This window comes from Polynucleobacter sp. AP-Capit-er-40B-B4, assembly GCF_018882245.1.
Lineage (GTDB): Bacteria > Pseudomonadota > Gammaproteobacteria > Burkholderiales > Burkholderiaceae > Polynucleobacter.
Map to the genome: position 1 here is coordinate 458,854 of NZ_JACVOV010000002.1, position 113,393 is coordinate 572,246.

120 protein-coding genes, 1 tRNA gene and 1 other RNA gene (2 of these 122 only partly in view) are annotated in these 113,393 nt (G+C 45.9%); 50 read left to right on the forward strand and 72 right to left on the reverse strand.

Translation table 11 applies throughout. The features are described 5' to 3' along the window. From ICN19_RS07280 to ruvB, 7 genes are all read left to right on the forward strand, one after another. Nucleotides 1–1,061: the 3' portion of an FAD-dependent monooxygenase gene (locus ICN19_RS07280; RefSeq protein WP_216246614.1), read on the forward strand. The gene continues 97 nt to the left of window position 1, outside the view; only the last 1,061 of its 1,158 coding nucleotides appear in the window; the start codon falls outside the window, past its left edge; it ends in the stop codon at nt 1,059–1,061. A gap of 129 nt (nt 1,062–1,190) precedes the next feature. After that, nucleotides 1,191–2,207, forward strand: coding sequence for a tRNA dihydrouridine synthase DusB (dusB, locus tag ICN19_RS07285; RefSeq protein ID WP_216246616.1), 1,017 nt, complete (start codon nt 1,191–1,193; stop codon nt 2,205–2,207). A gap of 64 nt (nt 2,208–2,271) precedes the next feature. Continuing rightward, on the forward strand, nt 2,272–2,511 hold the full coding sequence (locus ICN19_RS07290) for a helix-turn-helix domain-containing protein (protein WP_068319558.1): 240 nt from the start codon (nt 2,272–2,274) through the stop codon (nt 2,509–2,511). A 47-nt stretch (nt 2,512–2,558) separates the two neighbouring features. Then, a complete protein-coding gene (gene purH, locus ICN19_RS07295) occupies nt 2,559–4,139 on the forward strand; it encodes a bifunctional phosphoribosylaminoimidazolecarboxamide formyltransferase/IMP cyclohydrolase (RefSeq protein WP_216246619.1) in 1,581 nt (526 codons plus the stop codon). 26 nt (nt 4,140–4,165) lie between these two features. After that, on the forward strand, nt 4,166–4,684 hold the full coding sequence (gene ruvC / locus ICN19_RS07300; protein WP_216246621.1) for a crossover junction endodeoxyribonuclease RuvC: 519 nt from the start codon (nt 4,166–4,168) through the stop codon (nt 4,682–4,684). Between the two features lie 29 nt (nt 4,685–4,713). Continuing rightward, nucleotides 4,714–5,295 (forward strand): Holliday junction branch migration protein RuvA, encoded by a 582-nt coding sequence (ruvA, locus tag ICN19_RS07305; protein ID WP_216246622.1) that lies wholly within the window; start codon nt 4,714–4,716, stop codon nt 5,293–5,295. A 42-nt stretch (nt 5,296–5,337) separates the two neighbouring features. After that, nucleotides 5,338–6,408: a Holliday junction branch migration DNA helicase RuvB gene (gene ruvB, locus ICN19_RS07310; RefSeq protein ID WP_216230898.1), complete on the forward strand. Its 1,071-nt coding sequence runs from the start codon at nt 5,338–5,340 to the stop codon at nt 6,406–6,408. Here the strand turns inward: ruvB and tyrS are convergent. Then, nucleotides 6,405–7,637, reverse strand: a complete 1,233-nt coding sequence (tyrS, locus tag ICN19_RS07315; RefSeq protein WP_216246625.1) for a tyrosine--tRNA ligase — start codon at nt 7,635–7,637, stop codon at nt 6,405–6,407. The genes ruvB and tyrS overlap by 4 nt on opposite strands. Before the next feature lie 76 nt (nt 7,638–7,713). On the opposite strand from tyrS, the gene ICN19_RS07320 reads away from it, so the two are divergent. After that, nucleotides 7,714–8,841: an anhydro-N-acetylmuramic acid kinase gene (locus ICN19_RS07320; protein WP_216246627.1), complete on the forward strand. Its 1,128-nt coding sequence runs from the start codon at nt 7,714–7,716 to the stop codon at nt 8,839–8,841. A 17-nt stretch (nt 8,842–8,858) separates the two neighbouring features. Here ICN19_RS07320 and erpA read toward each other — a convergent pair whose 3' ends face one another. From erpA to rplM, 4 genes are all read right to left on the reverse strand, one after another. Next, complete coding sequence (gene erpA, locus ICN19_RS07325) at nt 8,859–9,233, reverse strand: iron-sulfur cluster insertion protein ErpA (protein ID WP_088526457.1); 375 nt, start codon at nt 9,231–9,233, stop codon at nt 8,859–8,861. Between the two features lie 68 nt (nt 9,234–9,301). Continuing rightward, nucleotides 9,302–10,360 (reverse strand): N-acetyl-gamma-glutamyl-phosphate reductase, encoded by a 1,059-nt coding sequence (gene argC, locus ICN19_RS07330; RefSeq protein ID WP_216246922.1) that lies wholly within the window; start codon nt 10,358–10,360, stop codon nt 9,302–9,304. Between the two features lie 120 nt (nt 10,361–10,480). Next, nucleotides 10,481–10,882 (reverse strand): 30S ribosomal protein S9, encoded by a 402-nt coding sequence (gene rpsI, locus ICN19_RS07335; protein WP_011903720.1) that lies wholly within the window; start codon nt 10,880–10,882, stop codon nt 10,481–10,483. Nucleotides 10,883–10,891: 9 nt separating this feature from the next. Beyond that, complete coding sequence (rplM, locus tag ICN19_RS07340) at nt 10,892–11,320, reverse strand: 50S ribosomal protein L13 (protein ID WP_011903721.1); 429 nt, start codon at nt 11,318–11,320, stop codon at nt 10,892–10,894. Between the two features lie 420 nt (nt 11,321–11,740). Between rplM and ICN19_RS07345 the strand changes: the two genes are divergently transcribed. Further along, nucleotides 11,741–12,163: an OsmC family protein gene (locus tag ICN19_RS07345; protein WP_216246629.1), complete on the forward strand. Its 423-nt coding sequence runs from the start codon at nt 11,741–11,743 to the stop codon at nt 12,161–12,163. Here ICN19_RS07345 and rnpB read toward each other — a convergent pair. The 13 genes from rnpB to ICN19_RS07410 form a co-directional block, all read right to left on the reverse strand. Further along, nucleotides 12,164–12,470, reverse strand: an RNA gene (gene rnpB / locus ICN19_RS07350) — RNase P RNA component class A. It abuts the gene before it with no gap. Nucleotides 12,471–12,529: 59 nt separating this feature from the next. Beyond that, entirely contained in the window at nt 12,530–13,588 is a 1,059-nt protein-coding gene (gene pyrC, locus ICN19_RS07355; protein ID WP_216246631.1) for a dihydroorotase, read from the reverse strand. 1 nt (nt 13,589) lies between these two features. Further along, nucleotides 13,590–14,942, reverse strand: coding sequence for a glycerate kinase (locus ICN19_RS07360; RefSeq protein ID WP_216246633.1), 1,353 nt, complete (start codon nt 14,940–14,942; stop codon nt 13,590–13,592). Nucleotides 14,943–14,951: 9 nt separating this feature from the next. Next, nucleotides 14,952–16,775 carry an ABC transporter ATP-binding protein/permease gene (locus ICN19_RS07365; RefSeq protein ID WP_216246634.1) on the reverse strand — a complete coding sequence of 608 codons (1,824 nt, stop codon included), beginning with the start codon at nt 16,773–16,775 and terminating at the stop codon, nt 14,952–14,954. 16 nt (nt 16,776–16,791) lie between these two features. Continuing rightward, on the reverse strand, nt 16,792–17,250 hold the full coding sequence (nudB, locus tag ICN19_RS07370) for a dihydroneopterin triphosphate diphosphatase (RefSeq protein WP_216246636.1): 459 nt from the start codon (nt 17,248–17,250) through the stop codon (nt 16,792–16,794). A gap of 30 nt (nt 17,251–17,280) precedes the next feature. Then, complete coding sequence (aspS, locus tag ICN19_RS07375) at nt 17,281–19,080, reverse strand: aspartate--tRNA ligase (protein ID WP_216246639.1); 1,800 nt, start codon at nt 19,078–19,080, stop codon at nt 17,281–17,283. 16 nt (nt 19,081–19,096) lie between these two features. Further along, the gene (locus tag ICN19_RS07380) at nt 19,097–19,750 is read right to left on the reverse strand and encodes a DUF502 domain-containing protein (RefSeq protein ID WP_216246641.1); all 654 of its coding nucleotides are present in this window, start codon (nt 19,748–19,750) and stop codon (nt 19,097–19,099) included. Nucleotides 19,751–19,802: 52 nt separating this feature from the next. After that, nucleotides 19,803–21,389 carry a ubiquinone biosynthesis regulatory protein kinase UbiB gene (gene ubiB, locus ICN19_RS07385; RefSeq protein WP_216246643.1) on the reverse strand — a complete coding sequence of 529 codons (1,587 nt, stop codon included), beginning with the start codon at nt 21,387–21,389 and terminating at the stop codon, nt 19,803–19,805. 2 nt (nt 21,390–21,391) lie between these two features. Continuing rightward, nucleotides 21,392–22,012, reverse strand: coding sequence for an SCP2 domain-containing protein (locus ICN19_RS07390; protein ID WP_216246645.1), 621 nt, complete (start codon nt 22,010–22,012; stop codon nt 21,392–21,394). A 53-nt stretch (nt 22,013–22,065) separates the two neighbouring features. Next, entirely contained in the window at nt 22,066–22,977 is a 912-nt protein-coding gene (locus tag ICN19_RS07395; protein ID WP_216246647.1) for a Tim44 domain-containing protein, read from the reverse strand. A 68-nt stretch (nt 22,978–23,045) separates the two neighbouring features. After that, on the reverse strand, nt 23,046–23,789 hold the full coding sequence (ubiE, locus tag ICN19_RS07400; RefSeq protein ID WP_216246649.1) for a bifunctional demethylmenaquinone methyltransferase/2-methoxy-6-polyprenyl-1,4-benzoquinol methylase UbiE: 744 nt from the start codon (nt 23,787–23,789) through the stop codon (nt 23,046–23,048). Continuing rightward, on the reverse strand, nt 23,789–24,187 hold the full coding sequence (locus tag ICN19_RS07405) for a gamma-butyrobetaine hydroxylase-like domain-containing protein (protein ID WP_216246651.1): 399 nt from the start codon (nt 24,185–24,187) through the stop codon (nt 23,789–23,791). Before ICN19_RS07405 ends, ubiE begins: the two co-directional genes overlap by 1 nt. After that, nucleotides 24,187–28,026, reverse strand: a complete 3,840-nt coding sequence (locus ICN19_RS07410) for an FAD/FMN-binding oxidoreductase (RefSeq protein ID WP_216246653.1) — start codon at nt 28,024–28,026, stop codon at nt 24,187–24,189. The genes ICN19_RS07405 and ICN19_RS07410 overlap by 1 nt, the downstream gene beginning before the upstream one ends. A gap of 134 nt (nt 28,027–28,160) precedes the next feature. Here ICN19_RS07410 and ilvA point away from each other — a divergent pair, with 134 nt between their 5' ends. The 3 genes from ilvA to queF are packed head-to-tail and all read left to right on the forward strand — an operon-like array spanning nt 28,161 to nt 31,425. Further along, entirely contained in the window at nt 28,161–29,681 is a 1,521-nt protein-coding gene (ilvA, locus tag ICN19_RS07415; protein ID WP_216246655.1) for a threonine ammonia-lyase, biosynthetic, read from the forward strand. Beyond that, nucleotides 29,681–30,589 (forward strand): 5'-nucleotidase, encoded by a 909-nt coding sequence (locus ICN19_RS07420; protein ID WP_216246656.1) that lies wholly within the window; start codon nt 29,681–29,683, stop codon nt 30,587–30,589. Before ilvA ends, ICN19_RS07420 begins: the two co-directional genes overlap by 1 nt. 8 nt (nt 30,590–30,597) lie before the next feature. Further along, a complete protein-coding gene (gene queF / locus ICN19_RS07425) occupies nt 30,598–31,425 on the forward strand; it encodes an NADPH-dependent 7-cyano-7-deazaguanine reductase QueF (RefSeq protein WP_216246658.1) in 828 nt (275 codons plus the stop codon). 93 nt (nt 31,426–31,518) lie between these two features. Here queF and ssb read toward each other — a convergent pair whose 3' ends face one another. Continuing rightward, nucleotides 31,519–31,974 carry a single-stranded DNA-binding protein gene (gene ssb / locus ICN19_RS07430; RefSeq protein ID WP_068319607.1) on the reverse strand — a complete coding sequence of 152 codons (456 nt, stop codon included), beginning with the start codon at nt 31,972–31,974 and terminating at the stop codon, nt 31,519–31,521. An 81-nt stretch (nt 31,975–32,055) separates the two neighbouring features. Then, nucleotides 32,056–33,240: an MFS transporter gene (locus ICN19_RS07435; RefSeq protein ID WP_216246660.1), complete on the reverse strand. Its 1,185-nt coding sequence runs from the start codon at nt 33,238–33,240 to the stop codon at nt 32,056–32,058. 37 nt (nt 33,241–33,277) lie between these two features. Here ICN19_RS07435 and uvrA point away from each other — a divergent pair, with 37 nt between their 5' ends. Next, nucleotides 33,278–36,175: an excinuclease ABC subunit UvrA gene (gene uvrA, locus ICN19_RS07440; RefSeq protein ID WP_216246663.1), complete on the forward strand. Its 2,898-nt coding sequence runs from the start codon at nt 33,278–33,280 to the stop codon at nt 36,173–36,175. Between the two features lie 14 nt (nt 36,176–36,189). Here the strand turns inward: uvrA and ICN19_RS07445 are convergent, their stop codons facing one another. Continuing rightward, nucleotides 36,190–38,172 carry a monovalent cation:proton antiporter family protein gene (locus ICN19_RS07445; RefSeq protein WP_216246664.1) on the reverse strand — a complete coding sequence of 661 codons (1,983 nt, stop codon included), beginning with the start codon at nt 38,170–38,172 and terminating at the stop codon, nt 36,190–36,192. An 11-nt stretch (nt 38,173–38,183) separates the two neighbouring features. On the opposite strand from ICN19_RS07445, the gene ICN19_RS07450 reads away from it, so the two are divergent. The 9 genes from ICN19_RS07450 (at nt 38,184) to rapZ (ending at nt 44,644) form a co-directional block, all read left to right on the forward strand. Beyond that, nucleotides 38,184–39,176 carry an SIS domain-containing protein gene (locus ICN19_RS07450; protein ID WP_216246665.1) on the forward strand — a complete coding sequence of 331 codons (993 nt, stop codon included), beginning with the start codon at nt 38,184–38,186 and terminating at the stop codon, nt 39,174–39,176. Nucleotides 39,177–39,203: 27 nt separating this feature from the next. After that, the gene (locus ICN19_RS07455) at nt 39,204–39,776 is read left to right on the forward strand and encodes an HAD family hydrolase (protein ID WP_216246668.1); all 573 of its coding nucleotides are present in this window, start codon (nt 39,204–39,206) and stop codon (nt 39,774–39,776) included. A 3-nt stretch (nt 39,777–39,779) separates the two neighbouring features. Continuing rightward, nucleotides 39,780–40,421, forward strand: coding sequence for an LPS export ABC transporter periplasmic protein LptC (gene lptC / locus ICN19_RS07460; protein WP_216246671.1), 642 nt, complete (start codon nt 39,780–39,782; stop codon nt 40,419–40,421). Continuing rightward, entirely contained in the window at nt 40,421–40,990 is a 570-nt protein-coding gene (lptA, locus tag ICN19_RS07465; RefSeq protein ID WP_216246678.1) for a lipopolysaccharide transport periplasmic protein LptA, read from the forward strand. Before lptC ends, lptA begins: the two co-directional genes overlap by 1 nt. Further along, complete coding sequence (lptB, locus tag ICN19_RS07470; protein WP_216246679.1) at nt 40,987–41,754, forward strand: LPS export ABC transporter ATP-binding protein; 768 nt, start codon at nt 40,987–40,989, stop codon at nt 41,752–41,754. Before lptA ends, lptB begins: the two co-directional genes overlap by 4 nt. A gap of 194 nt (nt 41,755–41,948) precedes the next feature. Continuing rightward, nucleotides 41,949–42,272 carry a ribosome hibernation-promoting factor, HPF/YfiA family gene (hpf, locus tag ICN19_RS07475; protein ID WP_068319625.1) on the forward strand — a complete coding sequence of 108 codons (324 nt, stop codon included), beginning with the start codon at nt 41,949–41,951 and terminating at the stop codon, nt 42,270–42,272. A gap of 33 nt (nt 42,273–42,305) precedes the next feature. Further along, nucleotides 42,306–42,767, forward strand: a complete 462-nt coding sequence (locus ICN19_RS07480; RefSeq protein WP_216246680.1) for a PTS sugar transporter subunit IIA — start codon at nt 42,306–42,308, stop codon at nt 42,765–42,767. A gap of 8 nt (nt 42,768–42,775) precedes the next feature. Continuing rightward, nucleotides 42,776–43,750 (forward strand): HPr(Ser) kinase/phosphatase, encoded by a 975-nt coding sequence (gene hprK, locus ICN19_RS07485; RefSeq protein ID WP_216246925.1) that lies wholly within the window; start codon nt 42,776–42,778, stop codon nt 43,748–43,750. 3 nt (nt 43,751–43,753) lie between these two features. Continuing rightward, a complete protein-coding gene (gene rapZ, locus ICN19_RS07490; RefSeq protein ID WP_216246682.1) occupies nt 43,754–44,644 on the forward strand; it encodes an RNase adapter RapZ in 891 nt (296 codons plus the stop codon). On the opposite strand, the gene mutY is transcribed toward rapZ, so the two are convergent. Continuing rightward, nucleotides 44,589–45,734: an A/G-specific adenine glycosylase gene (gene mutY, locus ICN19_RS07495; RefSeq protein ID WP_216246684.1), complete on the reverse strand. Its 1,146-nt coding sequence runs from the start codon at nt 45,732–45,734 to the stop codon at nt 44,589–44,591. The genes rapZ and mutY overlap by 56 nt on opposite strands. Next, nucleotides 45,719–46,555: a bifunctional DNA-formamidopyrimidine glycosylase/DNA-(apurinic or apyrimidinic site) lyase gene (gene mutM, locus ICN19_RS07500; protein WP_216246686.1), complete on the reverse strand. Its 837-nt coding sequence runs from the start codon at nt 46,553–46,555 to the stop codon at nt 45,719–45,721. Before mutM ends, mutY begins: the two co-directional genes overlap by 16 nt. A gap of 35 nt (nt 46,556–46,590) precedes the next feature. On the opposite strand from mutM, the gene ICN19_RS07505 reads away from it, so the two are divergent. The 6 genes from ICN19_RS07505 to pth all read left to right on the forward strand — a co-directional run bounded on the left by ICN19_RS07505 (nt 46,591) and on the right by pth (nt 51,550). Beyond that, entirely contained in the window at nt 46,591–48,075 is a 1,485-nt protein-coding gene (locus tag ICN19_RS07505; protein ID WP_216246688.1) for a lipoprotein insertase outer membrane protein LolB, read from the forward strand. A gap of 14 nt (nt 48,076–48,089) precedes the next feature. Beyond that, complete coding sequence (ispE, locus tag ICN19_RS07510; RefSeq protein WP_216246690.1) at nt 48,090–48,965, forward strand: 4-(cytidine 5'-diphospho)-2-C-methyl-D-erythritol kinase; 876 nt, start codon at nt 48,090–48,092, stop codon at nt 48,963–48,965. Between the two features lie 5 nt (nt 48,966–48,970). Further along, a tRNA-Gln gene (locus ICN19_RS07515) sits at nt 48,971–49,047 on the forward strand. A gap of 54 nt (nt 49,048–49,101) precedes the next feature. Continuing rightward, nucleotides 49,102–50,067 (forward strand): ribose-phosphate pyrophosphokinase, encoded by a 966-nt coding sequence (locus tag ICN19_RS07520; RefSeq protein ID WP_216859958.1) that lies wholly within the window; start codon nt 49,102–49,104, stop codon nt 50,065–50,067. 136 nt (nt 50,068–50,203) lie between these two features. After that, nucleotides 50,204–50,848, forward strand: coding sequence for a 50S ribosomal protein L25/general stress protein Ctc (locus tag ICN19_RS07525; RefSeq protein ID WP_215400430.1), 645 nt, complete (start codon nt 50,204–50,206; stop codon nt 50,846–50,848). Nucleotides 50,849–50,959: 111 nt separating this feature from the next. Next, nucleotides 50,960–51,550 (forward strand): aminoacyl-tRNA hydrolase, encoded by a 591-nt coding sequence (gene pth, locus ICN19_RS07530; protein WP_216246692.1) that lies wholly within the window; start codon nt 50,960–50,962, stop codon nt 51,548–51,550. A gap of 17 nt (nt 51,551–51,567) precedes the next feature. On the opposite strand, the gene ICN19_RS07535 is transcribed toward pth, so the two are convergent. From ICN19_RS07535 to ICN19_RS07555, 5 genes are read right to left on the reverse strand one after another with little or no spacing between them, the layout of a single operon-like run. Beyond that, complete coding sequence (locus ICN19_RS07535) at nt 51,568–51,834, reverse strand: YfhL family 4Fe-4S dicluster ferredoxin (protein ID WP_216212800.1); 267 nt, start codon at nt 51,832–51,834, stop codon at nt 51,568–51,570. Nucleotides 51,835–51,859: 25 nt separating this feature from the next. Beyond that, nucleotides 51,860–52,357, reverse strand: a complete 498-nt coding sequence (gene coaD / locus ICN19_RS07540; RefSeq protein ID WP_216212804.1) for a pantetheine-phosphate adenylyltransferase — start codon at nt 52,355–52,357, stop codon at nt 51,860–51,862. Between the two features lie 36 nt (nt 52,358–52,393). Further along, a complete protein-coding gene (rsmD, locus tag ICN19_RS07545; protein WP_255536964.1) occupies nt 52,394–53,038 on the reverse strand; it encodes a 16S rRNA (guanine(966)-N(2))-methyltransferase RsmD in 645 nt (214 codons plus the stop codon). Then, the gene (locus ICN19_RS07550; protein WP_255536965.1) at nt 53,013–54,353 is read right to left on the reverse strand and encodes a pitrilysin family protein; all 1,341 of its coding nucleotides are present in this window, start codon (nt 54,351–54,353) and stop codon (nt 53,013–53,015) included. Before ICN19_RS07550 ends, rsmD begins: the two co-directional genes overlap by 26 nt. After that, nucleotides 54,350–55,714, reverse strand: coding sequence for a pitrilysin family protein (locus tag ICN19_RS07555; protein ID WP_216246695.1), 1,365 nt, complete (start codon nt 55,712–55,714; stop codon nt 54,350–54,352). Before ICN19_RS07555 ends, ICN19_RS07550 begins: the two co-directional genes overlap by 4 nt. A 63-nt stretch (nt 55,715–55,777) precedes the next feature. Between ICN19_RS07555 and ftsY the strand changes: the two genes are divergently transcribed. Together ftsY and rpoH are read left to right on the forward strand one after the other, a co-directional pair. Further along, complete coding sequence (gene ftsY, locus ICN19_RS07560) at nt 55,778–56,668, forward strand: signal recognition particle-docking protein FtsY (RefSeq protein WP_216246697.1); 891 nt, start codon at nt 55,778–55,780, stop codon at nt 56,666–56,668. A gap of 92 nt (nt 56,669–56,760) precedes the next feature. Next, a complete protein-coding gene (gene rpoH / locus ICN19_RS07565) occupies nt 56,761–57,684 on the forward strand; it encodes an RNA polymerase sigma factor RpoH (protein WP_216246699.1) in 924 nt (307 codons plus the stop codon). Between the two features lie 36 nt (nt 57,685–57,720). On the opposite strand, the gene ICN19_RS07570 is transcribed toward rpoH, so the two are convergent. Genes ICN19_RS07570 through ICN19_RS07590 form a run of 5 tightly spaced genes read right to left on the reverse strand, consistent with a single transcriptional unit; the run spans nt 57,721 to nt 61,779 of the window. Next, nucleotides 57,721–58,305 carry an SCO family protein gene (locus ICN19_RS07570; protein ID WP_216246702.1) on the reverse strand — a complete coding sequence of 195 codons (585 nt, stop codon included), beginning with the start codon at nt 58,303–58,305 and terminating at the stop codon, nt 57,721–57,723. A gap of 7 nt (nt 58,306–58,312) precedes the next feature. Next, nucleotides 58,313–59,206, reverse strand: coding sequence for a heme o synthase (cyoE, locus tag ICN19_RS07575; RefSeq protein WP_216246703.1), 894 nt, complete (start codon nt 59,204–59,206; stop codon nt 58,313–58,315). 2 nt (nt 59,207–59,208) lie between these two features. Continuing rightward, a complete protein-coding gene (locus ICN19_RS07580; protein ID WP_216246704.1) occupies nt 59,209–60,330 on the reverse strand; it encodes a heme A synthase in 1,122 nt (373 codons plus the stop codon). Continuing rightward, entirely contained in the window at nt 60,330–60,986 is a 657-nt protein-coding gene (locus tag ICN19_RS07585) for a hypothetical protein (RefSeq protein WP_216246705.1), read from the reverse strand. Before ICN19_RS07585 ends, ICN19_RS07580 begins: the two co-directional genes overlap by 1 nt. After that, on the reverse strand, nt 60,979–61,779 hold the full coding sequence (locus ICN19_RS07590) for an SURF1 family protein (RefSeq protein ID WP_216860653.1): 801 nt from the start codon (nt 61,777–61,779) through the stop codon (nt 60,979–60,981). The genes ICN19_RS07585 and ICN19_RS07590 overlap by 8 nt, the downstream gene beginning before the upstream one ends. A 24-nt stretch (nt 61,780–61,803) precedes the next feature. Here ICN19_RS07590 and ICN19_RS07595 point away from each other — a divergent pair, with 24 nt between their 5' ends. After that, nucleotides 61,804–62,016 (forward strand): twin transmembrane helix small protein, encoded by a 213-nt coding sequence (locus tag ICN19_RS07595; RefSeq protein WP_215348025.1) that lies wholly within the window; start codon nt 61,804–61,806, stop codon nt 62,014–62,016. Nucleotides 62,017–62,078: 62 nt separating this feature from the next. Here the strand turns inward: ICN19_RS07595 and ICN19_RS07600 are convergent, their stop codons facing one another. The 7 genes from ICN19_RS07600 to ICN19_RS07630 all read right to left on the reverse strand — a co-directional run bounded on the left by ICN19_RS07600 (nt 62,079) and on the right by ICN19_RS07630 (nt 67,661). Next, nucleotides 62,079–62,933 (reverse strand): cytochrome c oxidase subunit 3, encoded by an 855-nt coding sequence (locus tag ICN19_RS07600; protein WP_216246706.1) that lies wholly within the window; start codon nt 62,931–62,933, stop codon nt 62,079–62,081. A 29-nt stretch (nt 62,934–62,962) separates the two neighbouring features. Beyond that, nucleotides 62,963–63,157, reverse strand: coding sequence for a DUF2970 domain-containing protein (locus tag ICN19_RS07605; protein WP_215400442.1), 195 nt, complete (start codon nt 63,155–63,157; stop codon nt 62,963–62,965). Next, nucleotides 63,154–63,738, reverse strand: coding sequence for a cytochrome c oxidase assembly protein (locus ICN19_RS07610; RefSeq protein WP_216246707.1), 585 nt, complete (start codon nt 63,736–63,738; stop codon nt 63,154–63,156). Before ICN19_RS07610 ends, ICN19_RS07605 begins: the two co-directional genes overlap by 4 nt. Before the next feature lie 13 nt (nt 63,739–63,751). Continuing rightward, nucleotides 63,752–63,967 (reverse strand): cytochrome oxidase small assembly protein, encoded by a 216-nt coding sequence (locus tag ICN19_RS10275; RefSeq protein ID WP_370625171.1) that lies wholly within the window; start codon nt 63,965–63,967, stop codon nt 63,752–63,754. Then, on the reverse strand, nt 63,867–65,486 hold the full coding sequence (gene ctaD / locus ICN19_RS07620; RefSeq protein ID WP_216246710.1) for a cytochrome c oxidase subunit I: 1,620 nt from the start codon (nt 65,484–65,486) through the stop codon (nt 63,867–63,869). Before ctaD ends, ICN19_RS10275 begins: the two co-directional genes overlap by 101 nt. A 43-nt stretch (nt 65,487–65,529) precedes the next feature. Then, nucleotides 65,530–66,600 (reverse strand): cytochrome c oxidase subunit II, encoded by a 1,071-nt coding sequence (gene coxB, locus ICN19_RS07625; protein ID WP_255536981.1) that lies wholly within the window; start codon nt 66,598–66,600, stop codon nt 65,530–65,532. Between the two features lie 263 nt (nt 66,601–66,863). After that, entirely contained in the window at nt 66,864–67,661 is a 798-nt protein-coding gene (locus ICN19_RS07630; protein ID WP_255536967.1) for a methyltransferase domain-containing protein, read from the reverse strand. 224 nt (nt 67,662–67,885) lie between these two features. Here ICN19_RS07630 and ICN19_RS07635 point away from each other — a divergent pair, with 224 nt between their 5' ends. Both ICN19_RS07635 and trmL read left to right on the forward strand, forming a co-directional pair. Then, complete coding sequence (locus ICN19_RS07635; RefSeq protein ID WP_255536968.1) at nt 67,886–68,446, forward strand: ComF family protein; 561 nt, start codon at nt 67,886–67,888, stop codon at nt 68,444–68,446. Then, a complete protein-coding gene (gene trmL / locus ICN19_RS07640) occupies nt 68,439–68,909 on the forward strand; it encodes a tRNA (uridine(34)/cytosine(34)/5-carboxymethylaminomethyluridine(34)-2'-O)-methyltransferase TrmL (RefSeq protein WP_216246718.1) in 471 nt (156 codons plus the stop codon). Before ICN19_RS07635 ends, trmL begins: the two co-directional genes overlap by 8 nt. Nucleotides 68,910–68,931: 22 nt before the next feature. Here the strand turns inward: trmL and ICN19_RS07645 are convergent, their stop codons facing one another. From ICN19_RS07645 to ICN19_RS07660, 4 genes are read right to left on the reverse strand one after another with little or no spacing between them, the layout of a single operon-like run. Continuing rightward, nucleotides 68,932–69,954 (reverse strand): NAD(P)H-dependent glycerol-3-phosphate dehydrogenase, encoded by a 1,023-nt coding sequence (locus ICN19_RS07645; protein ID WP_216246934.1) that lies wholly within the window; start codon nt 69,952–69,954, stop codon nt 68,932–68,934. A 24-nt stretch (nt 69,955–69,978) separates the two neighbouring features. Continuing rightward, nucleotides 69,979–70,491, reverse strand: coding sequence for a protein-export chaperone SecB (gene secB / locus ICN19_RS07650; protein WP_216246719.1), 513 nt, complete (start codon nt 70,489–70,491; stop codon nt 69,979–69,981). Between the two features lie 29 nt (nt 70,492–70,520). After that, nucleotides 70,521–70,775: a glutaredoxin 3 gene (grxC, locus tag ICN19_RS07655; protein ID WP_216246720.1), complete on the reverse strand. Its 255-nt coding sequence runs from the start codon at nt 70,773–70,775 to the stop codon at nt 70,521–70,523. Between the two features lie 10 nt (nt 70,776–70,785). Beyond that, complete coding sequence (locus ICN19_RS07660) at nt 70,786–71,199, reverse strand: rhodanese-like domain-containing protein (protein WP_216246936.1); 414 nt, start codon at nt 71,197–71,199, stop codon at nt 70,786–70,788. A 22-nt stretch (nt 71,200–71,221) separates the two neighbouring features. Between ICN19_RS07660 and gpmA the strand changes: the two genes are divergently transcribed. The 3 genes from gpmA to ICN19_RS07675 are packed head-to-tail and all read left to right on the forward strand — an operon-like array spanning nt 71,222 to nt 74,131. Continuing rightward, a complete protein-coding gene (gene gpmA / locus ICN19_RS07665; protein WP_216246721.1) occupies nt 71,222–71,911 on the forward strand; it encodes a 2,3-diphosphoglycerate-dependent phosphoglycerate mutase in 690 nt (229 codons plus the stop codon). Between the two features lie 12 nt (nt 71,912–71,923). After that, nucleotides 71,924–73,357 carry a S41 family peptidase gene (locus ICN19_RS07670; protein ID WP_216246722.1) on the forward strand — a complete coding sequence of 478 codons (1,434 nt, stop codon included), beginning with the start codon at nt 71,924–71,926 and terminating at the stop codon, nt 73,355–73,357. A gap of 21 nt (nt 73,358–73,378) precedes the next feature. Continuing rightward, nucleotides 73,379–74,131 (forward strand): HesA/MoeB/ThiF family protein, encoded by a 753-nt coding sequence (locus ICN19_RS07675; protein WP_216246723.1) that lies wholly within the window; start codon nt 73,379–73,381, stop codon nt 74,129–74,131. 4 nt (nt 74,132–74,135) lie between these two features. Here the strand turns inward: ICN19_RS07675 and ptsP are convergent, their stop codons facing one another. The 8 genes from ptsP to ICN19_RS07715 all read right to left on the reverse strand — a co-directional run bounded on the left by ptsP (nt 74,136) and on the right by ICN19_RS07715 (nt 81,694). After that, nucleotides 74,136–75,887, reverse strand: coding sequence for a phosphoenolpyruvate--protein phosphotransferase (gene ptsP / locus ICN19_RS07680; protein ID WP_216246724.1), 1,752 nt, complete (start codon nt 75,885–75,887; stop codon nt 74,136–74,138). Between the two features lie 5 nt (nt 75,888–75,892). Further along, on the reverse strand, nt 75,893–76,162 hold the full coding sequence (locus ICN19_RS07685; protein WP_068319699.1) for an HPr family phosphocarrier protein: 270 nt from the start codon (nt 76,160–76,162) through the stop codon (nt 75,893–75,895). Between the two features lie 17 nt (nt 76,163–76,179). Next, nucleotides 76,180–76,602 (reverse strand): PTS sugar transporter subunit IIA, encoded by a 423-nt coding sequence (locus ICN19_RS07690; RefSeq protein ID WP_216212883.1) that lies wholly within the window; start codon nt 76,600–76,602, stop codon nt 76,180–76,182. Between the two features lie 2 nt (nt 76,603–76,604). Continuing rightward, nucleotides 76,605–77,546: a glutathione synthase gene (gene gshB / locus ICN19_RS07695; protein ID WP_216246725.1), complete on the reverse strand. Its 942-nt coding sequence runs from the start codon at nt 77,544–77,546 to the stop codon at nt 76,605–76,607. A 27-nt stretch (nt 77,547–77,573) separates the two neighbouring features. Beyond that, on the reverse strand, nt 77,574–78,872 hold the full coding sequence (gshA, locus tag ICN19_RS07700) for a glutamate--cysteine ligase (RefSeq protein ID WP_216246726.1): 1,299 nt from the start codon (nt 78,870–78,872) through the stop codon (nt 77,574–77,576). 103 nt (nt 78,873–78,975) lie between these two features. Continuing rightward, nucleotides 78,976–80,460, reverse strand: a complete 1,485-nt coding sequence (locus ICN19_RS07705; RefSeq protein WP_216246727.1) for an ammonium transporter — start codon at nt 80,458–80,460, stop codon at nt 78,976–78,978. A gap of 13 nt (nt 80,461–80,473) precedes the next feature. Further along, complete coding sequence (locus tag ICN19_RS07710; protein WP_011903792.1) at nt 80,474–80,812, reverse strand: P-II family nitrogen regulator; 339 nt, start codon at nt 80,810–80,812, stop codon at nt 80,474–80,476. Nucleotides 80,813–80,836: 24 nt separating this feature from the next. Then, nucleotides 80,837–81,694 (reverse strand): TorF family putative porin, encoded by an 858-nt coding sequence (locus ICN19_RS07715; RefSeq protein WP_216246728.1) that lies wholly within the window; start codon nt 81,692–81,694, stop codon nt 80,837–80,839. A gap of 259 nt (nt 81,695–81,953) precedes the next feature. Between ICN19_RS07715 and ICN19_RS07720 the strand changes: the two genes are divergently transcribed. After that, nucleotides 81,954–82,208, forward strand: a complete 255-nt coding sequence (locus tag ICN19_RS07720) for an accessory factor UbiK family protein (protein ID WP_216246729.1) — start codon at nt 81,954–81,956, stop codon at nt 82,206–82,208. Nucleotides 82,209–82,244: 36 nt separating this feature from the next. On the opposite strand, the gene ICN19_RS07725 is transcribed toward ICN19_RS07720, so the two are convergent. From ICN19_RS07725 to ICN19_RS07755, 7 genes are read right to left on the reverse strand one after another with little or no spacing between them, the layout of a single operon-like run. Next, complete coding sequence (locus tag ICN19_RS07725; protein ID WP_216246730.1) at nt 82,245–82,826, reverse strand: hypothetical protein; 582 nt, start codon at nt 82,824–82,826, stop codon at nt 82,245–82,247. Next, nucleotides 82,819–83,829 carry a lipoyl synthase gene (gene lipA / locus ICN19_RS07730; RefSeq protein ID WP_216246732.1) on the reverse strand — a complete coding sequence of 337 codons (1,011 nt, stop codon included), beginning with the start codon at nt 83,827–83,829 and terminating at the stop codon, nt 82,819–82,821. The genes ICN19_RS07725 and lipA overlap by 8 nt, the downstream gene beginning before the upstream one ends. Next, on the reverse strand, nt 83,826–84,470 hold the full coding sequence (gene lipB / locus ICN19_RS07735; protein ID WP_216246733.1) for a lipoyl(octanoyl) transferase LipB: 645 nt from the start codon (nt 84,468–84,470) through the stop codon (nt 83,826–83,828). Before lipB ends, lipA begins: the two co-directional genes overlap by 4 nt. Nucleotides 84,471–84,477: 7 nt before the next feature. Beyond that, nucleotides 84,478–84,744, reverse strand: a complete 267-nt coding sequence (locus ICN19_RS07740) for a YbeD family protein (RefSeq protein ID WP_012358499.1) — start codon at nt 84,742–84,744, stop codon at nt 84,478–84,480. 32 nt (nt 84,745–84,776) lie between these two features. Beyond that, on the reverse strand, nt 84,777–85,490 hold the full coding sequence (locus ICN19_RS07745) for an alpha/beta hydrolase (protein ID WP_216246734.1): 714 nt from the start codon (nt 85,488–85,490) through the stop codon (nt 84,777–84,779). 25 nt (nt 85,491–85,515) lie between these two features. Then, a complete protein-coding gene (locus ICN19_RS07750; protein ID WP_216246735.1) occupies nt 85,516–85,824 on the reverse strand; it encodes a ferredoxin in 309 nt (102 codons plus the stop codon). 16 nt (nt 85,825–85,840) lie between these two features. Then, nucleotides 85,841–86,935 carry a VanZ family protein gene (locus ICN19_RS07755; protein ID WP_216246737.1) on the reverse strand — a complete coding sequence of 365 codons (1,095 nt, stop codon included), beginning with the start codon at nt 86,933–86,935 and terminating at the stop codon, nt 85,841–85,843. 37 nt (nt 86,936–86,972) lie between these two features. On the opposite strand from ICN19_RS07755, the gene ICN19_RS07760 reads away from it, so the two are divergent. Together ICN19_RS07760 and ICN19_RS07765 are read left to right on the forward strand one after the other, a co-directional pair. Next, a complete protein-coding gene (locus tag ICN19_RS07760) occupies nt 86,973–87,758 on the forward strand; it encodes a biotin--[acetyl-CoA-carboxylase] ligase (protein ID WP_216246739.1) in 786 nt (261 codons plus the stop codon). Then, on the forward strand, nt 87,755–88,564 hold the full coding sequence (locus tag ICN19_RS07765) for a type III pantothenate kinase (protein ID WP_216246741.1): 810 nt from the start codon (nt 87,755–87,757) through the stop codon (nt 88,562–88,564). The genes ICN19_RS07760 and ICN19_RS07765 overlap by 4 nt, the downstream gene beginning before the upstream one ends. On the opposite strand, the gene rfaE2 is transcribed toward ICN19_RS07765, so the two are convergent. Further along, nucleotides 88,561–89,049: a D-glycero-beta-D-manno-heptose 1-phosphate adenylyltransferase gene (gene rfaE2 / locus ICN19_RS07770; protein WP_216246743.1), complete on the reverse strand. Its 489-nt coding sequence runs from the start codon at nt 89,047–89,049 to the stop codon at nt 88,561–88,563. The two genes, ICN19_RS07765 and rfaE2, sit on opposite strands and share 4 nt — an antisense overlap. A 92-nt stretch (nt 89,050–89,141) precedes the next feature. Here rfaE2 and ICN19_RS07775 point away from each other — a divergent pair, with 92 nt between their 5' ends. Genes ICN19_RS07775 through ICN19_RS07795 form a run of 5 tightly spaced genes read left to right on the forward strand, consistent with a single transcriptional unit; the run spans nt 89,142 to nt 93,934 of the window. Beyond that, the gene (locus ICN19_RS07775; protein WP_216246746.1) at nt 89,142–89,711 is read left to right on the forward strand and encodes a glutathione peroxidase; all 570 of its coding nucleotides are present in this window, start codon (nt 89,142–89,144) and stop codon (nt 89,709–89,711) included. Continuing rightward, nucleotides 89,708–91,084 (forward strand): FAD-dependent oxidoreductase, encoded by a 1,377-nt coding sequence (locus tag ICN19_RS07780; RefSeq protein WP_216246748.1) that lies wholly within the window; start codon nt 89,708–89,710, stop codon nt 91,082–91,084. The genes ICN19_RS07775 and ICN19_RS07780 overlap by 4 nt, the downstream gene beginning before the upstream one ends. Then, nucleotides 91,084–91,869, forward strand: coding sequence for a DUF1365 domain-containing protein (locus tag ICN19_RS07785; RefSeq protein WP_216246750.1), 786 nt, complete (start codon nt 91,084–91,086; stop codon nt 91,867–91,869). Before ICN19_RS07780 ends, ICN19_RS07785 begins: the two co-directional genes overlap by 1 nt. Continuing rightward, entirely contained in the window at nt 91,866–93,161 is a 1,296-nt protein-coding gene (locus ICN19_RS07790; protein ID WP_216246752.1) for a cyclopropane-fatty-acyl-phospholipid synthase family protein, read from the forward strand. The genes ICN19_RS07785 and ICN19_RS07790 overlap by 4 nt, the downstream gene beginning before the upstream one ends. Further along, nucleotides 93,158–93,934 carry an SDR family oxidoreductase gene (locus ICN19_RS07795; protein ID WP_216246754.1) on the forward strand — a complete coding sequence of 259 codons (777 nt, stop codon included), beginning with the start codon at nt 93,158–93,160 and terminating at the stop codon, nt 93,932–93,934. Before ICN19_RS07790 ends, ICN19_RS07795 begins: the two co-directional genes overlap by 4 nt. Before the next feature lie 28 nt (nt 93,935–93,962). On the opposite strand, the gene ICN19_RS07800 is transcribed toward ICN19_RS07795, so the two are convergent. Genes ICN19_RS07800 through argS form a run of 3 tightly spaced genes read right to left on the reverse strand, consistent with a single transcriptional unit; the run spans nt 93,963 to nt 96,996 of the window. Then, a complete protein-coding gene (locus ICN19_RS07800) occupies nt 93,963–94,610 on the reverse strand; it encodes a thiol:disulfide interchange protein DsbA/DsbL (protein ID WP_216246755.1) in 648 nt (215 codons plus the stop codon). After that, a complete protein-coding gene (locus ICN19_RS07805) occupies nt 94,607–95,233 on the reverse strand; it encodes an SPOR domain-containing protein (RefSeq protein ID WP_216246757.1) in 627 nt (208 codons plus the stop codon). The genes ICN19_RS07800 and ICN19_RS07805 overlap by 4 nt, the downstream gene beginning before the upstream one ends. A gap of 35 nt (nt 95,234–95,268) precedes the next feature. After that, a complete protein-coding gene (argS, locus tag ICN19_RS07810) occupies nt 95,269–96,996 on the reverse strand; it encodes an arginine--tRNA ligase (RefSeq protein WP_216246759.1) in 1,728 nt (575 codons plus the stop codon). A gap of 35 nt (nt 96,997–97,031) precedes the next feature. On the opposite strand from argS, the gene ICN19_RS07815 reads away from it, so the two are divergent. Further along, a complete protein-coding gene (locus ICN19_RS07815; protein ID WP_216246761.1) occupies nt 97,032–97,349 on the forward strand; it encodes a DUF1840 domain-containing protein in 318 nt (105 codons plus the stop codon). On the opposite strand, the gene metH is transcribed toward ICN19_RS07815, so the two are convergent. Together metH and ICN19_RS07825 are read right to left on the reverse strand one after the other, a co-directional pair. Continuing rightward, nucleotides 97,346–100,096, reverse strand: coding sequence for a methionine synthase (gene metH / locus ICN19_RS07820; protein ID WP_216246764.1), 2,751 nt, complete (start codon nt 100,094–100,096; stop codon nt 97,346–97,348). The two genes, ICN19_RS07815 and metH, sit on opposite strands and share 4 nt — an antisense overlap. Further along, nucleotides 100,093–101,157, reverse strand: coding sequence for a homocysteine S-methyltransferase family protein (locus tag ICN19_RS07825; protein ID WP_216246766.1), 1,065 nt, complete (start codon nt 101,155–101,157; stop codon nt 100,093–100,095). Before ICN19_RS07825 ends, metH begins: the two co-directional genes overlap by 4 nt. A 74-nt stretch (nt 101,158–101,231) precedes the next feature. Here ICN19_RS07825 and ICN19_RS07830 point away from each other — a divergent pair, with 74 nt between their 5' ends. Next, entirely contained in the window at nt 101,232–101,681 is a 450-nt protein-coding gene (locus ICN19_RS07830) for a PhaM family polyhydroxyalkanoate granule multifunctional regulatory protein (RefSeq protein WP_216246768.1), read from the forward strand. On the opposite strand, the gene ICN19_RS07835 is transcribed toward ICN19_RS07830, so the two are convergent. Continuing rightward, on the reverse strand, nt 101,593–102,678 hold the full coding sequence (locus ICN19_RS07835; protein ID WP_216246770.1) for an MBL fold metallo-hydrolase: 1,086 nt from the start codon (nt 102,676–102,678) through the stop codon (nt 101,593–101,595). The genes ICN19_RS07830 and ICN19_RS07835 overlap by 89 nt on opposite strands. Before the next feature lie 43 nt (nt 102,679–102,721). Between ICN19_RS07835 and ICN19_RS07840 the strand changes: the two genes are divergently transcribed. Continuing rightward, nucleotides 102,722–102,898 carry a DUF1289 domain-containing protein gene (locus tag ICN19_RS07840; protein WP_216246771.1) on the forward strand — a complete coding sequence of 59 codons (177 nt, stop codon included), beginning with the start codon at nt 102,722–102,724 and terminating at the stop codon, nt 102,896–102,898. Between the two features lie 29 nt (nt 102,899–102,927). On the opposite strand, the gene ICN19_RS07845 is transcribed toward ICN19_RS07840, so the two are convergent. Beyond that, entirely contained in the window at nt 102,928–103,911 is a 984-nt protein-coding gene (locus ICN19_RS07845; RefSeq protein WP_216246774.1) for an MDR family oxidoreductase, read from the reverse strand. A gap of 87 nt (nt 103,912–103,998) precedes the next feature. Here ICN19_RS07845 and ICN19_RS07850 point away from each other — a divergent pair, with 87 nt between their 5' ends. From ICN19_RS07850 to ICN19_RS07860, 3 genes are read left to right on the forward strand one after another with little or no spacing between them, the layout of a single operon-like run. Continuing rightward, the gene (locus ICN19_RS07850; protein ID WP_216246775.1) at nt 103,999–104,295 is read left to right on the forward strand and encodes a hypothetical protein; all 297 of its coding nucleotides are present in this window, start codon (nt 103,999–104,001) and stop codon (nt 104,293–104,295) included. A 9-nt stretch (nt 104,296–104,304) separates the two neighbouring features. After that, a complete protein-coding gene (locus ICN19_RS07855; protein WP_216246777.1) occupies nt 104,305–104,805 on the forward strand; it encodes a flavin reductase family protein in 501 nt (166 codons plus the stop codon). 27 nt (nt 104,806–104,832) lie between these two features. Continuing rightward, nucleotides 104,833–105,495 carry a glutathione S-transferase family protein gene (locus ICN19_RS07860; RefSeq protein ID WP_216246780.1) on the forward strand — a complete coding sequence of 221 codons (663 nt, stop codon included), beginning with the start codon at nt 104,833–104,835 and terminating at the stop codon, nt 105,493–105,495. 18 nt (nt 105,496–105,513) lie between these two features. On the opposite strand, the gene ICN19_RS07865 is transcribed toward ICN19_RS07860, so the two are convergent. The 5 genes from ICN19_RS07865 to glmS form a co-directional block, all read right to left on the reverse strand. Further along, complete coding sequence (locus ICN19_RS07865; protein ID WP_216246781.1) at nt 105,514–108,549, reverse strand: efflux RND transporter permease subunit; 3,036 nt, start codon at nt 108,547–108,549, stop codon at nt 105,514–105,516. Between the two features lie 7 nt (nt 108,550–108,556). Continuing rightward, a complete protein-coding gene (locus ICN19_RS07870; protein ID WP_370625185.1) occupies nt 108,557–109,696 on the reverse strand; it encodes an efflux RND transporter periplasmic adaptor subunit in 1,140 nt (379 codons plus the stop codon). A gap of 169 nt (nt 109,697–109,865) precedes the next feature. Further along, a complete protein-coding gene (locus ICN19_RS07875; RefSeq protein WP_216246939.1) occupies nt 109,866–111,404 on the reverse strand; it encodes an efflux transporter outer membrane subunit in 1,539 nt (512 codons plus the stop codon). A 217-nt stretch (nt 111,405–111,621) separates the two neighbouring features. Further along, complete coding sequence (locus ICN19_RS07880) at nt 111,622–112,425, reverse strand: hypothetical protein (protein WP_216246783.1); 804 nt, start codon at nt 112,423–112,425, stop codon at nt 111,622–111,624. Between the two features lie 23 nt (nt 112,426–112,448). Next, on the reverse strand, nt 112,449–113,393 hold the 3' portion of the coding sequence (glmS, locus tag ICN19_RS07885) for a glutamine--fructose-6-phosphate transaminase (isomerizing) (protein ID WP_216246786.1). It continues 888 nt past the right edge of the window; only the last 945 of its 1,833 coding nucleotides appear in the window; the start codon falls outside the window, past its right edge; its stop codon occupies nt 112,449–112,451.

Sequence of the window (113,393 nt, forward strand, 5' to 3'; positions counted from 1 at the left end):
TCACGCTGCTAGATCGCAATCCAATTAGTGATGATGATCTAGCCAATGCTGACAGTCGTGGCATTGCGCTTTCACATGGGAGCAAGCTATTACTAGATACGATTAATGCTTGGCCTAAAGAATCTGCCCAAATTCATCGTGTACATGTTTCACAAGCTGGGCGCTTTGGCCGGGCTTTGATGACCCGTGAAGAACTCAACCAGGATGCGCTAGGGCATATCATTCGCTATCGCGATATCCACATCACCCTTCGTCGGGCTTTAAGGGCTATTCAAGCAAAGAGCCCCAACTTTGTTTGGCGACATATCGATAAAGAAGTTACTGAAAACAATATCCATGCCCAATGTATCGTGCATGCTGAGGGCGGCTTATTTAAAACACAAGATTGGATTGAATCTGGTCGCGACTATGGTCAGTCAGCCTTAGTAGGTTTAGTTGAAGTAGAAAATGCAGCGCCTCATCAAGCTTGGGAGCGCTTCACTGCTGAAGGTCCTTTAGCGGTTTTACCAAGTCATTACGGCCCTAATATTTTGAATCTGGTTTGGTGTGGTTCGCCAGAGTCCTCACAACATCGTTTGCAACTTGATGATGCTGATTTTTTAGGTGATCTACAAAATGAATTTGGTTCACGCATTGGTCGCTTTCTGAAAATTCAAGATCGTCGCCTATATGAACTTGGTTTGAACTATCGCAAGGAAATTACCAAAGATAATGAAGTTTGGATTGGTAATGCCGCTCAAACTTTGCACCCAGTAGCAGGTCAGGGTTTAAATCTAGGTTTACGTGATGCCTATTTGCTGGCAGAAAAATTGGTTGGCGTATTTTCTGGATCAGGAGAAGATCAATTTCCAGCAAACATACAAAATGCACTCCAAAGCTATGCTCAAAGCCGCAAAATTGACAGAACAACCACGATTGGCCTAACGGACTTTATGGCCAGAGTATTTACCTCCAATCTTGCTCCAGTGGTGCTAGCCCGTGGACTAGCTTTAAGCGCCCTTCAGTGGCTTCCACCAGTAAAGACAGCCTTAGCCCGCCAGATGATGTTTGGTAGGCGCTAAAGGGCTTAAATCGCCCCTAAATATAAGTATTCTTGATTTGATCTGTAACAAGCAATCTGCCTAAAAAATAGGCAGATTTGGGGTCGAATGTGCTAAAGTGTCATGCTTTCCGCCTAAGCCCCCATTTAGATGAACATTGGCCCTCACACCCTCGCAAATAAGCTATTTGTAGCCCCTATGGCTGGGGTAACAGATCGCCCTTTTAGGCAACTTTGCAAGAAATTGGGTGCAGGTTATGCAGTTTCTGAAATGGTGGCATCTAATGCCCTGCTTTGGAAAAGCGAGAAAACACAACGTCGCGCCAATCATGTTGGTGAATTCAAACCCATCGCAGTGCAAATCGCAGGCGCCGATCCAGCGATGATGGCAGCTGCAGCAAAAATCAACGTTGATCATGGCGCACAAATTATTGACATCAATATGGGTTGCCCTGCAAAAAAAGTTTGCAACGTAGCGGCTGGCTCCGCGTTGTTGCGTGATGAGCCTTTAGTACAGCAAATTTTAGAAGCTGTTGTGAATGCTGTTGGTGTTGGACCACATGCAGTGCCAGTTACCTTAAAGATTCGCACTGGTTGGGATCGCGAACATAAGAACGCAATCGAGATTGCACGTCTTGCAGAAAAGTCTGGCATTTCGATGTTGACGGTTCATGGTCGCACTAGAGCCGACCTATATCACGGTGAAGCTGAGTACGAAACCATTACGGCAGTTAAAAGCAATGTACGCATTCCAGTGGTTGCAAATGGCGACATTAATAGTCCGGAGAAAGCAGAGCAAGTTTTAAAGATCACCGGGGCTGATGCCATCATGATCGGACGTGCGGCACAAGGTCGCCCTTGGATCTTCCGTGAGATCAATCATTACCTTGAAACGGGTGGGAAATTACCAACCCCTGAAATCAATGAGATTCAGGCGATTATGAATGCCCATCTCTTAGATCATTATGAGTTCTATGGTGAACATATCGGCCTTCGCACAGCTCGCAAGCATATCGGCTGGTATTGCAGAGGTTTACGAGACTCACATGCATTCCGTCAACGTATGAACACTGCAGATGATTGCAAAACCCAATTACAAATGGTGAATGATTATTTTGATGAGATGAAATTGCATTCTGAGCGCTTACTATTTTTAGAGGCAGCTTAATTCCTGCCGAATCCCTGCTGTATTTTTTGTTTTTTATTTTCTTGTTTTGTATTGATAGATTGTTATGACTAATAAGCACCCAATTACCGAATGTATTGAAACCCAATTACAGGGTTACCTAAATGACCTCAAAGGAACAGCCCCAACTGATATTTATCAAATGGTTTTAGCTGTTGTAGAAAAACCGATGTTGGAATTAGTCATGCAACACGCCAAACAAAATCAATCACTGGCAGCGCAATATCTGGGCATTAACCGCAACACGCTTCATAAGAAGCTCGTTGAACATCAATTGTTGAAGTAAATATTCATCACAAAGTCATTTTCTTTTAATTAAACCCTCCGAAAACTATGATCCGTACAGCCCTTCTCTCCGTCTCTGATAAAAACGGCATCGTGCCTTTTGCTAAAGCCCTTCATGATCAGGGTGTGAAACTCATTTCTACTGGCGGCACCGCAAAGCTCCTCGCTGAAAATAATCTGCCAGTTGTTGAAGTTTCTTCGCTAACAAAATTCCCGGAGATGCTTGATGGTCGTGTCAAAACACTCCACCCCATGGTGCATGGTGGCTTATTGGCTCGTAGAGATTTCCCAGAACATATGGCCGCCCTTAAAGAGCATGGGATCGATACCATCGATATGCTCGTCATCAACCTATACCCATTTAATGAGACTGTCGCTAAAGAAAGTTGCTCATTTGAAGATGCAGTTGAAAATATTGATATTGGCGGTCCAGCGATGTTGCGAGCTGCTGCAAAAAACCATCAAGACGTTACCGTTTTAATCTCGCCTGAAGATTACGCCCCCGTATTAACAGAGATGAAGGCCAATAAGAATATCGTTTCTTATAAAACAAATTTAAGCTTGGCAAAAAAAGTATTTGCACACACTGCTCAGTATGACGGCGCTATTGCTAATTACCTCTCAGCGTTGGGCGATGATTTGGATCATAAAGCGCGTTCCGCATATCCAGAAACTTTGCATCTTGCCTTTGAAAAAGTGCAAGAGATGCGATATGGCGAGAACCCACATCAATCTGCTGCTTTCTATAAGGACATCTACCCTGTCGATGGCGCGCTAGCCAATTACAAACAGTTGCAGGGCAAAGAGCTTTCATATAACAACATTGCGGATGCTGACTCTGCCTGGGAATGCGTCAAAAGCTTCACTGGCAACGCCGGTGGCGCCGCCGCCTGCGTCATCATCAAGCATGCCAATCCCTGTGGCGTAGCTGTTGGAGCCAGCGCTCTTGAAGCCTATCAAAAGGCATTCAAAACCGATCCTAGCTCTGCTTTTGGCGGCATCATTGCATTTAATGTTCCTTGTGATGGCACAGCAGCAGAAGCCATCTCCAAACAATTTGTGGAAGTGTTGATTGCCCCTAGCTTTAGCGATGAAGCCAAAGCCATTTTTGCCGCCAAACAAAATGTACGTCTTTTAGAAATTCCCCTGGGTACCGCATTTAATACATTTGATTTCAAACGTGTTGGCGGTGGCTTACTCGTGCAATCGCCTGATGCAAAAAATGTTCTCGAAAATGAAATGCGTGTTGTTAGCAAACGTCTACCAACCCCAAGCGAAATGCATGACATGATGTTTGCATGGCGGGTTGCTAAATTCGTGAAGTCCAATGCCATTGTGTATTGCGCAAATGGCATGACTCTCGGGATTGGCGCAGGTCAGATGAGTCGTGTTGACTCTGCACGCATGGCCAGCATTAAGGCTGAGAACGCTGGCTTGAGCCTTAAAGGTTCTGCCGTTGCAAGCGATGCCTTCTTCCCGTTCCGCGATGGTTTGGATGTAGTCGTCAATGGCGGTGCAAGCTGCGCCATTCAACCGGGCGGCAGTATGCGTGACGATGAGATCATTGCTGCTGCTGATGAGCATGGTATTGCCATGATCTTTACTGGGACACGTCACTTCCGTCATTAAGAAAATAGGAAGCACTAAACAAACTTATGCGCTGGATAGGAATCGACCCAGGTTTACGTACTACCGGTTTTGGCGTCATTGATGTCGACGGCCAAAAGCTGACCTACGTAGCGTCTGGGACGATCGAAAGCGGTGATCCAGCCAAAGGTTTACCTGAACGCTTAGGCGCCCTCTACGCAGGCCTTAAAGAAGTTTTGGCAACCTACAAACCCGAGTCTGCTGCGATTGAAGAGGTTTTCTTAAATGTGAATCCTCGTTCAACACTAATGCTAGGCCAAGCAAGGGGTGCCGTGATCGCTGCCCTCGTTTCCGAAAAACTCCCTGTGGCCGAGTACAGCGCTCTGCGCGTGAAGCAAGCTATTGTTGGCACAGGTCGCGCAGCCAAGCCGCAGGTGCAGGAAATGGTGAAGCGCCTTCTAAGACTTAGTCGCGCCCCAGGTACAGATGCATCCGATGCTTTGGGTGTAGCTATTTGCGCCGCTCATCATGCACAAATACCAAAAGCAATTACTGCGGCGTTAGCGCCCAAGAAACGTAGCAAGTAAAAATACACATCACAGGTTAAGATCTCTACATGATTGGTCGCATTCAAGGTACTCTCGTTTCAATTCATCCACCTCGCCTCTTGGTGGATTGCCAAGGTATTGGTTATGAGGTTGATGTACCTATGAGCACGCTATATCAATTGCCTCAAGCCGGTCAAAAAATTACACTCCTTACGCACTTTCAAGTTCGTGAAGATGCGCAGCAACTTTTTGGCTTTGCTACCGAGACTGAGCGTGAAGCATTTAGACAACTGATTAAGATTAGTGGCGTTGGCTCCCGCACAGCACTAGCAGTTCTCTCAGGAATGAGCGTCAACGAACTCGCTCAAGCTATCGCACTACAAGAAGCAGGGCGACTGACACAAGTACCTGGCATCGGCAAGAAGACAGCTGAACGCCTATGTCTTGAACTAAAAGGGAAGCTGGCTCCAGATCTAGGTATTGCTGGTGGTAAACCGCAAGCAATTGAAGCTAGCAGTGAAGTATTGCAAGCACTTCTTGCTTTGGGCTATTCAGAAAAAGAAGCGCTCTTAGCACTAAAGCAAATTCCAGCCGATACCTCTGTTTCTGATGGTATCCGGATGGGTCTCAAGTATTTGTCTAAAGCCTGACCCTAAATAGAAGTAATCCCCAATAAGCACTACACTTGTAGCATGGCAATACATACAGACGACCTGAGCTCAATTCCTGAGGATTTACCAGAAGGCAATGACCGCATTGTGAGCGGCTCAGCCGGCAATGCAGAGGCCGTCTTTGAAAGAGCGCTGCGCCCCAAACAACTCGATGAGTATGTTGGCCAAACTAAGGCACGCGCCCAATTAGAGATTTTTATTAGCGCTACAAGAGCGCGTCAAGAAGCCCTAGACCACGTTCTCTTATTTGGACCTCCCGGCCTTGGTAAAACCACCTTAGCTCACATCATTGCCAGGGAACTTGGTGTCAACTTGCGCCAGACCAGCGGCCCTGTTTTGGATAGGCCCGGTGATCTTGCTGCTCTACTAACCAATTTAGAAGAAAACGATGTTCTCTTTATTGATGAGATTCATCGCCTCTCTCCAGTGGTGGAGGAAATTCTCTACCCGGCTCTAGAGGATTACAGCCTTGATATCATGATTGGTGAAGGTCCTGCAGCGCGCAGCGTAAAGATTGATCTCAAGCCATTCACATTGATTGGCGCGACCACCCGTGCTGGCATGCTCACCAACCCATTACGTGATCGCTTTGGCATCGTGGCAAGACTTGAGTTCTACACCACCGAAGAGCTGACCAAAATCATTAATCGCTCTGCTAGTCTGCTTAAGGCCGATATAGATCCAGATGGCTCAATAGAAATTGCTAAGCGTGCACGAGGCACTCCGCGCATTGCAAACCGCTTACTGCGTCGTGTTCGTGACTATGCCGAAGTTAAGGGAACTGGCACGATTACCAAAGCTATGGCTGATGCTGCGCTCAAGATGCTGGATGTCGATCCAAGCGGCTTTGATGTGATGGATAGAAAATTACTAGAAGCCATCTTGCACAAGTTTGATGGTGGCCCAGTGGGTATTGATAACTTGGCAGCAGCTATCGGCGAAGAACGCGACACCATTGAAGATGTGCTTGAGCCATATTTGATTCAGCAAGGTTACTTACAGAGAACCTCACGTGGCCGAGTAGCAACGCGCCAAGCTTATGAGCACTTTGGTTTAACACCGCCTAGCGGCAGCGCCAGTCTAGATATTTAAGCTAGCGTCACTTTCGCAAACTTACGTTTGCCTACTTGCACAACATAAGTTCCCACTTCAACTTTTAGCTGCTTGTCAGTAATCGTTGCGCCATCAATCTTCACGCCGTTTTGCTCGATATTGCGATTGGCCTCCGATGTTGATGGGGCTAAACCAGCTGCCTTCAGAAGATTGGCGATTTGCATTGGGGCACCGGATAGATTGACCTCTGGAATGTCATCAGGTACGCCACCCTTAGCGCGGTGATTAAAGTCTTCCAATGCTTTTTCAGCTGCAGCTTGTGAATGAAAGCGTGCCACGATTTCTTGTGCGAGCAGTACTTTGCAATCCTTTGGATTACGACCGGCGGCAACTTCTTGCTTCATGAGATCAATCTCAGCCATTGGGCGGAAAGAAAGTAATGTGAAGTAATCCCACATCAAATCATCAGAGATGCTTAAAAGCTTGCCAAACATTTCTCCCGCTGGCTCGCTGATACCAATGTAATTACCTTTGGACTTACTCATCTTGTCCACACCATCTAAACCAACTAGTAGTGGCATTGTCAAAATACATTGAGGCTCTTGACCATATTCACGCTGGAGCTCGCGCCCAACCAAGAGATTAAATTTCTGATCAGTACCACCGAGCTCTAAGTCACTCTTTAAGGCAACGGAGTCGTAGCCTTGCATCAATGGATACAAGAACTCATGTACAGAGATAGGTATGCCATTACGGTAGCGCTTTGTAAAGTCATCGCGCTCTAACATTTGCGCAACGGTATATCGCGCTGCCAACTGAATCATGCCACGCGCGCCTAATGGATCACACCATTCACTGTTGTAACGCACTTCAGTCTTAGATGGATCGAGCACCATACTCGCTTGACGATAGTAAGTCTCGGCATTAACCGCAATTTCTTCTGCGGTTAATGGTGGGCGAGTAGCGTTACGTCCAGATGGGTCACCAATCATGCTAGTAAAGTCACCGATCAAGAAAATAACGGTATGCCCTAGATCTTGTAACTGACGCAATTTGTTCAAAACAACGGTATGGCCCAAATGGATATCTGGAGCTGTTGGATCTAAACCTAATTTAATCCTGAGCGGAGTCTTGGTAGCCTGGCTACGAGCAAGTTTCTGAACCCAGTCTGTCTCAACCAATAGCTCATCACAGCCACGCTTAGTGACTTCGAGTGCTGCGTAGACTTCGGGGGTCAAAGGATATTTTTGTTCTGGTTTAGCCGTCATGCTGATTCGGATTGCTGATTCAGTTAAATTAGTAGTTAAATTGCTAAAGCATAATTGTCGCATTCCTGAGAGCACCATGAACAAACCCCACTCCCTCTATATAGGCCTCATGTCTGGCACCAGCCTAGATGGGATAGATGCCGTCCTGGCAAAGATCGGGCCCAACGGGGAAGCAAGCGCCCTGAATGCGGTGAGCACTTCCTTTAGACCTGAACTACGCAAAGCCCTATTTGAGCTTCAAAGCCCTGGGCCAAACGAGCTGCACCGGGAGAAACAGGCCGGAAATGCCCTAGCCTTAGCTTACGCAGAAGCGGTGAATCAATTGCTTCAAAAGACAAATTTGCAGGCGTCAGATATCACTGCTATTGGCGCCCATGGGCAGACCATTCGTCACCAACCGCATCTTGGCGATATGGCATATACCCACCAAACACTTAATCCTGCCCTCTTAGCAGAAAAAACGGGTATCGATGTTATTGCTGATTTTAGAAGCCGAGATTTGGCTGCTGGTGGGCATGGCGCACCCTTAGTCCCAGCGTTTCATGCTCAGCAATTTGTAGAAGATAAAAATTTAGCCATTCTCAATATTGGCGGGATTGCTAACCTCACGCTACTACCTAAAGATGGACAAGTGACTGGCTTTGACTGCGGCCCAGGAAATATGTTGATGGATGGGTGGATACAGGAGCATCAAGGTAACGCGTTTGATGAAAATGGCAACTGGGCATTGCAAGGTAAAGCTAATGAAGCACTACTTGCAAAGATGTTGGCCGATCCATTTTTTTCAAAAGCGCCGCCAAAAAGCACTGGTAGGGATGACTTTCATCTAGAGTGGTTACAAGAGAAATTGAATGGTGAAAATTATCTGTGTGAAGATGTACAAGCTACTTTGCTACATCTAACAGCACACTCAGCCATAGAAGCCTTAGTACGCTATGCCCCGCAAACCCAGAAGCTGATTGTCTGTGGAGGTGGTGCTAAAAACAATGCGCTAATGAATTTATTTAAAGTGAAGGCGCAGAATTTCTTTAAACAGCCTTTAGAAATTACAACGAGCGATTCTGCCGGAATCGATCCGCAACTAGTGGAGGGTCTCGCTTTTGCATGGCTTGCATGGACCCATAAAGAAAAACGGCCAGCAAATTTGCCAGCCGTTACGGGAGCGAAGGGCCCTAGAATTTTGGGCGCTTGCTATCCTGCTTAAATAATTAAGCTTTTTTCTTAAGCAGAGAAAGAAGATCCACAGCCACAAGTTGTTTGTGCATTTGGATTCTTAATCACAAACTGTGAGCCGTTGATGTCTTCTTTGTAGTCGATCTCAGCGCCAACTAAATATTGGAAGCTCATTGAGTCCACTAGCAAAGTAACGCCATTCTTTTCAAAGAGAGTGTCGTCCTCATTCACAGCATCATCAAATGTGAAGCCGTACTGAAAACCTGAGCAACCACCACCTTGTACGAATACGCGGAGCTTCAACTCTGGATTACCTTCTTCTGCAATCAAGTCAGCCACTTTTGCAGCAGCGCTATCCGTAAACACCAAAGGGGTTGGTGGTTCAGCTAAATCTTGTGCGGTTTGCGTAGCTAATTCGGTCATGATTCACTCCTAATTCAAAAGGGTATGTCTTATTTTAGGCTTTTAATGTCCAGTTTGCTGAAGGGTCATTACGGGGATACCGCTATCTGGGTAAGCCCCGTAGTCTCTGGCAAGCCAAACATCAGGTTTAAACACTGAACCCCCTGTCCTGAAGCCCCTTTTACCAAATTGTCTTCAACCACCAAAACAACTAAAGTATCCCCACCGCCTGGACGGTGGATCGCAATCCGAATGCCATTGCTGCCGCGCACAGAGCGAGTTTCTGGGTGACTCCCAGCTGGCATCACATCAACAAATGGCTCGTCTTTATAGAAACTCTCATAAAGCTTTTGGTAATCGACATCTTTACCAGCGTCAGTCAAGCGCACATACAGCGTTGAATGAATACCTCTAATCATCGGGGTTAAATGCGGCACAAAGGTCAAACCAATTTGATCATGTCCAGCAATCGCTTTTAAGCCTTGCTCGATCTCTGGGAGATGACGGTGTCCTTTAACGCTATACGCCTTAAAGTTATCGCTTGCCTCAGACAATAATGTGCCAATCTCTGCTTTACGCCCAGCACCAGAGGTGCCTGACTTTGAATCAGAAATAATGTGTGTGCCGTCGATCAAGTGCTTACCGCCAGTAGATTTTGGCGACAGTAAAGGGGCAAGGCCCAATTGCACAGAGGTTGGATAGCAGCCTGCCAAACCAACAACGCGTGCTTTTTTAATAGCTTCGCGATTAATCTCTGGCAAACCATAAACTGCCTCAGCCAAAATCTCTGGGCAACCGTGATCCATGCCGTACCACTTAGCAAATTCTTTAACATCCTTTAAACGGAAATCTGCAGCAAGATCCAAAACCTTGACATTGTTCGCAAGCAATTCTTTTGCTTGTGCCATTGCAACACCATGCGGAGTAGCAAAGAACACTGCATTGCATTCGCTTAATTTAGCTTCATCAGGTGTTGTAAATTTCAGATCAACACGGCCACGTAAAGATGGGAACATCTCAGCCACAGGCATACCCGCTTCCGTGCGAGAAGTAATTGCAGTGAGTTTTACCTCGGGATGCTGCGCTAATAAACGCAATAACTCCACTCCGGTATAACCAGTGCCACCTACGATGCCAACCTTAATCATGTCTTTCTCCAAAATACCGACCATGAGAAGTTTCTTTTAAAACTTCTGAATACCTCAATTGTAGAAACAAAAAGGGCCGCTTGCGCGACCCTTTCGATAAAACTTGAGCGACTGAAAGAATTAGCGCTTGCTGAACTGCTTACGACGACGCGCGCCGTGCAGACCAACTTTTTTACGCTCAACTTCACGAGCATCGCGAGTTACCAAACCTGCTTTAGACAGAGTTGGCTTCAAAGCGTTGTCGTAGTCGATCAATGCACGAGTAACACCGTGACGAACTGCACCAGCTTGGCCAGTTTCACCGCCACCAGAAACGTTTACTTTGATATCAAAGGTCGTTAAGTGGGCTGTGAGAGCCAAAGGCTGACGAGCGATCATGCGTGATGTTTCACGAGCAAAATAAGCATCGATAGGCTTACCATTAACAATGATGTCGCCTTTGCCAGATTTAATGAATACGCGCGCAACAGAACTCTTGCGGCGACCAGTACCGTAATTCCAATTTCCGTAATTAATAGCCATTTGGTTTCCTTAAATCTCTAACGCTTTTGGCTGTTGAGCCGCATGCGGATGATTGGCGTCGCCGTAGACTTTTAATTTCTTAATCATGGCATAGCCTAGTGGGCCTTTTGGCAACATACCTTTCACAGCCTTCTCCAAAGCGCGACCTGGGAAACGGTCTTGCATCTTGTCGAAGTTAGTCGAGCTAATACCACCTGGGTATCCGCTGTGACGGTAATAAATTTTGTTCAAGCCTTTTGTGCCTGTGACACGGAGCTTAGAAGAATTGATAACGACAATAAAGTCGCCAGTATCAACGTGTGGGGTGTATTCAGGCTTGTGCTTGCCGCGTAGACGGAGTGCCACTTCACTGGCGACACGACCGAGGACTTTGTCCGTAGCGTCAATCACGAACCATTCATGCACTACCTCATGGGATTTTGCAGAAAAAGTTTTCATGATTTCTCAAATTGTTATGGTCAAAAAAAATTACCCCAACCAAACTACATCCACCTTGGCCCTGCTTATGTTTGCAAGCTCGCAGATTCTGCAATTTAACTGGTACAACAAATTACCGCTGACCGGCTCGGTAATTCAGTAAAGCCTTGAATTGTAACCTAAAAAAAACCCAGGAACGAGTCCTGGGTTGGAATCCACCTATGTTTGGGTGGAGGAGACACTGGGAGGTAAGTCGCAGTCTTATACAAGACTGACTACCAATATGGTTATTCTACACAAACAATATGGTGCAACGCAAGAATATTGACCAAAATCAATTTTTTGATGCTTTTTGGCTATTTTTGCTAGCAAACAATACGCCTTAAATATTGGTAAACTATTGATAATATTGATTAATTTAGTAAGTTAGGGGTCACTACTATGGATTGTCGAGTATCTTGGTTGGGTAATGGTGGTATGGCTTTTTCTGCTGAAACTGGCAGTGGTCACCTCGTCAACATGGATGGAGCCCCAGAAGCAGGCGGTAGAAACCTAGCGCCAAGGCCCATGGAGCTCCTTTTGGCCGGTGCGGGTGGTTGCTCTGCATTTGATGTGGTTTTAATCCTACAAAGGGCCCGCCAGGCAATTAGCGGCTGCGAAGTAAACCTCCAGGCGGAACGCGCCACTGAGGATCCTAAAGTCTTCACCAAGATCAATTTGCACTTTGCGGTCAAGGGAAAAGATTTAGATCAGGCAAAAGTCGATCGCGCAGTCAAGCTGTCACACGAGAAGTACTGCTCAGCTACCACCATGCTGGCCAAAACTGCAGATCTGACTTACAGCGTAGAAATCATTGCAGAATAAGTGCAGAGTCAATCGATAAGCCGGATTCTGTCGCCTAGATTTGCATCTAGGGGCAATCATTCCTCTAGGCCGGCAGTTACCTGACGGCTCAAGCTCCCTACCCGCAGACTCAGCGGGACGCCTCATCGCCTGCTTACTTGGGATTGCTCCAGGTGGAGGTTACCGCGTTTCACCGTAACTAAATACGCTCGTCTCTGTGGCCCTATTCCTCACGTCGCCGTGGATGGCCGTTAGCCATCACCCTTCCCTATGGAGTCCGGACTTTCCTCCCCCTCAATAAAGAGGCGGCGATTGCCCAATTGACTCTGCGCCTGCAGTCTAACGCAGTCAGAGCAATTTAGCTAAGAAACTAATGATTTGAGTTTATTAAACGAGTGACCAAGCAATCGTTTCACCGGCGCGCAGTGGAACGATGGTGGTATCACCTAAAGGCAATTCCATTGGAATGCTTTGCGCTTGTTTTACCAAGGTAATTTTGTTGCTATTGCGTTGTAAAGAATAAAAGTCGGGACCAAAGAAACTGGCGAAGCCCTCTAACTTATCTAACTTGCCAACACTCTCAAATGCTTCAGCATACAAACCTAGTGCGTTAAATGCACTGTAGCAACCCGCACAACCACAGGCCGCCTCTTTAGCACCCTTGGCATGCGGCGCGCTATCAGTTCCCAAGAAGAAGCGAGAGTTACCACTTGTAGCAGCCTCCAAAAGCGCAACTCGATGCTCTTCGCGCTTCAGCACTGGCAAGCAATAATTGTGTGGACGAATACCGCCAGCAAAAATCGCATTGCGATTCATGAGCAAATGCTGAGGGGTAATGGTTGCTGCAATCGTATTTTTCCCACCAGTCACTGCATCACGAACATAGTGAGCGGCTTGCTTGGTAGTAATGTGTTCAAACACAATTTTGAGCTCAGGTAATTTTTTGCGTAACGGCTCTAATACCGTATCAATAAATACTGCCTCACGATCAAAGATATCAATATCTGCATGCGTTACTTCGCCGTGCACTAACAGCGGCATGCCAACAGCCTGCATTGCCTCTAGGGCAGCATGGCAATGTTTGAGATCGCTGACTCCAGCATCGCTATTGGTGGTTGCTCCTGCGGGATACAACTTGAATGCAGCAATACCTGCATCCTTGGCCTTACGTACCTCATCTGCAGAAGTATTATCAGTGAGATATAAAGTCATTAAGGGCGTAAAGCCACTCACCCCAAGCAACTTCAAATTAGATTCAATACGGGACTGATAAGCTTTTGCCAAATCCACAGTGGTGACTGGTGGCTTTAAATTCGGCATGATGATGGCACGTGCAAATTGACGCGCAGTATCGGCCAACACATCCTTCATGACTTCACCATCTCGAATATGCAAATGCCAATCATCTGGCTGTATCAATTGAATTTGTGTTGGGGTATTAGACATATTATTTATTAAGCAAGATGATGCGGAAGTCATTTACATTCGTAAGTGTAGGGCCAGTTTCCACTAAAGCGCTTAATTCCGCAAAGAAGCCGTAACAATCGTGTGCCATTAAGAATTTTTCTGGCGCAAGACTTGAGCTCAGGCTAGTTTGACGAATACCAGCATCAAACCACGCCCCAGCATTCTTTTCGCTGCCATCAATCCCATCGGTATCAGCAGCCAAGGCAGCCAATTTAGGGAAATCACTTGATGCTGCAAAGAGTGAGAGCAAATACTCACTGCAACGACCACCACGGCCTTTGACGCTAGCAGGGATAGTCACAGTGCATTCACCGCCAGAAATCAGGGCTAGCGGTTTATCAACCCCCTTGGCTACATAGTCGCGTACTAAGGCGGCCTGTTCTAAACCAACCTCCTGTGCCTCGCCGGTAATTGTGTCACCCAAAATAATTGGCTCATAGCCTTGATGACGAACATACTCAGCAGCAGCTTCTAGACTCTTGTAGGCAGTTGCAATGACATGATTGGATACCTGACCATCAACTAAATCGGCATCTTTTAAGGTCTCAGGAATCTCTCCTGCTAAACCTCGCTTGAGATGATCAAGAACAGATACCGGAATAGTAGATGTATCTAAATCGTATTTTTGCAAAATATTGAGTGCATCCAAATACGTAGAGTAATCAGCGGCACAAGGACCACTAGCAATATCTGTGGGTGAGTCACCTGTGACGTCAGAAATCAATAAAGCTTCCACTCTTGCGCCACGTGCAATCGCAACCCTGGCCAAGTTACCACCCAAAATTGCAGATAGGTGTTTGCGCACCACATTCATTTCTTCAATCGGGGCGCCACTTCGCAATAGCGCTTCTGTGGTCTTGCGCATGTCATCAATAGAGATACCTTCTTGAGGCAAAGTCAGAAGACTTGAGCCCCCACCAGATACCAAAGCAATCAATAAATCACCTTGCTCCAATTGCTTTGCTAATGCCAATACTTCCTTAGCCCCATCCATGCCAGCTTGATCAGGTACTGGATGCCCGCCCTCAACAATCTTGATATAGCTTGTTGGTGAGTTGTGGCCGTAACGCGTCAGCACAACGCCTTCTAATTTCGCCTGCGGCCAATTCGCTTTTGCGTAAGCTTCCAATGCGCTAGCCATAGATGCACTAGCTTTACCGGCACCCACAACTAAACAGCGCCCTTTAGGATCTTGACCCTTTGGAAATATCTTTGACAAGTTTTGAGGAACAATGACTTGTGGATCAGCAACTGCCACAGCAGCAGCAAAAGCATTTTTTAAAATATCTTCGGTGCTTTTGACCATTGGGGTCGAGGATGCGTTTTGGGTCATCAAGCTATTCTAATCAAGAGTGGCGCGCTCTTGCATCTGCCACATCTCAGCATATTTACCGTTTATCGAAAGTAATTCTTCATGGGTTCCGTGCTCCACAATTTGCCCATGATCCATTACCAAAATTTGATCGGCATGAATGATGGTTGAAAGACGATGAGCAATGATGAGTGTGGTTCGATTCTTCGCCAAGCTGAGAAGCTCTTCTTGAAAAGCGCGCTCGGTTTTAGAGTCCAGCGCTGACGTAGCCTCATCAAAAATGAGCATGGCCGGTTTCTTTAGGAGTGTTCTAGCTATAGCAACCCTTTGCTTCTCACCCCCCGATAACTTGAGACCCCGCTCACCAACTTGCGTACCATAACCCTCAGGCAAACGCTTAATAAAACTATCAATTTGCGCCGCTCTGGCTGCCTCCTGCACCTCTTCCATAGATGCGGAAGGATTGCCATAAGCTATGTTGTATCCAATCGTGTCATTGAATAAGACAGTATCTTGTGGCACGATGCCAATGGCTTTGCGCAAACTAGCCTGCGTTACATCCTGAATATTTTGACTATCAATCAAAATCCTTCCTGATTGAACATCGTAAAAACGAAACAGCAATCTTGCGAGGGTGCTTTTACCAGCACCACTTTGACCAACTACTGCGGTAATAGTCCCAGCAGGAATATTAAAGCTCACATCGCGGAGAATTTCACGCTTAGCATCATAGTGAAACGATACATGCTCAAACCGAACATCTGGACCACGATCATGATTTTCAATTTGAAGTGTCTTAGCATCTGGTGAATCAGCTATCTCTTTATCAGTATTGAGCAAAGAAAACATCCGATCCATATCAGTCAATGCTTGCTTGATTTCGCGATAGATCACACCCAAGAAGTTCAGGGGAATATAGAGCTGAATCATTAAGGTATTGACCAATACCAAATCACCCAAAGTCATCGTGCCATTAACCACGCCAACAGTAGCACGCCAGAGAATTAGCATTAAGCCAACTGCAATAATGATTTGCTGACCAAGGTTCAATACCGCCAAAGTCTTTTGTGACTTCACCGCAGCGGATTGATAGCGCAGAAGATTTTCATCGTAACGACTAGCTTCAAATGCCTCGTTACCAAAGTACTTCACTGTCTCGAAATTTAATAAGGAATCAATCGCCTTTTGATTGGCTTTTGAATCCATATCATTCATCGTACGGCGGAAATGCGTACGCCACTCAGTAACTACGACTGTGAAAATAATATAAAGAACCAAGGCGACTAAAGTAATGGCAGCAAACCAAATATCGTAGGAATAGGCGAGGTAGCCTAAGACTAAACAAAACTCAATGAGCGTTGGCAGAATGCTATAGAGAGAATAAGAAATCAGTGACTGTATGCCACGTGTGCCGCGCTCAATATCTCGACTGACGCCTCCAGTCTGACGCGCAAGATGAAAGCTCAGCGCTAAGGAATGCAAGTGCTCAAAAACCTGAAGCGCCACTTTACGAACCGCGTTCTGGGTGACCTTAGCAAATAATGCTTCACGAAGTTCTGTAAATACGGATGCAAAAATTCTTAAAAGGCCGTAGGCAACAATAATTCCCAAGGGAACAACCAGAAGTACTTGCGGTGAATTGACATTGATATTTAAAGAATCAATTAAGTCTTTCAGCACAATTGGTATGCCCAGATTGGTAACCTTGGCGGCAATCAAACAGCTAAGGGCAATCAAGACCCTAAAGCGATACTCCAAAAGATAAGGGAGCAGGTCGCGAATAACGCGCCAGTCACCGCGCCCCGCTGTTTTTGAATCTGCGCTACCGTGATGATGTCCCGATGAATGTCTCATCGCACTATCTTATTCCTTATTGGCACTGACTTTTAGCTGCTGAAAATAATTTGAGGATGGCCTCTCCATTACTAGGAGAAAAACATTTTTTAGCGGCCTCTGGGTATGGGAGCCATTCATAGGCAACATGCTCCCTAGGCGCTAGCGTAATAGGGGTGTTATTGGGAACTTCTAGTGAGAACCAATGTTCAGTGTTGCGAGTGACGCCAGGCGCATAACGAGAGCGCCAAGCAGGATAGATTTCATATTCGATCTGGTGGTGCATATTTTTCAATGCATCTTTTGGCAACCCCTCTACCGCAATACCCGTCTCTTCAAATACTTCACGGGCCGCCGCCAAAGCAAGATCTTCATCAGTAGCATCCAGGCTACCAGTAACGGACTGCCAAAAGCTCGCACGATCCGCACGCTCTATCAACAAAACATCCCCATTCGATTTGTAGATGACTACTAAAACCGATATAGGGATTTTCAAGGCGGATCTAAAAATGCTGCTTAAGTTGTTTTAAGCAGCAGGTGCAGCTTGACGCAAACGGATGTGCAACTCACGCAACTGACGCTCATCAACCGGACTAGGAGCCTGGGTTAATAAACACTGTGCACGTTGTGTTTTAGGGAAAGCAATGACGTCACGGATTGACTCAGCGCCAGTCATCATTGTCACAATACGATCTAAACCAAAGGCAATACCACCGTGTGGAGGCGCGCCATATTGGAGAGCGTCTAATAAGAAGCCAAACTTAGCTTGAGCTTCTTCCGCATCAATCTTCAATGCACGGAATACCTGACTTTGAATAGCCTCTTGGTGAATACGTACAGAACCACCACCAATTTCACTACCGTTCAACACCATGTCATAAGCCTTAGCTAAACACTTACCTGGATCAGACTCCAAGTACTTCATATGCTCATCTTTAGGGCTGGTGAACGGATGATGGCAAGCAACCCAGCGCGCTTCGCCTTCGTCGTAATCAAACATTGGGAAGTCAACTACCCACAATGGCTTCCAACCTTCAGTAAAGAGTCCGTGCTCTTTACCCCAAGCAGATTGACCAATACGCAGACGTAAATTACCGATTGCATCGTTTACTACTTTTTCTTTATCAGCACCGAAGAAAATGATGTCGCCATCTTTTGCACCAGTGCGCTTCAAGATGCCTTCAATCGCAGCGTCATGCAAATTCTTCACGATTGGTGACTGCAAACCATTGCGGCCCTCAGCCACAGAGTTGACCTTAATCCACGCCAAACCTTTAGCGCCATAGATACTGACGAACTGCGTGTAGTCATCGATTTCGCTGCGACTAATTTCAGCACCGCCAGGTACGCATAAGCCCACTACGCGGCCACCAACTTGATTGGCTGCGCCTGAGAACACCTTGAAATCAACGTCTTTCATTAAATCCGTCAATTCAGTGAACTCAAAGTTCACACGCAAATCTGGCTTATCAGAGCCAAAACGCGCCATACCTTCTGAGTAAGGCATTGTTGGGAATGGGTTCGGCAACTCGACATTCATGGTCTTCTTGAAAATATGACGAATCATGTTTTCAAACAAATCACGAATTTCTAACTCGCTCAAGAAAGCAGTTTCACAGTCGATCTGCGTAAATTCAGGCTGACGATCTGCGCGTAAGTCTTCATCACGGAAGCACTTAGTAATTTGATAGTAACGATCAAAGCCAGCCACCATTAACAACTGCTTAAACAATTGCGGAGACTGTGGCAATGCAAAGAACTGACCATCATGTACACGTGATGGAACTAAATAATCACGCGCGCCTTCTGGCGTGCTCTTAGTGAGCATTGGTGTTTCGATATCGATAAATCCTGCGTCATCTAAATAACGACGGCACTCCATCGCAACGTTATAACGCAAGCGCAAATTCTTTTGCATTTGTGGACGACGTAAATCTAATACACGATGAGTCAAACGAGTGGTCTCGGATAAATTCTCATCGTCGATTTGGAATGGTGGTGTTACAGACGCATTCAAGATCACTAAACTATGGCAAAGAATTTCTACTTTTCCACTAACCAAATCTACGTTCTCAGTGCCGGCAGGACGCGCACGCACGAGGCCTTTAATCTGAATACAGAACTCACTACGCACTTGCTCGGCAAGGGCGAACATCTCTGGGCGATCTGGATCGCAAACCACTTGAACAAAACCTTCGCGGTCACGCAAGTCAATAAAGATAACGCCTCCATGGTCACGGCGACGATTCACCCAACCAGAAAGAGTGACTTCTTGACCAATCAGTGAATCGGTTACCTGGCCGCAGGTATGGCTTCGCATCGACATAACAATTTCCTATAAATCAAAAATGGTGTGGTAACTGCGTTGCAGTTATGCCACTAGAACTATTGGGAGGAACAGAGCCCATGGAAACAATATGTTTCAGAGCCTCTTCTACACTCATCTCTAATTCAATCGTTTGCGCACGGGGCACAATCATGAAAAAACCAGAGGTAGGGTTTGGGGTTGTTGGTAAAAATACGTTGACGTAATCTTCGCCTAATTTCGAAGTCACTTCTTTTGCAGGAGTGCCTGTTTGAAAAGCAATCACCCATGAGTCAGCATGGGGATAACGAATTAATAGTGCCTTGCTAAAAGCTTGGCCGCTTCCAGAAAATAAAGTGGAAGATACCTGCTGAACACTTGAATAAATAGAACGAACAATTGGAATACGGTTGATCTGCTTATTCCACATCCGGATCCACCACTGACCAGCAAAACTAATTGCCACTAAACCAGTAGCCATAATCACGGCGATCACAATCAAAATGCCAACACCAGGCAGTTCACGGAAATGCTGCAAATCTCCAGCAAATTGACGCGGGAACACTGTGATGATGGCCTGCATTACAGAACCGAATACGCCGTCGAGCAGGCCCAAACCCCATGCAATCACCCAGATGGTGATCGACAATGGTGCCCAAACGAGGATGCCTGCGATAAAGTATTTTTTCATGTGTTCTGCCTAACCCGCTATTTTAGCGGGTTAGCAGCCAATCAGGGAGAGACTAATAAAAGCCCAGGCTGATAATCAAAATTCCCGCCAAAAACCCGCCAGCAAAGAGCAAAGCGCCAGCCAGCAGGCGATGAGTGCGTCTTTCTTGGAGCAAAAGAGCCTTTAGAACCTCAATTTCGCCGTTTTGGTCTTTTATGGGATTTCGTCCTTGAGCCAGACTTTCGGCTATCAAACGAGGCAATGTGGGCAGAATCTTGGCCCAAGTAGGAGCCTCTTCCTTTAAGCCATCCACTAAACCACGCCATCCTAATTGCTTACTTACCCATCTCTCCAAAATCGGCTTGGCTGTTTTCCAAAGATCCAGATCAGGATCAAGTTGACGAGCCAGACCCTCTACATTCAAGAGCGTTTTTTGCAATAAAGTTAGTTGCGGCTGAATTTCTACCTTAAAGCGGCGTGAAGTTTGGAATAAACGCATCAACACAATACCCAGAGAAATTTCTTTTAGTGGGCGATCAAAGTAAGGCTCACAAACTGAACGTACTGCACCCTCTAATTCTTCAACACGAGTATTGGCTGGAACCCAGCCTGATTCGATATGCAATTCGGCAACACGTCGATAATCACGATTAAAGAATGCTAAAAAATTCAATGCTAAATAGTTTTTATCAGTCTCACTTAATGCACCAACGATTCCAAAATCAAGTGAAATGAAGCGGCCAAATGTTTCTGGCTCCAAGCTAATCATAATGTTGCCAGGATGCATATCGGCATGGAAGAATCCATACTCAAATACCTGGGTAAAGAATATCTCTACGCCATCAGCGGCCAGCTTTTTAAAGTCAACTCCAGCCTCTCTTAGAGCGGCAGTCTTTCCAATCGAGATGCCATACATTCTCTCCATCACAATGACATTGGTATGACAAAGATCCCAATACATTTCAGGAATCATGAGTTTTTGAGAGTCTGCAAACTGCCTACGTAATTGGCTTGCATTAGCAGCCTCGCGCATGAGATCTAGCTCGTCGTGCAAATACGTATCAAACTCTGCTACGTTCTCACGGGGCTTTAAACGGCGACCATCCTCAGAGCTTTTTTCAATCACTTTAGCAAGGTCATACATCAATGCTAGATCGCCGTTAATCACCGGCAGAATGCCGGGACGCAGAACTTTAATTGCTACTGCACGACCTTCCCACTCTGGACGCTTATCTGTACCACGCAAGACTCCAAAATGCACCTGCGCTACCGAGGCGCTAGCAACAGGAGTTGCATCAAAACTAATAAACACTTCCTCAATCGGTTGCCCTAGATCTTTCTCAATTAAGCGGCGAGATTCTTCATTTGAGAATGGTGGTACTTGATCCTGCAGCTTAGCCAACTCATTAGCGATGTCTTCTGGCAATAAGTCGCGACGCGTAGAAAGAACCTGACCGAACTTCACAAATATCGGACCCAGTGCTTCTAGTGTTAATCGAATGCGTTCACCTCTAGGCAAATGTGTGCCAGGAGAAACCCAACAAAGCATGGTTAAGAAACCACGGCGAATGCCTGGTCTTAAAAGATCGCGAAGCAATGGCAACAAGCCATAGCGCCAAGCTGTAAAAAATATGAAATAAAGACGAGCAATGCGACGCACGATTATTTAGCCTTTTGCTCTAAAAGTTGAATACGCTTTTCCATGCGATCCACCGATTCGCGTAATTCGCTTAATTCAGATTTACGCACCATAAAATCTCGCTTATTTAAAAGCACCTTTCTCTCTTCGCTGACATACTCCACTACATTGTCCAGCAAATCACCAGCAGCAGAGCGAGTAGCGGAGACAAACTTTTTCCCCTGTCTTACCGCAAAGTTTGCTGGTGCATCGCCCACTAAACGCGCTAAATCTTCCTCGTACTCCCAACGCAGCTGTCCAGCAAGACGACCCAATAGTTGAGCCAAGTCTGCATCGCCAGTAATTTTTACCGCCTTGAAGGCTTGCTCGCGTAATGAACCAGTGCTGCCAGCCAAATCACTCAGCGCCTTTGAGGAAACCTCTAGAGTAAGTGCAGGAGCCTCAATTTCTTTTAGGCTAGCCAATAAACCATCAGGCTTTATCTCAAAACATAGGTCGCCCAACGGAAGCTGCAACAAAATGGTTTTATTAGCATGGCGAGACAACTCAGCACATGCCCATGGCTCACTAGCTAAAACATGATTAATCCCCCGGCAGGCAGCGCTGGAGGCAATCGTATGGGTGGTTGAGAAACGTGTGTTCATAAGTGTAAAAAACCCGCACAAGTGCGGGTTTTCCGACGGCAAGTACCTAAAGCTTAAACCAACTGGGAGATACCCGCTAGTACCCAACCACCAGGACCCTCTACTGGCTTACTTAAATTCCAAATTTCGGAGAAGTCACTCGCTGGCGCGCCCTGTTGCTCACGAATCATGCCGCTAAACTGAACGCTGCAGAAATAATGTCCGTCAGCCGTTTCAATTCCCAAGAGCTGAGCATTGATAGTGACCACATCCGTTTGATTGCTTGCATCAGTGCGACCCGCTAAATCCTGCTGGATCGTGGCAAACATTTCTGGGGTTGTAAATTCTCTCAAAGAAGCAAGATCACCTTGATCCCATGCTTTTTGCAAAGTTGCAAAATATTGTTTTGCATTCTCTAAGAATGTTTGCTGATCAAAACCGGGAGGCAAGGTTGACTGAAATGCCTCAGGCTCGACGCTAACTCCGCCAAATGCGTTTGCAGCAGGAGTAAAAGCTGGCTCGTATCTTGGTGTCTGATCCAAGCCAGTACGCTGCATTCCGTTAGAGGAAAGATTAGGGCTTTGACCTGCACTAGACATTTTTGGCATGAGCTTACGCATTACAAACATAATCGCAAAGCCTGCCAAAACGGCAATCAGCAAACCAGTGATCAAAGAAGAGGCTGCCTCACCCAAACCAAAATGGGACAAGAGGTAACCAATACCCAAGCCGGCTGCTAAGCCACCCAAAATGCCACCCATGCCACCAAAACGACTAGGTGCAGGAGCTTGTGGAGCTGGGGCAGGTGCAGCAGGCTGCGCTTGCTGTGCAGGTTTTTGTACTGGCGCAGCTTGCTTTTGCATTGGCGCACTTGGGGCTCTGCCTATACTCTTGCCGCCACCTAATCGAGCAGCATCAGCATGACCCACTGTTGCAAAAATTAAAGTAAGACTTAAAAGTATTGCTTTAAAAAAATGTTTATTCATGAATCTGTACTCCCTCTTATAACTGCTCAATTTCTTTAGTTTTTAAGGCAATAAAAACTATACAACCATCAGTATTTAATTCCAATATGTAGGGCAACGATACCCCCAGTCATCCTATGGGTTTCCACTTCGTCAAAACCCACTCCTAGCATCATTTCTTTGAGGGTTTGGGCATCAGGATGCATGCGAATAGATTCCGCCAAATAACGATAGCTCTCTGAATCTTGCGCAATCTTCTCGCCCAGCCATGGCAAAACCTTAAAAGAATAGGTGTCATATACCGGCTGCAAAAAGGCATCTGGCTTCGAAAACTCCAATACCAATACGCGGCCACCCGGCTTTATTACCCGACGCATTTCACCTAAAGCTACCTCTTTGTGCGTCATATTGCGCAAACCAAAAGCAACCGTCACTACGTCAAAATGATTATTGGGAAATGGAATCTTTTCCGCATCAAACTGTACACAGGGCAAAGCCATTCCCCGGTCTAAGAGTCGATCGCGACCAACTCCCAGCATGGAGGCATTAATGTCGCTCAACCAAACCTGAGCATCAGGATTGCGGCCCCAGTCAGCTGCTTTTGCAAAAGCTGCAGCCAAATCACCAGTACCGCCAGCGATGTCTAAAACCTTTTGGCCAGGACGAACATTTGCGCGCGCAATCGTAATTTTTTTCCAAATACGATGTAAGCCAAATGACATCAAATCATTCATTACATCGTATTTACTGGCTACCGAGTGAAATACTTCAGCAACCTTGCCGGCCTTCTCAGCCTCATCAACGCTTTGATAACCAAAGTGCGTTTTACTCATTAGTGACTTCCACAAGAATGACCGCCCGACTGTCCTGCCTGCGCCATAGGCGCGTCACGATCAAGACCAGCAGCAGCCAATTTATCTAAATGCTCTTTCCATAATTGCTCTTGGTTTTCGCATAAAAAATATAAAAAATCCCAAGAGTACAAACCTGAATCATGCCCATCAGAAAAGCTCGGCTTGAGGGCGTAGTGGCCAACGGGCTCAATATTCGCAATCAAAACATCACGCTTACCAGTTTGCAATGTTTCTTGTCCAGGTCCATGACCTTGAACTTCAGCGGAAGGAGATAGGACTCTTAAAAACTCAAATGGCAATTTATAAGTCTGGCCATTCTCGTATGAAAGCTCTAGCACCTTAGACTGTTGATGCACAACGATGTTGCTTGGAATCATTAAACGAGAACCCTCTCAATACCACCTTGGTTTGCTTTAGCAACGTAGTCCTGCATCCAGTCTTTACCTAACAACTTCTGCGCCATCTCAACTACGATGTAATCCGCTGTTGTGTCGCTATCCGCATCAAAACGTGTCAGACCCTGCAGGCAAGATGGGCAGCTAGTCAGTACTTTGACATCACCAGTGAAATCATCCTTACGCAATTCATTGGCAGCTTTTTCCATTTCAATCTGCTTACGGAAACGAACTTGTGTAGAAATATCGGGACGAGTTACAGCCAGAGTTCCAGACTCGCCACAGCAACGATCATTTTTAGCAATAGCTTTACCATCTTCGAGTTGGATTAACTCATTGACTGTCTTCAATGGATCCTGCAACTTCATTGGTGAGTGGCAAGGATCGTGATACATATATTTCACGCCAGTGACGCCAGAGAGCTTCACGCCCTTTTCAGCCAAGAACTCATGAATATCAATAATTCGGCAGCCAGGGAAAATCTGCTCAAACTGATAGCCAGCCAACTGGTCATAACAAGTGCCGCATGAAACTACGACGGTCTTGATATCCAAATAATTCAGGGTATTAGCAACGCGGTGGAATAGGACACGGTTATCCGTAATCATCTTCTCAGCTTTATCAAAGTCGCCATTGCCGCGCTGTGGGTAGCCGCAACAAAGGTAGCCCGGAGGTAGTACCGTTTGCACGCCTACATTCCACAACATAGCCTGAGTAGCCAAACCTACCTGTGAGAACAAACGCTCAGATCCGCAACCGGGGAAATAAAATACTGCCTCAGTATCCGCAGAAGTTGTTTTGGGATCCCGAATAATTGGCACGTAGTTAGCATCTTCAATATCCAATAATGCGCGAGCGGTTTTCTTAGGCAAATTGCCTGGCATCTTTTTGTTAACAAAGAAGATCACCTGCTCTTTAACACTCGGCTTACCTACCGTTGCAGGAGGGTGTGCTGTTTGTTGTTTGGCAAACTTGCGCAGAACGTCATTACCCAAGCGCTGCAACTTGTAACCCCAACCAATCATCGTCTTGCGGGCAAGATGAATGCTTTCAGGGCTGGTCGCATTAAGGAAGAACATCGACGCAGCAGTACCAGGATTAAAACGTTGCTGGCCCATCTTACGCAATAAATTACGCATGTTCATGGTGACGTCACCAAAGTCGATCTTGACCGGACAAGGTGTCAAACACTTGTGACATACGGTGCAATGCGCAGCTACATCGTCAAACATTTCCCAATGACGAATCGAAACACCACGACGCGTCTGCTCTTCATACAAGAAAGCCTCAATTAATAATGAGGTTGCTAGAATCTTATCGCGCGGGCTGTAGAGTAAATTTGCACGCGGTACGTGTGTAGAACACACTGGCTTGCACTTACCACAGCGCAAGCAATCCTTCACGCTATCAGCAATGGCGCCAATATCACTTTGTTGCATGATGATCGACTCATGGCCCATCAAGCCAAAGCTTGGTGTGTAGGCCATACTCAGATCAGCATGTGGCATTAGTTTGCCTTTGTTAAAACGACCTTCTGGATCAACGCGATTCTTATAGCTTCGGAAGTCTTTTAACTCGGCTTCAGTTAAATACTCTAGTTTGGTAATGCCAATACCATGCTCGCCAGAAATCACGCCATCCAATGAGCGCGCTAACTTCATGATGCGGTCGACGGCACGATGTGCATCTTGCAACATCTCGTAGTCATCAGAGTTCACGGGAATATTGGTGTGTACGTTACCGTCACCCGCATGCATGTGCAAAGCTACAAACACGCGCTTACGCAAAATGTTTTTGTGAATGGCTTCCAACTCAGTAAGGATGGGCTCAAACGCCAGACCACCAAAGATGATGCGCAACTCTGAACGCACTTCATCTTTCCAGGAAGCACGCAAGCTGTAATCCTGCAGACGGGGGAAATAAGAGTCCATCTGCGTGAGCCAATCAGCCCAACGAGTACGCACCTTAGCAATTAACTCCAAAGCCTGTTGAACGCGATCGCCCAAGATTTCTGCTGTTGGAATTTCGTACTCAGCATCACTCTTACCAAGTGGTAGAGCACTCTTCTTCAAGAAAGCTTCTAGACCATCGAGTACTTGCAGCTTGTTTTTAAGTGAGAGTTCAATATTGATACGATCAATTCCGTCGGTGTACTCGCCCATACGTGGCAAAGGAATTACGACGTCTTCATTGATCTTAAATGCGTTGGTATGACGAGCAATTGCTGCTGTACGAGCGCGATCTAGCCAAAACTTCTTACGCGCTTCTGCGCTAACGGCAACAAAGCCCTCGCCAACCCGTAAGTTGGCCATCCGCACTACTTCGCTCGTTGCAGCTGCTACAGCCTCTTCATCATCACCAGCAATATCGCCAATCAACACCATCTTCGGCAAGCTATTACGCTTAGATTTTGTTGAGTAACCAACCGCTCTTAAATAACGATCATCTAAATGCTCAAGACCAGCCAAAATTGGCCCACCTTGTTTGCTGAGACCGTCTAAGTAAGCCTTGATTTCTACAATGCTCGGAATGGCTTCGCGTGCTTGACCAAAAAACTCTAAACAAACCGTGCGCATGAATTTAGGCATACGATGCAACACCCAAGTTGCGCTAGTAATCAAACCATCGCAACCTTCTTTTTGCACACCAGGTAATCCTGATAAAAACTTATCAGTAACGTCTTTTCCTAAACCCTCTTTACGGAAACGTTTGCCTTCAACTTCTAATAATTCTGTTTTGAGAACGCGCTGACCAGGTTCACTAGTCCCATCAGACCAAGTCAACTGAAAACGTACCATTGCCACATCATGAATCTTGCCCATGTTGTGATCAAGACGCACAACATCCAACCAGTTACCCTCTGGATCAACCATGCGCCAGCTAGCGAGATTATCTAAAGCCGTTCCCCAGAGAACTGCTTTTTTACCGCCAGCATTCATTGCAATATTGCCGCCTATACAGCTGGCATCTGCAGAGGTAGGATCGACCGCAAACACAAGTCCAGCAAGCTCCGCAGCATCTGATACGCGGCGAGTAACAACGCCAGCGCCCGTGAAGATAGTTGACACTTCGCGGTCAAGGCCAGGAAGTTTTTTAGCTTTAACGCCGCCAATATCTTGCAACTTCTCAGTGTTAATGACTGCAGACATTGCATAGAGTGGAATTGCCCCACCGGTATAACCAGTGCCGCCTCCACGAGGAATAATAGTCAAGCCTAATTCAACGCAAGCTTTCACTAAACCTGGAATTTCGGATTCGTAATCAGGTTTTAATACAACGAGTGGAAACTCAACACGCCAATCGGTTGCATCAGTTACGTGAGCAGCACGTGATACGCCATCAAAACAAATATTGTCTGAAGCAGTGTGGCGGCCCAACTCTTTTTTGGCACGCTTACGAATGACTTCAACCTCTTTAAATCCGTTTTCAAAATTTTCAATGGCGCGATAGGCAGCGCTTAATAAAATTTCGACTTGATCAGCAGAATCGCCACTATTGCGCTTCTTGACTTCGCCCAAGCGATGCCAGAGCGCATCGATTAACTGCTTGCGACGATTTGGACTATCAAGCAAGTCATCTTGCAAGAATGGGTTACGTTGAACAACCCAGATATCACCGAGAATTTCAAATAACATCCGCGCAGAACGGCCAGTACGGCGAACGCCACGTAAGCTATTTAGAACGCGCCATGACTCCTCGCCCAACAGGCGAATAACAATCTCTCGATCGGAAAAGGAGGTGTAGTTGTAGGGAATTTCACGCAGACGGGGGGAACCCGCCTCAGCGTCCAACAACTGGTTCAAAGCTAGTGGGGCGTTCATAGCGACATATTTGATAAATAAGCATTTTAATAGAGCAATCCTGATACTGGCAGTATTCCGAGAAACCTGCTCCCAAAATAGATAAACCCTTGCAAATCTAAGGGCTTAGGAGCCATCCGTGGTACGCTCATTGGATGGCAACGAACTATTTAAAGAAAATTTTATCGGCTCGCGTCTATGACGTGGCCAGAGAAACCGAGCTTCAGCCGGCCCCTGAGCTGACAAAGCGTTTGGGCAACCAGGTTCTCCTAAAAAGGGAAGATAACCAGCCGGTTTTCTCCTTCAAACTGCGTGGGGCCTATAACAAAATGGCCCATTTACCCCCGGAAGCCTTAAAACGCGGGGTTATTGCAGCCTCTGCAGGCAATCATGCCCAAGGTGTTGCCCTATCGGCAGCCAAAATGAAGTGTAAAGCCGTCATTGTGATGCCAATAACCACCCCTAGCGTCAAAATTGATGCTGTCAAGGCTCGTGGCGGATCTTGGGTCGAAATCATCCTTCATGGTGAATCCTACAGCGATGCCTTCAAGCATTCTGAAGTTTTAGGTAAAAAACGGGGCCTCACTTTTGTTCACCCTTTTGATGATCCCGATGTCATTGCAGGCCAGGGAACTATCGCCCACGAAATCTTTACTCAATATGAAAAACCAATTGATGCAGTATTTGTCGCTATTGGTGGTGGCGGTCTGATTGCAGGTATTGGTGAATACATCAAAGCAGTTAGTCCAAAGACAAAAGTAATTGGCGTTCAAGCCTCAGACTCAGATGCCATGAATCAATCACTCAAAGCGAATAAGCGCATTGAGATGAAAGATGTTGGCTTGTTCTCAGACGGCACCGCTGTGAAACTCGTTGGCAAAGAAACATTCCGTATTTGCAAAAAAGTAGTCGATGAAATTATCACTGTCGATACAGACGAAATCTGTGCAGCAATTAATGATGTTTTCACCGATACTCGCAGCATTCTTGAACCTGCTGGCGCTCTTGCTATTGCCGGGATGAAGAAGTACGTTGAGAAAAAACGGATAAAGAAGAAAACCTTAGTGGCTGTGGCTTGCGGGGCTAATATGAACTTTAGCCGCTTGCGCTTTGTAGCTGAACGCGCAGACGTTGGCGAGTTCCGCGAAGCCGTATTTGCAGTGACAATTCCCGAGGAGCGTGGCTCCTTCAAACGCTTCTGCGAATTACTAGGAAAACGTAACGTTACTGAATTTAACTACCGCATTGGCGATCAAAGTGAAGCGCACATTTTTGTAGGTATCAGCACGCAAAAAGCGGGTGATAGCGAGGCCATTGCAAAGCATTTCCGCAAGGCAAAGTTTGCAACGATTGACCTCACTCACGATGAATTAGCAAAGTCACATTTACGCCACATGGTGGGTGGACATTCTGCGCTTGCTAAAGATGAATTACTCTATCGATTTGAATTTCCAGAACGTCCAGGCGCTCTGATGAAGTTTCTTACCAGTATGGCGCCAAACTGGAACATCAGCTTGTTCCACTATCGCAATCATGGCGCTGACTATGGACGCATTTTGGTAGGTCTACAGGTCCCCAAGAATGAGCAGAAGAAATTCCAAAGCTTTCTGGCTGGTCTAGGCTATCCACACTGGGATGAGAGCAATAATCCCGCTTATCGCTTGTTTCTTAAATAATGTCATACACACTCACCGGAAAACTCGTCGTCGCGATCTCCTCGCGCGCCCTGTTTGATTTCGAAGAAGAAAACCGCATCTTCGAATCTACCGATGACAGCGCTTATATGAAATTGCAGCTTGAGCGTTTGAGTGAAGCGGCCCAAAAAGGGGTGGCCTTTCCACTGGTTAAGAAACTACTCGCCTTTAATGAGGAGGGGGAGCAGCGCGTTGAAGTGGTAATCCTTTCTCGCAACGATCCTGTAAGCGGCTTACGCGTCTTCCGCTCTGCAGATCATCACGGCTTACATCTTGAGCGTGGCGTATTTACTAGAGGTCGCCCACCCTACCATTACCTACGCTCACTGCATGCCAATCTCTTTCTGTCTGCGAATGAAGATGATGTGAGAGCAACAATTGATGCTGGATTTCCAGCGGCGCGTGTATTTCCAGAATCTAGCAAAACAGCAGAGTCTCACCCGAATGAAATCCGCATTGCCTTTGACGGTGACGCGGTACTCTTTTCCGATGAGGCAGAACAAGTGTTTCAGAAAAAAGGACTAGAGGCCTTTGTTGATCATGAGAGCAAAAAGGTTGATATTCCCTTGCCTCCAGGCCCATTCAAGCCCTTGCTCGAAGCGCTCCACAGACTGCAACGTTCTACCAGTGAAAATGGCATGCGCATTCGTACCGCACTAGTAACAGCGCGTTCAGCGCCCGCACACGAGCGCGCCATTCGGACTCTGATGGCATGGGGTATTGATGTTGACGAAGCGATGTTCTTAGGCGGCCTCTCGAAGAGTGAGTTCTTAAGAGAATTTGAGCCGGACTTCTTCTTTGACGATCAAACTGGTCACTGCCAATCTGCAGCATCTGTTGCGCCAACAGGGCATGTAGTATCGGGTGTCTCTAACAAGCCCAAGAAATAAAACTATTCATGGCAACACTTCCACTCGGACAATCTACGCAATACCCAGATCAATACGATCCAAGCTTGTTATTTCCCATTCCAAGAATAGAAAATCGCAAGAAACTGGGTATCAAAGAAAATCAGGTGCTGCCGTTTGTTGGAGTAGATATTTGGAATGCCTTTGAACTGAGTTGGCTCAACAAAAAAGGAAAGCCGCAAATTGCCTTGGCGGAGTTTCAAATTCCGGCTGACTCACCCAACATGATTGAGTCAAAATCCTTTAAGTTGTATCTCAACAGCCTCAACAGCGCACGCTTTGAAGATGAGAATGAAGTTAAAGAAAGGCTGATTGCCGATCTATCAGCAGTTGCTGGCAGCAAAATTACTACACGCATCAACCCTACGGAAGTAATCTCAAAAAAGGGAATGCAAGAAATGGGTGGCATTTTGATGGATCGCCTGGATATTGAAGTTGATCCAAACCTGCCTGCCGACCCAAGCCTACTGGGCGTGAATGAATCTTTTGGCCCAATTGAGCAATGCCTTGTATCCCACCTACTCAAATCCAATTGTCCAGTTACAGGTCAGCCTGATTGGGCTAGCGTGCAAATTCGCTATCAAGGTAGACCTATTCTGGAAGAAGGTTTATTGCGCTATCTGATTGGCTTTAGACAATTAGGTGAATTTCATGAGCATTGCGTAGAAACTATCTTTACGGATATCAAGCGTCAATGCAAGCCAGAGAAGTTATCTGTGTATGCGCGCTACACACGACGCGGTGGATTAGATATCAACCCTTTCCGTACCGATCACAATTCACCTTGGCCTGAAAATATTCGGCACGCACGGCAGTAATGAATTGCATCAGCAGCCAAATAAAAACCCCTTGTAGGAAATCCTAGAAGGGGTTTTTGCTATTGCGGCATTTACCGCATTAGTTGATATTCCTTAAAACGGAATATCGTCATCCATTGCACCTAATGATGCAGCGTTTGAGGCTGCTGGAGCAGACTGCTCAGCCGGCTTTGAGCGGCTGTAGCTTTCGCCACCATCACCACTGCCGCCAACAGGCTTACCACCGAGCATTTGCATAGTTTCTGCAACGATCTCTGTGGAATACTTTTCTTGGCCACTAGCGTCAGTCCATTTGCGAGTACGCAAACGACCTTCAACGTAAACCTGTGAACCTTTTTTGAGGTACTGACCAGCGATTTCTGCAAGCTTACCGAAGAATGCAACACGGTGCCATTCTGTGGTTTCTTTCATTTCGCCAGTTTGTTTGTCTTTGTAGCGATCAGATGTTGCTACTGAGATGTTTGTAACTGCGTCGCCGCTTGGCATGTAACGAGTTTCTGGATCGCGTCCTACGTTACCTACGATGATGACCTTATTTACCGAAGCCATGTTGTCTCCCGAAGAAAAATACTACTGTTATTACTGCTAAAAAATAAACTGCTCGCTTTAATTTAGTCTATGAAGCTGCGGTTATGTCTTTGTGGCTACATCCTTTGATTCTGTTGCTCTCGTTGGCATTTCACCCATCGACCAAGCAATTATAAGCCAGCAAACCAAGAGCGCCGCCCCCATGGCAAAGACCGATAAATCACCATGGCTATCCATTAAATAACCCCCAATTACAGCTCCAGAGAACAGGCCAATCGATTGCGTAGTGTTGTAAACACCCAGGGCAGTGCCCTTAGATTCTTTTGCAAAACGTGATACTAAGGATGGCTGCAAAGCCTCCAGTAAATTAAAGCCAATAAAATAAATTAACAGTGCAGTCGCTATAGACATGACCGAATTAGCTTGGGTGAATACTGTTTCAGCAATCAATAACAAAACAATCGCTACTAACAATACCGTCCTTAATTTCTGCCTCTTCTCGCCATAAATAATTGCAGGAGCCATAAAGACAAATGAGAGCAGCACTACAGGAAGATAAATTTCCCAATGCGAAGAAAGTGGCAATCCTGCCTGCACTAGTAAACGTGGCACCACCAAGAACATAGCTACTTGAGTTGCATGCAATACAAATACGCCGAGATTTAAACGCATCAACTCTGGGCGAAAGAAAACTTCTTTCAACGAGGCTTGTTGAACTTTTGCTTCAGGCTTGGTTGTAGGCAAAACGTAATAAGTGACGAACATTGCGATCACACCCAATACCGCCAGAACAATAAAAATTCCACTAAGACTAATGGCACGATAAATCGGAGCAGCGATCACCAAAGAAAGAGCAAATGAGAGGGCAATACTGCCACCAACCAAGGCCATTGCTCGAGTGCGAACTTGTTCTCGGGTTAAATCAGCCACCCAGGCTGAAATAGCAGCTGAAACCGCTCCAGCACCCATAATTCCGCGGCCAATCGCAATCCACAACAAATCATCTTTGGCGGCACAGATTAGGGCGCCAGCTACAAATAAGGACAGTCCCCATAAAACGACTGGTTTACGCCCAATTCGGTCGGATAAACGGCCCAAAGGGATATAAAAACAGGCCTGAACAATATTGAAGATCCCAAGCGTCAAACCCACCCACAGGGCATGCTCACCGCCCGGCAAGCCTCGTGCATGAATGCTGAAGATGGGCAATAGCAGAAATAAGCCCAACATACGGAGGCCAAAGATGCCTGCTAAGGCCAGAGTGGAGCGAAGTTCAGAAGGATTCATGGGAAAGAGCTATATTAACAAGTTACGCTAAAAAATCATGAATAACGAAATCAAGATCCGCGGTGCCCGCACCCACAACCTTAAAAACATCAATCTAGACATCCCTAGAGAGAAATTAGTTGTCCTCACCGGCTTATCCGGCTCAGGCAAAAGCTCATTGGCTTTCGATACTCTCTATGCAGAAGGTCAACGTCGCTATGTTGAGTCTCTCTCAGCTTATGCCCGTCAGTTTTTGCAACTCATGGAAAAACCAGACGTTGACACGATTGAAGGGTTATCGCCAGCGATTTCGATTGAGCAAAAGGCAACCAGCCACAATCCGCGCTCTACCGTTGGCACTGTTACTGAAATTCATGATTACTTGCGTTTGTTATTTGCACGTGCCGGAACACCGCACTGCCCAGATCATGATCTGCCATTAGAAGCGCAAAGCGTTTCTCAAATGGTTGATACTGTGTTGTCGATGCCAGAAGATACGAAGTTGATGATTCTGGCTCCTGTAGTAAGCGAGCGCAAGGGCGAATTCGTTGACCTCTTTCAAGACCTGCAGGCACAAGGCTTTGTGCGCTTTCGGGTACGCTCCGGCGGAGGCACAGCCAACGCTGCTAAGGCTGAGATTTTTGAAGTTGATCAATTACCAACACTGAAGAAAAACGATAAGCACTCTATTGAAGTGGTCGTCGATCGCATTAAAGTTCGGCCCGATATTCAGCAACGTTTAGCAGAATCCTTTGAAACTGCTTTACGCCTTGCTGACGGCAAAGCCATGATCGTGGATATGGATACTGGCAAAGAGATGATTTTCTCGAGCAAGTTTGCTTGCCCAGTTTGCTCATACTCCTTGCAAGAATTAGAGCCTCGCCTCTTCTCTTTTAATAATCCAATGGGTGCCTGTCCATCGTGTGACGGCCTTGGCCACCAGTCTTTCTTTGATCCAAAACGAATCGTTGCCCATCCTGATTTATCTCTGGCATCAGGAGCCATTAAAGGCTGGGATCGCCGCAATCAGTTCTATTTTAAGTTGCTGCAGACATTGGCTAAGCATGGTGGCTTCGATGTAGAAAAACCATTTGAAACGCTCAACAAGAAACAGCAGGACCTGATTCTATTGGGCTCTGGTGATGTCACCATTCCATTTGAATACATCAATGAGCGCGGCAAGAATAGTATTCGCGAACATGCATTTGAAGGTATTGTTGCGAACTTTGAAAGACGCTATCGCGAAACAGATTCAATGACAGTTCGTGAAGAATTATCACGCTATCAAAACGTACAAACATGCCCTGAATGCAACGGCAGTCGTTTACGCAAAGAAGCTCGCTTTGTCAAAGTGGGTGAGAAAAAGCAATCGCGCGCTATTTATGAAATCAGCGCCCTACCTCTAAAAGAGGCAAAAGAATATTTTGAAACGCTTGAGCTCAAAGGTGCTAAACGAGAAATTGCTGACAAGATCGTTAAAGAGATTGGTGCACGCCTACGCTTTTTAAATGACGTAGGTCTTGATTACCTTTCTCTCGAGCGTAGTGCAGACACGCTTTCTGGTGGTGAAGCACAGCGTATCCGCCTAGCAAGCCAGATTGGCTCTGGCTTAACTGGCGTCATGTACGTCTTAGATGAACCATCGATTGGCCTGCATCAACGCGACAACGATCGCCTTATCGGCACCCTCAAACACTTACGTGATTTAGGCAATAGTGTCTTAGTGGTTGAACATGATGAAGACATGATTCGTGCATCTGACTGGGTGATCGACATTGGTCCTGGTGCCGGCGTTCATGGTGGTGAGGTGGTTGCTCAAGGCACTCCGGCAGAAGTAGAAGCAAATACAAACTCCTTAACTGGCGCATACCTCTCGGGTCGTGAAGCAATTGCAGTTCCAGAAAAACGCATCCCAGTAAATGATCGCTTCTTAGAAATCATTGGTGCACGCGGTAATAATTTGCAATCAGTGCATGCCAAGATTCCAGTTGGCTTATTGACTTGCGTTACTGGCGTATCAGGCTCTGGTAAATCGACCCTAATTAACGATACCTTGCATCATGCTGTAGCCCAGCATTTATATGGATCCAACGCAGAACCAGCAGCACACGATGCAATTAAAGGCTTAGAGCACTTTGACAAAGTCATTAGCGTTGACCAGTCGCCGATTGGCAGGACGCCACGCTCTAACCCCGCCACTTATACGGGGCTCTTTACTCCAATCAGAGAACTCTTTGCAGGTGTTCCTGCTTCACGCGAACGTGGCTATGAGGCGGGTCGTTTCTCCTTTAACGTTAAAGGTGGTCGCTGCGATTCTTGCGAAGGCGACGGCGTTCTCAAGGTAGAAATGCATTTCTTGCCAGACGTCTATGTTCCTTGCGATGTTTGTCACGGTAAACGCTATAACCGCGAGACTTTAGATATTCGTTACAAGGGTAAGAATATTCATGAGGTGCTGTCGATGACTATCGAGCAAGCCCATGAATTCTTTGAAGCAGTTCCTGTAGTAAAGCGCAAACTCAAAACACTGCTTGATGTTGGTTTGGGTTATGTGAAGCTTGGACAAAGCGCAACCACCTTATCTGGCGGCGAAGCGCAACGCGTAAAACTCTCTCTAGAGCTTTCCAAGCGCGACACTGGCAGAACCTTATATATCCTCGATGAACCGACTACTGGCTTACATTTCCATGACATCCAGTTGTTGCTGACAGTAATTCAGACACTCAAGAAACAGGGCAACACGATTGTCATCATTGAGCACAATCTCGATGTCATTAAGACAGCAGATTGGATTATTGATTTAGGGCCTAAGGGCGGCGCTGGTGGAGGACAGATTATTGCTACTGGTAAACCAGAAGATGTGGCTAAAAATGAAGTGAGTTTTACAGGCCACTACTTAGCGCCATTACTAATTCGCAAAGCGCCGACCCCTGTAGCGAGCAAAAAGAAAAAGTAAGGCGCTATCTGATCTCAGAGTAATTTAGCTTCAGCTAAATCCGTTGCCTCTGAATTGCCTGAGATCACCAAAATATCGTTAGCTTCTAGCTTTAGATCTGAGCTGGGGTCTAACTTCACATAATCAGCATTAAGACCCTTGCGACGAACTGCTTGAACGTTGACGCCCTCTTTTTCTAAGTCAAGTTCACCCAATGTCTTACCAATCGCTTGTGAATTTGGCAAAAGGGTTATGGCATGTAAGCGCCATGATTCATTGGAACCAAAGTCATCGTCGGCGGATCCTCGGAAATAACCCCTCAACAAGCTATAGCGCTCTTCACGCGCCGTGGTGATGCGTCGCACTACCTTGCGCATTGGTACACCCATAATTAACAAGACGTGTGAGGCAATCATCAAACTGCCTTCGATTAACTCAGGAACAACCTCGGTAGCACCCGCAGCCTGTAACCTTGCAATATCCGCATCATCTCTGGTGCGAACCAATACAGTCATACCTGGACGCAAATGTTCAACCTGACGGAGAACACGCATGCTTGCAGCAGTATCAGCATAGGTAATCACTACCGCTTTTGCTCTTGAGAGGCCGGCAGCAACTAAATAGTTTTCACGACTTGCATCGCCATAGACGACATTGTCACCAGCAGCCGCAGCTTCTTTAACGCGATCTGGATCTAAATCCAAAGCAATATACGGAATTTTTTCTTGATCAAGCATACGCGCCAAACTTTGACCTGAACGACCAAAACCACAAATGACGACATGGTTTTCATTGCGCACGCTCTTGGCGGCAACACGTGTCAATGCAAGAGATTGCAATAGCCATTCGTTACTAGAGAAGCGCATCGCAATGCGATCGCTATATTCAATCAAGAATGGTGCGCAGAACATCGAGATCAACATAGCTGCTAATACCGCTTGACTCAAAGTAGGGTCAATCAAATCCAATCCATCAATTTGATTAAGCAAAACAAACCCGAATTCACCTGCCTGAGCCAGGCACAAGCCCGTTCTAATGGAGATGCCCGGGCTTGAGCCAAAGACTCTAGACAATAAAGCGATAAGACCAAACTTAAAGACAAGTGGCCCGATTAACAAAGCGAGAACAAGTACCCACTGCTCACGAATGACATTGAAATCGAGCAGCATGCCAATCGTAATAAAGAAGAGACCCAGTAAGACATCGCGAAATGGTTTGACGTCTTCTTCCACCTGATGGCGATAAGGGGTTTCAGAAATCAACATACCTGCCAAAAATGCTCCGAGCGCTAGCGATAAACCAAAATGCTCTGTTAACCCCGCCATGCCCAACACAATCAACAAGAGGTTCAACATGAATAACTCTTGTGAGCGCAACTTGGCAACTAACCTAAACCAATGGCTCATCAAACTTTGGCCAATAAAGAAAATCAATACCAAGGCAATCGTGATTTTGATCGATGCTGTAGTTAACGCAACAAATAAGTCGGAAGGATTTTTTCCGAGAGATGGCAATAAGATCAACAGGAAGACAACAGCTAAATCCTGGAATAACAAAATCCCCACAACGTTACGACCATGCTCAGTCTCTAATTCAGCGCGATCTGAAATCAATTTAGTCACAATTGCTGTAGATGACATTGCCAATGCGCCACCCAAAGCAATGGCGGCATGCCATGAGATGGGGTAAATCCAGTTCATTAATAAGCTTGCGGGAATCGCTAACAGCATTGTCAGAATGACTTGACTACCGCCGAGGCCAAATACGATAGATCGCATTGCCCGCAGCTTGTGGAGGTTAAATTCCAGACCAATGGAGAACATCAAGAAAACTACGCCAAATTCAGCCAAATACTTAACGGTGGCTGAGTCATTGGCCAAACCCAGAGCATGGGGGCCAATCAGCACACCGATAGCCAAATAGCCCAAAATAGGGGGTAAGCCAAAATAGCGGAAAATAACCACTCCGGCCACACCCGAGGCCAGGAGAATGAGGGTTAATTGAAGGACTGACGGCATATACTTACTCGATGATAGCTAAGACTCGTGAACGAACCCTAAAGCTTGCGCGCGACACCCTCACTATTGAGGCTGCTGCACTGCAAACAATGCGTGATCGCCTAGAAGGTGTCAATGCTGACGCCCTTGTGCTGGCGGTTGAACTTTTGCATGGCTGCAAAGGCCGAATCGTGGTTTCCGGAATCGGCAAATCGGGCCATATTGCTCGCAAAATTGCTGCCACCTTTGCATCTACTGGCTCCCCCGCCTTTTTTGTGCACCCTGCCGAAGCCAGTCATGGTGACCTAGGTATGGTCACTAGAGATGATGTTTTTGTTGCGCTCTCTAATTCTGGTGAAACAGATGAGCTTCTCACTATCGTGCCTATTGTGAAACGTACTGGCGCCAAACTGATTGCGCTCACTGGTGCACCAAATTCTTCTCTTGCCAAATTGGCAGATGCCCATCTGGATACCAGCGTAGAAAAAGAAGCTTGTCCATTAAATCTCGCACCCACTACCAGCACTACTGCAGCAATAGCAATGGGTGATGCATTGGCTGTTGCATTACTTGACGCTAGAGGATTTAAAGCTGAAGACTTTATTCGCTCTCATCCTGGTGGCAGATTAGGTCGCAAACAACTCATGCACGTCAGCGAAGTAATGCGCAGCTTTGCAGACACTCCAAAGATTTCTATCGATGCATCACTACAAGATGCCTTGATAGAAATGACATCAAAACGCATGGGTATGGTGGTAATTCTAGATGCCAACAAAAAAGTGTTTGGCATATTGACCGATGGTGACTTACGTCGCCTCCTAGAAAAAACTACTAATCTAGATAGCATCAAACTCGAGAGCGCAACTACTGCTGATCCTCGCACTATCCCAGCGGAACTACTTGCTGAAGAAGCAATTGAGATGATGGAGAAACATCGCATCAATCATCTAGTGGTGACTGATGACAAAGGCCATTTATTAGGCGCCTTAAACCTGCATGATTTATTTGCAGCAAAAGTAATTTAATTTCATTAGCAATCGAGTCTCTCCTTTATGCCTAGCGCCTTTAATGCCCATAACACTAACCCTCTAACTCAATACCCACAAGCCTGGGAGCGCGCGGGTCAAGTGAAGCTCCTGGTTTTGGATGTTGATGGCGTACTCACCAATGGGCAAGTGTGGATTGGCGCTGATGGCAAAGAGTCTTTAAAAGCTTTTGATATTCAAGATGGATTAGGCATCAAATTATTGGAACAATGTGGCATTCCTACCGCCATCATTACCGGCAGAAATTCCAAAATGGTTTTAGCACGCTGTGAAGAGCTTGGTATCAAACATGTTCACATGGGTGTTGAAAATAAAGCTATCGTATTGGCAGAGGTCATAAAATCTTTAGGACTCACATCAGCAGATTGTGCTGTTATGGGTGACGACTGGCCAGATATGCAAATGATGAAACAGGCTGGTTTAAGAATTTGTCCAGCACAAGGTCATGAGGCTGTTAAAGAATTTGCTCACTTAGTTACTACCCGTAACGGGGGCAATAGCGCCGTTCGCGAAGTGTGCGATCTTATTCTCAAAGCGCAGAATCGCTACGAAGAATTGCTAGCAAAGGCCCGTAGCTAAGCAATGCAACTCAATCCCCAACAAATTAAGCTTGGCATTGGTCGCACGCTGTTGCGTCTGATGCCGTTGATTTTGATGGGCGCCCTTACCCTAGCCACTTTTTGGTTGGTACAAAAAAATACTCCTCCGGAAAAATCTCCTCTGGAGCGAGTACGACTCCATGAGCCCGACTACACCATTAAAGATGGCGCACTATCTGCACTAAATGAGTTAGGAAGCACTAAATACCGAATTCTGGGAGTCAAAGTGACTCACTATGATGACGACGCATCTATCGACATTCTTACGCCCCGTATGCGTTTGTTTCAAGCTGATAAGGCACCGGTAACAGTTAAGTCTGATACCGGACACCTTGATGGTGATCTCACCATTTTGGATTTATACGATAACGCCTCTATTTTTCGGCCAGCGCAAGAAGCTACTGCTACACAAGCTGCAACCTTAAGGATGCTAGCCAGCTCAAGCTATTTCAAAGTATTGATTAATGACGACATTATTGAGACCAATCGACCCGTTACTCTAGAACAAGGTATGTCGAACATGCACTCTACCGATGGCGGAGTCTTTAACAATGTTGAACAAAGTATGGTCCTCAGCGGTCAAGTCAAGGGACGCATTGAACGCGCACCACGGAGAAATCCATAATGCTCATCATTCATTGCTGGCAGACTCGTATCCTTTTTGCTTGCTTTGCATTAGGGCTATCTATGGTGAATCCAGTGTATGCAGAAAAAGCAGATCAAGATAAGCCTGTGATCCTGGAGGCAGAGAAAGTTTCTGTTAACGACGTTAAGCAAATTTATGATCTCAATGGTCAAGTCCTTCTCATCAAAGGTAGCATCATTGTTACTGGCGAAGATGGACACATTACAGTTGACCCTCAAGGCTATGAATTTGTCGACGTCATAGGCAACCCCAATAAAGTGGCAAGCTTCAGACAACGTCGCGAAGGACCTGCAGATGAATTTATGCAAGGCCGTGGCGCCCAAGTTACCTATGATGCGAAAACAGAGTTTTTAACCCTCACTGGCGACGCTAGTTTGAAACGCTTACTCAATATGCAAATAATCGATCAATTAAAAGGCTGGAAAATTGAGTACGATGATGTAAAGCAGTACTATCGAGTCATACCTCCTCAAGATGCAAAGCCAGAAGACCTACCATTAGCGAGAGCCATTCTTTCACCAAGACGAAAAGCAACATTAGAGAAATGACAGCGGATTTAACTCAAGCCAGTAATGCGCCCACACTCAGCGCCCATAACCTACAAAAACGTTATGGCTCAAGGACTGTGGTTCGAGATGTATCCGTTCAAGTGCGATGTGGAGAGGTAGTGGGTTTGTTAGGCCCCAATGGCGCGGGTAAAACAACTTCCTTTTACATGATTGTTGGCCTTGTTCCCCTTGATGGCGGAAATATTGTTTTAGATGGCGCCGATATTACGCACTTACCAATTCATGAGAGAGCCCGAATGGGTCTTTCTTATTTGCCGCAAGAGGCCTCTGTATTCAGAAAACTCAACGTAGCTGAAAATATCCAAGCTGTACTTGAGCTTCAAGTTCAAGGTGGCAAACCCCTCAGCAAAGCTGAGATTGCTAATCGCTTGGATGAGCTTTTAGGTGAACTCCAGATTAGCCATCTGCGCAACAATCAAGCTCTCTCGCTGTCTGGCGGCGAGCGTAGACGCGTTGAGATTGCAAGGGCCCTTGCTTCCCAGCCTAAATTTATTCTGCTAGATGAGCCATTTGCAGGCGTTGACCCTATTGCTGTTGGGGAAATTCAGAGGATCGTGCGCTTCTTACGAGACCGTCAAATTGGGGTTCTTATCACCGACCATAATGTCCGAGAAACCCTGGGTATCTGTGACCATGCTTACATCATCAGCGAAGGTAGTGTGTTGGCCGAAGGAAAACCAGATCAGATTATTCAAAACGATGCCGTCAGAAAAGTCTATCTGGGCGAAAACTTCCGGATGTAAGCCCAGCAAGGCTTCTCACCCTTTTAGCAATAAAAATCGCTCCACCCTCTTGGTTTTCAGCAAATTCGCTGATACGCTGGAGGCTCATGGTTTATTTTTCCAAAAAAAACAGCTCAAAAAATTTCAGGGGCCTGCTGCGCACCCCAGGCATCACCATGCGCACGCATCAATAGTATCTATACAAGGAGTTGCTAATGAATTTAAAAATTAATAGCCGTCATGTAGAAGTTACACCCGCAATGCGCTCACACCTTGAGGCGGGGCTAGCCAAAATTCGTAAGCACTTTGATCATGTGATTGATGCGTCTGCCTTCCTAATAGTAGACAAGGCTAAAGAAAAGGATCTTCGCCAAAGCGCCGAGATTACCATTCACCTTAAGGGGAAGGACTTGTTCGCTGAAGCACATAACGCCGACCTCTATCATGCGATGGATGCAGTGGTAGATAAACTGGAGCGTCAAGTTGTCAAACACAAAGAAAAGATCCAAGATCATCACCACGAAAAGCATTTTGAGTGATCTCTTGCGTCAGGACACCTATAATCAATTCACATGAATGCCCTGACCCATCTTTTTACTCCCGACTGCATTGCATTGGATATACCCGCTAAAAGTAGGGCCGATGCATTTGCAGCCGCTGGAGAGCTGTTTGCCAAACAAACTGGGATCGACAAAAATTCTGTAGTCGAATTCCTTAATGCACGTGAAGATTTAGGCTCTACTGCCCTTGGTGCTGGGGTAGCTATTCCCCATGGCAGAGTTAAAGGCTTAAAACAGCCAAGCGCTGCCTTTATGCGACTCCAAGGCCCAATTGAATTTGCGGCCCCCGACGGCGAACCGGTTTCAATCCTGATTTTCTTATTGGTGCCTGAAAAAGCCACTCAACAGCATTTAGAAATCTTGTCTTCAATTGCTCAACTACTTTCAGATGCGGATGCGCGTCAGACCTTATTATCTTCTGCAGATTCTTCAAAAGTTTGTGAACTCTTACAGCGCTGGGGTACAGCAAAATGACTCAGCCCTTGCTCCTAGATGGAGTAACTGCTCAGCAGATTTTTGATGACAATGTTTCAGACTTAAAACTCTCCTGGATTGGTGGTCTTGAGGGTGCTGATCGCACTTTTCCCCCTGAGGCTGTAAAAGCAGCTGCCGCTAGCTCAGACTTAGTAGGCCACTTAAACCTGATTCACCCTAGTCGTATTCAAATCTTTGGTGAGCAAGAAGTTGACTATCACGCCGCCCTAGAGCCGAAACAAAAGCAAGAACAAATTGCGAGTTTAATTTCTAAAACTCCGCCTTGCGTCATCGTAGCCGACGGCAAGAGCGCAGACCCTGATTTACAACTTTTCTGCCAGCGTTCTTCGACCCCTTTATTCACTACTGCAATCTCTGCTGCGGAAGTAATTGATCATTTACGAACCTACTTAACCAAGATTGGGGCGCCTCAAATCACGATGCATGGTGTCTTTATGGACATCTTGGGTCTGGGCGTCCTCCTCACTGGTGAATCTGGTCTTGGCAAGAGTGAATTGGGTCTTGAGTTGATCTCACGTGGGCACGGTCTGGTTGCAGATGATGCAGTTGATTTTGCACGGCTTGGGCCCGATTACATCGAGGGTCGCTGCCCTGTCATCTTGCGCAACTTACTTGAAGTTCGTGGACTGGGTTTATTGGATATTCGGACGATCTTTGGCGAAACAGCTGTTCGTCGTAAATTAAAACTTCGCCTAATTGTTCAGCTTGTCCGCAGAAATGATGGTGAATTTGAGCGCCTACCGCTTGAAGCCCAACACATCGATGTATTGGGCATTCCAATCCGTACAGTGAAAATTCAGGTTGCCGCAGGTCGCAACTTAGCCGTTCTAGTTGAGGCAGCAGTCCGAAATACAATTTTGCAATTGCGCGGCATTGACACGCTCAAGGAATTCATTGAGCGTCAACGTGTTCAGATGAATGCAGAGGCAGACGCCATTAAGTCGCAGGGTCGCTTACTTTAAGTTATGCAAATTAATCTGATTACCGGAATCTCAGGCTCAGGTAAATCAGTAGCCCTGAGGGCTTTTGAAGATGCAGGCTATGACTGCGTCGACAACCTTCCTGTTTCTCTTTTAGAAAATCTCATCTCCACTCTAGAAAAAGAGCGGTGTGAACAAGTTGCGGTTGCCATAGATGCCCGTCGCGGACAAGCCATTGCTGACCTGCCATCTATCCTTGAGAACTTACGCAAAAATCATCAGGTCCGGGTTGTGTTCTTAAATGCCGATACCAATACTTTGGTACAACGTTTTTCGGAAACACGGCGTCGCCACCCCCTATCAACTAATGCAAAGCAGTCCCAATCAGCAACGCTGATTGAGGCCATTGATAAAGAACGTAACCTACTAGAGCCCTTACGCGCCCAAGCGCACAGTATTGATACCAGCAACATTCCTGCTCATGCGCTGCGCTCTTGGATTCAGGATCTCCTCAAAGACAAGCCCGTTGGCTTGACTGTGGTGTTTGAATCTTTTGGCTTTAAAAAAGGCGTCCCAAGTGAGGCAGACCTCGTTTTTGATGTGCGCTGCCTACCCAACCCTCACTACGACAAGGCCCTAAGACCACTTACCGGGAATGACAAACCCGTTAAAGAGTTCTTAGAAACAATTCCGGAGGTAGTGAACATGGAAGCGGATATTACGCAATTCATTCACCGCTGGCTGCCACATTACATTGCCGATGGCCGCAGCTATCTAACAGTGGCTATTGGCTGTACTGGTGGCCAACATCGCTCGGTTTATTTAGTCAATCGTCTAAGCGAATACTTTCGCGGCCAAAAAGACTATAGCAACTTACAGCTTAATTTTTTAGATCGTCACCGCGAACTAGACTCAATCCCTGTAGCAAAACCTTAACCGGTTGCGGTAGGCCGTAGCGGCCTAACTGATTTAAGGCCACCCACTTTAGATCTGGATTTACAAGCGGCAATTCCTTTGGACAACTTGCTTGCCAAATATGCATCCATAAACGTCTATGGGTAAAGACGTGCTTAATTTCATTTACCTTTTGTAAAGACCTACAAGTCTTTACAAGGGTCAAAGTCTTTTCTTGAGGCAAAGCGGCTTGAAATAATTCCTGCGCGCTTAAATCAGCATCGTTAGCACCCGGCACCCTAGGCTTCCAGAGTGATTCAGGCAAAGACCAGAGGCCACCCCAAATCGCTTTGCTGGGGCGCTTATGCAGCAGAACTGTATTACCTGAACGGATCAGCAACATATTGCAGTCGAATTCAGGAGATTTCGTTTTCTTAGTTTTTTGCGGAAGCAGAAGTACTTGATCACTCAAATTAGCCTGGCAGTCTTTTACAAATGGGCACTTTTTTTCAGAGCCCAAACAAACTGGCTTGCGTGATGTGCACCAGGTTGCACCAAAATCCATCAAGGCTTGCGTATATACCGGCATATCAACAGATTTTTTTGGCAGCAAATCTATTGCTAGATTCCAAAGTTGGTCATTCACGGCCTTATCTTGAATGCTGCCCTCAACCGCAAATAAACGTGCCAAGATGCGCTTAACATTAGCATCCAAAATGGGTGCACGCTCATGAAATGCAAAGGCAGCAACAGCACCCGCAGTAGACCGACCTATACCTTTTAATTGCTCTAGCAAAGCAGGATCACTTGGAAACTTCCCGGCAAATTCTGTCACTACTTGCTTTGCACATGTATGCAGATTTCTAGCGCGAGAGTAGTAGCCCAAGCCCGCCCACTCTGCTAAGACTTCATCAATATCCGCAGTGGCTAATTTTTTAACCGTTGGAAAGCGCTTCATAAACCGCGGGTAGCGCTCAAGCACTGTAGCAACTTGTGTTTGTTGCAGCATGATTTCAGATACCCAGACCGCGTACGGATCTCGATTGCCTTGCCAAGGCAAGCCAGAGCGCCCGCTGACCCCATGCCAAGCAATTAACTTTTGCGCAAAGGTATCAATTAGCGTTTTTGACATTGCGGACAAAAGTAAGTGGAGCGCTGGCCCTGCACTATCTGGCTGATGGGTGTCTTGCATACCTTGCATGGCAGCCCCTTGCGATCATAGACTTTGGTTTGAACCATGAAATGTCCTGGGTCGCCATCACTATTCACAAAATCTTTTAGCGAGCTACCGCCGGCATCAATGGCTTTTTTCAGTATTAATCTGACAGCCGTTGCAAGACGAGAACATTGTGGTCGAGTTAATTTTCCTGCTGCCTTGGCTGGATGAATACCCGCCTCAAATAAGCTTTCAGAGCAATAAATATTGCCGACACCGACAACTGCTTGGCCCGCCAATAGAAATTGTTTAACTGCAACACTACGCTTACGCGAAGATTGATACAAAATCTCTGCACCCAACTCTCCAGAAAACTCTGGAGAAAACGGTTCTACCCCCAGCTTTTGCAAAAGCGCAAATTTTTCAATGGGGCCCTTAGATTTGGGATGCCACAAAACAGCGCCAAATTTTCTGGGATCATGCAATCGCAAACTCAACTTACCAAATTCCAGTGTTACTCGATCATGGGTCTTAAGAGAGTCTGAACTTGGAAGTACCCGCAAGGTTCCCGTCATCCCTAAGTGAATGAGTAAGTAACCGGTATCCATTTCCAATAGGAGGTACTTGCCGCGACGCTCTATGGTGCTGACCTTTTGCCCAGGCAAGGATTTGCTCAGACTGACCGGGACAGGCCAACGCAAGCGCCCATCGATGATTTTGACGGCGGTGACTTTGCGTCCCTCAAGATGGGGCGCAATTCCTAATCGTGTGACCTCTACTTCTGGAAGTTCTGGCATAAATGGATTGTAGATTCGCGGATTAGAATGTGCTTATGAGTAAATTTGTACTAAAACCTCTAATACAGGGTTTATTCCTGGCGGCCTTGACTGGAGCCATATCACACGCCCACGCGCAACCACAGGCAAATGGATTACAAACGGGTGAAGCAATCTTTGAGGTGCTTGCCTCTGAAATTGCCCTCCAACGTGGCGAGGCTGGCTTGGCCTACAACACCTATTTAGAGATGGCGCGCCAATACAAAGATCCTAGGCTAGCCCAAAGGGCCATGGAAATAGCCATTGCAGGTGGCTCGCCAGAATTAGCCATGCAAGCCGCCAAGACTTGGGATGAGCTATCTCCGGCCTCAGATTCAAAACCGAAAGAAGTCTTAGTGACCCTGTTGATTCTGAGCAATCGCTGGTCTGATGCAATTAAGCCAGCCATCGCCTTACTACGACAACAAACTCCGGCACAGCAAGAAAATACTCTTTTGCAATTACAGGCGTTGCTTGCTAAGGCCAAAGATGAATCAGATGCGCTGCGTGCGTTTTACGAAATCGCGTCCACCGTCAAAATTACACCCAAAGATCCTGGCTTGCTATACACCTATGCAATGTCTGCCGAAAAAGTCGGCCGCATCGATGTCATGGAAAAAACCTTGCGCGATATTTTGCGCAAATACCCAAATGATGTGAACTCTTTAAATGCTCTCGGCTACTCCCTGGCCGATCGAAATGTACAGTTGCCAGAAGCCTTTGCATTAATCAGTAAAGCGCATCAACTATCACCAAAAGACAGTTTCATTTTGGATAGCTTAGGTTGGGTGAATTTTCGTCTTGGAAAAAACGCTCTCGCCTTAGAGCAACTTCAACAAGCATTTGCCATGAAACCAGAAGCAGATATCGCTGCCCATATTGGAGAGGTTTTGTGGGTCATGAATCGCCAGAACGAAGCAGAAGCAATCTGGCGACAAGGCCAGAAGTTGGATGCCAATAATCCAACTCTCAAGGAAACACTCAAGCGCTTTAAGCCCGATTGGACCAGAGATGATCAGACAGCTAAGGGCTCTTGGGATGGTCGCTTTGCAGTCAAAGTCATTGGCTTAACTGAGTCGCAAAACCAAGGTGGCTCAGGCGGATTTACCTTAACTCAGGAAGCGTTAAAAGATGTACTAGAAATACGCAATCCCATGGGTGGATCAATTGCAAAAATTACCATCACGCCAGGTGAAGCAACATTAGAGAGTGATGGCAAGGTAGTAACAGCAATAGACGCTGACACCTTAGTTCAAAATACTTTGGGACTACCTCTACCAGCAAGAGGTCTATCCAACTGGTTAAGAGGCGAAGTACGTGCCGGTAGTGAAGCGAGTGTTGATAGAAATGCTAAGGGACAAGTGAACAAAATTAGTCAGGATGGCTGGGACTTAGTCTACACATGGAGCAACACCGGTCGCCTAGAGAAGCTGACCATGACACGCAGCTCGAATATTGGTTCGATTGATATTCGTCTTGTGTTTGACCGGCCAAATGATTAAGTAAGACAAACATAGTGAGTCTTGATTCTTTATCTCTTCGCTCGCCAGCTAAGCTCAATCTTTTTTTGCACATTGTTGGACGCAGAGAAGATGGCTATCACCTCCTTCAATCCGTCTTTCAACTCATCGACTGGTGTGACACACTGCACTTAAAACGTATTCCTGAAAATGAAGTACGCCGAGTAAACCCCATTCCCGGAGTGCTGCCCGAACAAGATTTAGTAGTGCGCGCTGCAAACTTGTTGAAAGACTTTTGCAAGCTTGCAGCTGGAGTTGAAATTGATCTGCAAAAAGAAATTCCGATGGGCGCGGGAATGGGTGGCGGATCCTCTGATGCAGCAAGCACATTGGTTGGCCTCAATGCCCTTTGGAATCTCAATCTCTCTACAGAAACTCTTTGCAACTTGGGGTTAAAGCTAGGGGCTGATGTCCCATTCTTTATTTTTGGCAAAAATGCCTTTGTTGAAGGTGTTGGGGAGAAAATTCAGGAAATTTCCCTTGAAACACCTCATTTTCTGGTCATCTTTCCAAATAAGGGGATTGCAACTGCTAGTATTTTTCAAGACCCGGAATTGACCCGAGATCACGCTCAGATTACAATTGATGGCTTTCTTGCATCGCCATTGTTGTTTCAATCAAATGATTGTCAGGCTGTAGCGATGCGGATTTGCCCAGAAGTGAAGCAAGCTTTGGATTGGATTACCCAGGCAGTACCGGGCTCTCAGCCCCGTATGTCCGGATCTGGAAGTAGCGTTTTTGTAGTCTTAGACCCTAAGACTGACATCGCAAAACTAGAAAATCTGCTTCAAAATCTTCCTAAAGGGTGGGTAGGTCGGGTTGTTCGGGGGCTAAATAAAAATCCCGCTTACAATTTGATTTCTTCAGATTGACCTGTAGGGGAATCGCCAAGCTGGTTAAGGCACTGGATTTTGATTCCAGCATGCGAAGGTTCGAATCCTTCTTCCCCTGCCAAAGACTGTAGAAACGACAAAGAAAACCTTTTGACCCCACAAAACCCTTAAGACTATGTCCTCCATAAACGCAGATTTATTGACTCTTTTCACAGGCAACGCAAATCCCGTTTTGGCTGAGGCTGTAGCCAAAGAACTCAATCTTCCGATGGGAAAAGCCTTTGTTGGCCGCTTCTCTGATGGAGAGATCCAAGTAGAAATTCAAGAAAACGTTCGCGGCAAAAATGTCGTAGTGATCCAATCAACCTGTGCACCTACAAATGACAGCTTGATGGAGCTCATGATCATGATTGATGCCCTGAAACGAGCATCTGCAAGCCGTATAACCGCAGTGATTCCTTACTTCGGCTATGCCCGTCAGGATCGCCGCCCCCGTTCAGCGCGTGTTGCGATCTCTGCACGTATCGTGGCTAACATGCTCCAGTCTGTTGCCGGCATTGAGCGTGTTTTAACAATGGACTTGCATGCCGACCAGATTCAAGGCTTTTTTGATATCCCAGTAGACAACATCTACGCATCTCCAGTCCTATTGGCTGACCTACAGGCCCAAAAGACCCAGAAAGATCTCATCATTGTGTCTCCAGACATTGGCGGCGTAGTACGCGCCCGCGCAATGGCTAAGCAATTAGGCACAGATTTGGCGATTATTGATAAACGCCGCCCTAAGGCGAACGTATCCGAAGTAATGCACCTAATCGGCGAAGTAGAAGGCCGCCACTGCGTCATCATGGACGACATCATTGATACCGGTGGAACCCTCTGTAAAGCCGCTGAAGCGCTTAAAGAGCGTGGTGCCAAGGGCGTTACCGCCTACTGTACTCACGCCGTGCTCTCAGGCGGTGCTGTGGCCCGTATTGCAGCTTCTGAGCTAGATGAATTGGTTGTTACTGACACCATTCCCCTCACTCCTGAGGCCATGAAAGTATCAAAAATTCGCCAATTAAGTGTTGCCCCCATCCTCGCTGAAACCCTTTCCCGCATCAGTAAAGGTGATTCAGTGATGTCGATGTTTGCCGAATAAGCCAAAAATCACCGTTTTACCCCGGTTTTTGGCAGTTTTAAGCCTTTTGTAGGCAAAAACGTCCTTTCCCACGATATAATCGAAGGCTTTTCTGTTTGGTCGCGAACGGAAATTAACCTTAACTAGGGATTTTAATATGAAAGTTGTAGCCTTTGAAAGAAGCGTACAGGGAACGGGTGCGAGCCGCCGTCTGCGCAATTCCGGAAAAACTCCAGGAATCGTTTACGGTAGTAAAGATCCAGCCTTGGTCATTGAGTTAGACCACAACGCGTTGTTCCATGCTCTCCGTAAAGAAGCATTTCACTCATCCATTTTGGATTTGGAAATTGGTGGCAAGACACAGAAAGTGTTGTTGCGCGATTACCAAATGCATCCATTTAAGCCATTGGTATTGCACATTGACTTCCAGCGCGTATCCGCGACTGAGAAAGTTCATATGCGCGTTCCATTGCACTTCACAAATGCTGACACTTCAGCTGCTGTGAAATTGCAAGGTGCTGTTATCAGCCACATCATGACTGAGCTCGAAGTTTCTTGCTTACCAGCAGACTTGCCAGAGTTCATCGAAGTGGACTTGGCGAAGATTGAAGTTGGTCACGGTATTCATGCTAAAGACATCGCATTGCCAAAAGGCGTTACCTTGGTATTGCATGTTGAGCAAGAGAACCCAGTGCTTGCTAACGCACGTATCCCAGCAGTTAAAGCTGCTGAGCCTACCGATGCGCCTGCTGCACCAGCTGCTGCAGCTCCTGCTGCTGAAGCACCAAAGGATAAAGCTTAATTCACTAGCTAAATCACTTGTAATAGAAGGCCTGCGCAAGCGGGCCTTTTTTATTGCCCTAAGTTTTCATTCTTTTTTGGCGAAATACTTTTATATCTTTAAACTCTCAACATGACTAAATTAATTGTTGGCTTAGGCAACCCTGGAGATGAGCATGAAGAAGATCGGCATAACGCTGGCTTCTGGTTTGTCGATGCCTTAGCAAAACAATTGGGCGTTCGTTTTGAATCAGAGAAACGCTTTCATGGAAAAGTGGCAAAAGCAAAATGGGAAGGCGAAGACCTCTTTCTACTAAAGCCGAGCACTTACATGAATCTGAGTGGTCAGTCTGTTGGCGCACTATGTCGTTTTCATAAAATGACGCCTGTAGATATTTTGGTGGTTCAAGACGAGCTGGATCTCAAACCTGGAACTGCACGCTTAAAACTAGGCGGCGGTACAGGCGGTCATAACGGCTTAAAAGATATTCAGGCGCATTTAAGTACCCCAAATTATTGGCGCTTACGTCTGGGCATTGGTCACCCTAGAGATGTAGCAGGCGATGGCCGCCCTATGGACGTTGCAGATTATGTATTGCGCAGACCGCAATTAGCCGAGCAAAAACTTATCGATGCCAGCATTGAAAACGGCTTACAAATTTTGTCACTCTTTTTGAAGGGCGATACCCAAACCGCCATGATGGAGCTGCACTCGAAGGGCTGACCCTATAAGCCGCCCAGTTAGGCTGGGTTAGCTTTCTTGTTGGCAGTTAATAGCTTGAACTTCACCATCAACTGCTCTTGAGATTCAACAACCTCAGGATTAAACGGAATACAGTCTACGGGGCAAACTTGGCGGCACTGAGGTGCATCGTAATGCCCCACACATTCAGTGCACTTATTAGGGTCTATTTCGTAAATCTCCAGACCCATGTAAATCGCGTCATTTGGGCATTCAGGCTCACACACATCACAGTTGATGCATTCGTCCGTAATCATTAAAGCCATGATTTACTCGCCAAATTTCATTTGATCATTCTTTATTCTGAGCACCAGAAGCAATTTTTTGAACAAGCCATTTTTCCACTGATGGGAAAACAAACTTGCTCACATCACCACCCATCGAAGCAATTTCACGCACGAAGGTACCGGAGATGAATTGATATTGATCGGATGGAGTTAAAAACAAAGTTTCAACATCAGGTAATAAATAGCGGTTCATGCCTGCCATTTGGAACTCGTACTCGAAATCGGATACTGCGCGCAAACCACGCACAATCACGCGCGCATTATGCTCACGCGCAAAATCTTTCAACAGACCAGTAAAGCCCACAACCTTGACATTGGGGTAGTGGCCGAGAACTTCCTTGGCAATATCAATGCGCTCTTGCAACGTAAAGAATGGGCGCTTGCTACGGCTATCAGCCACACCCACAATGAGCTCTGTGAAAATACTAGATGCGCGACGCACCAAGTCCTCGTGACCACGAGTAAATGGATCAAATGTTCCAGGGTATACGGCAACAGTCATAATATTCCTAAGGCTTTATCAGCTACAGGCAAGAGTTTAGCCTCTTCCACCTCTAAATAGACAAGCTTTTACCTGTCCAGCCTCTAAGTATTTTCCACAATGCCAGTCTGGTAGGAGGGCTTCTATCTCCTCACGTGGACGACTAGACGGAAATTCGACATAAATGCCACCTCCAGAAGCGTCATCACAGACCCTTCCAGCTTCAATGACTGCGCGATCCAATAAGCTCGAATCTTGAAATGGTGGATCAATAAAAATGAGATTGCTGGAACAATCCGCTTGTTGCTTTAAAAACTCCAAGCTATCTCGTTGCAGAATTTCTACAACCCCGGTCGCGGGAGATGACTGCAATAAAGCAAAGTTACTGTTTAAATTTGCATGGGCCTTCTTATCCTTCTCCAGCAAGATCACTAATTGGGCTCCTCTGGAGGCAGCCTCAAAACCCAAAGCGCCAGTACCGGCAAAAAGATCTAAGCAACGTAAGCCCGATAAATCCTGACCCAACCAATTAAATAGGGTCTCTCGGATTCGGTCCGTTGTGGGACGCAGGCCCGGCAAATCTAAAACCGTTAGCAAACGACTTCTCCAGTTGCCCCCAATGATTCGAACCTTCTTGGGTGGTTCAGTCTTCAGAGGCTTATTCGCATTATTGGTCTTATTTATTTTTTGCTCCCAATACAACTATCTTCATGCGATCCATTGCTAGATACTTTTGGAATGCAGCTTTGACTTGCTCCAATGTCACTGCGTCAACTTGCTTGGTCCAAACATCCATAGTGTCGAGAGGCAAATCATTCCAGGCAATAGAAGAAACGTTATCTAATAATTTGCGATTGTTATCAATGCGCAGCGGGTAACCATTGATTAGGTTTGATTTAGCGGCCTCGAGTTCCGATGGTGTAGGGCCATCCGCAATAAATTGAGCGATCGTTGTGCTCATCACATCTAAGGCTAGCGTGGCTTGATCATTCTTGGTTTGTAGGCCAGCTTGAAAAATACCATTTTCTTTTCCAGGGGCAAAGTAACTAAATACGCTATAAGCCAAGCCACGTTTCTCGCGCACTTCAGACATTAGGCGAGATACAAAACCGCCACCACCCAAGATGTAGTTACCAACAAGCAATGGGAAGTAATCTGGATTGTTGCGCGCCACAGCCGTCATTCCCATGGCAATATGAGCCTGCTGGGAATCAAACGGAATTTGAATCTCCCGTTGGGCCAATGCTTCAATTGGGGAACGCTGGAGATCAGGCAACTTCGCAATCGGTTGACCTGACTGAGGAATCTGCTTTAACAAGGCCTGAACGATTTCATTTGCCTGTGCACGGTCTACATCGCCAACAATACTCACGATCATACGATCGCCACGGTAAAACTGTTTATGAAATTGTTTGAGATCATTTACGCTTACAGCACTAACTGACTGTACCGATGGTGAGTCTGCTAAAGGATAGTTTCCATAAACTGACTTTTTAAAACGTCGCTCTAAAACAAATTCTGGCTTTGTTTCAGCTTCGCGCAAACTCGTGATTGTTCTTTGCTTCTCACGCTCAACTATTTTTGGATCATAGGTTGGTGCACTCAACATGGCTGCAGCTAATTGCACCGCCCTGTCGCGCAAGTCTTTTCTACTGAGGCTGCGAATACGCAGGATTGCCCTTTCACCCCCTACCGATAAACCAATATTGGCACCTAAATCGGCAATTTCATCGGCAATTTGAGCTTCTGTTAATGGACCCTTATCGCCCCTAGCGCCATAATTCATAAGGCCTGCAACCATGTCAGCCACGCCGCTTTTACCAGAAGGGTCATAGCGGTCACCTGCATCAATACTGACCTCAATATCGACCATAGGCAACGCTTTGGTCTGGACTAAATAAGCTTGGGCGCCCTTAAAGGAATCCAATTTCTCAATCGGCAGTATTGCGTAAGCATTGCTCAGCAAACCAAAACTCATTAGACAAGCTGAAATTATTCTGAAGAAGGTATTCATCATTTACCCTCCTTATCAGCAGTTTTACGAGTCTGTGGATCCAAAACAGCAATCGTCAAACCCTCATCAACCAAATATTTTTTTGCAACTGCTTGGACTTGTTCTGGAGTAATGGTCTGCATTTTCTCCAACATATAGTTAATGTCTTTCCAAGAAAATCCCGCCATCTCGGTAGAGCCGATTTCCATTGCCTGACCAAAAATGGAATCACGCTTATAAATTTGGTCTGACAAAATACGCACCTTAATTCTTTTGAGCTCAGACTCTAATATTCCTTTTTGCTTTACCTCTTCAAGCGCCTTCCGAATACTTGCCTGAGCCTGCTCAACCATCTTACCTTTGGCCATCGTTGCGCCAATTAAAAATAACTCTGGTCCGCGAGAGATCATGTCGTAACCCACACCAACATCATTCACCACTTTTTCTTGCTTAACGAGAGTACGATTTAGACGGGCATTGTCATAACCATCCAGAACAGCTGTCAGCAGCTCTAATGCATATGGCTCAACATCATCAAGCTTCCCAGGCTCAAGGCGAGGCACCTTCCAGGCCATAGCTAGTTGAGCGTTATCCGCCGGCGCTTTTACCTGAACCTGCTTAACCCCTTTTTGAGGCGGCTCAATTTGAGGTTTACGAACTGGCAATTCATGAGCAGCAGCAGCTCCGTAATATTTCTCCACCATGGCCAGAACTTGTTTTGCATCCACATCACCAGCCACTACCACGGTTGCATTGTTTGGCGCGTACCAGCTGCGATACCAATCTCGTGCATCTACTGGCTTCATATTTTGTAAATCATTCATCCAACCAATCACAGGATGACGATATGGAGAGCTCATGTAAGCAGTTGCCATCAGCGATTCATTGAGCAAACTGCTTGGGTTATCCTCAGTGCGCAAGCGGCGCTCTTCCATGACAACTTGAATTTCTTTTAAAAACTCTGCGTCATCAAAATTCAAATTAGACATACGATCAGCCTCAAGCTTGATCACGTTTTCTAGCTTTGATTTTTCAACTTGCTGAAAATATGCGGTGTAGTCACGGGAAGTAAAGGCATTTTCGCGCCCACCTACAGCCGCTACTAAACGTGAAAACTCTCCAGACTTCACCTTATGGGTGCCTTTAAACATCATGTGCTCTAGAACGTGAGCAACGCCGGTCTTGCCATTGACCTCATCCATCGAGCCAGCGCGATACCAGACCATATGAGCAACCGTTGGCGCGCGATGGTCTTCTCTGACGATCAATTTCAGGCCATTATTTAGCTGATATTCATACGTATCAGTAGGTTGAGCACCAGCAGCCCAACCAATTTGAGTAAATAAGATGAATGCAAAGGAAATTCGAAGTAAATTGGAAAGCATCTGCTAAATCACCATACCCCAAGAATTAAATTGATAAGATGCATGTTTTAAATTGTATCGATTATGTTCGGCTTACGTAAAACCCTCGGATCCCTTTTCAAATCAAGCAAGATTGATGAATCTTGGTTTGATACTTTGGAAGAATCACTCATACAAAGTGATGTGGGCCTTCCTACGACCGAACAACTCATTAGCAAACTTCGTAAAGCGGCAAAATCGGAGAAGGCCTCCAGCCCCGAAGAGTTACAAGCGCTCCTCATTCAAGAAGTGAGTTCACTACTCACCGCTATTGAGCCTTCACCAAATCCACTCTTTACTAGTGACAAGCCTAACACTCCAGAGGTATGGTTAGTTGTAGGGGTAAATGGTGCCGGCAAGACTACAACCATTGGCAAACTCTGCCGACTCTTTCAGTCCCAAGGTAAATCAGTTCTGCTCGCTGCTGGCGATACCTTCAGGGCTGCTGCACGCAACCAGCTTCAAGAGTGGGGTGGGCGCAATCAAGTGGATGTTATTACCCAAGAAGGTGGTGATGCTGCTGCTGTTGCGCATGATGCGATTCATGCTGCCATCTCTCGCAAGAATGACATCCTCATTATTGATACCGCAGGTCGTCTGGCAACCCAGGACAATCTGATGGAAGAACTCAAGAAAGTGAAACGCGTCATTGGCAAAGCTCTCCCTGGAGCACCACACCACACACTGCTCGTTTTAGACGGCAATACTGGGCAGAATGGTTTAAGTCAGGTAAAGGCATTTCATGCGGCCCTGGGACTGACCGGAATCATTGTGACCAAGCTCGATGGCACCGCCAAAGGCGGCGTGATCTGTGCTCTTGCCCACACCCTGCAAGAAGTTCCAAAACCCGCTGTCCTAGCCCTAGGCAAAGGTGAGGGAATTGATGATTTAGCCCCCTTTACGGCAGGGCAATATTCTTCCGAATTATTCAATTAAATCAGTAACTTATAGTGATATAAAACGATTAGCACTCTCTTGACAAGAGTGCTAAAATAGAACTCTATTAACACCTCATATTTATAAAAAAAATGGTTCAAAAGAAATCTGACAAACCGAATTTGCAAACGCTGCCAGTCGCGCAGACTGCGGCGGCGTCTGCATTTCCAATGCTGCCAACTCTTGGGGTTGGCACTCTCGATTCATACATTGCGTACGTTAATCGCGTACCGATGCTCAGTGCTGCGGAAGAGTTACATCTTGCGCAGGAATTTCGTCGCACAGAAAATGTTGATGCTGCTAAAACTTTAGTGCTGTCACATTTGCGTTTAGTGGTTTCTGTTGCTCGCCAATATCTTGGCTATGGCATTCCACACGCAGACCTAATTCAAGAAGGCAATATTGGCTTGATGAAAGCTGTGAAACGTTACGATCCAAGTAATGGTGCACGCCTGGTCTCTTATGCGATTCATTGGATCAAAGCAGAAATTCACGAGTACATTCTCAAGAATTGGCGCTTAGTTAAAACAGCAACCACTAAAGCACAACGCAAATTGTTTTTTAACTTGCGTAGCAATAAACCCACCTTAAGTGCACTCACTCCAAGTGAAGTGGAGGCGCTAGCTAAAGCACTTGACGTCAAAGGTTCTGACGTTAAAGAAATGGAAATGCGTCTTGCTGGTGGAGATATTGCGCTTGAGAGTGATGATGGCGATGATGATGCTGCCTACGCCCCAATTCAATGGCTAGCAGACAACTCGCAAGAGCCTACCGCTCGTATTGCCAGCGCTGAAGCGGATGCCTTGCAGGGTCCTAAATTAGATCAAGCACTGATGGCTTTAGATGAGCGCAGTCGCAATATTGTGCAATCTCGTTGGTTAGCGATGGATACCGAAGGCAATGGCACCAAGACATTGCATGATCTTGCGGATGAATACGGCATCTCCGCAGAGCGTGTTCGCCAAATCGAAACTGCAGCGCTCAAAAAGATGCGTGGATTACTCCAGGCAGCCTAAATAAAAAGGGTTCGATTAAGAACCCTTTTTAGTTTCTTACTTCAGAAGTTCTTTCAAATCATGCGCCAAGGTCTCAGGACCTTGTGCGTGTTTGATATATAAACGTAAGCGACCATCTGGATCAAACGCATAACTACCTGCTGTGTGATCCATGGTGTACGAGCCTGGCTTTGTACCCGGCACCTTCTTGTAATAAATCTTGAAGTCCTTGGTGACCTTATCTAATGCAGCTTCATCCGCTGGACGCAAGCCTAAGAAACGTGGATCAAATGCAGGAACGTACTGCTTCAAAATCTCTGCTGTATCTCGCTCTGGATCCACCGTCACAAAAAGCACTTGAACCTTATCTGACTGGGGTCCCAGCAGAGTCATGACTTGCTGCATTTCGGTCAAGGTTGTTGGGCAAACATCAGGACATTGCGTATAGCCAAAAAACATCACTACGACCTTGCCCTTGAAGTCGGCCAAGGTTCTTACCTTGCCATCTGGATCCAGCAAACTAAAGTCTTTACCAAATGCGGTGCTGCCGGTGATATCAATGTTTTTGAACTCTGGCTTTGGGCTACAAGCAATTAACACAAAACACAGAATTGCCAGAAAGCAAACTCTTAGAAAATTCATATGGATCTCAGAGGAAATAGTGGTCTATTAAAAGCGCTGCAAATAGTAGCGATAAATAGGTAATAGAAAAGCGGAATGTTTTCTTAGCCAAAGCATCGCTATAAGAAATAAATAGCGCAACGACATAAGCCAGGAACATCAAACCCAAAATGATGGCAGATATTAAATACACCATACCGCTCATGCCATAGATATAAGGCAGCATCGTAGCGGCAATCAGAATCAAGGTATAGAGCACGATATTGAGAAGCGTGAAACGCTCTCCATGTGTGACTGGCAACATTGGTAAACCAGACTGCACATAGTCATCACGGCGATATAAAGCTAATGCCCAGAAATGTGGGGGCGTCCATACAAAGATGATGAGAACCAAAAGCCAAGCTTCTGCTGAAAGGGTATTGGTCACCGCCGCCCAGCCCAATGCAGGCGGCATTGCACCTGACAAGCCGCCAATCACAATATTTTGCGGTGTAGCGGGCTTGAGCAACCAGGTATAAATCACTGCATAGCCAACGAAAGTGGCAAGTGTTAGCCACATCGTCAAAGGGTTGCAGAAGGTCCATAAAATAACCATTCCGAGCGAACCCAAAATGATGGAAAAAATAATGATATGAAATGGCGTTACTTCGCCAGTAGCAGATGGACGCCATGACGTGCGCTTCATCTTGGCATCAACAGCTTGCTCAATTAAACAATTCACTGCAAATGCTGCTCCAGCTAAAAGCCAGATGCCAACAATGCCGCCGATAAGAACTGGATAAGGCACCATCCCAGGTGTTGCTAAGAACATGCCGATAACAGCGCAAAATACGGCGAGCTGAGTCACTCTAGGTTTAGTTAGAACCCAATATTGACGCCAACGTGGCATAGCCACTGATGCGTTTATTTTAGAGTCACTCATATTTATGCCATCTTCTTTTGAATGAAAGGCTTCCAAGAGGCCCAATAACTCATTCTGACTAAACAGAATACCAAAGCAGCAGAGCCAGCGGTATGCAATAGAGCGGCTAATAAAGGCCACTGAAATATCACATTAGAAACACCAGTCACGATCTGCAGCAGAAGCACAACCAGTAACAGCTTGGCCACCAAACCCAGACCAGATAAAACTGGGGTTGCCAACTGCAGTGCTTTAAAGCCTAAAGTGCCCAGTACCACCAACACCAGCACCGCAAATAGACGATGTGCCCAATGAATGGTTTGCAATGCCACTGGAGAAATAAATTCACCTTGGGCATTTAAGCCCAATTGGCGCCAAAGGGTGAAGCCTTCACTCCAATTCGTCTCAGGCCATGCACTTCCCAAGCAAGTCGGAAAATCTGGACAGGCTAAAACTGCGTAGTTAGTGCTCACCCAGGCGCCCAAGAAAACCTGGATAAAGAGAACTACAAAAGAAAGAGTGAGAAGCTGCGCTGAAAGTGGTCGAATACGAAGAACGCGAACTGCAGAAAGTTTTTCTTCCCAAGATTGTTGTGCATACAAAGTTAAGCAGGACAATAAAACTAAAGCCAACATCAAATGAATGGTGACAATAATGGGTTGTAACTTGAGGGTCACAGTCCAAGCACCAAAAGCGCCTTGCACGCAAACTAATACAAGTAAACCGAGGCTGCCCAGTAAAGGATTTTTTCCTAAAGACTTGAGCTTAGTAAAGGCGATTCCTACTTGTACCAAAATGAGTGCGCCTACAGTCATTGCTAAATAACGATGAATCATCTCGATCCAAGCTTTGATAACCGTCACAGGACCGGTAGGCATAGCGCTCTCGGCCTGCTGAATCTCGCTCAGCGCATGAAATGGATTGGAGGTGCCATAACATCCAGGCCAGTCAGGACAGCCTAAGCCTGAGTCAGTGAGACGTGTAAACGCACCAAACACAATCAGATCAAAAGTCATAAAGACCAATACCCAATTGAGTTTTTGAAAAAAACTATAGCCCGGCTTTCTCCAAAGATAAAGCAGCGGCAGGCCCGCAAAAATAATTGCGATAGCAGCTAACTCTAAAAATAAAATCAAGTTTGGCATTACAAATTCTCGCCCTTATGATTTAACTTCAGGAGCTTTTCTAGGTCCTTCTTCATGCCAGCGAACTCTTTAGGAGAGTTCGTTACTGGGAAATACATCATCTTTGCGGGACTTGGGTCTACCAACTGAATCTGCTGACCCGCACCCTCTTTATTTAGCCATGCCTCAAAGTCAGAACGAAGTTTAGGATCCGACGGAAGAGAAACAATTTTGAAGCCCGCAGCTTTTTCGTCATACGCTTTAATGACTTCTGGATCAACAGGCTGACCATCTGTATTAACCCACAAGAGCTGTAGGCGACCACCCTCTCTCCCCATGGCAACCTTTACTTGACGCATCAAAAATAAGGCTTCAATACATTTTTCATCCTTTACCTTGCATTCGCCAGCAGGGCGAGCAATTAAAAGACTCCATTTACCTTGTGTAGGCGTATCAAGCCATGCTGTATTGAATTCTTGAGCTGGATAAATAAGAGTACCTAAATTGGTTTTACCGCCTGTAGGCTTAATCACGTAATACGTAAAATAGGATGCGATTACTGGAGAGGCGCAAGCTAGCAATAGCAATAGCATCTGAATGCGGCCACGACGGGTGCGCGCATTAATAGCAGCCGAATCTACCTGTGATGCCGGAATTAACAACTCTTTATCACTCACCCTTGATCCCCTCGTGCCCATGACCAAAACCCTGACGTTTATATTGCCGCAAACCTGTAGCTAACCAAAATACGAAACCAGCAAAAGCTAAAGCAAACCACTGGAATGCATAAGCATAATGGCGATCGACTCCACTTGTCAGAGGCGCCCATTCACGCAGCAAACCATCACCCGAGCCGACTTCAACTTCACGCAAAATAAATGAGGCTTGCGTCCAATGATGCAACTTACCTTCAGACACCAAGTCAAAATTTTGCTCAATCCTAGGCTTACTAGGATCAATAACATTCTTACCGCTACCTAACTCATAAACCTTACCAGGCTGCGCAAAAACGATGCCTTCTACATTGACTATCCGATTTGGCGTTTGTACTGGCGGCAAAGTCTCACGATTTTCATTGTTTCGTGGCGCCCAACCCCTATTAACCCAAAGAATCTCATCCTTGCCCTCTAGCCTTAAAGGCATCATCAGATAGAAACCCGATTGCGCAGTAGTGCTGCCGGCAGGAGGAACTGGTCTAGGCCGGTTATCCAGCCAAATAGCGGCCTCAGGAATGTATTGACCTCTTGCAATCATACGGCGCTCACGAGCCTCCTCAAGGGTCCAAGGGCCTGCGTTAGCACTCAAGATAGGCATTTGCTGGCGCGCCAGTAAATTTGCCGCTAAGGCAATTTTGGTATCCGCTCTACTCAGCTGCCAAATACCTGCCCCACAGCCAATCGCAATCACGATTAAGGCTGATACAGTAGCAACTATGCGCTTTGTAATGAGAGCAGTAAAAAGACTATTCAAGAGATTTAATAATAAGGATTTGTGATGAAGTGGATTATTCCAATTGTCCTACTAATGATTGTTTTTAGCTTAGGATCGGCTTTGTATTACATGATGAAAGATAGGGGCAATAGCTCACGCATGGTCCACTCACTCATGCTGCGTATCGGACTATCTATCGCACTGTTTGCCGGAATTCTACTGGCCCACTACTTTGGACTCATTGAGGCCACTGGAATTAAAGTAGGCACCAATTAAACGGCACCTCTCTTTGAGGGCTTAAAAACAAATCGGGGCTTTAGGCCCCGATTTTTATTGGATTACATCCAGTAAACAGCGATGTACAGGCCGAGCCAGACTACGTCAACGAAGTGCCAGTACCAAGCGGCACCTTCAAATGCAAAGTGATGCTGAGAAGTAAAGTCGCCACGAATCATACGACGCAAGACAATCGCCAACATCGTGCCACCAAGGAATACGTGGAAGCCATGGAAGCCGGTCAACATGAAGAATGTAGAGCCATAAATGCCTGAAGTTAGCTTCAAGTTCAACTCATGATAGGCATGGTAGTACTCGTAAACTTGGAAGCCCAAGAAGACAATACCCAAACCAACAGTTGCAGCCAAGCCAACGATGGCTTTCTTCATATGGTTTTCTACTAGCGCATGGTGAGCGATAGTAATCGTTACACCAGAGCTCAAGAGCAACAATGTATTGATTGTTGGAATAGGCCAAGGGCCCATGGTGGTGAATTTCTCAACCAAACCAGCAGGACCATCATTTGGCCAAACAGCCTGGAAATTAGGCCAAAGCAATTTGCTTTCCACATCACCCATCCAAGGCATCGCAATATTGCGCGCATAGAACAAGGCGGCAAAGAATGCGCCGAAGAACATGATTTCAGAGAAGATGAACCAAGCCATTGACCAGCGATAGGAGATGTCAACGTTGACACCGTTCTTGCCAGCATTGGATTCTGCAATCGTGTCACCGAACCAGTTATAGAGAACATAAAGAACAAACGCGACGCCCGCGAGGGTCAAAGGTCCGCCCCAAGAGGCATGATTTACCCATCCAGAAATACCAAAGCCAAAAGCAATTAAGCCAAAAGCGGCCATTGCTGGATGTCTAGATAGTCCAGGGACGAAATAGTATGGGGTTGAATTGGATGACATCTTATTCTCTCTATTCAATCAAAAAATAATCAATGGGACACAACTGCTTTCACTATCAACAGGAGAACGCCCATAAAAATCAAGGCGCCAATAACTCCTGCAATGATAATGTGCACAAAACTCAATGAAGCAACATCTTCCTGCAAACCAGACTTCTTACGCACCCCCAAAAAGCCCCACATCACGGCTTTCATAGACTGCATAAAACTACTTTTCTTTTTCATGAAGCCAACCTTGATTTAGGGGCTGGCGGCGTACCACCTAAACCCAACTCAAAGAAGGTATATGACAAAGTAATTGTTTTTACATCATCCGGTAAACCTGCATCGATCACAAATACTACCGGCATCTTTTTTGTTTCTTTTGCTGCTAGCGTTTGCTCCTGAAAGCAAAAGCACTCTAATTTCGTAAAAAACTCCGTTGCGCTTTTAGGCGCATAACTCGGTATTGCTTGAGCGCGTACAGGGCGATTTTGATTGTTGGTTACTTCATAAACAATCTCAGTCAGTTCACCAGGATGCACCTCTAAAAAATTCTTAACTGGTTTGAAGGTAAACGGGCCACGGCTATTCGAATCAAACTCAATGGTTACTGTACGAGCATAGTTAACTTGGGTATTGCCAACCTTGTTAGGACTGAAGGCTCTGACACCATAATCATTCTTGCTTGTTACTACGTTAATTCCAGTGACCTCACACAAGGCTTTGTACATCGGAACCAACGCATATCCAAAACCAAACATCATTACTGCCGCAATTAAGAGCTTTAATAAAATTTGGCGATTGAGTGATTGAGTCGTAACCATGTCTATCAAGGGCTTAACCCAGCAAGCTCCGTTTAATCACTATGCCAATAAAAAAGGCTACTACAACGCTCAACAGAATGAAGCCCATCCTGCGATTATTCGCAGCAAGGGCTTGCTTTCCAGATGAATTAAATTCCTGCTTCACGCATCTGCTCTGCACTAGGCGGAGTTTCAAAAGTGTGATGTGGTGCTGGTGAAGGTACTGTCCACTCCAGACCTTTAGCGCCATCCCATGGCTTCATTGGCGCTTTTTCGCCCTTGCCGCTATATGCTGGCAGAACAACGAAGAGCAAGAAATAAACCTGCGCTAAACCGAAGCCCAATGCGCCGATCGATGCAATCGCATTGAAGTCAGCAAACTGAGTTGGGTAGTCAGCGTAGCGACGTGGCATACCTGCTAAGCCCAAGAAGTGCATTGGGAAGAAGGTGATGTTGAAGAAAATCATGGAAGCCCAGAAATGGATCTTGCCGCGAGTTTCACTAGCCATGTAGCCAGTCCACTTTGGACACCAGTAGTAGAAGCCAGCAAACATTGCGAACAATGAACCTGCAACCAATACATAGTGGAAGTGAGCAACAACGTAATAAGTATCTTGTACGCCGATATCAATTGGCGCCATCGCCAAAATCAAACCAGTAAAGCCGCCCATGGTGAAAACGAAGATAAAGCCGATAGCCCACAACATTGGAGTTTCAAAGGTCATTGAACCTTTCCACATTGTTGCAACCCAGTTAAAAATCTTCACACCAGTTGGAACCGCGATCAACATGGTTGCGTACATAAAGAACAGCTGACCTGTTACTGGCATACCAGTTGCAAACATGTGGTGCGCCCAAACGATGAATGACAAGATCGCAATAGATGCAGTTGCATAAACCATTGAGCTGTAACCGAACAATGTTTTTCTGGAGAAAGCAGGAACGATTTCACTGACGATTCCGAATGCTGGAAGAATCATGATGTAAACCTCTGGGTGACCAAAGAACCAGAAAATATGCTGGAACATGATTGGATCACCGCCGCCAACAGCGGAGAAGAATGAAGTACCGAAATGACGATCAGTCAGAACCATCGTAATTGCGCCAGCCAACACAGGCATAACAGCAATCAACAAGTAAGCAGTGATCAACCATGTCCAGCAGAACATTGGCATCTTCATCAATGTCATGCCAGGAGCGCGCATGTTCAAAATAGTTACGATGATGTTGATCGAGCCCATGATTGATGAAGCGCCCAACAAGTGGAGTGCAAAAATCGCCATGTCCATGCCAGGGCCCATTTGTGAAGTCAATGGAGCATAGATCGTCCAGCCACCTGATGGAGCGCCGCCAGAAACAAGGAATGAGCTCAACAACAATGTTGCTGCCACTGGAAGAATCCAGAAGCTAAAGTTGTTCATACGAGCAAATGCCATATCAGATGCACCGATTTGCAAAGGCACCATCCAGTTAGCAAAACCAACGAAGGCCGGCATGATCGCACCAAACACCATTACCAAACCGTGCATGGTTGTCAGTTGATTAAAGAACTCTGGGCGCAGGAACTGCAGACCAGGTTGGAACAATTCCAAACGAATTCCCAATGCCATCACACCGCCAGCTAGCAAGCTAACGAATGAGAAGATCAAATACATCGTACCGATGTCTTTGTGGTTGGTTGCGAACAACCAACGACGCCAACCGTGTGGTGTGTGATCGTCGTGTGCGTGGTCGTGTGCGTGATCGTGGGTAGTAGAGACTGTGCTCATGAATTACTCCGGTTTCGTTTTTATCTGTATTTGTTAATCTGAATTAATTGCCGCGCGCAGTAATAATGTCTTGGGTTTGAATTACTTCACCCGTCTTATTACCCCATGCATTACGTGTATAAGTCATCACTGCAGCGATATCGCCATCAGAAATCACGCCAGCCCATTTCGGCATTGCGCCCTTACCGTTAATCAGGATGTTGTATTGACCAGCTTTAGGGCCCATTACCACCTTACTACCATCCAAGGCAGGGAAAGCACCCGCACCTTTACCGTTAGGCTGATGGCAAGCTGCGCAGTTTGCTGCATATACTTTTGCGCCACGCTCTTTTTGCTCATCCAAGGTGTAAACCTTAGATGGATCATCGCCAGCAGCACCCATTTCTTTTTTCTTCTGAGCAACCCAAGCGGTGTAATCATCTTGTGAAACCACTTTTACAACGATAGGCATGAAGGCATGTTCTGCACCACAAAGTTCGGAACACTGGCCACGGAAAGTACCGATAGTTTCTGCTCTGAACCAAGTATCACGAACGAAGCCTGGAATCGCATCTTGCTTAACGCCAAAGGCTGGAATAGTCCAAGCGTGAATAACGTCATTAGCAGTAGTAATCAAACGAATTTTCTTGCCTACTGGCACAACCATCTCATTGTCTACTTCCATTAAGTAGGTATTTGATTTTGGTGCCAAGTTATTGATTGCTTCGCGTGAAGTAGATAAAGTTGATAGGAAGCTAATGCCTTCACCTTCACCTTTGATGTAGTCGTAACCCCACTTCCACTGATAACCGGTAGTCTTAATAGTGATGTCAGAGTTGGTAGTGTCTTTCATTGCTACAACTGTTTTTGTTGCAGGCAATGCCATACCAATAACGATGAGCAAGGGAATCACTGTCCAAATAATTTCAACAGTAGTGCTCTCATGGAAAGACGCTGATTTATGACCCAATGATTTGCGATGTTTCAAGATGGAATAGAACATCACTCCAAAAACACCGATAAAAATTAAAGCGCAAATTACCAACATCATCCAATGTAACCAATGGATCTCTTGCATGATTTTGGTAGCAGGAGCTGTGAAATTTAGCTGATTAACAGCTGGGCCACCAGGCATATTCTCTGCCGCATGAGCAAATGCAGTGCCAAAAGCAACTACGAAATAGAGCGAAGCCCTAGTGACTTTTCCAAATAAATTCATCTTATTCTCTGTTTATTGTCGTGAGCAAAGCGACAAAAATGCCGCAAATTGCTCAAAAAACGGTCTCAAGCCAATACATCCTGCCGTGATTATAGGGTTAATTAGGCGCAACAACAAACAGGGATAACCCAGCCTGATCCAATCTTGACCAAGGTTAAAATGATAGTGAGCACTTACACTTAAGCAGAATCTGGTCTAGTCTTGCGTCCAATTTGATTTAGATCAATATAGGCAACATTGTCCTTGGCCTTAGCTAGGTGCTTTCCAATCACCCATGCATGTCCATAAACCACCTCTAAAGTGAGTTTTTGCGGCAAAACATTCATTTCTGATGCTTCTATTGGGCTCGAATGAATCAACTTGAGAGCACTGACATCTGCCAGAAATACAGCATCACTCTCATAATCTAAGGTTAGATACTCCATATCCATTACTGGATCCGAGAATCGCTCGGAAAGCAATGCGTCACCCATATCATGCATATCCCAAGGGCTTAACAAATTCTTAAGCCTAAGCCCTGGAATCACCAGTGAGCGCAACTCTTTTCCAGTGTCTGGGCCCAAATAACTAAATGCAATCAAACCACCATCACGCAAGACGCGCCAGCACTCTTGCAAGAAAGGCTTTGGATCTGCCAGATCCTGCAATAGGAGATCGCTAAAAACTAAATCAACAGAATTATCAGGAACATCAAATCTGCCAGATGATGTGTAGCTAGCCAATGAACTAGTGCGGCCCCCAAAGAATGAGCGCCAATGACTCATTGCTTTGGCACGCCACATTTCAAAACCTGAAACACTCTCATCCAAAAGACTTGTAAGACATGCGCCTGGGTAGCGCTTAGCAAATATATGCAAATGCTTTCCGGGAAAGTCCGGCACTATCAAAATATCTTTTACATCGAGCTTAACGATGTCTAACTTTTGCAGCATGCGATCTGCAATTTCGTCTTGTAACCATCTGATGGGCTGGGTCATTGGCTCAGTATACTCAGCGCCCCATGCGATTTCCAGAGAACATTTTTGAAGCGATTTGTGACCGGCTTTTACCAACGGCTTGCCTTGCTTGTCAGCAGTTTCAGAATTACTCTATTTGCAATAACTGTTTAGGCGCATTGAGAGATGAGGGTTTATTTAATTATCACTGCTGCTATCAATGTGGAGTCACACTTCAGCTCGAAGAAGTTACCCAACAACGTTGCATGCCCTGCCAAATATCCAAACCCTACTTTGATGAAACCTACTGCCTAGATCGCTACACAGGCATTCTTCAAACACCATTGCATGAGCTTAAGTACCAAAAACGCATTGCTTATAGCCATGCACTCAGCAGCGCATGGAACGCGCTCCTTGCTTCGCAACTAGAAAAGCTTGACTCAAACTACTTATTACCCGTTCCACTCAGCATGCAAAAGCTAGCGCAACGTGGCTTTAATCAAAGCTGGGAAATTGCCAAGCGACTTCGTTGTGGGAGAGACATTCAAAAATCCCCTTACATCCTTCGACGCCAACATTATTCAGAACATCAAGCTGGAAGTAACCTTGAAGACCGACATCTATCCATTAAAGGAATGTTCTATATTGAAGCAAAATACATCGAGCAAATTCAAAATAAAACGGTCATCGTCTTTGATGATGTCATGACTAGCGGAGCAACCCTAAATGAAATTGCCCGCATTCTGAAGGACAATGGCGTATCTCGCGTAATCAATTGGGTACTTCTCAGAGCTGCGCGACCAATCGAAAGAGTGCAACATGTTTAATATCGTTTTATTCGAACCAGAAATTCCTCCCAATACTGGGAACATCATTCGCCTCTGTGCAAACACTGGTGCAAAACTACATTTGATAGAGCCTCTTGGTTTTCCAATGGAGGATGCAAAGCTTCGCAGGGCTGGCTTGGACTATCACGAATTTGCAAGAGTAAAAGTTCATCAAAATTGGGCGCAGTTTTTAAAAGATGAAAATCCCGACCCCGAACATCTTTTTGCATTGACCACCAAAGGATCGGGAAAGTTTCATGAGGGCAAATACTCACCCAATGATTACTTTGTGTTTGGTTCTGAAACCAAAGGCATTACAGACGAAGTAAGAGATTCCATACCAACAAACAATCGAATGCGACTTGCAATGCAAGATAGTAGTCGCAGCTTGAACCTATCTAATACGGTGGCAATTGTTGTCTATGAAGCATGGCGTCAAAATGGCCTTGCTGGCGGTCAATAACGAGCTGACCTAGGAAGTGCGCTTAGGATTCGATTTTAGGATCGCGCCCCATGAGCTTCTTAACAGCATCATGTGGTTTTAATTTTCCAGACAATACTTCGCCCATCATGGCGGTAATAGGCATCTCTACACCAAGACGTTTAGCCAAGTCACCAACTGCTTGGGCGCATAGCACGCCTTCAGCAACGTGACCAAGACTAGCTAGTATTTCTGGTAATGATTTTCCAGCAGCAAGCTCAAGACCAACGCGACGATTGCGAGATAGATCTCCGGTTGCAGTCAAAATTAAATCGCCGACTCCAGTTAAACCCATACAAGTTTCAGACTTGCCGCCTGCAACCTTTACCAGGCGCATCATTTCAGCTAAACCGCGCGTGAGCACTGCCGCGCGAGCATTCAGACCTAAATCCAAACCATCGCCAATACCTGCGGCGATAGCCAAGACATTCTTAATAGCGCCACCTAATTCAACACCGATCAAATCATCGCTTGAGTAAACGCGCATATTGCCGTGATGGAAGGCGGCCTGAACAGCCTCGCAAAGCTTTGCAGATTTACTTGCGACAGTTAAGGCGCATGGCATCCCCGCACCAACCTCGCGAGCAAAGCTTGGGCCAGAAAGGGCGCCATACGAATGCGTTATGCCATGTGAGTGAATTTTGCTTTCACGTTCTACCACTTGATGCGGCAACAAAGCAGTATTGGGTTCTAGGCCCTTGCATAGCCAAATAATATTTAATGGATGTTCAGCAACTTTTAGTGCTTGAGCAATCATTTCAGAAAGCCCAGACATTGGCGTAGCGATGACTAAAAGATCATCGCTCGAGAGTCTATTAATCGCGGCAACAAAATCGCTCTCAAGCTTTAATCCTGCAGGCAATTGAATGCCTGAAAGATAGTCGCGGTTTTCACCGCTCTTTTGAATATCTTGTAATTGCTGCTGGCTGCGAGACCACAAACAGACATCGCCTTCATTGAGATGACGAGTAGCCTGTGCGGCCATCGCCGTTCCCCAAGCACCAGCACCAAGCAGTGTCACTTTCATGATCTGTGGGCTCACTTAAAAAACTTAGTGAGGCTTGCTTTCTGTTGGAGCGCCATCCTTGGCAGCCGCTGCTTGTTGAGCCTGCATCAAACGGTGCTCGTACATGCCATGGAAATTAATTTCATTCAAATGAATTGGCTGGAAGCCTGCACGACTAATGATGTCTGCAATGTTTGATCGTAAATACGGATACAAGATTGTTGGGCAAGCAATGCCGAGCATTGGGTCTATTTGTTCAACAGGGATATTGCTGAACTCAAAAATACCTGCTTGTTTAGCTTCAACCAAGAACAATACTTTTGTATCCACCTTGGCAGTGACAGTAGAACTCAAAGCTACTTCAAAGATTCCATCGCTCAAAGGAGCGACAGCAATATCAATCTCGACTTGTACTTGCGGCTCAGATGCAACCAATAAAATCTGTGGTGCGTTTGGCTGCTCAAGCGACAAATCTTTTAGATAAATACGCTGAATACGAAATCCAGGCTCTTTAGATTGTTCGGTGCTCTCTTGAGGTGCTGAGGATTGTTCAGTCATTACTAACTTTCTTTTGTATGTTTAATCTATTAAGCCAACAAAGGATCAAGCTTACCAGCGCGATCCAATGCCACTAAGTCGTCATAACCACCAACGTGAGTGTCGCCAATATAAATTTGCGGGACTGTACGGCGACCAGTGCGGGTCATCATGACTTCGCGCTGCGATGGGTCACGATCAATCAATATCTTTTCTAAGTTAGCCACACCTTTTTTGTTCAATAACTTTTCTGCCATGACGCAATATGGGCAAACTTGGGTGCTGTACATCGTTACTGGAGGCATTAATTTCTCCTTACTTCACCAAAGGGAGGGCTGCTGCTTTCCAAGCCTGAACACCGCCATCCAATACTCCTACCTCGACAAAACCCAATTTTTGGGCCTCAGTAAGGAGTTTGCGGGAGTGGGCACCGGTCTCACAAACCAAGACAACTGGAAGTTTGCGATCCAACTTGAGCTTTTCAATAGCAGCGGCCAAGGCAGAAGAATTGGCAGATTTAGCGCCAGGAAGGTGCCCTGCTTTGTAATCTTCTTCAGAGCGCAGATCAAGCACATAAGCTTTGCGACGATTAATCCAGATCGTTGCCTCTGTGGGCGACAAGCCTTTTCCGCCAATAAGCGTAGATAATGTGGGTAGGAAAAGCGCTGCGCCCGAAACCAGCAGGAGGGCAATAAGCGCTAAATTATCAATTTGCGTGAGAAAGTTCATCACCGGATTATAGAATGGCTCTATGAAACAACTTGTCCTTATTCGTCATGGCGAATCCGCCTGGAACCTTGAAAACCGCTTCACCGGCTGGGCGGACGTTGACTTAACCCCAAAAGGCGCAGAACAGGCCCTAGCAGCAGGTGCAAACCTCAAAAAGGCAGGCTATGAATTTGATATTGCCTATACCTCTGTTTTAAGGCGCGCTATTCGCACCCTCTGGAATGTGCAAGACACTATGGACCTCATGTGGTTACCAGTTGTTCATAGCTGGCGACTGAATGAACGGCACTATGGCGCCCTCACTGGACTCAATAAAGCAGAAACAGCAACAAAGTATGGTGACGAACAAGTGCATATCTGGCGACGCTCTTACGATGTGCGCCCACCCCTGCTAGAAAACGATGATGAGCGAAATCCCAAGAATGATCCTCGTTACTCCAAACTCAATACCTCCGATATTCCATTAGGCGAGTGTCTGAAAGATAACGTTGAGCGTGTATTGCCTTTGTGGAATGAATCGATTGCTCCAGCACTCAAAGCCGGTAAGCGCGTTTTATTAGTGGCACACGGTAATAGCATTCGTTCTCTCATTAAATATTTAGATCAAATGTCTGATGAAGCCATTATGGAAGTAAATGTTCCAAATGGCATCCCACTGGTTTACGAATTAGACGATAACCTCAAACCTATTCAACACTTCTATTTGGATTAAAACAAAAGAAATATGCGCCAATTTCTAAAGAATTTTGCACTGATCGCCGTAGGGCTTATCGCTGGAGTAGCAGCAACAATCCAGCTCTCTGCGACCGCCCAGCAAGGCGCCCAGCTCCCGCTAGATGAACTGCGCACACTCTCAAATGTCTTTGCACAGATTAAGCGTGAGTATGTGGAGCCGATTGAAGACAAGCAATTATTAACAGATGCTGTCAAAGGAATGGTAAGTAGTCTTGATCCGCACTCCACCTTCTTAGACAAAAAAGATTTTTCAGAAATGCAGGAACAGACATCCGGAAAATTTGCTGGTCTCGGTATCGAAATTACATCTGAAGATGGCGTAGTGAAGGTATTAAATCCAATTGAAGATAGTCCAGCTGCTCGTGCAGGACTGCAGGCGGGGGATTTAATTACGCGTCTAGACGACAAGCCAGTACGCGGTATGTCTCTCGATAAAGCTGTCCGCACAATGCGTGGCACGCCTGGAACCAAAATTACTTTGACGGTATTCCGCAAGAGTGAAGAGCGAAGCTTTCCAGTAACTATTACTCGCGCAGAAATTAAAGTTCAATCAGTCAAAACTAAAATTCTCGACAACGATATTGCTTGGGTACGTATCACTAGCTTTCAAGAGCGCACCGTTCCTGATCTTGCTAAAAAATTAACTGATATCGCCAATCAAGACCCAAAACTCAAAGGCATCATTCTTGACCTTCGCAATAATGGCGGCGGCTTATTGCAAGGCGCTGTAGGGGTTGCAGCTGCATTCTTACCATCAGATGCCATTATCGTCTCGACCAAAGGCCAATCACCCGACTCAAAGCAAGTATTTAATGCCACTCCAGCCATGTACCGCCTTAATGAGCCAGGCGATCCTTTGGCGGGGGTTCCCGCAATATTCAAGAAGCTACCAATGGTAGTTTTGGTAAACGCTTATTCCGCCTCTGCTTCTGAGATTGTGGCTGGCGCACTACAAGACTACAAACGTGCAACCATCATTGGGAAAACAACTTTTGGTAAAGGCTCAGTACAAACCGTTCGCCCTCTGACCAATGATTCAGCGCTCAAAATTACTACCGCTTATTACTACACCCCTAGTGGCAAATCGATCCAGGCTTTTGGTGTTAAACCAGATATTCCGGTAGATCAAAATAAAGATGGTGATCCAGATGATGTTTTGATCACTCGTGAGATTGATAGCGAGAAGCATCTGCGCAACAAACAATCCGCCGAAGACAAGCTCATTAAAGATCGTGAGCAACGTCGTCTCGAAGAGTTGCAACGCATTGAAGAAAAAAATGCGAAGAAAACTCCTGAGGAAAAAGAGAAAGATAAAAATAAGAAGCCGCCTGAGCTTGGTAGTGCAGATGATTTCATGCTTTCTCAAGCGGTAGCCTTTATTAATGGCCAGCCTGTGAAGCGCTCATCCTCTAAGCTTGAATAATTTTCAGCTCACGACTAGCACATGAATGACGAGCAATTACTTCGCTACTCCAGGCATTTATTACTGGAAGAAATTGATGTTGCTGGCCAAGAAAAACTGCTTGACGCACACGTATTAGTAATCGGTGCTGGCGGCCTGGGCAGTGCAGCCGCGCCTTACTTGGCTGCTGCAGGAGTAGGCCACATCACCCTGATAGATCATGATGCAGTAGAGCTGACTAATTTGCAGCGCCAAATCATGCATGCTGAGAGCGGCGTGGGTAAAAGCAAAGTTGCCTCTGGAAAAGAATTTCTAGAGCGACTTAATTCCACGATTCATATTGAAACTATTCAGGCTAAAGTAACTAGATCGCTACTAGATGAGTTATTACCAAGTGTGGATGTAGTTTTAGATTGCACAGATAATTTTTCAACCCGGCATCTGGTTAATGCTGCCTGCGTTAAAAATAAAACTCCACTAGTTTCTGGATCTGCCCTTAAATTTGATGGTCAAATCAGCGTTTTTGATCCACGCAACTCAGAATCACCATGCTATGCCTGCATCTTTTCTCCAGATGAACAATTTGAAGAGGTTAGCTGTTCTAGCATGGGCATCTTCTCGCCCTTGGTTGGAATTATTGGCGCAATGCAGGCAGCTCAGGCCCTGCAAGTTTTGATTGGTTTTGGCGAAGCCTTAGTGGGACGCATGCTGCTTTGGAATGGGCGGACAACCCAGATTGATGAAATCCGCATTAGTCGCAACGCCGAGTGTTCGGTGTGCGGCTTAGCACACTAAGACCCTAAGACAGCAAACGCTCTAATGCTTTTTCTTGCTCTTCAGGCTCATAAGCCCTCAATACTCTAGCTACACGAGCCTTTAATAAGCCTACATTAGCCTTTAGGATCTCGCGCTTTACCAATAGCAACTGACTAAAGTGCATTGAAAAATCGGTCAGGCCCAGCGCCAGCAATAACCTTGTTAATGCAGGATCACCAGCCATCTCACCACAAACGGCCACAGGCACGTTTGCGCGTTTAGCTTGCTCGATGATATTTGCCAATAAGTTCAATATGGCTGGATGTAGGGGATCGTATAAATGTGCGACAGCATGATCAGCTCGATCGATCGCCAAGGTGTACTGAATTAAATCGTTGGTACCAATAGATAGAAAATCAAAGCGATTAATAAATAAAGGTAGCACCAATGCGGCAGCTGGAATCTCAATCATGGCGCCGACTTGAATATTCGGATTAAATGCTTTTCCACGCTGATGTAATTGCTGCTTCGCTTTTTCAATCAATCTAAATGTTTCATCAATCTCTTTAGCATGCGCCAACATTGGAATCATGATGCGCGCCTGGCCATGTGCCGAAGCACGCAATATCGCTCTTAACTGCGTTAAGAAAATTTCAGGCTCTGTTAAAGACCAGCGGATCGCTCGCAAACCTAGTGGTGACGTGCCTGTTTGTGAAATATCACCACCACCGCCTAAGGCCTTATCAGCGCCAACGTCAATCGTTCTGATATTGACCGGCAAGCCATGCATCAAATCCACTACACGGCGATATTCCTGGTATTGCTGTTCTTCGTCTGGCAAAGCTTGCTTACGATCCATGAATAAAAATTCAGATCGAAATAGGCCAACACCTACGGCACCTAACTTCACGGCCTGAATAGCATCTTCTGGTAATTCGATATTGGCAAATAACTCAATCTCAACACGATCAGCTGTTTCAGTTTTGGCATGTTTTAACTGCTGGAGCTTGCGAGCTTCTTTTAAAACTTGTGTTTGTAGTTTGCGATATTCAGCTAGGAGATTCTCATCCGGAGCCACTACTACAATACCTCGCTCGCCATCCAATACGAGCCAGTCGCCATGACGAATCATTTCGCTCGCATGACGCACGCCGACTACCGCAGGAATCTCCATACTGCGAGCCACAATGGCGGTATGGGAGGTCTTGCCGCCAAGGTCTGTTACAAAACCTGTAAAGGCATGCTCTTTAAAACGCAACATGTCGTGCGGAGCAATGTCATGAGCAACAATGATCGACTCAATCCCAACATCACTCTCGGGCAAGAAATCTGAATCATTTAAAGAGTCTTTTTTCTGGGCGTTTAACGCCTTAATTACACGCTCGGCAACTTGCCGAATATCATTAGCGCGCTCTTTTAGATAGGCATCTTCAATATCTGCAAATTGTTCCAAAAGATCATTGAGCTCAGTAGTTAATGCCCAGGCTGCATTCAATCTTTGGGTACGAATTAATTTAATTGGCTTCTCAGCCAAAGCGGGGTCAGCCAATATCATGCCGTGCACATCTAAGAATGCCGCCATTTCTTGCGGCGCATCTTTTGGTAACCCTTGACGCAATTGCTCAAGCTCTAAACGTACCTGATCAAACGCATCCAACAACTTTTGAGCTTCAGCCTCTTCTTTGCCCGCCTCAACCAGATGATGACTGACTTCTAATGCCGCACGAGAAATCAGTACCGCCTTGCCGATGGCAATGCCTTTCGATACCGGAATTCCGTGCAAAGCAAATGTCATGCTAATTACTCACCTTCGCCAAAGCGATCATTAATCAAGGCTGTCAGAGCCTGCATAGCTTCATCCTCTTTTTCTCCCACAGTCTCAAGTGTGACAGTGCTGCCAATTCCAGCCGCCAACATCATGACGCCCATAATGCTCTTGGCGTTTATTTGACGCCCGTTTCGTGACAAGAATATTTCACAGGGAAACTGTGCGGCCAATTGAGAAAGCTTTGCAGAAGCGCGAGCGTGCAGACCCAATTTATTAATGATTTCAATTTCTGCGGTAGGCATTGTGAGATGAGCCCTCTTTACTCTTGATTTACTTTTGAACCGAGGCGCAAAATACCATGCTGCCCACCAGCAAGCGCCTTTTGCGCGAGCTCTTCCAAACCCTCACCACGGTGAGAGATGCAACGCATCAACATAGGTAGATTAAGTCCAGCTAAAACAACCACAGGAGCATTTAATCCCGATAAGGGGCCTAGAGCCTCTAACTTAGATGCGACATTCGCAGGAGTGGCGCCCATGACATCGGTCAGAATAAGAACACCATTGCCGGTATTAACACCATAAGCCGCTTTCAGTACGCGATCAAAACTCACCTTGGTATCTTCATAAGGGGGAATATCAACCGCCCGCACACGTTCTGGCACTACGCCAAAAGCATGCTCTGCAAAACCCAACATTGCGCTCGCAACAGGTGTATGAGCAACGATGACAATTCCAGCCATATTTATGCCAATGCTTTCTCTAGTGTTGCCAACCAAAATTGCGGAACATTAAAATCACTTTGGTCGGTAATCTCAACAAAACAAGTAGGGCTAGTCACATTAATTTCAGTGAGGTAGCCGCCAATTAAATCCAATCCAACTAAGAATAATCCACGCTGATTGAGTATTGGCGCCAATTTTTCGGCAACCTTTTTTTCATCCTCAGTTAAAGGCATTGCAACGCCTTTACCGCCAGCCGCTAAATTACCGCGAATTTCACTACCCTGTGGAATGCGCGCCAATGCAAATGGCACCACCTCACCACCGATTAAGAGCACTCGCTTATCGCCCTGGGCAATCTCCGGAAGAAAGCGCTGAATCATTAGGGTTCTTGCACCATTTTCACCAAGGGTTTCTACAATGCTAGCGAGATTAAGGCCGTCGGCACCGACCCTAAATACGCCCATACCACCCATGCCATCCAAGGGCTTAATCACAATATCTCGATGAATTTGATGAAAGCGCTCTACGGCATCTAATTCACGGGTGACCAAGGTAGGGGGGATGAGCTCAGGAAACTCGGTAATAGAGAGCTTTTCAGAGTGATCTCGCACTGCACTGGGCTCGTTAAATACTTTGGCGCCCTGACGAACTGCAGCTGATAGCAACCAGGTTGTATTGAGATACTCAATATCAAATGGCGGGTCTGTACGCATGAGAACCGCAGAAAAAGATTTAAGCGATCGAGACTCAACATCACCCAACTCATACCAATTCGTAGAGCTTGGTTTAATTACCAGAGACTGGCAGTCAGCCACTACGAAATCGTCTCTCCATAATACATTTCTGCTTTGGCAAAACCATAACTGATGTCCTGCCTCTTGTGCAGCGCGCATCATTGCCAGCGTGGAATCTTTTTGAATCTTGAAAGATGCAAGCGGGTCTGCAATAAAAAGAAAGTTCATTTTTCTATTGAAAGATTAGTGTTTCATTTATGCAGCTTCGGCATCAGGATCAGTGCGCTCTAACTCCAATGATGCAGCAAGAAGAGCCAAACGAGCAACCACACCATATAAATAGAAGCGATTAGGTGCTGCACTACCTGGCTTAGCGCCTAAATCAGGCATAGAGTTTTGTTCAAATGCCAACGGCACAAAGTGCATGCCAGGTGCATTGAGATTTTCATCTGGACCACGATCAGTATGAACACGATAGAAGCCGCCAATCACATAGCGATCGATCATGTACACCACAGGCTCAGCAACAGCCTCATTAACTTTTTCAAAGGTATAAACGCCCTCCTGAATCAGCACATCACTGACTTCAAGACCCTCCTTAACCACGCTCATCTTATTGCGGTCTTTGCGGTTCAAACCCTTTAACTGAGCGGGATCATTCACCACCATGATGCCCATGCCATAGGTTCCTGCATCCGCTTTCACAACAACATAAGGCTTCTCTTTAATGCCGTATTCACGATATTTTTTCGCTGTCTTTTTCAATACCTGCTCAACCGCTGCTTGCAACTCGTCCTCACCCTTACGCTCATGGAAATTAATATTTGAGCAACTTGAAAAATAAGGGTTAATCATCCACGGATCAATATCGACAACTTTGGCAAACTTCTTGGCCACTTCTTCATAGGCGGCAAAATGATTGGATTTACGACGAACATGCCAGCCCGCATGCAGGCCTGGCAATAGATATTGCTCGTAAATATTTTCTAGAATCGGAGGAATGCCTGCAGATAAATCGTTATTCAACAAGATTGAGCAAGGATCAAAATCTTTTAAACCTAAACGTTGTTTCTTAAGCCCGAGTCGGGAAAGAGGCTCCATCAACAGGCGATTGCCATCAGGCAGCTCAATCCAGGTTGGCTTCTTAATTTCTTCGGAGAAAGTTCCGAGGCGAACATTCAATCCTGCTTGACGCAAAATCGAAGACAAGCGAGCAATATTTTGCAAATAGAAAGTATTGCGGGTATGACGCTCCGGAATTAACAATAAGTTTTTTGCTTCCGGACAAATCTTCTCAATAGCAGCCATTGCAGCTTGTACTGCCAAAGGCAACATTTGTGGCGAGAGGTTATTAAACCCGCCCGGGAAAAGATTGGTATCTACCGGTGCCAACTTAAACCCAGAATTACGAAGATCAACCGAACAGTAAAAAGGCGGCGTGTGCTCTTGCCATTCCAACCTGAACCAACGCTCAATGGTTGGGGTCGCTTCTAGAACCTTTGACTCTAATTCGAGCAAAGGGCCGCTGAGTGCAGTAATGAGATGTGGAACCATTCCACCATTGTAAGATTATTAAAAGAAAGACGCGGGATCCGAGGATCCCGCGCTTAAAACTAGGCAGCCAACCACAGCCGCCCAGTGAGGGGTAAATTACAGATTAAGACTCGTAGGCTGTCTCACCGTGTGAGCTGATATCCAGGCCTTCGCGCTCTTCTTCTTCCTTAACGCGCAAACCAATCACCATATCGATCAATTTGAAGGCCACGAAAGAAACTACGCCAGACCAGATTACAGTGGTAATTACGCCTTGAGCTTGGATCCACAATTGGCTAGCGATTGAGTAATCGGGAGCAACTGCGTTAGCTACGTAATCCCAAATACCAGAGCCACCTAGCGCTGGATCAGCAAATACACCGGTCAACAATGCGCCAGTAATACCGCCTACGCCGTGAACACCAAATACGTCCAAGCTGTCGTCTGAGCCCAAAATCTTCTTGAGACCAGTAACACCCCAGAGGCAAACTACACCAGCGATCAAACCAATAATGATTGCACCCATTGGACCAGCAAATCCAGCTGCAGGAGTAATTGCAACTAAACCTGCTACGCAACCAGAAGCAGCACCCAACATAGATGGCTTGCCTTTGAGAACCCACTCAGCAACTGACCAACCCAATACAGCAGCAGCAGTAGCTAAATAAGTATTCACGAATGCCAAACCAGCAGTACCGTTTGCTTCAAGAGCTGAACCAGCATTGAATCCAAACCAGCCGAACCACAAGAGAGCGGCACCAGTCATTACATAAACTAAGTTATGTGGCTTCATTGCTTCTTTGCCATAGCCCAAACGCTTGCCGACAACAAAGGAGCCAACTAAACCAGCGATCGCAGCATTGATGTGCACAACAGTACCGCCAGCAAAGTCGAGAACACCTTTTTGCCACAACCATCCAGCACGAGCAGTAATTGCTTCGAGTGATGCAGCATCTTTGATGTCATCAGGACCAGGCCAGAACCAAACCATGTGAGCGATTGGTAAGTAGCTCAAAGTGAACCAAATCACCATGAATACCAAGATTGCAGAGAACTTAGCGCGCTCAGCAAAAGAACCAATGATCAAACAGCAAGTGATGGTTGCGAATACTGCTTGGAAAGCCATAAATACATACTCAGGAATGACAACGCCCTTACTAAAGGTAGCTGCAACTGAGTCTGGATTAATGCCGCCCAAGAACAGACGATCGAGTCCACCAATGAATGCTCCACCCTCGGTGAATGCAAAGCTATAGCCATAAATAGCCCATAGCACTGTAATCAAAGAGAAGACCATGAAACATTGCATACAGATAGACAAGATATTTTTGCTACGTGTCAAACCGCCGTAGAACAAAGCCAAGCCAGGAAGAGTCATCAACAGCACTAATGCTGTACAAACCATCATCCAGGCGATATCTGCCTTGTTGCACTTTTCAGAGCAAAGCACTGGAGCAGGTTCTGCAGCAGCAGGTGTTGCCGCAGGCGCTGTTACAGCAGGTTTTTTAACTTCATCAGCATGCGCTGGCGAAGTAACCATTACACCAGTAGCGCCAATAGCCAAAGCCATAGCACCACCAGCAACGAGTCGTTTCATCCAAGTTAACATTTTGAACCTCTCTTTAAAGTGCTGACGCGCCGGTTTCACCGGTACGAATACGAATGACGTGCTCAACTGGTGAGACAAAAATCTTGCCATCACCAATCTTGCCTGTACGTGCAGATTTTTCAATTGCTTCAATCGCACGCTCCAAGATGCCATCTTCAACAGCAGCTTCAATTTTTACCTTAGGCAAGAAGTCGACAACATACTCAGCACCGCGATATAACTCAGTGTGACCCTTTTGACGACCAAAGCCCTTAACTTCAGTGACGGTAATGCCCGAAACTCCCACTTCTGAGAGAGCTTCGCGCACTTCGTCAAGCTTGAATGGCTTGATGATTGCGGTAATTAATTTCATACGTTTCTCCGTTCAGAGTGGAAATTAGAAAGTTTTTGTAAGAGCAACAATACCTGTGGAGCCGCCTAAATTTTTGCCTGTTGGTGAGGAATAGTTATATGTGCTACCTGTTTTTTTAGCGTCAGTACCGATATAAGCAGCAGACAGAGACAAGCCACCTCCAAAGTCCTTAGTTACACCCAATTTCCAATCTGTAAAAGAATATAAAGAGCTGTTGGATGCACCTGTTGTACTGCCTTGCACATTACCCGCTACATATTGATAACCAACGTGTGCATTTAATGCCAAGCCCCAAACGCCAGTGTCATAGTTCATTGTTAAATCTGGATAGTAAGAACCAGTACTGTTTGCAAAACCAAAGATTGGGCTTACTGAGTAAGAAAATTTAACAAAGCCAGTTACAGCGCCAAAGGTAAAGTTTTGCGCAGCATACAATTCGGTTGTGTTTGGATTAGCTTGAGTGCCCGAAACGTTTAAGCCTGATGTTGGATAGTAGTATTGCAAAACACCAAAGTCAGAAGCAAAGCCTTCACCAATAAACTCTTTCTTAATACCACCGTAGAAGTCCATTTCGATTGGCGCAGTAACTCTTGTGTTGGCAGTTGCAGGAGCTGCATCAGAAATCCAGCTGATTGAGCTGTTCCAGTTACCAATATAGAGGCCACTCTCATGAGCGTAATCAAAGCCACCTTGAATCGCTGGTTTGAAATTTGATTGGCTGATACCACGATAACGATAATCACTTACTACCGTTACGTTTGCAGTAAGCGGGCTAGCTTCAGGCGCTTCTGGAGCAGCAGCTGGTGCTGACTGAGCAAATGCTGCGGTTGCAAATAAACCAGAGGCTGCTAGAGCAATGGCTGTCTTTTGAATTGTTTTCATTTAAAACTCCTAAGTGGTCATGAAAAAGGGATAAATGCTTATTGCATGGAGTGATCATGAAGGTCGGCCGTTTTTGGGCTTTGGACGGATTCCCCTAATTAATGCTTATGCACTTTTTTGGTGCTTTATATTGCACCCAATAAGTGAATTTTGACCATTTTTCAGGTTTTTACCCCTTTTAGGGCGTTTTTCGCCATACAACTTAAAATATGAATGTGTATCTTTTCTGCAACTCTCAATAGAACTGCGAATCTCCATCATGCAAAAACCCGGCGAAATCCTCGAGCAAATCCAACGTATCGCTAACGATATGCAGAACAAAGTTGGCGATGCGATCCGCAATTCGCCCGCCCAAGAGATCGAAAAGAATGTGCGCGCCATGATGAATCAAGGATTTCAGAAAATGGACTTGGTTACGCGTGAAGAATTTGAATTGCAAAGCAAGGTGCTTGCTAAGACACGTGAAAAATTAGAAGCGCTTGAAGCCAAAGTAGCGGCTCTAGAAAAAAAATAGACTTTATCGACTGCTACAAATTAAATTTATCTAGATTTACTCAGGCGAAAAATCACTAAAGAAGTTTTCATACTCTTCTTTAGATAAAAAAATTTTTGCATTTTCTGAGCTTGCTTTTGCATGCAGCACCGATACTTGATAGATCCAACTATCGCCATTCGGTGCAACGCGATTAATCCAACGTACTCGCATCAGCTGTTGAGTATTACCGTTGGATTTCAAATCAATGAAATAATCTTTGGTTGATAAACGTTGTTTGTCTGCAGTTCTATAAAACGCATCTTTAACAGCGACTTCTCCGCCGGATGCTTTTGCCCTATCAATTAAATTCGTCTGCAATTGCGAAAGAAGCTTATTGAGTGATGCACTTTGATTCGCCGGTAACTGAATCGTGCTGACGGAATAAATATCATCTTCAATCTTTACCGCTTCTAGTGTTTGCAAAAGCTCTTGATCAAGATACGGAATTCGACGTTCAATTTTGTCCGGCTTACCAGGAAATAAAGACGTATATCTTTCTTGCGGGGATTGGACGGTGCGCCAATCTAATTTAGGGCTGCATGCTGTTAGAAAAATTAAAGCCGCCAAAGTGATGGCTTTAATAACCGCTCTAAACAACCCCAGCTCCATGCGCCTGTTGATCTGCGTGATAGCTTGAGCGCACCATAGCACCTACCGCCGCATGTGAGAAGCCCATTTCATAAGCCTTTTCCTCAAACATCTTAAAAACATCGGGGTGTACATAACGTGTCACCGGCAAATGATGTCCTGATGGGGCAAGATACTGACCGATCGTGAGCATATCAATATTGTGCTCACGCATATCGCGCATAACTTCCAAAATCTCATCATCCGTTTCACCCAAACCCACCATCAAACCACTCTTCGTAGGTACATGCGGAAAACGCTCTTTGAAGTCTTTTAGAAGCTTTAAAGAGTGGAGGTAATCAGCACCAGGTCTGGCTTGCTTATATAAACGAGGTACTGTTTCTAAATTGTGATTCATCACATCTGGCAAACCATTCGGTGCATGCTCAGCAAAAATATCTAAGGCCTTATCAAGGCGACCACGAAAATCTGGTACCAACACTTCGATGCGTGTATTGGGCGACAGAGCACGTGATTGAGAAATGCAATCCACATAATGCATTGCACCACCATCACGAAGATCATCACGATCAACGCTGGTGATAACGACGTAGTTCAACTTTAGTGCGGCAACGGTGCGGGCTAAATTAGCAGGCTCTTTGACATCGAGAGGATCCGGCCTTCCATGTCCAACGTCGCAAAATGGACAACGACGGGTGCACTTATCACCCATGATCATGAAAGTTGCCGTACCTTTACCAAAACATTCACCAATATTGGGGCAGCTCGCTTCTTCACAAACAGTAACTAGTTCGTTCTCGCGCAAAATCTTTTTGATTTCAGAAAAGCGTGAATTGTTAGAGGCGGCTTTAACTCTGATCCAATCTGGTTTTTTTAGAACCTGTTCGAGGGGAACAATCTTGATTGGTATACGCGCAGTCTTCTCGCTTGATTTTTGCTTACGTGATGCGTCGTAATTGAGGTCTTGGCGACCCTCAATTGGCGTGTTGGTGTCAGGCTTATTCGTTGTCATGATGGCATCAGTTGCTTTTGTAAATGCTGCAAAAGCCTTTGGCTAATAGTGTCTATATTGTCCTTGATCCCAAGGGTTTGCATATCAACCGTCTTTAAACCCTCATAACCACAAGGGTGGATACGTTTGAAAGCTTCCAAATCCGTTGCCACATTCAAAGCAAGACCATGATAGGAGCAGCCTTTAGAGACTTTAAGGCCCAAGGCTGCAATCTTCGCGCCACCCCATTCTGGAGGCACCCCGGACTGCTGAGAGACGTAAATGCCTGGGGCGCCTGGATGTCTTTCGGCCTGAATGCCGAAATCGGCCAGGACATCAATTACCGCCTGCTCTATTCGCGAGACTAGCTCCTTGACGAAAATTCCGAGGCGCCTGAGATCCAACAAAAGATAAACAACAATTTGGCCTGGCCCGTGATAAGTGATCTCGCCACCGCGATCAACCTGTACCAGAGGAATTTGATTGCTCGGCGAATGCAAATTAGCCGCATCACCAGCTAAGCCTAAAGTAAAAACAGGGGGATGCTCTAACACCCAAATCTCATCAGGCGTGTCACCAGTTCGTGTCTTTGTAAAAGCTTGCATTGCCTCATATGTCGATGCGTAATCCGCCAATCCAAGTTGTTTTACCAAAGCCGCCATCAACAAATTAGAGAACGACGCTAACTAATGGGTGGGTAGATAAAGTTCTATAGAGCTCATCTAACTGTTCGCGACTGGTCGCAGTAATTGGCAAAGTAATACCGAGATAATTTCCGTCCTTTGATGGACGTTGCTCTACTTTGCTCTCATCAAACGTAGGATCAAATTGCTTAGCAATATGAATGATCGCAGGGAGATATTCAGGATTTGTTTTGCCCATCACCTTGATTGGAAACAATGAGGGGTATTCAATTAAAGACTTTTCTTCAGCCATACTTGACTCTCTATATTTAGTTCGATTTGTAATTATTTGCGGTGATCTGGCATGCCCAGCCAAGCGCCTGTAATGATGTTGCGAATGCAATGTAAACGACGATGGAAAAAATGATCAGCGCCAGGAACTACCTGCACTGTTAATTCTTGTGGGCGCGCCCAATCCAAAACATCAATTAATGGGATCGTTTCATCTAATTCGCCGTGAATCAAAATAGTATCTGCGGGAACCTGAGCCAGCGTCCATTTGCCTGCGGCGCTCCCTACCATTACAAGGCGTTCGGCTGGTCGTCCCAGGTCTGAAAGTCTTTGCACTAAATGACTGCCAACAAAGCTTCCAAAAGAAAAACCAGAAACAACCAATGGCAAAGTATTCGCGTTCGTCGCCCAAGCTTGATTTGCAGTAGCCTCAAATTCGCCCCAACTCGATGGGGTGCGCATCCAGTCAGTCACATGCAATAAATCTTCTAACTCACCAACACCGTCGTCATGCACGCCTTGGGTTCCGCCAACACCACGAAAGTTTGGGCGCACACTGACATAGCCTAATTGATTAAATGCACGCGCCATGGTTTGCGCAACTTTGTTATCCATTGTTCCACCCATTAGAGGATGTGGGTGAGCAACGAGTGCTAGGCCGCGGACTGCAAAATTAGGATCGTTTTTTAATTCATCAGGAAGATCAATCGACATCTCCATTGATCCAACAATACCTTCAATATGAATTACTTTTGTACGGCTATTCATAAAACACTTTCAATCATTTAAATCACTAAGCCAACTGCAAGCGCTCAACTGGGCGACCTGCAATTAAATGTGATTGGATAATTTCTTCAACATCATCTACATCAACCATGGTGTACCAAACACCTTGTGGATAAACGACCATGACAGGACCATCAGCGCAGCGATCTAAGCATCCAGCCTTGTTTACGCGAATCTTTCCCGGGCCTGCAAGTCCAAGCTCTTTAACTCTTTTTTTGGCGTAATCAAATAATGCAAAAGCATTGTGTTGATCGCAGCACTCTTCGCCATTACTGCGTTGATTTAAACAAAAAAATAGGTGGTATGAAAAACTCATATAAAAATTATATTCATCAATGTTTCGATTTAAATTCCCTGGCACTTCGTAGCATCCAAATTAGCGCTAGAGGTAACCATACTACTGAAACCCACTGCATGAGCTCATTAAAGTGCAATAAGCGCCCCTGATACCAATGTCTTAGCGTCAGAATGAAATAAGGATTGTCAGGCAATATATTGACCGCTATTGTGGTGCCCAACAAACAGGTCAAGGCTAGCCAAAATTTAAGCTCTGGTGTCAGCTGTAGCGCCCATCTCAACAAGATACTCCCCAGCACCATTCCCCAGAGGGCCCCCGCAGTCAGCCAATTCAAACTCAATTCAGCGCCAAACTGAAGTGCTGTAAACAAGACCTTGATTAGCACTGTCAAGCCAAGTAGCCCCTTGAGGATGCGCCACTGAGGCGCCTTAGCCCGTAAACCTAGCGAAAGCAACAAGGCAACGCCAAGCCAACAGAGCGATGTAATCACTACCTCCTGAGCAACATGATTAATCACCCATGTACCCCAATCCACTGAGCCAAATATGGCATGCCCCCAAACACCTGTTCCGAGCCAAGAGCTTTGTGGGTAGATTTGTGACCACGGAAACAACAAAAACAATGCGCACGCGGCCCAATTTAAGCCAAACCACTGGTCAAAACGACGACGAATAGCGCTGCCAGAGAGCCACTGCGGGCCTAGCGGAATAGCCAATAACCCGCCCAATAAACCCCCTAATATATTGGCCCACCAATCCATCTGACTGGGAATGCGTGTCGGTAGCCAGGACTGCAAGGTTTCTACACCCAAGGCTAATGCAGCACTTAAGCCAAGAGCGATAGCAAGGGCTAGAAAATTACGCCAACGTGGGTAGGCAGCAAACATCACCAAAAACCCAAAGGGGATATAAGCAAGGATGTTGACTGCCACATCAAACAAAGTAATAAAACGAGGCAAGGGGGCGTCTAACCAGGCCCAAGGAGATATTCCGTTGTGGAAATCAAAATCAAAGGGATTAAGGCTTACATAGATGATCAGGAGCGCATAGCTTAAGCTCATAGCCCTAGCTAATGGCATAGCCTGCAAAGGCCATACCAACTTCCGCGGTCGTTGATCTTTTTGATCCATCCCACAATTCTAGGTCAGACCTTTCTACAATGGCGGAATGACTGCAAATTGCATACTTGAGCGCGTTATCGAGACCAGATCGACTAATGATGATCTTTTGGAGCGTTGGCGCGCCGGAGAGTTAATTGATCCTGTAGCGCGCATTGCCCAAAAACAAACAGCAGGCAAAGGAAGAGCAGGTCGATCATGGTTGGCAAATCCCGAGGACTCCCTTTGCTTTTCTTTAGCTTTTCCATTTAAAAGAACGCCTGCAGAACTGAGTGGTTTGAGTTTGTTGGTTGGCCTGGCCGTTATATCCGGCATTGCAAAAGCTTGCGACCTCAGCGAATCCAAACTTCACGAATTAGGACTTCGCTTAAAGTGGCCAAATGATTTGTTACTCAATAATGCCAAACTCGCTGGCATTCTGATTGAAGGCGGTCAAGCAAAAACAGGGGATTCAACCTGGATGATTATTGGGGTTGGCATCAATCTGCGCAATGAAGAAATCATTGCGGAAGATCTTGGGAATGGACTTAAAGTAAGCTCGCTGACTCAAATCACACAATCACTACCTGATGTTGAATACCTTTGGTTGAAATTGATTGCCTCGCTTGAACACCATCTCACTGAATTTGATCTGTATGGTTTCAAGCCATGCATGGAGTCATGGATGAAGTGGGATGCTTATCGAGATCAAGCTGTTTGCATTTCTGGGGCTGGTAGAGGTCCGATATACGGTGTCACCAAAGGTGTTGATGAATCTGGGGCACTAGTATTGCAACAAGAAAACAAAACGATTGCCATTCATGCGGGCGATGTTTCATTACGGATTCAATCATGAGCCTTTATTTATTCTTTGATGTTGGTAATACACGTCTCAAATGGGCGGCAGTGGAGTCCAATCAAAATCCAAGCGCTCAACAAAAGAAGTTGTGGGCTTACTCAGGCTCTATTAGTAGCAAGTCTTTGCAGTCACCCGAGCATCGCACTGAATTAGCGGACTATATTTCCAAGACGCTTCCAAAGCCAGATGCTATTGCCTTTAGTTGTGTAGCCGGGGCGGAGGCCATCACGAATCTCAAGTCGTTATTTCCGCAGTGGGATGATTTGAATTGGAAGCAATTAAATGGTGACAGTACATTTTCGGGAATGCGAGGCCTTTATCATGATGCTAGCAAACTCGGTGCCGATCGCTGGGCCGCCCTCATTGGTGCCCGTGCCCTATCCACCAATAACACCTTGGTTGTGAATGCCGGCACTGCCACTACGATTGATTTGCTCGGATCTAATGGTGTGCACTATGGCGGATGGATCTTGCCTGGCCTTGGGCTGATGCAAGAAAGCCTGCAGAGCAAAACCGCACAACTTCCTTTAGCAATTCGCGAAGAATCTCAGCAAGCATTTGGAACCACAACTAATGAAGCCATCATTGGCGGATGTGATGCAGCGCAGATTGGCGCCATTCACTATGCATTACTGCAGGCTAAAAAATTAAACCACCCGGTTGAGAAAATCTGGCTTGATGGTGGCAATGCAAAAATTCTTCTTGCTCAAATAAAAAAATCTGATCTGCAGAATTGGCCGATTGAGCAAACTGAGGGCTTGGTGCTGCGAGGTGTTTGGGCGTGGCTACTACAAAATCTTTAAGAGCGAATCTTACCCAATAGACTTGTGGTGGAGCGCTCATACAAAAACGGTATAGCAACTGCCTTACCGCCCCAGCTTTTTACAAGATGAGTCTCCGCTAAGGTGTCGATTTCATAGTCTCCACCCTTGACATAAATATCAGGACGAATTTTTTCAATCAAGTTGACTGGAGTTTGCTCAGTAAACAACACTGCCATATCTACGCTTTCCAGCGCAGCCAATAAGGCCTGGCGATCAGCCTCAGTATTGATAGGCCTGTCATCGCCTTTGCCCAACATCTTGACCGAAGCGTCCGAATTCACACCCACTACTAAACTAGCACCTAAAGCACGTGCCTGAGCTAAATAACTGGCATGTCCGCGATGCAAAATATCAAAGACTCCATTAGTAAATACTAGTGGTCTAGGTAGATTTGCCAAGCGAATTGCAAGCTCATCTGGTGGACAAACTTTGGCTTCGAAAGAGGGTGGTAGTAACTGGCTCATAACTCAATATTAATGGCAATTTTGTAATGCCAGCGATATTAGCCAGAATGTCTTAGACTTGGCCTCTACCTAGTGAAATATAAAGGCGCAATATGCACCGCAATCTAATCAGTTGGCTCTTTGGCTTACTTGTCCTCCTGTCTGGACTTCAAATCGCCAATGCTGCTAACACCTGTAGCCCACTGCTTTCTCATACCTTCCCTCGTCTACAGGATGAAGCGCCTCAAAACCTTTGCCAATATCAAGGCAAAGTCATTCTGGTTGTAAATACAGCCAGCTTTTGCGGATTTACAAGTCAATACGAGGGCCTTGAGAAGATTTATGCCAAATATAAAGACCAAGGTTTTGTAGTGCTTGGTTTCCCCTCTAATGATTTTGGGCAACAAGAGCCGGGTAGTAATAAAGATATTGCTGATTTCTGTAAAAATACCTATGACGTAAAGTTCCCAATGTTTTCTAAAAGCGTAGTCTCGGGTAGCAACCCCAATCCTTTATTTAAGATGTTGATTGCTAAAACTGGTACAACACCTAAATGGAACTTTTATAAATATTTAATCGATCGAAACGGTAATGTGATTGACTCTTACGGGAGCATGACCAAACCAACTAGCAGTAGTATCACCAATCAAATTGAAAAGCTTTTAGGAGAAAAGGCCCAGTGAGTCAAAAACGAATTGCCATCATTGGCGCAGGCATCTCTGGATTAGGCTGCGCATACGCCTTAAGACAACATCCCGAATTTGAAATTACCTTATATGAAGCTGGTGATCACATTGGCGGCCATAGCAATACAGTAGATTTCACTTACAACATCAATGGGGAAGAAGTGACCCACGGTGTCGATACAGGCTTTCTAGTTTTCAATCGCAAAACATATCCTCGCCTAGTTCGATTATTCGAAGAAATTAAAGCGCCTGTAGCGCCTTCGGAGATGTCCTTTTCCGTTTCTATTGATGCCTCTTTGAAGTCAGGCTCAAATAAAAAGATTGAATGGGCAGGTAACGACATCAATTCTTTTTTCGGCCAGCGCTCCAACCTACTCTCCCCCTCTTTTTGGCGCATGGCTTATGACATCTTGCGCTTTAATCGCCTGGCTACCCAGTTGGCACAAGAGCAAATTGATGCTGGACATCAGTACAAAGAACCAGATGAAAAAATTGCTGATTTTTTAAAACGCCATCGCTTTAGTCAAAGCTTCAAAGAAAATTATTTTTTACCGATGATTGGAGCAATCTGGTCATGTTCAGTCGAGCAGATGCTTGAGTTCCCTATTCAAACTATGGTGCGTTTTTGCCATAACCACGGTCTTTTACAGATTCAAAATCGCCCGCAATGGTTAACCATTAAGGGTGGTTCGCGCGAGTATGTAAAACGGATTGTTGCTGCGATAGAAAAACATGGTGCATCCATCAGGCGCGATGGCGTTCTGCGAGTAAATACAGGTCACGATAACGGTCAAGTCGAAGTGATCAGCCAGGCCGGCTCAGCCTACTTTGATGAAGTCATCATGGCTTGCCACAGCGATCAAACGCTAGATCTAGTTCATGGCATTGGTCAGCAAGCCAGAAATATTTTGGCGGCCATCCCCTATCAAAAGAATCGCGCCATCTTGCATACCGACACCCACTTCTTGCCTGAGGCAAAACGTTGCTGGGCCGCCTGGAACTACACTGCTAAATCTGGTGACCAGCCAAATGCAAGGCAACACGTCAGCGTGAACTATTTAATTAATCGCCTCCAGCCACTTCCAGACCAGCTCAAAGACGTACAAATTATTGTTAGTCTAAATCCTTCGGAAGAGCCAAATCCAAAACTGGTTCATCAAGAGATTCACTATTCGCACCCTGTCTTTGACATGAGCGCAATACAGGCCCAGAAAGAGCTGCCTTTGATTCAAGGCTCATCATCTATTTGGTATTGCGGCGCCTGGACAGGATTTGGATTTCATGAAGATGGCTTACGCTCTGGCGAACTAGTTGCAGAAGCTTTAATTGAAAGTATTCGTCAGCCTATTAAGGCCAAACAAGATAGTTAATGGCGCAAGCAAAGATCAACTTTGGAGTAGTTAAGCACCAGCGCTTTCGGCCGGCTAGAAATGCTTTTGGCTATGGGGTATTCACCGTCTCTATTCCAATGCGCGCCCGTAAGGCCAATCCAAAGTTACTTAAAGATTATGGCTTAGGCGATAACTGCTGGGGACTTTGTGCATTTTTTGATAAAGACCATGGCTTAGGAGAGGCGAATAGCCTTGCCTGGATCGAGAAGATTCTTGCGGATAACCATGTCCCCAAGGTGGATGGGGAAATCTGGTTACAAACATTCCCACGGGTCTTGGGTTACGTCTTTAACCCGGTGAGCTTCTGGATCTGCACTCGAGCTGATGGCAAAGTGCAAGCTGTACTGGCTGAGGTAAATAATACTTTTGGTGAACGACATTGCTATTTGCTGCATAAGGATTCAGGTGAAGTGTTGCGCTCAGGCGAAACACTCACCAGCAAGAAAGTATTTCATGTTTCGCCATTTTGTGAGGTACGGGGCGAATATCATTTCCGCTTCATGTTTCCACAAGACAGTAGTAGCGGGAATAACAGTGTTTATCGCATTGAACTCCACGAGGATGGCCTACCCCTCATCAATACCAGCATTAGCGGCACTAGTCGCCCATTAAGTCGAGCCAATATCATCGCAGCAATGCTCCGCTACCCTCTGATGAGTCTAGGCGTCATTTTCCGCATCCACTGGCAAGCCTTGAAATTATGGATAAAAGGAGTACCCTTTCATTCAAAGCCCAAACCACCAGAACTTGAAGTTAGCAGATGAATCGCCCAGGACAATCCCTTCTCTCGAGACTAAATTTTTCTCGCCCCCAAGAGCGGGCTAGTTCTGCACATAAGCATCAAATTAGCGCCAAGACGCTTTTAGCCCTCTTAACGCAACTCAGCAGCGGTTACTTGAAGTTAACCCTGCCAGATGGAGACAAGAAAGAATTTGGCAATCGCAATGATCAATTGCATGCTGAAATTCATATTCTGGAATGGTCTGTATTTAAAGAAATCATGTCTCATGGAGACATTGGTTTTGCAGAAAGCTACATTCAAGGCAAGTGGAATACTCCCGATCTCAAGGCATTACTTGAGCTGGCCATTCGCAACCGAACAATCCTAGAAAAAGCCATCTATGGCAATTGGTATGGATCTATTTTCTACCGCCTAAAACACTGGTTAAGAGATAACAGTAAAACGGGTAGTCGCAAAAACATTCATGCGCACTACGACCTAGGCAATGCGTTCTATACCTTGTGGCTCGACCCAACAATGAGTTACTCCAGCGCTTGGTTCTCCGAGGGAGATAGGCAAGGGTTGGCGGATGCCCAACGCGCAAAAATTAGGCGTATTTTGGACTCCCTGCAAACAAAGCCTGGAGATCATATTTTGGAAATTGGGTGTGGTTGGGGTGGAGTAATGGAAGAATCACTACGCACTGACAGGGCAATTACTGGTCTCACTTTATCTACAGAACAAAAAGCTTTTGCTGAAAAACGTCTTTTAGCAGTAAAAAATCAAACTGCAAGCGCGCCTTCATTTGAAGTGCGACTGCAAGACTATCGGGACTGCCAAGAAAAATTTGATGGCATCGCCTCAGTAGAAATGTTTGAAGCAGTTGGTGAAAAGCATTGGCCAGAATATTTTGAAACTATTGCCCAATGCTTAAAGACTGGCGGCAAAGCTTGCATTCAAACTATCGTTATTGCCGAAGATCTTTTTGAGCGGTATCGACGCAACACTGATTTCATTCAGCAATACGTCTTTCCAGGTGGAATGCTGCCATCTCGGGAGAGTTTTAAAGCTAGTGCAGCCAGGGCCGGACTAAGAATTGAGCAAGAATTTGCTTTTGGCTCCGACTATGCAAAGACGCTTTGCTTGTGGCGAGATAGTTTCAATCAAAAACTCCAGGAAGTACGACAACTCGGGTTTGATGAAGCCTTTATACGTCTCTGGAACTTCTACTTAATGTACTGCGCAGCTGGCTTTACAGAGCGCAATATTGATGTAGTGCAATTTACCCTTAGCCATCAACCACCAACAGCATCGTCTGATGCGCTGAGCGCATGAAACAGTCCGGAATAGATCATTTCTCCGGAAAAAGAGTCTGGGTCATTGGCGCATCTAGTGGCATTGGCGAAGCTTGTGCAAAGGCTTTGCTACTACAAGGCGCCAAGGTGGCACTCTCCAGCCGCAGAGCAGAGCGTTTAAATCAAATTGCTCTTACTGGAGATGCCAATCAAAGTCTCGTTATCCCCCTAGACGTTACTAATGATGAACAGCTTCAGGAAGGATATAAAGCTATCCTCAATACCTGGGGTGGCATTGATCTCCTGCTTTTCGTATCTGGCATGTATGTACCCCTTCGTGCAGATAACTTTGATATCCAGATTGCTGAGAAAACGATAGACGCCAACCTTTTAGGGCCAATGAGAGCTGTTGCATTAGTCACTCCCGAAATGCTTAAAGCCCACTCAGGGCACATTGCTATCGTTGGCAGTGTGGCAGGGTATAGCGGTTTACCGAAAGCCTTGGCTTATGGTCCGAGCAAAGCAGCGATCATCAATTTTTGCGAGAATTTATATTACGACCTCCTGCCAACAGGAGTCAGTGTGCATATGATCTCGCCAGGATTCGTTGCTACTGAGGCAACTGCACAGAATGACTTTGAGATGCCAGCCCTAATTAGCGCCGAAGAAGCGGCCAAAGAAATTTTGGCCGGCATTCAAAAAGGTGAATTTGATATTCACTTCCCAAAACGATTCTCAAGATTTTTAAAGTTTCTCAGAATCTTGCCATACCCAATCTACTTTTGGATTGTGCGCCGCTTCGTGAAAATTTAAGAAGCGCTAGAGCAATACTTATCTAAAGTTATTGTTTGTACTTATCTTTACGAATTTTTTCTTCTAAGTAATCCATCACTAAGATAGCCTTAGCTTTAGTGCCAGCAATGGATGGTGATGTCACATACTTGCCCTGCATCACAATGGTAGGTACGCCATCAATTCGATAGGCTTCAGCCAGTTGCTTTGCAGCACGCGCTTTAGAAATCACCGCAAAAGAGCGGTAAGTTGCCAAAAACGTATTGCGATCTATTCCCTGAGAGGCAACCCAATCAGCAATTTCCGGCTCAGTTAAAAGACGCTTATTTTCTTTATGCATTGCATACATGACTTTTTCATTGAGAGCGTCGCCTTTGCCCAACGCTTCAAGGGCATAAAACAATTGGCTATGAGGCATGAAATCATCACGGAAAGCGACAGGAACTCTTTTGAAAACGACATCCTTAGGTTGACGCTTGACCCAACTACTAAGCTCAGGCTCAAAGTCGTAACAATGTGGGCAGCCATACCAAAAGAATTCGATAACCTCCACTTTTCCTTTGGTCTCTACCGGCTGAGCAATGGGCAATATGCGGTAATCAAAACCCTCTTCAATTTTTTGCCCTTGAGCACTAACTAAGCCACTCAAAGTAAGAAGTGCGAATACTGTAATTGCTCTTTTGCCAAATGAAATCATGATTTGCTGGATTTAATTAAAGTTGGTTTGATGCCCATGCCATTCAATTTATCGCGAACAGGATTGCTGTCTTCAACACTGTTATAGGGCCCTACACGAACGCGCCAGAGAGTATTACCGTCAGCAGTTACCTCGCTTAACTGCGCCTGAATTCCCTGAATAGCTAAATTGGCTTTTTGCGCATCTGCATCAGCGCGCTTATTAAATGCGCCTACTTGCAAGAAGTAAATTGAGTCTGACTTTGCTACGGGAGCCACATCGGCAGGCTTGTCAGCGGCCTTCTTGCCACTCACCAAATCACCAATCGGATCGGTAGATGTAGGAGCAGAGGATTTGCCCTGAAGCGGTTTATTTAAATCTACAGGCTCGGCAGGAGTAGCCAACTCACCTTCAGCGGGGGCAGAAGAAGGCTTAATAATTAATGGAAGACTTGGGGCACGCATACCCGGTCTTTCTTGAGGGGTGTTTTTGGATAGGTAAAAGGCGATGACAAACGCAATTCCAAGACCAGCACCTAAACCAAGAATAAAGCCGAGGATAGTACCGCCATATTGGGCATTTCTGCTATCAATGCCGCCAGTGCGCCTTACAAAGCTAGTTTTCTGATTCGGTGTTTTCATCATTTCCTCATCTTACATCCACACCTCGTACCTCGCCATTACATCTTTGCTGGCGCGGATACTCCGAGTACTTTTAAGCCATTTTGTAGCACCTGACGTGTTGCAGATAACAGTGCAAGACGCGCTAACTTTAAATTCTGATCATCTACCAATACGCGATCAGCATTGTAGAAAGTATGAAAATCCCCCGCTAAATCACGCAGGTAAAAAGCCAATGCATGGGGGGCCAATTCTTCCGCAGCAGATGTCAGCATTTCTGGATACTCCGCTAAACGACGCAGCAAATGATCTGATGCCTTGCTTTGCAATAACGATAGATCTGCTCCAGCTAAATCTGCCGTTTGTCCGCCCCATTGCTGCAAGATTGAACTGATTCGCGCATGCGCATACTGAACATAGAACACTGGATTCTCATCATTTTGTTGCAAGGCTAAATCAATATCAAAAACAAATTCTGTATCTGCTTTGCGTGAGATCAAGAAAAAGCGCACGGCATCACGACCACGCTGCAATGCCAATTCTCTTTCTTCGGGAGTCATCTCCGAAGTGACGCCACCAGACCACTCAACCAAATCTCGGACCGTCACATATGAGCCAGCACGCTTTGAAATTTTTACTTCATCGCCATGACGCATCACAGTCACCATCTTATGCAAGACATAATCTGGATAGGTTTTAGGAATGTCCCAACCGCGCTTCTGCGCCACGCCCTGCAAGCCTGAACGTACACGCGCAATCGTCCCATGATGATCGCTACCCTGCACATTGATTACCTTCTGAAAGCCACGATTCCACTTGCTGGTGTGGTACGCAACATCTGGCACAAAATATGTAAAGCTACCGTCTGACTTACGCATCACGCGATCTTTATCGTCGCCATCATCTGTAGTCTTTAGCCACAGCGCACCTTCAGACTCATAGGTCTTGCCTATGTTTTGCAAATCGCCAACAATTTGAGCAACGCTACCATCGGTATACAAAGAAGATTCGAGGTAATAACAATCAAATTTGACGCCGAAGGTTTTTAAGTCAATATCCTGTTCATTGCGAAGATATGCAACCGCAAATTGACGGATTGCTTCAATATCATCTTTATATTCTGGTGAAGCTTTAAATGCTGTAGCAATCTCTGCAATATATTCACCGTTATAAGCTTGCTCAGGCCACTTCGCATCACCTGGCTTTAAACCATGTAAACGAGCCTGAACTGATAAGGCTAAATTCGCAATCTGTACACCGGCATCGTTGTAATAAAACTCCCGATGAACTTTAATACCCTGGGTTGCCAATAAGTTCGCTAGGGCGTCGCCAAGCGCTGCCTGACGTCCGTGACCAACATGTAAGGGGCCGGTTGGATTAGCAGAGACAAACTCAATCATGGCGCTTGGAGCCGATCCATCACCTAAAGGCGACTCACCAAAATGCGTACCGGAGGAGAGTATCTCCTGCACTACGGCAGTTTTGGCAGCATTACTCAAGCGGAAATTGATAAAGCCAGGACCAGCGATTTCACATGACGCAATCAGCCCATTAAAGCCATTTTGTTGTTGTAAACGCTCAACCAAAGCTTGAGCAAGCTCGCGCGGATTGAGCTTCCACGCCTTCGAGAGCTGGAGGGCAATATTGCATGCGACATCGCCGTGATCAACGGCCTTAGGGCGCTCTAAACGGGGTGTAGGGGGCGCCTCTAGGCCGCGCTCCTGAGCCAAGCCCGCCAGTGCAGTACTCAGCATTTCAATTAAGCGATTTTTATTAGTAGACAACATAGATAAGTGAGTTTATCAGGTGGTAAGCTGTTGAAATGATCTATCAATTTCGCTCAAAAGCTGGTCCAGACGTCATCATGCTGGCAGATCTGACCAAACGAATTTTTGATATTTTGGGGCGACCCCTCGAGCCTCGTGGGATCCTGACGGTTGAACAGCTCCCCGATCTGATCACTGCGCTAGAAACTGCCATTCTCAAAGATCTTGAGGAGCGGGCAAAAGTGAATGAAGATTCCGAAAATGCCGCCGAGAAGCCTAAGCTGGCAGATCGCCTTGGGCAACGAGCCTACCCATTTTTGGAGCTCATGAAGCAAGCAAGATCCAAAGAAGAACCGGTCATGTGGGGCGTTTAGTCCAACAAGCTTGCTAACTGGCGGCGGGTATCTTCAACACTCTGGCCACGACGTTTTGCCAAATCCTCAACCTGATCATCGGAAAGTTTGCCCACATTAAAGTAGCGCGCATCTGGGTGAGCTAGATAAAAACCGCTCACACTAGAAGCAGGATTCATCGCCATAGACTCAGTCAGAGTCATACCGATATCTTCTGAGCCAATGACTCGCAACAAATCTTCCTTAACTTCATGCGCAGGGCAAGCTGGATAACCAGGCGCCGGACGAATACCGCGGTACTCTTCATTAATCATTTGATCGTTGGTCAAAATCTCATCGGTTGCATAGCCCCAAAGATCAGTGCGAACACGATGGTGCATCAATTCTGCGAAAGCTTCAGCGAGACGATCTGCCAAGGCCTTCAACATAATCGCACTGTAATCATCATGCTTTGCCTGAAACTCGGCCACTTTCTTTTCAACACCATGACCAGTTGTGACGGCAAAACAACCCAGGTAATCCGCAACACCGGAATCTTTTGGCGCAACGTAGTCAGCTAAACAGCGATTAGGTCTGCGTACCCCATCGACAACTGGGCGTTCAGATTGTTGGCGCAAGTTATGCCAAACAAATAAAGGATGTTCACGTGCCTCATCGCTATAGAGAACAATGTCATCACCAATCGTATTGGCAGGATAGAAGGCTACTACAGCATCAGCTTGTAGCCACTGACCTTTAATGAGTTTATCGAGCAAAGCCTGGGCATCGGCGAACACCTTGCGAGCCTCAATTCCTACAACTTCGTCATCGAGAATGGCTGGAAACTTGCCTGCCAAGTCCCAAGTCTGAAAGAACGGTGTCCAGTCGATGTATTTTGCAATGTCGCTTAATGCAAAGTTTTTAAATACACGGCGACCGACAAATTTTGGCTTCTCTGGAACGTATGAAGCCCAATCAATCATCTCGCGATTCTTGCGAGCTGCTTCTAAGGAAATTGTTGGTGCCGCTTTCTTATTGGCATGTTGCTCACGAATGCGCACGTAGTCATCACGCAAATCTTGAATAAATTTCTTGGCGCTTTCATCAGACAGCAAGCTAGATGCTACAGACACCGAACGAGAAGCATCGGGTACGTAAACCACTGGGCCATCATAGTGTGGAGCAATCTTTACCGCAGTATGTACTCGAGAAGTAGTGGCGCCACCAATCATGAGCGGTATTTGACGCTCACGGAAATAATCATCACGCTGCATCTCTTGTGCAACATAAGTCATCTCTTCAAGTGATGGAGTAATCAAGCCAGATAAACCAACGATATCTGCATTCTCTTCCTTAGCGCGCTTCAGAATTTCTGCGCAAGGAACCATCACACCCATATTGGCTACTTCAAAGTTATTGCATTGCAGAACAACGGTCACAATATTTTTACCGATATCGTGCACGTCGCCCTTCACGGTCGCCATCACAATCTTGCCTTTGGCTTTAGCCTCCCCACCGGCAGCAATATGTTGACGCTTCTCTTCTTCGATATACGGAATCAAAATTGCAACCGCTTGTTTCATCACGCGTGCGCTCTTAACCACTTGAGGCAGGAACATTTTTCCGGCACCAAATAAATCGCCAACCACATTCATGCCATCCATGAGCGGGCCTTCAATTACCTCAATTGGTCTACCGCCTGCACCCATAATTTCTGCGCGCAGCTCTTCGGTATCTTCTTCAATAAATGTTGTAATGCCATGGACTAAGGCGTGCGTTAAGCGCTCGCGCACTGGGGCCTCGCGCCATACTAAATTTTCAACTTGCTTAGCACCGCCACCTTTAAATTGATCGGCAATATCGAGCAAACGCTCTGTTGGGGTTTTGCCATCTTTTTCTTTAAAGCGATTGAGCACAACGTCTTCTACGCGCTCACGTAACTCAGGATCAAGGTCAGCATAGACGCCCAACTGACCGGCATTCACAATGCCCATATCCATACCCGCCTGAATGGCGTGGTACAGGAACACGGTATGGATTGCTTCACGCACACGGTCATTACCGCGGAAGGAGAAGCTCACATTAGAAACACCACCACTTACCTTGGCACCAGGCAGATTTTCTTTTATCCAACGGGTGGCATTGATAAAGTCAACAGCATAGTTGTCATGCTCTTCAATACCAGTAGCAATTGCAAAAATATTTGGATCAAAAATAATGTCCTCAGCTGGAAAGCCAATTTCATTTACTAAGATCTCATAGCAACGCTGACAAATTTCGGTCTTACGTTTAAATGTGTCTGCTTGACCTACTTCATCGAAAGCCATCACGACAGAAGCAGCGCCATAACGACGAATTAAGCGCGCTTGCTTCCTAAAAGGCTCTTCACCCTCTTTCAAGGAAATCGAATTGACGATTGGCTTACCCTGAATACATTTCAAGCCTGCCTCGATCACGCTCCACTTAGAGGAGTCGATCATGATGGGAACGCGGGCAATATCAGGCTCAGATGCAATTAAATTTAAGAAGCGTGTCATTGCCGCTTCAGAATCCAGCATCGCCTCATCCATATTGATGTCGATAACTTGGGCGCCATTCTCAACCTGCTGACGGGCTACTGCGAGCGCCTCATCAAACTGATTATTTAGAATCATGCGAGCAAATGCTTTTGAACCAGTGACGTTGGTGCGCTCGCCAATGTTCACAAAGCCAACATCAGCAGTAACGTTAAAAGGTTCAAGACCAGAGAGTTTCATGGCTGGCATTACTTTTTTCTCAATCTTGCTCATACTGCCGCCTCTGCATTCTCTTTATAGAAAGCACGTGGCTTACGTTTTGCAACAGCATTTGCAATCGCACGAATATGGTCAGGCGTAGTACCGCAGCAGCCACCAACTAAATTGACTAAGCCATCTTTTGCAAAGCCATCAACTAAGTTTGAAGTGATATCTGGAGTCTCATCAAAACCAGTGTCGCTCATTGGATTAGGCAAGCCCGCATTAGGGTAACAAGAGACAGCAGCATCGCATATTCTTGCTAGCTCTGCGATGTAAGGGCGCATCAGCGCAGCGCCTAACGCACAGTTCAAACCAAAGGTAAGCGGTTTAATGTGACGCAAGCTATTCCAGAAGGCTTCAACAGTTTGACCAGAAAGAATGCGTCCTGAAGCATCAGTCACCGTTCCAGAAATCATGACTGGCAAACGTTCACCAGTCTCTTCAAAAAATTCATCAAGAGCAAAGAGTGCGGCCTTAGCATTGAGCGTATCGAAAATCGTCTCGACTAAAAATAAATCCACACCACCAGCAAACAAACCTTCAATCTGTTCACGATATGAAGCGCGTAGCGCATCAAAGGTTACATTGCGCGCCCCAGGATCATTTACATCAGGAGAGATGCTGGCCGTCTTTGGTGTAGGCCCAATCGCGCCCGCAGCAAAACGTGGCTTATCAGGGGTGCTATATTTTTCGCAAGCCGCTCGCGCCAATTTGGCGGAGACTTTATTCATCTCTCGCGCTAAGCCAGCCATTTTGTAATCTTCTTGCGCTACTGAAGTTGCGCCAAAAGTATTGGTTTCAATAATGTCTGCGCCCGCATCTAAATACTGCTCATGAATCTTGCTAATAATTTGGGGCTGGGTTAATACGAGCAATTCGTTATTGCCTTTAATGTCGCCGGGATGGTCGGCGAAACGGGTATTACCTGGCAAACCACGGTAGTCAGCTTCGGTTAACTTGTACTGCTGGATCATGGTGCCCATAGCGCCATCCAAAATGAGGATGCGCTGCTTTAAAAGCTCAGGAAGCTTTTGACCGCGGGTGTAAGGCTGGGACAAACCATTAGATTGCATTGTTAAACCGGGATTAATCTCTAGAATCCCTTATTCTATTGGAAAAGCCACTTTTCATTTACCCCGGAGCCCCTATGTTTGGAACCATTCCAGAATTCAATCAAAGCCTAGATATGTTTAAAACTATGTGGGGACAAGGTGCAGCAGCTCAGGCCAGGCAATTCCCCTTCACAGCGGACGCATCTAAGGCTGCTGGAGGCTTTGGAGCCGCTTTCCCTGGCCTAGACGTGGATGAGCTAGAAAAGCGCATTAAGGACCTTAAAAGCGTTGAAAACTGGCTTAATTTGAACCTCAACATTCTCAAGTCCACCATTCAGGGGTTAGAGGTTCAGCATGCCACCATGATGGCGCTCAAATCATTTGGTGATGCCGTCTCTGCAGCGGGAGCAGCAGCTACAGCGCCCAAGGAAGAATCTGAGACAAAAACGGCTAGCGCTAAACCACGGAAAACCGCAACACGCCGTCGTCGCAAAGCTGGCGACGCAACTTACCTCGACGAAGTAGGTAATTCAGATGAGCAATAGCCTCACCCATCGCAAAAGTAAGTTGATGAATATCTAGTTCACGCTTAAACAAAACCGGCACAATCTCTCGAGCATGTGCCGGTTTTTTACATGCGCCTAAGGCATCTGCCAAGCGATCATCATGATGTGCTTTCAGCTGTGCAATACGCGGCGCAATTCCAGTGAATGGTTTCCCATGAGAAGGAAGTACTAAGGCACTCTCAGGTAGCGCTAAATATTTTTCAATAGAATCTAAATACAGACCTAGAGGATCTGCATCTGGATCGGCATCGTAGACACTGACGTTAGTAGAGATGCGAGGTAACAACATATCTCCGGAGATGAGCACGCCAAGCTCTTTGCAAAAAAGAGAAGCATGTTCAGGCGCATGCCCATACCCCATCATGATCTGCCAAAAATGTCCGCCAATTAAAATACTTTCGCCATCAATAATGCGACGATATTGACGTGGCACTCCAGGAACCATATTGCTATAGTAATTTGAGCGCGCTCTGATTTTTTCTAAATCTTCTGGCGCCGTTAATCCATGTCTTTGGAAATGATCTGCAGAGCCTCCGCTACCAGCACGCGCACCCACTGCAGCACCACCCTCTTTGCAGCTTAACCATTGAGCAGTTAAATAATCGGTCATCGAGATCCATAAAGGCACATTCCATTTCTCACATAGCCATTGTGATAAGCCCACATGGTCTGGATGCATATGAGTCACAATGACGCGTAAGACTGGTAAGCCTTCTAGCTGGGTAGCAAAGACCTGCTCCCAAGAAGCTTTTGTCTCATCATTAGCAATGCCACAATCCACAATCGTCCAACCCGAAATACCTTCGATTTCATCGCGTAGTAGCCATAAATTGATGTGGTCTAAGGCGAACGGTAGGCGCATACGAATCCAACGAACACCTGGCGCAACCTCAATACTGCTTCCCACTTCCGGAAGTGCATCTCCTAATGGATAATGGATCTCAGCTTCAGCACTTGCTTTGTTTTGAGTAATCATGATTTAACGTAATTTCTTTTATCTTTTTATTTCTAGGTTTGCTTTGACAATAGTTCCATCGCCTTGCATTAATTGGTGTGACATTAACCCCGAGAATGGTTACTGTCGTGGCTGCTATCGTACCCTGAATGAGATTGCTGATTGGTCGGATATGTCCAATCCCGAGAAACTTGAGGTTTGGACACAACTATCTATTCGCAAACCCCAAGCAACACAGTAAAACTTCTTTATGTAGCTCTACTTCTTTCTTTATTTATTAACGTCGACAATCAAGCGTCCACGTACATTGCCCGCCATTAATTCTTGCGCATATTTAATGGATTCTTCCAGTGAAATTTCATGAGAGATTTCATCCAACGTTTTCAAATCCACCAGTTTGCTTAGTTGCTCATAAGCTGCGATTCGTTTTGCACGTGGCACAGTCACACTATTAATTCCATACAAAGTCACTCCCCGCAAAATAAATGGCGCTACGGTGGAAGGAAAATCCATGCCTTGCGCCAAACCACAAGCCGCTACCGCACCATCACTCTTGGTTTGTGCGCAAGCATTTGCCAAGGTATGGCTACCAACGCTATCGACTACTGCCGCCCAACGCTCTTTTGCCAGCGGCTTACCGGGGGCAGATAGAGCGGCACGATCAATGACTTCAGTCGCACCTAATTTTTTAAGATAGTCCGCCTCTGCCATACGACCAGTGCTAGCTACAACAGTGAAACCCAGTTTGCTGAGAAGCGTAATTGCAAAGCTACCAACACCCCCTGCAGCACCCGTCACCAAAACCTCACCATCGCTCGGTTTAAGTCCATGCTTTTGAAGTGCCATAACGCAGAGCATGGCGGTATAGCCTGCAGTACCAATAGCCAATGCTTGTTTTGCAGTAAATCCTTTTGGTAAGGGAATCAACCAATCCGCCTTTACGCGAGCCTGCTGACCTAAACCGCCCCAATGCCCCTCACCCACTCCCCAGCCATTGAGCAGCACCATATCTCCAGCCTTAAAGTCAGGGCTAGTACTTTCTATTACTTCACCTGCAAAATCGATACCAGGCACCATTGGAAAGCTGCGAACCACTGGGCCTTTTCCAGTAATGGCCAAACCATCCTTGTAGTTGAGTGTGGAATACAACACCCCTACACGTACATCACCCTCTGGGAGGCTAGCCTCATCTACCTGGGCCAATTCGGTACGATAGCCTTGATCGTCTTTATTTACCAATATTGCTTTAAACATGTCTCATCCTTTTAGATCGAGGTATTTCCCCGCAGCAATTGCTTAATAGGTTTATCCTAACGAGCATTGCTGATTATGGAGGTTTCCATGAAAAAAATTCTACTATTAACTACGATTTCTGGCTTGTTGCTGTCTGGGTGCTATTCAACCCAGGTCAACATGTCAATGGGCAACATGCGCCTCATTAGCTCTAGCGCTGCTCCACAGGATGTCATGGATTTCGCGACCAAGACCTGTAGAAATGATTTCTATGAAGGCGCCAGCTTTTTATCTAAAGCAGGTAAAGAATATCGCTTTAAGTGCGTAAAAGCTGAAGAAAACGAAATCTTGATTCCTATCCCCGGTACAACCATTGCAGCTTCTGCAAAAACTGAAGCAAAGTAAACAAGACTAATGACCCCATTTACCTCACAAGAGCTGCGCAAAGGTTTTTCATCGTTTGCAACCGGGGTCACCGTCATCACTTGCCTAGATGAAGAAAATAATTCCCACGGCATTACGATTAGCTCGTTTAATACAGTCTCGCTCGAGCCACCACTCATCCTCTGGAGCCTGAAGAAACATTCACGCCTCATGCCCTGGGTTGAACTTGGGAAAAAGCACCTGATTCACGTTCTGGAACGTTCGCAAGAAAATCTGGCAATGCATTTTGCTACAGTAAAAGTAGATCAATTTAATGGTATTGGCCATAAGCTAGCAGCTAGCGGGCTTACTCAAATTGATCATTGCGTAGCTTATTACGAATGCGAAACTGTTTGCGTTCACATTGGCGGCGATCACAACATCATCGTTGCCAAAGTCATTAACTTAAAAAATCATCCAGAACGAGAGCCTCTCATTTTTGCGCGCAGTAAATTTGTTGGTCTCGATTTCACAGAAATTAAATCTAGTTAACACCAACTATCTTGGCAAGGAAATACCATGATGCGTTTATGGGGTCGCAAAAGTTCTATCAATGTTCAAAAAGTGTTGTGGTGCCTGGCAGAGCTTGGACTTGAAGAAGGTAAAGACTTTGAGCGTATTGATGCTGGCTTGCACTTTGGGGTTAACAACACACCCGAGTTTTTAAAACTCAATCCAAATGGCTTAGTACCTACGTTTGAAGATGGTGAGGTCGTACTTTGGGAGTCCAATACCATCATGCGTTACTTGGCACGTCAACATGACAAGGCTGGACGCTTTACTGCAGACATCAAAACTCAATACGAATCTGAAAAGTGGTTGGATTGGCAATTAGGTACGATGTGGCCAGCGCTACGCATTGCATTTTTAGGGCTAACCAGAACCCCAGAAGCTGAACGTAATCACCAAGCTATCTTGAAGGGCTATCAAGAAACTAATCGACTACTTGGCATGCTTGATCAAACACTAGCCAAACAAAATTACTGCTCAGGCAATCAATTTCAGATCGGCGATATCGTTCTCGCCCTTTGTGTCAGCCGCTGGATTCTGCTAAACAAAACCTTCCCACAGCAAACTGGAGAGCGTGCAGATCTCAAAAATATTGATGTATGGCTAAAACGCCTCGAAGAAGAAACTTGCCTTAACGATATTGCTGAGAAAGAGCTCAATATCGTTAAGTAGTTTTTCTGATTTGTATTTTTACTGCTGTTTAAATTTCTTAGCGTGGTGATCGGCACCGATAAATAAGTACATTGCCGGCACCACAAAGAGTGTGAACAATGTGCCAATCGATAAGCCGGTAAAAATCACTATACCCATAGACTGTCGACCAGCAGCACCAGCACCAGAGGCAATCACCAAAGGCAAGACACCTAAGACCATCGCAGCAGTAGTCATCAAAATTGGACGCAAACGAACACTGCTGGCCTCAACGATGGCATCAAGCTTACTGCGTCCAGCTTCTTGCAACTCATTAGCAAACTCGACGATCAAAATTCCGTGCTTACTAATTAATCCCATCAATGTGACAAGGCCAACCTGGGTATAGACGTTTAAGGTAGTGAATCCTAGATTAATAAAGATCAAGGCGCCAAATAAAGCCAACGGCACAGAAACCAAAATCACAATCGGATCACGGAAGCTCTCAAACTGAGCCGCAAGCACTAAGAATACAATCAAGATCGCAAAGAACATGGTGACTAAGAAGCCTCCAGACTCAGCCATAAACTGACGTGATGGGCCAGCGTAGTCCATGCTGTAACCGTTAGGAGCAACTTCTTTCAAAGTCTGACGCATGAACTCCAATAAATCCGCCTGTGAAATAAATGGTGTACTTACGCCAGAGATCGTCGCAGAGTTTAATTGCTGGAAGTGATTGATTGACTGTGGCACCACCCTTTGTTTGATAGTTGCAATAGTACGCGCCTGAACCATTGCCCCGCTTGGCGTGCGGATGTAGTAATCCAAGATTTGATCTGGATTTAAACGATCCACTTGCTTCACTTGTGGGATTACTCGATAAGAGCGCCCAGCTACCGAGAAATAATTCACGAAGCCGCCGCCTAAAGCTGCGGAAAGTGACGCGCCCACTTGCTGTTGAGTCATCCCCAAAGCTGCCACTTTTTCACGATCAATTTCTAAAACGTCTTGTGGCTTATCAATCTTCAGATCGGAATCTACGAAGAAGAAGTTGCCGCTACGACGGGCTTTATCAAGCACCGCCTGTGACACTTCATTTAAGGCTGAATAAGATTCGGTTGTATTGATCACCACCTGTACTGGCAAGCCTTGTGCGCCCGGTAACGCAGGGAATTGGAAGGCTGCAACGCGGGCGCCTGCAATCGTATTCCACTTCTGCTGCATATCTTCCTGGAACTTTGTAGCATTGCGGTTACGCTCGCCCCAGTCTTTGAGCAAAATGCCGCCAAAGCTAGAAGTTGGGCTCGTGATCTGAAACGCTTGTTCATATTCTGGTTCTGCAGCAGCAATCGCATAGATTTGATCCGCATAGGTCTGCATTTGATTAACCGTACTATTAGGCGGTCCTGATGCTTGCATCAACACAATGCCTTGGTCTTCCGTTGGCGCTAATTCAGCACGTGCAGTTGCATACAGATATGCAACACCACCTAGCAAAATGACGCCCATCACAATGATGACTTGCCAGGTACTTAACAATTCGCGCAAAGTGCTTTGATAGCTGTGATGCACCTTATCAAAGATGCGATCAATCTTTTGCACAAATGATGAAGCCTCTTGTTCTTCAGTAAAGATACGCGAACACATCATCGGCGATAGCGTTAACGCAATCAACCCAGAAACTGCCACTGCACTAGCCAAAGTAAATGCAAATTCCGTAAACAAGGCGCCGGTTAAGCCACCTTGGAAGCCAATTGGGATATATACCGCAATCAGCACAACTGTCATCGCCAAAATAGGGCCACCTAATTCGCGCGCAGCGATTAATGAGGCCTCTAAAGGCGACTTACCTTCCTTCATGTGACGGTCAACGTTTTCAACCACAATAATGGCGTCATCAACCACGAGTCCAATTGCCAGCACCAAGGCCAAAAGGGTAAGCAAATTAATGGAATAGCCAAGAACCTGCATCAAGAAGAATGTGCCAATCAGCGATAAAGGCATTGCAATGACCGGAACCGCAACAGCGCGAGCGCTACCTAAGAAGAGGTAAATGACTACAGTCACAATGACCAAAGCCTCTAACAATGTGGAAACTACTTCGTCAATAGAGCTAGTAATAAATTTGGTGGAGTCATACACAATCTTGCCAGTCATCCCGATTGGCAATTGCTTTTGAATATCAGGCACCACATCTCGTACACGCTGTGCTACATCTAATAGATTGGCTTGTGGTGCAACCTTTATCGCGATGAATACTGAACTCTTGCCACTAAAAGCAACGTTTGTGTTGTAGTCCTCGGAACCCAATGTGACGTTAGCTACCTGATCGAGGTAAACAATATTTACCCCATCTTTTTTAATGACTAACTTACGAAATTCTTCGAGCGTATGTAGATCCGTTCCGGCAACCAAATCGACCGATACCATATCGCCTTTAGTGCTTCCCACGGCTGAAAGGTAATTATTTGCCGATAAGGCGCTATAGACATCGTCAGCGCCAACACCAAGACCAGCCATCTTTTCACGATCAAGCCAGGCACGTAAAGCAAATTTACGACCGCCAGTAATTTCTGCATTCTGCACGCCTTCAACAGAGTCTAGCTTTGGCTTAACTACGCGCAATAGGTAATCGGTAATCGCGTTGTTGGGAATTTCATCGCTATAGAAACCCATATACATCGCAGCAGTTGATTGACCCACTTGTACCGTCAAAATCGGCTGCTGAGCTTGAGGTGGCAACTGATTCTTGACTGCGCTAATTTGAGTTTGTATCTGAGTTAATGCCGCGTTTGAGTCGTAATTCAACTTTAATGTTGCAACAATGGTTGAGACACCACTCACGCTGGCAGAAGAAAGGTAATCAATACCCTGCGCCTGAGCTATAGAAGCTTCTAGGGGTTGCGTGATAAAGCCCGCAATAGTTTCTGGATCCGCACCATAGTAGGCTGTTGTGATGGTCACAATCGCATTTTGTGTTTGCGGATACTGATTTACCGGCAAGGATCCAATTGCCTTTAAACCAAAAATCAGCACCAGCGCGCTCACCACCATGGAGAGCACTGGCCTACGGATGAATATGTCAGTCCAATTCATCTGCTATTTATTCCTGCGGCTTTGGATCAGGCGAGTTTGCTGGCAGCACCTTGTTGTTAATGATGAGTGGTGTGCCGTTCTTTAATTTCAGCTGACCGCTTGTCACAACGGTTGCACCTTCATCAATACCTTTGAGAATGGCAACCTGATCACCACGCGTTAATCCAGTTGTAACAAATACTTGTTGCGCCTCAAGAGCAGGATTGCCTTTTTTATCTTTTTTGCCCGTTGGTTTGGCAATAAAGACTGTGGAGCCGTAAGGGTTGTAAGTAACCGCTGTTTGAGGAAGGGTTAAGTACTTCACTTGATCGCCCAGCTTGATATTGACGTTCGCAAACATGCCTGGGAGAATTTTCTTATCTGGGTTGGCTAATTGAGCCTCAACCTGAATATTACGAGTATTAGTATCTACCTTTGGACTAACCGCCGTAATTTTTCCTGTGAAGCTAGCGTCCTTGAATGCATCGGTTGTCACCACAACCTCTTGGCCAACCTGAATTTGCTCAGCATTATTTTGTGGCAAATTGAAATCTACAAAAATAGGATCCAAAGTTTGCAGTGTTAGCAACTTATCTCCAGGGTTCACATACTGGCCGGGATTGATAGCCACAATGCCGATGCGTCCACTAAACGGCGCCTTAAGATTTTTCTTGGCTACCAATGCAGTCTGCTGCTCTACCTGGGCTTGCTTTGATTTGGCATCTGCAGCGCTCGTATCAAATACGTTTTTACTAATTGCCTGGATTGCCAGCTGCTGTCTATCACGCTCATTAATTACCTTAGCCAAATCAGCCATTGCTTTTAATGAATTTAACTGTGCAACATCAGAAGCATCATTTAATTTAATTAATAAGTCGCCCTCTTTGACATCCTGTCCAGACTTAATGGGTACTGTTTGCACTAAGCCACCTAACTCAGTGCTGAGCTCAACACCTCTAAATGCACGTACATTACCCACACTAGTTAATTTAGGCTGCCACTCAGAAGATTCAATCACCATGGTGGAAACCGTTGCAGGAGGTAAGCCCATGCCAGCAATGAAATTCTTAATCAAAAAAGTCTTCAGCTGGTTAAAAGCAAATATCAAACCTAACAACAAAAATACACCGCAAAGCATGATAATCATGCGACGTTTCAACGGCTCCATAGCCATTAATTTTTCATGCGCTTTAGTGCCGCGCCATTTTTGACCCATGCGAGCCCAAAAAGCCTTGGCCTTTTCCCAAAGAGCAATGGCTCTCTCACGCAATTTCCACTCAATTGCTTTGCGTTTCGTCCATGCCCATAAGGCAAGAACTAAAGCAATTAGCTTGTTCTTAATTTTTTCCAGAAGTTTCATTTTGATCTTTGTTCGCTATGTCTTTTGGTTTAAAAGCAGGGCCCTCACGATTCCACCAGCCACCGCCCAGTGCTGCAAATAATGCTGCCGTATCTGAAAAACGAGTTGCTTGTGCAGAAACTGATTTCACTTTTGCTTGTTGATACTGATTTTGGTAGTAGAGCACCGCCAAATAACTAGCAGTACCCAACTTGTACTGCTGCTGTACTAAATCCAATGTTTCATAGGCATAACGCTCTGCATCTGATGCTGCCTTGAGTGCTTGAGCGCCGGTTTCTAAGGCACGCAAAGCATTAGCCACTTCCTGAAATGCATTTAAGACGGTTGCTTGATATTGGAAAGCAGCTTGCTCATAGTTAGCAATAGCGCCACGACGTTGCGCTAATAACTGACCGCCTTGGAAAAGTGGTTGCAATATGCCGCCGCCAAGAGTCCATAAAGCAGAGTTGGGCCCAAACAATCCATTCGAGGTTAATGCGGCAGCACCTATGGATCCAGTGATATTAAATTGCGGCAATAGGTTTGCAGTAGCAACACCCACAAAGGCATTCTGGGCCTTGAGTTGAGCCTCCGCAGCACGCACGTCAGGACGTTGACGTACCAGACTAGAAGGTACCGAGAGTGGTAACTTCTCAGGCAAATTTAAATTTGCTAAATCAAACTTGGCAATATTTGCATTGCTTGGAATTTCACCCACCAATACTGCCAACTGGTTACGTGCAAATGCTAAGTTTCTTTCATAGGTAAACAGATCTACTTGAGAACTAGAAACCAGTGTACGTTGCGATGTGACGTCTACTTTTGAAACTGTGCCAATAGCTAATTGTTTTTCAGTTACCTCGGCAAGATTGGTTTGCGCTTTCAGAATCTCCTCTGTAGCTTGCATCTGCGCACGCAATGCTGCCTCCCTTACCGCACTTGTTACTACGTTAGCAGTCAAAGAAAGGTAAGCGCCTTCCAACTGAAACTGTGCAACCTCTGCTTGCGCACGAGCACCTTCAACCGCTCTACGGGCTCCGCCAAATACATCTAGCTTATACGTAACGTTCACACTCGTGTTGTAAAGGTTGTAGGTGTCGGTGCCATAGTTCATGCCATAGACAGCCGATGGCTGCTTCTGTCTTAAAGCATTTGCGCCAACGCCAATTGCCGGAAAGTACTGCCCACCAATTTGTGCATTGACATTCTCTTGAGCTGCACGGAGTGCTGCATCAGCTGCACCCAAATTTGGATTTTGCTCAAGCGCTTTTTTAATCAGCGCATCAAGCTCGGGAGATTTATAGAGCTCCCACCACTGCGCTTCAATATCAGCGCCCTCAACAAACTCCTGGTCGCTGCCGCCAGGCACGCCAGGGGCAGGCGTGAGTTTTTTAGGGAGAACGGTTTCAGTATATGAAGAGGTCTTAGGCGCTTCTGGTTGTTTAAAGTCCGGACCAACAGCGCACGCAGAGAGAACCGCCACACAAATTAGTGGAATGAACTTCAACCTTGAGCTTGGGGGTATCAATGAAAACATGAGTTGCAATAAATATCCTCTTTTACAAGACTTATTTGAACACAAAAAAGTAATCAGGTCTCCGTAAAGCCCTGATTTATCTAATGAATTTTGTTCACAACTTTAGGTGAATGTCAAACCAATGAAAATTTATTCATCCGTAACGGATTGAAATCGAATGAAGTTCTAATTTGGGGCCGCTAAGCTTACCAAATTTAGGCTCGAGCCCTAACAACAATTAGTTACTAAATTTGTAGAGATCTATCTTATCTACCGGCTTATCAGATCCGCCGAAGTATTTATTTTGGAGATTTGAATACTCATCAGCCCACTTCTGTAGGCCCTCAATAAATTTCACCTTTTTAGGATCTTGCTTGTAATTTGTTTTGAACCATGGGGACATGGTTGAATTACCAACAGAAGGGTTTTCTAAACCATAGGCGCTTGGAAAATAAAAGAGATCAAAACGAAGTATGTTTCCCCGATGATCATACTCAGACGTTTGTACCCGAAGGGCATTTGAATCAAATTTAATTCCTTTGGAGTTATAAAACTCTCGGACCTTGTTTTGACCTGGAGTAGATGACTGAAGGTACCCCGTTGCCATAATGTTAGTGCAGCGCTGTTGCCATAGATCCGTGCCATATTGATTTGAGTAAATAAAATTATCATTTACATCATTGCAATAATTTGGGTCCCACCTGTAGGCATGTGACTCTAAATTGGTAGTAAAAAATATTGCGGCAACGAGTTGATTGCTTTTATTAACTTGTGCCAAAACCATTTCTCTCAGAGACACTGGTTGTATTCTGTTTCCTGCTAATGCATTGTTAACTGATGGCCTATCCCAGGCACTAACAACAATCCATTCTCCTGCAGGCAGCGGAATGGATCTCAATAAACCCTTTCCCGCGAGACCATCGATATGTACCTGATAGCTGCCACTGATAAGATCGCCTTGCTTTGGCAGATCATTGGATGCAAGACAAAAGTTGATATTGAAAAATATCAACATGAATAAGGTCGTTAATCTTTTTTTCATGTTTGAAAGTTACCTTTTTAGCCTTACTCTACGGTGACACTCTTAGCTAAATTTCTTGGCTTATCTACATCAGTACCGCGTGCGCAGGCTGTGTGATAAGCCAATAACTGGAGCGGAACAACGTGCAGAATTGGCGAAAGGTAGCCATAGTGCTCGGGTAGCTTGATTACATTGATGCCTTCACTGCTTGCGATATGAGTATCTTGATCAGCAAAGACATAAAGCTTGCCGCCGCGCGCTTTGACTTCCTGCATATTCGACTTTAGCTTTTCCAACAGAACATCGTTAGGCGCGACTGTAACTACTGGCATTTTGTCGGTAACCAATGCCAGCGGGCCGTGCTTTAGCTCACCAGCTGGATAGGCTTCGGCATGAATATAAGAAATCTCTTTGAGCTTTAATGCACCCTCAAGTGCAATCGGGTAATGCATTCCACGGCCAAGGAATAGAGCATTCTCACACTTAGCAAAAGCATCACTCCAGGCAATGATTTGCGGCTCAAGCGCAAGAACTGCATGGAGGGCTTTTGGTAAATGACGCAACTCGCGGAGTAATTCTTTTTCTTTTTCAGGGGAAATTCTGCCGGCACGTTTCGCTACTGAAACTGCTAAGAGATATAACGCCAAGAGCTGGGTAGTAAATGCTTTTGTTGAGGCAACGCCGATTTCAGCACCAGCCTTGGTCAAGAAATTCCACTCAGTTTCGCGAACCATTGCACTACTTGCCACATTACAAATTGCTAAGGTGTACTTATGGCCTAAGGTCTTCGCATGACGCAGAGCAGCTAAGGTATCAGCCGTTTCGCCAGATTGCGAAACAACAACAATCAAAGTTTTTGGATTAGGAACGGTAGTGCGATAGCGATATTCGCTTGCAATTTCAACTTGTGTCGGAATACCAGCAATATCCTCTAACCAATATTTGGCGACACAAGCAGAGTAGTAACTAGTGCCACAAGCCAAGATCAA

What these genes read in the sequence shown, in the direction of transcription:
- ICN19_RS07850 (WP_216246775.1), top strand. Translation starts at nt 103,999, where the DNA reads ATGAAAAAAATTCTACTATTAACTACGATTTCTGGCTTGTTGCTGTCT.
- ICN19_RS07750 (WP_216246735.1), bottom strand. Translation starts at nt 85,824, where the DNA reads ATGAGTTTTTCATACCACCTATTTTTTTGTTTAAATCAACGCAGTAAT.
- ICN19_RS07455 (WP_216246668.1), top strand. Translation starts at nt 39,204, where the DNA reads ATGCCTAGCGCCTTTAATGCCCATAACACTAACCCTCTAACTCAATAC.
- ICN19_RS07600 (WP_216246706.1), bottom strand. Translation starts at nt 62,933, where the DNA reads ATGTCATCCAATTCAACCCCATACTATTTCGTCCCTGGACTATCTAGA.
- gpmA (WP_216246721.1), top strand. Translation starts at nt 71,222, where the DNA reads ATGAAACAACTTGTCCTTATTCGTCATGGCGAATCCGCCTGGAACCTT.
- ssb (WP_068319607.1), bottom strand. Translation starts at nt 31,974, where the DNA reads ATGGCTTCGGTAAATAAGGTCATCATCGTAGGTAACGTAGGACGCGAT.
- ICN19_RS07345 (WP_216246629.1), top strand. Translation starts at nt 11,741, where the DNA reads ATGGATTGTCGAGTATCTTGGTTGGGTAATGGTGGTATGGCTTTTTCT.
- ICN19_RS07875 (WP_216246939.1), bottom strand. Translation starts at nt 111,404, where the DNA reads ATGTTTTCATTGATACCCCCAAGCTCAAGGTTGAAGTTCATTCCACTA.
- lipA (WP_216246732.1), bottom strand. Translation starts at nt 83,829, where the DNA reads ATGACAACGAATAAGCCTGACACCAACACGCCAATTGAGGGTCGCCAA.
- ICN19_RS07405 (WP_216246651.1), bottom strand. Translation starts at nt 24,187, where the DNA reads ATGATTCCAAGCAACATCGTTGTGCATCAACAGTCTAAGGTGCTAGAG.
- pth (WP_216246692.1), top strand. Translation starts at nt 50,960, where the DNA reads ATGACTAAATTAATTGTTGGCTTAGGCAACCCTGGAGATGAGCATGAA.
- ICN19_RS07865 (WP_216246781.1), bottom strand. Translation starts at nt 108,549, where the DNA reads ATGAATTGGACTGACATATTCATCCGTAGGCCAGTGCTCTCCATGGTG.
- rpoH (WP_216246699.1), top strand. Translation starts at nt 56,761, where the DNA reads ATGGTTCAAAAGAAATCTGACAAACCGAATTTGCAAACGCTGCCAGTC.
- ICN19_RS07860 (WP_216246780.1), top strand. Translation starts at nt 104,833, where the DNA reads ATGATGCGTTTATGGGGTCGCAAAAGTTCTATCAATGTTCAAAAAGTG.
- ICN19_RS07705 (WP_216246727.1), bottom strand. Translation starts at nt 80,460, where the DNA reads ATGTTAACTTGGATGAAACGACTCGTTGCTGGTGGTGCTATGGCTTTG.
- uvrA (WP_216246663.1), top strand. Translation starts at nt 33,278, where the DNA reads ATGAATAACGAAATCAAGATCCGCGGTGCCCGCACCCACAACCTTAAA.
- grxC (WP_216246720.1), bottom strand. Translation starts at nt 70,775, where the DNA reads ATGCCTCCAGTAACGATGTACAGCACCCAAGTTTGCCCATATTGCGTC.
- ICN19_RS07380 (WP_216246641.1), bottom strand. Translation starts at nt 19,750, where the DNA reads ATGAAAAAATACTTTATCGCAGGCATCCTCGTTTGGGCACCATTGTCG.
- ICN19_RS07710 (WP_011903792.1), bottom strand. Translation starts at nt 80,812, where the DNA reads ATGAAATTAATTACCGCAATCATCAAGCCATTCAAGCTTGACGAAGTG.
- rapZ (WP_216246682.1), top strand. Translation starts at nt 43,754, where the DNA reads ATGCAAATTAATCTGATTACCGGAATCTCAGGCTCAGGTAAATCAGTA.
- ICN19_RS07765 (WP_216246741.1), top strand. Translation starts at nt 87,755, where the DNA reads ATGAGCCTTTATTTATTCTTTGATGTTGGTAATACACGTCTCAAATGG.
- ICN19_RS07550 (WP_255536965.1), bottom strand. Translation starts at nt 54,353, where the DNA reads ATGATGAATACCTTCTTCAGAATAATTTCAGCTTGTCTAATGAGTTTT.
- ICN19_RS07790 (WP_216246752.1), top strand. Translation starts at nt 91,866, where the DNA reads ATGAATCGCCCAGGACAATCCCTTCTCTCGAGACTAAATTTTTCTCGC.
- ICN19_RS07805 (WP_216246757.1), bottom strand. Translation starts at nt 95,233, where the DNA reads ATGATGAAAACACCGAATCAGAAAACTAGCTTTGTAAGGCGCACTGGC.
- ruvB (WP_216230898.1), top strand. Translation starts at nt 5,338, where the DNA reads ATGGCAATACATACAGACGACCTGAGCTCAATTCCTGAGGATTTACCA.
- ICN19_RS07520 (WP_216859958.1), top strand. Translation starts at nt 49,102, where the DNA reads ATGTCCTCCATAAACGCAGATTTATTGACTCTTTTCACAGGCAACGCA.
- ICN19_RS07645 (WP_216246934.1), bottom strand. Translation starts at nt 69,954, where the DNA reads ATGAAAGTGACACTGCTTGGTGCTGGTGCTTGGGGAACGGCGATGGCC.
- ICN19_RS07760 (WP_216246739.1), top strand. Translation starts at nt 86,973, where the DNA reads ATGACTGCAAATTGCATACTTGAGCGCGTTATCGAGACCAGATCGACT.
- ICN19_RS07775 (WP_216246746.1), top strand. Translation starts at nt 89,142, where the DNA reads ATGCACCGCAATCTAATCAGTTGGCTCTTTGGCTTACTTGTCCTCCTG.
- ICN19_RS07715 (WP_216246728.1), bottom strand. Translation starts at nt 81,694, where the DNA reads ATGAAAACAATTCAAAAGACAGCCATTGCTCTAGCAGCCTCTGGTTTA.
- erpA (WP_088526457.1), bottom strand. Translation starts at nt 9,233, where the DNA reads ATGACCGAATTAGCTACGCAAACCGCACAAGATTTAGCTGAACCACCA.
- ICN19_RS07595 (WP_215348025.1), top strand. Translation starts at nt 61,804, where the DNA reads ATGAAGTGGATTATTCCAATTGTCCTACTAATGATTGTTTTTAGCTTA.
- ICN19_RS07755 (WP_216246737.1), bottom strand. Translation starts at nt 86,935, where the DNA reads ATGGATCAAAAAGATCAACGACCGCGGAAGTTGGTATGGCCTTTGCAG.
- trmL (WP_216246718.1), top strand. Translation starts at nt 68,439, where the DNA reads ATGTTTAATATCGTTTTATTCGAACCAGAAATTCCTCCCAATACTGGG.
- ICN19_RS07535 (WP_216212800.1), bottom strand. Translation starts at nt 51,834, where the DNA reads ATGGCTTTAATGATTACGGACGAATGCATCAACTGTGATGTGTGTGAG.
- ruvC (WP_216246621.1), top strand. Translation starts at nt 4,166, where the DNA reads ATGCGCTGGATAGGAATCGACCCAGGTTTACGTACTACCGGTTTTGGC.
- ICN19_RS07845 (WP_216246774.1), bottom strand. Translation starts at nt 103,911, where the DNA reads ATGTTTAAAGCAATATTGGTAAATAAAGACGATCAAGGCTATCGTACC.
- aspS (WP_216246639.1), bottom strand. Translation starts at nt 19,080, where the DNA reads ATGTCGATGCGAAGCCATACCTGCGGCCAGGTAACCGATTCACTGATT.
- tyrS (WP_216246625.1), bottom strand. Translation starts at nt 7,637, where the DNA reads ATGACGGCTAAACCAGAACAAAAATATCCTTTGACCCCCGAAGTCTAC.
- pyrC (WP_216246631.1), bottom strand. Translation starts at nt 13,588, where the DNA reads ATGTCTAATACCCCAACACAAATTCAATTGATACAGCCAGATGATTGG.
- ICN19_RS07660 (WP_216246936.1), bottom strand. Translation starts at nt 71,199, where the DNA reads ATGAACTTTCTCACGCAAATTGATAATTTAGCGCTTATTGCCCTCCTG.
- hpf (WP_068319625.1), top strand. Translation starts at nt 41,949, where the DNA reads ATGAATTTAAAAATTAATAGCCGTCATGTAGAAGTTACACCCGCAATG.
- gshB (WP_216246725.1), bottom strand. Translation starts at nt 77,546, where the DNA reads ATGAACTTTCTTTTTATTGCAGACCCGCTTGCATCTTTCAAGATTCAA.
- ICN19_RS07390 (WP_216246645.1), bottom strand. Translation starts at nt 22,012, where the DNA reads ATGAACACACGTTTCTCAACCACCCATACGATTGCCTCCAGCGCTGCC.
- ICN19_RS07800 (WP_216246755.1), bottom strand. Translation starts at nt 94,610, where the DNA reads ATGATTTCATTTGGCAAAAGAGCAATTACAGTATTCGCACTTCTTACT.
- ICN19_RS07555 (WP_216246695.1), bottom strand. Translation starts at nt 55,714, where the DNA reads ATGCTTTCCAATTTACTTCGAATTTCCTTTGCATTCATCTTATTTACT.
- ICN19_RS07675 (WP_216246723.1), top strand. Translation starts at nt 73,379, where the DNA reads ATGAATGACGAGCAATTACTTCGCTACTCCAGGCATTTATTACTGGAA.
- ICN19_RS07835 (WP_216246770.1), bottom strand. Translation starts at nt 102,678, where the DNA reads ATGATTACTCAAAACAAAGCAAGTGCTGAAGCTGAGATCCATTATCCA.
- ICN19_RS07365 (WP_216246634.1), bottom strand. Translation starts at nt 16,775, where the DNA reads ATGAGACATTCATCGGGACATCATCACGGTAGCGCAGATTCAAAAACA.
- secB (WP_216246719.1), bottom strand. Translation starts at nt 70,491, where the DNA reads ATGACTGAACAATCCTCAGCACCTCAAGAGAGCACCGAACAATCTAAA.
- coaD (WP_216212804.1), bottom strand. Translation starts at nt 52,357, where the DNA reads ATGACTGTTGCCGTATACCCTGGAACATTTGATCCATTTACTCGTGGT.
- ICN19_RS07480 (WP_216246680.1), top strand. Translation starts at nt 42,306, where the DNA reads ATGAATGCCCTGACCCATCTTTTTACTCCCGACTGCATTGCATTGGAT.
- ptsP (WP_216246724.1), bottom strand. Translation starts at nt 75,887, where the DNA reads ATGACATTTGCTTTGCACGGAATTCCGGTATCGAAAGGCATTGCCATC.
- ICN19_RS07855 (WP_216246777.1), top strand. Translation starts at nt 104,305, where the DNA reads ATGACCCCATTTACCTCACAAGAGCTGCGCAAAGGTTTTTCATCGTTT.
- ICN19_RS07505 (WP_216246688.1), top strand. Translation starts at nt 46,591, where the DNA reads ATGAGTAAATTTGTACTAAAACCTCTAATACAGGGTTTATTCCTGGCG.
- mutY (WP_216246684.1), bottom strand. Translation starts at nt 45,734, where the DNA reads ATGTCAAAAACGCTAATTGATACCTTTGCGCAAAAGTTAATTGCTTGG.
- mutM (WP_216246686.1), bottom strand. Translation starts at nt 46,555, where the DNA reads ATGCCAGAACTTCCAGAAGTAGAGGTCACACGATTAGGAATTGCGCCC.
- ICN19_RS07795 (WP_216246754.1), top strand. Translation starts at nt 93,158, where the DNA reads ATGAAACAGTCCGGAATAGATCATTTCTCCGGAAAAAGAGTCTGGGTC.
- ICN19_RS07410 (WP_216246653.1), bottom strand. Translation starts at nt 28,026, where the DNA reads ATGAACGCCCCACTAGCTTTGAACCAGTTGTTGGACGCTGAGGCGGGT.
- ICN19_RS07435 (WP_216246660.1), bottom strand. Translation starts at nt 33,240, where the DNA reads ATGAATCCTTCTGAACTTCGCTCCACTCTGGCCTTAGCAGGCATCTTT.
- lipB (WP_216246733.1), bottom strand. Translation starts at nt 84,470, where the DNA reads ATGGCGGCTTTGGTAAAACAACTTGGATTGGCGGATTACGCATCGACA.
- ICN19_RS07830 (WP_216246768.1), top strand. Translation starts at nt 101,232, where the DNA reads ATGTTTGGAACCATTCCAGAATTCAATCAAAGCCTAGATATGTTTAAA.
- ICN19_RS07825 (WP_216246766.1), bottom strand. Translation starts at nt 101,157, where the DNA reads ATGCAATCTAATGGTTTGTCCCAGCCTTACACCCGCGGTCAAAAGCTT.
- ICN19_RS10275 (WP_370625171.1), bottom strand. Translation starts at nt 63,967, where the DNA reads ATGGCGCTAAAGGTCTGGAGTGGACAGTACCTTCACCAGCACCACATC.
- dusB (WP_216246616.1), top strand. Translation starts at nt 1,191, where the DNA reads ATGAACATTGGCCCTCACACCCTCGCAAATAAGCTATTTGTAGCCCCT.
- ICN19_RS07670 (WP_216246722.1), top strand. Translation starts at nt 71,924, where the DNA reads ATGCGCCAATTTCTAAAGAATTTTGCACTGATCGCCGTAGGGCTTATC.
- ICN19_RS07395 (WP_216246647.1), bottom strand. Translation starts at nt 22,977, where the DNA reads ATGAATAAACATTTTTTTAAAGCAATACTTTTAAGTCTTACTTTAATT.
- ICN19_RS07320 (WP_216246627.1), top strand. Translation starts at nt 7,714, where the DNA reads ATGAACAAACCCCACTCCCTCTATATAGGCCTCATGTCTGGCACCAGC.
- ICN19_RS07570 (WP_216246702.1), bottom strand. Translation starts at nt 58,305, where the DNA reads ATGAATTTTCTAAGAGTTTGCTTTCTGGCAATTCTGTGTTTTGTGTTA.
- ICN19_RS07635 (WP_255536968.1), top strand. Translation starts at nt 67,886, where the DNA reads ATGCCCTGCCAAATATCCAAACCCTACTTTGATGAAACCTACTGCCTA.
- ruvA (WP_216246622.1), top strand. Translation starts at nt 4,714, where the DNA reads ATGATTGGTCGCATTCAAGGTACTCTCGTTTCAATTCATCCACCTCGC.
- ubiE (WP_216246649.1), bottom strand. Translation starts at nt 23,789, where the DNA reads ATGAGTAAAACGCACTTTGGTTATCAAAGCGTTGATGAGGCTGAGAAG.
- coxB (WP_255536981.1), bottom strand. Translation starts at nt 66,600, where the DNA reads ATGCCTGGTGGCCCAGCTGTTAATCAGCTAAATTTCACAGCTCCTGCT.
- rpsI (WP_011903720.1), bottom strand. Translation starts at nt 10,882, where the DNA reads ATGGCTATTAATTACGGAAATTGGAATTACGGTACTGGTCGCCGCAAG.
- ICN19_RS07740 (WP_012358499.1), bottom strand. Translation starts at nt 84,744, where the DNA reads ATGGCTGAAGAAAAGTCTTTAATTGAATACCCCTCATTGTTTCCAATC.
- ICN19_RS07420 (WP_216246656.1), top strand. Translation starts at nt 29,681, where the DNA reads ATGTCATACACACTCACCGGAAAACTCGTCGTCGCGATCTCCTCGCGC.
- ICN19_RS07720 (WP_216246729.1), top strand. Translation starts at nt 81,954, where the DNA reads ATGCAAAAACCCGGCGAAATCCTCGAGCAAATCCAACGTATCGCTAAC.
- queF (WP_216246658.1), top strand. Translation starts at nt 30,598, where the DNA reads ATGGCAACACTTCCACTCGGACAATCTACGCAATACCCAGATCAATAC.
- lptB (WP_216246679.1), top strand. Translation starts at nt 40,987, where the DNA reads ATGACAGCGGATTTAACTCAAGCCAGTAATGCGCCCACACTCAGCGCC.
- lptC (WP_216246671.1), top strand. Translation starts at nt 39,780, where the DNA reads ATGCAACTCAATCCCCAACAAATTAAGCTTGGCATTGGTCGCACGCTG.
- ICN19_RS07580 (WP_216246704.1), bottom strand. Translation starts at nt 60,330, where the DNA reads ATGCCAAACTTGATTTTATTTTTAGAGTTAGCTGCTATCGCAATTATT.
- lptA (WP_216246678.1), top strand. Translation starts at nt 40,421, where the DNA reads ATGCTCATCATTCATTGCTGGCAGACTCGTATCCTTTTTGCTTGCTTT.
- ICN19_RS07815 (WP_216246761.1), top strand. Translation starts at nt 97,032, where the DNA reads ATGATCTATCAATTTCGCTCAAAAGCTGGTCCAGACGTCATCATGCTG.
- gshA (WP_216246726.1), bottom strand. Translation starts at nt 78,872, where the DNA reads ATGGTTCCACATCTCATTACTGCACTCAGCGGCCCTTTGCTCGAATTA.
- argS (WP_216246759.1), bottom strand. Translation starts at nt 96,996, where the DNA reads ATGTTGTCTACTAATAAAAATCGCTTAATTGAAATGCTGAGTACTGCA.
- rfaE2 (WP_216246743.1), bottom strand. Translation starts at nt 89,049, where the DNA reads ATGAGCCAGTTACTACCACCCTCTTTCGAAGCCAAAGTTTGTCCACCA.
- ICN19_RS07360 (WP_216246633.1), bottom strand. Translation starts at nt 14,942, where the DNA reads ATGACCCAAAACGCATCCTCGACCCCAATGGTCAAAAGCACCGAAGAT.
- ICN19_RS07745 (WP_216246734.1), bottom strand. Translation starts at nt 85,490, where the DNA reads ATGAATAGCCGTACAAAAGTAATTCATATTGAAGGTATTGTTGGATCA.
- rplM (WP_011903721.1), bottom strand. Translation starts at nt 11,320, where the DNA reads ATGAAAACTTTTTCTGCAAAATCCCATGAGGTAGTGCATGAATGGTTC.
- ICN19_RS07690 (WP_216212883.1), bottom strand. Translation starts at nt 76,602, where the DNA reads ATGGCTGGAATTGTCATCGTTGCTCATACACCTGTTGCGAGCGCAATG.
- ICN19_RS07525 (WP_215400430.1), top strand. Translation starts at nt 50,204, where the DNA reads ATGAAAGTTGTAGCCTTTGAAAGAAGCGTACAGGGAACGGGTGCGAGC.
- cyoE (WP_216246703.1), bottom strand. Translation starts at nt 59,206, where the DNA reads ATGAGTGACTCTAAAATAAACGCATCAGTGGCTATGCCACGTTGGCGT.
- ICN19_RS07445 (WP_216246664.1), bottom strand. Translation starts at nt 38,172, where the DNA reads ATGCCGTCAGTCCTTCAATTAACCCTCATTCTCCTGGCCTCGGGTGTG.
- ICN19_RS07685 (WP_068319699.1), bottom strand. Translation starts at nt 76,162, where the DNA reads ATGCCTACCGCAGAAATTGAAATCATTAATAAATTGGGTCTGCACGCT.
- ICN19_RS07630 (WP_255536967.1), bottom strand. Translation starts at nt 67,661, where the DNA reads ATGACCCAGCCCATCAGATGGTTACAAGACGAAATTGCAGATCGCATG.
- metH (WP_216246764.1), bottom strand. Translation starts at nt 100,096, where the DNA reads ATGAGCAAGATTGAGAAAAAAGTAATGCCAGCCATGAAACTCTCTGGT.
- ICN19_RS07785 (WP_216246750.1), top strand. Translation starts at nt 91,084, where the DNA reads ATGGCGCAAGCAAAGATCAACTTTGGAGTAGTTAAGCACCAGCGCTTT.
- purH (WP_216246619.1), top strand. Translation starts at nt 2,559, where the DNA reads ATGATCCGTACAGCCCTTCTCTCCGTCTCTGATAAAAACGGCATCGTG.
- ICN19_RS07610 (WP_216246707.1), bottom strand. Translation starts at nt 63,738, where the DNA reads ATGGTTACGACTCAATCACTCAATCGCCAAATTTTATTAAAGCTCTTA.
- ftsY (WP_216246697.1), top strand. Translation starts at nt 55,778, where the DNA reads ATGTTCGGCTTACGTAAAACCCTCGGATCCCTTTTCAAATCAAGCAAG.
- ilvA (WP_216246655.1), top strand. Translation starts at nt 28,161, where the DNA reads ATGGCAACGAACTATTTAAAGAAAATTTTATCGGCTCGCGTCTATGAC.
- ICN19_RS07880 (WP_216246783.1), bottom strand. Translation starts at nt 112,425, where the DNA reads ATGAAAAAAAGATTAACGACCTTATTCATGTTGATATTTTTCAATATC.
- ICN19_RS07290 (WP_068319558.1), top strand. Translation starts at nt 2,272, where the DNA reads ATGACTAATAAGCACCCAATTACCGAATGTATTGAAACCCAATTACAG.
- ICN19_RS07450 (WP_216246665.1), top strand. Translation starts at nt 38,184, where the DNA reads ATGATAGCTAAGACTCGTGAACGAACCCTAAAGCTTGCGCGCGACACC.
- ICN19_RS07605 (WP_215400442.1), bottom strand. Translation starts at nt 63,157, where the DNA reads ATGAAAAAGAAAAGTAGTTTTATGCAGTCTATGAAAGCCGTGATGTGG.
- argC (WP_216246922.1), bottom strand. Translation starts at nt 10,360, where the DNA reads ATGATTAAGGTTGGCATCGTAGGTGGCACTGGTTATACCGGAGTGGAG.
- ICN19_RS07870 (WP_370625185.1), bottom strand. Translation starts at nt 109,696, where the DNA reads ATGGAGCCGTTGAAACGTCGCATGATTATCATGCTTTGCGGTGTATTT.
- ctaD (WP_216246710.1), bottom strand. Translation starts at nt 65,486, where the DNA reads ATGAGCACAGTCTCTACTACCCACGATCACGCACACGACCACGCACAC.